General features: G+C 69.9%; 101 protein-coding genes and 3 rRNA genes (1 of these 104 only partly in view). 66 read left to right on the top strand and 38 right to left on the bottom strand.

Features of this window, described 5'->3' with window-relative positions; genetic code table 11:
• On the top strand, positions 1-617 hold the 3' portion of the coding sequence (locus OG331_RS22635; RefSeq protein ID WP_406199038.1) for an ATP-binding cassette domain-containing protein. Its footprint begins 349 nt before the window's first position; only the last 617 of its 966 coding nucleotides appear in the window; the start codon falls outside the window, past its left edge; it ends in the stop codon at positions 615-617.
• Entirely contained in the window at positions 614-1,369 is a 756-nt protein-coding gene (locus OG331_RS22630) for an ABC transporter permease (protein ID WP_406199036.1), read from the top strand. Before OG331_RS22635 ends, OG331_RS22630 begins: the two co-directional genes overlap by 4 nt.
• 6 nt (positions 1,370-1,375) lie before the next feature.
• Here the strand turns inward: OG331_RS22630 and OG331_RS22625 are convergent, their stop codons facing one another.
• Positions 1,376-2,797, bottom strand: coding sequence for a glutamate decarboxylase (locus OG331_RS22625; protein WP_406199033.1), 1,422 nt, complete (start codon positions 2,795-2,797; stop codon positions 1,376-1,378).
• Positions 2,798-2,885: 88 nt separating this feature from the next.
• Here OG331_RS22625 and OG331_RS22620 point away from each other — a divergent pair, with 88 nt between their 5' ends.
• Positions 2,886-3,647, top strand: coding sequence for a MerR family transcriptional regulator (locus tag OG331_RS22620; protein WP_406199031.1), 762 nt, complete (start codon positions 2,886-2,888; stop codon positions 3,645-3,647).
• Positions 3,648-3,672: 25 nt separating this feature from the next.
• Here the strand turns inward: OG331_RS22620 and OG331_RS22615 are convergent, their stop codons facing one another.
• A complete protein-coding gene (locus tag OG331_RS22615; protein ID WP_406199028.1) occupies positions 3,673-4,038 on the bottom strand; it encodes a YbjQ family protein in 366 nt (121 codons plus the stop codon).
• Between the two features lie 133 nt (positions 4,039-4,171).
• Between OG331_RS22615 and OG331_RS22610 the strand changes: the two genes are divergently transcribed.
• Positions 4,172-5,098, top strand: coding sequence for a DedA family protein (locus OG331_RS22610; protein WP_406199026.1), 927 nt, complete (start codon positions 4,172-4,174; stop codon positions 5,096-5,098).
• Between the two features lie 39 nt (positions 5,099-5,137).
• Here the strand turns inward: OG331_RS22610 and OG331_RS22605 are convergent, their stop codons facing one another.
• Together OG331_RS22605 and OG331_RS22600 are read right to left on the bottom strand one after the other, a co-directional pair.
• Positions 5,138-6,769 (bottom strand): threonine/serine exporter ThrE family protein, encoded by a 1,632-nt coding sequence (locus OG331_RS22605; protein ID WP_406199024.1) that lies wholly within the window; start codon positions 6,767-6,769, stop codon positions 5,138-5,140.
• 118 nt (positions 6,770-6,887) lie between these two features.
• Complete coding sequence (locus OG331_RS22600) at positions 6,888-7,379, bottom strand: inorganic diphosphatase (RefSeq protein WP_164425123.1); 492 nt, start codon at positions 7,377-7,379, stop codon at positions 6,888-6,890.
• A gap of 79 nt (positions 7,380-7,458) precedes the next feature.
• Here OG331_RS22600 and dacB point away from each other — a divergent pair, with 79 nt between their 5' ends.
• The 6 genes from dacB to folE all read left to right on the top strand — a co-directional run bounded on the left by dacB (position 7,459) and on the right by folE (position 15,369).
• Positions 7,459-9,096, top strand: coding sequence for a D-alanyl-D-alanine carboxypeptidase/D-alanyl-D-alanine-endopeptidase (gene dacB / locus OG331_RS22595; protein ID WP_406199022.1), 1,638 nt, complete (start codon positions 7,459-7,461; stop codon positions 9,094-9,096).
• Positions 9,097-9,198: 102 nt separating this feature from the next.
• The gene (locus OG331_RS22590; protein ID WP_362383936.1) at positions 9,199-10,323 is read left to right on the top strand and encodes a zinc-dependent metalloprotease; all 1,125 of its coding nucleotides are present in this window, start codon (positions 9,199-9,201) and stop codon (positions 10,321-10,323) included.
• A 211-nt stretch (positions 10,324-10,534) separates the two neighbouring features.
• The gene (tilS, locus tag OG331_RS22585; RefSeq protein WP_406199019.1) at positions 10,535-11,725 is read left to right on the top strand and encodes a tRNA lysidine(34) synthetase TilS; all 1,191 of its coding nucleotides are present in this window, start codon (positions 10,535-10,537) and stop codon (positions 11,723-11,725) included.
• 86 nt (positions 11,726-11,811) lie between these two features.
• Entirely contained in the window at positions 11,812-12,372 is a 561-nt protein-coding gene (hpt, locus tag OG331_RS22580; RefSeq protein ID WP_328884372.1) for a hypoxanthine phosphoribosyltransferase, read from the top strand.
• Between the two features lie 207 nt (positions 12,373-12,579).
• Positions 12,580-14,619: an ATP-dependent zinc metalloprotease FtsH gene (gene ftsH / locus OG331_RS22575; protein ID WP_328884371.1), complete on the top strand. Its 2,040-nt coding sequence runs from the start codon at positions 12,580-12,582 to the stop codon at positions 14,617-14,619.
• Between the two features lie 144 nt (positions 14,620-14,763).
• Complete coding sequence (folE, locus tag OG331_RS22570) at positions 14,764-15,369, top strand: GTP cyclohydrolase I FolE (RefSeq protein WP_406199017.1); 606 nt, start codon at positions 14,764-14,766, stop codon at positions 15,367-15,369.
• A gap of 479 nt (positions 15,370-15,848) precedes the next feature.
• Here folE and OG331_RS22565 read toward each other — a convergent pair whose 3' ends face one another.
• From OG331_RS22565 to OG331_RS22540, 6 genes are all read right to left on the bottom strand, one after another.
• On the bottom strand, positions 15,849-16,337 hold the full coding sequence (locus OG331_RS22565) for a DUF3180 domain-containing protein (RefSeq protein ID WP_328880152.1): 489 nt from the start codon (positions 16,335-16,337) through the stop codon (positions 15,849-15,851).
• 57 nt (positions 16,338-16,394) lie between these two features.
• Positions 16,395-17,006 (bottom strand): 2-amino-4-hydroxy-6-hydroxymethyldihydropteridine diphosphokinase, encoded by a 612-nt coding sequence (gene folK / locus OG331_RS22560; RefSeq protein WP_406199014.1) that lies wholly within the window; start codon positions 17,004-17,006, stop codon positions 16,395-16,397.
• Positions 17,003-17,362: a dihydroneopterin aldolase gene (gene folB, locus OG331_RS22555; RefSeq protein ID WP_406199012.1), complete on the bottom strand. Its 360-nt coding sequence runs from the start codon at positions 17,360-17,362 to the stop codon at positions 17,003-17,005. The genes folK and folB overlap by 4 nt, the downstream gene beginning before the upstream one ends.
• A 364-nt stretch (positions 17,363-17,726) precedes the next feature.
• On the bottom strand, positions 17,727-18,230 hold the full coding sequence (locus tag OG331_RS22550) for a nuclear transport factor 2 family protein (protein ID WP_406199010.1): 504 nt from the start codon (positions 18,228-18,230) through the stop codon (positions 17,727-17,729).
• The gene (gene folP / locus OG331_RS22545; protein ID WP_406199008.1) at positions 18,227-19,132 is read right to left on the bottom strand and encodes a dihydropteroate synthase; all 906 of its coding nucleotides are present in this window, start codon (positions 19,130-19,132) and stop codon (positions 18,227-18,229) included. Before folP ends, OG331_RS22550 begins: the two co-directional genes overlap by 4 nt.
• Positions 19,133-19,233: 101 nt before the next feature.
• Entirely contained in the window at positions 19,234-21,066 is a 1,833-nt protein-coding gene (locus OG331_RS22540; protein ID WP_406210203.1) for a phosphatidylglycerol lysyltransferase domain-containing protein, read from the bottom strand.
• A 260-nt stretch (positions 21,067-21,326) separates the two neighbouring features.
• Here OG331_RS22540 and OG331_RS22535 point away from each other — a divergent pair, with 260 nt between their 5' ends.
• Positions 21,327-22,442, top strand: coding sequence for an alpha/beta hydrolase (locus tag OG331_RS22535; protein WP_406199006.1), 1,116 nt, complete (start codon positions 21,327-21,329; stop codon positions 22,440-22,442).
• Between the two features lie 170 nt (positions 22,443-22,612).
• A complete protein-coding gene (locus tag OG331_RS22530) occupies positions 22,613-23,947 on the top strand; it encodes a hypothetical protein (RefSeq protein ID WP_406199004.1) in 1,335 nt (444 codons plus the stop codon).
• Between the two features lie 237 nt (positions 23,948-24,184).
• Here the strand turns inward: OG331_RS22530 and OG331_RS22525 are convergent, their stop codons facing one another.
• Positions 24,185-25,519: a PH domain-containing protein gene (locus OG331_RS22525; RefSeq protein WP_406199001.1), complete on the bottom strand. Its 1,335-nt coding sequence runs from the start codon at positions 25,517-25,519 to the stop codon at positions 24,185-24,187.
• A complete protein-coding gene (locus tag OG331_RS22520) occupies positions 25,516-26,034 on the bottom strand; it encodes a PH domain-containing protein (protein WP_406198999.1) in 519 nt (172 codons plus the stop codon). Before OG331_RS22520 ends, OG331_RS22525 begins: the two co-directional genes overlap by 4 nt.
• A gap of 31 nt (positions 26,035-26,065) precedes the next feature.
• On the opposite strand from OG331_RS22520, the gene OG331_RS22515 reads away from it, so the two are divergent.
• On the top strand, positions 26,066-27,217 hold the full coding sequence (locus OG331_RS22515) for an NADH-quinone oxidoreductase subunit D (protein ID WP_328880142.1): 1,152 nt from the start codon (positions 26,066-26,068) through the stop codon (positions 27,215-27,217).
• Positions 27,218-27,252: 35 nt separating this feature from the next.
• Here the strand turns inward: OG331_RS22515 and OG331_RS22510 are convergent, their stop codons facing one another.
• Positions 27,253-28,257 carry an SAM-dependent methyltransferase gene (locus OG331_RS22510; RefSeq protein WP_406198995.1) on the bottom strand — a complete coding sequence of 335 codons (1,005 nt, stop codon included), beginning with the start codon at positions 28,255-28,257 and terminating at the stop codon, positions 27,253-27,255.
• Between the two features lie 199 nt (positions 28,258-28,456).
• On the opposite strand from OG331_RS22510, the gene OG331_RS22505 reads away from it, so the two are divergent.
• From OG331_RS22505 to OG331_RS22495, 3 genes are all read left to right on the top strand, one after another.
• Positions 28,457-29,671: a sensor histidine kinase gene (locus OG331_RS22505; RefSeq protein ID WP_406198993.1), complete on the top strand. Its 1,215-nt coding sequence runs from the start codon at positions 28,457-28,459 to the stop codon at positions 29,669-29,671.
• A gap of 74 nt (positions 29,672-29,745) precedes the next feature.
• Positions 29,746-30,417 carry a response regulator gene (locus tag OG331_RS22500; protein WP_406198990.1) on the top strand — a complete coding sequence of 224 codons (672 nt, stop codon included), beginning with the start codon at positions 29,746-29,748 and terminating at the stop codon, positions 30,415-30,417.
• Positions 30,418-30,467: 50 nt separating this feature from the next.
• A complete protein-coding gene (locus OG331_RS22495; protein WP_406198988.1) occupies positions 30,468-31,112 on the top strand; it encodes an AAA family ATPase in 645 nt (214 codons plus the stop codon).
• A gap of 24 nt (positions 31,113-31,136) precedes the next feature.
• Here OG331_RS22495 and OG331_RS22490 read toward each other — a convergent pair whose 3' ends face one another.
• Positions 31,137-32,243, bottom strand: a complete 1,107-nt coding sequence (locus OG331_RS22490) for a DUF5937 family protein (RefSeq protein ID WP_406198985.1) — start codon at positions 32,241-32,243, stop codon at positions 31,137-31,139.
• A 162-nt stretch (positions 32,244-32,405) separates the two neighbouring features.
• Between OG331_RS22490 and OG331_RS22485 the strand changes: the two genes are divergently transcribed.
• Positions 32,406-32,621 (top strand): hypothetical protein, encoded by a 216-nt coding sequence (locus OG331_RS22485; protein WP_406198982.1) that lies wholly within the window; start codon positions 32,406-32,408, stop codon positions 32,619-32,621.
• Here the strand turns inward: OG331_RS22485 and OG331_RS22480 are convergent.
• Positions 32,611-33,870: a threonine aldolase family protein gene (locus OG331_RS22480; RefSeq protein WP_406198980.1), complete on the bottom strand. Its 1,260-nt coding sequence runs from the start codon at positions 33,868-33,870 to the stop codon at positions 32,611-32,613. The two genes, OG331_RS22485 and OG331_RS22480, sit on opposite strands and share 11 nt — an antisense overlap.
• A gap of 219 nt (positions 33,871-34,089) precedes the next feature.
• Here OG331_RS22480 and OG331_RS22475 point away from each other — a divergent pair, with 219 nt between their 5' ends.
• The 10 genes from OG331_RS22475 (at position 34,090) to OG331_RS22430 (ending at position 42,694) form a co-directional block, all read left to right on the top strand.
• Positions 34,090-35,019, top strand: coding sequence for a Rossmann-like and DUF2520 domain-containing protein (locus tag OG331_RS22475; protein ID WP_406198978.1), 930 nt, complete (start codon positions 34,090-34,092; stop codon positions 35,017-35,019).
• Entirely contained in the window at positions 35,016-36,005 is a 990-nt protein-coding gene (gene panC / locus OG331_RS22470) for a pantoate--beta-alanine ligase (protein WP_406198976.1), read from the top strand. Before OG331_RS22475 ends, panC begins: the two co-directional genes overlap by 4 nt.
• The gene (locus tag OG331_RS22465) at positions 36,002-37,711 is read left to right on the top strand and encodes an L-aspartate oxidase (RefSeq protein ID WP_406198974.1); all 1,710 of its coding nucleotides are present in this window, start codon (positions 36,002-36,004) and stop codon (positions 37,709-37,711) included. Before panC ends, OG331_RS22465 begins: the two co-directional genes overlap by 4 nt.
• A gap of 5 nt (positions 37,712-37,716) precedes the next feature.
• Positions 37,717-38,688 carry a carboxylating nicotinate-nucleotide diphosphorylase gene (nadC, locus tag OG331_RS22460; RefSeq protein WP_406198971.1) on the top strand — a complete coding sequence of 324 codons (972 nt, stop codon included), beginning with the start codon at positions 37,717-37,719 and terminating at the stop codon, positions 38,686-38,688.
• Positions 38,689-38,696: 8 nt separating this feature from the next.
• Positions 38,697-39,494 carry a type III pantothenate kinase gene (locus OG331_RS22455; protein WP_406198969.1) on the top strand — a complete coding sequence of 266 codons (798 nt, stop codon included), beginning with the start codon at positions 38,697-38,699 and terminating at the stop codon, positions 39,492-39,494.
• 424 nt (positions 39,495-39,918) lie between these two features.
• The gene (locus tag OG331_RS22450; RefSeq protein ID WP_406210200.1) at positions 39,919-40,608 is read left to right on the top strand and encodes a hypothetical protein; all 690 of its coding nucleotides are present in this window, start codon (positions 39,919-39,921) and stop codon (positions 40,606-40,608) included.
• Positions 40,609-40,708: 100 nt separating this feature from the next.
• Positions 40,709-40,888, top strand: coding sequence for a hypothetical protein (locus OG331_RS22445; RefSeq protein WP_328425066.1), 180 nt, complete (start codon positions 40,709-40,711; stop codon positions 40,886-40,888).
• Positions 40,889-41,056: 168 nt separating this feature from the next.
• Complete coding sequence (locus tag OG331_RS22440) at positions 41,057-41,560, top strand: BlaI/MecI/CopY family transcriptional regulator (RefSeq protein WP_406198966.1); 504 nt, start codon at positions 41,057-41,059, stop codon at positions 41,558-41,560.
• A 9-nt stretch (positions 41,561-41,569) separates the two neighbouring features.
• Entirely contained in the window at positions 41,570-42,133 is a 564-nt protein-coding gene (locus OG331_RS22435) for an amino-acid N-acetyltransferase (protein ID WP_328425062.1), read from the top strand.
• 225 nt (positions 42,134-42,358) lie between these two features.
• Positions 42,359-42,694, top strand: a complete 336-nt coding sequence (locus OG331_RS22430) for an Lsr2 family protein (RefSeq protein WP_328425060.1) — start codon at positions 42,359-42,361, stop codon at positions 42,692-42,694.
• An 18-nt stretch (positions 42,695-42,712) separates the two neighbouring features.
• Here OG331_RS22430 and OG331_RS22425 read toward each other — a convergent pair whose 3' ends face one another.
• Positions 42,713-43,510 (bottom strand): SCO3374 family protein, encoded by a 798-nt coding sequence (locus tag OG331_RS22425; RefSeq protein WP_406198962.1) that lies wholly within the window; start codon positions 43,508-43,510, stop codon positions 42,713-42,715.
• Between the two features lie 430 nt (positions 43,511-43,940).
• Between OG331_RS22425 and OG331_RS22420 the strand changes: the two genes are divergently transcribed.
• Positions 43,941-46,466, top strand: coding sequence for an ATP-dependent Clp protease ATP-binding subunit (locus OG331_RS22420; protein WP_328880129.1), 2,526 nt, complete (start codon positions 43,941-43,943; stop codon positions 46,464-46,466).
• Between the two features lie 86 nt (positions 46,467-46,552).
• Here OG331_RS22420 and OG331_RS22415 read toward each other — a convergent pair whose 3' ends face one another.
• Both OG331_RS22415 and OG331_RS22410 read right to left on the bottom strand, forming a co-directional pair.
• Positions 46,553-47,194, bottom strand: coding sequence for an HAD family acid phosphatase (locus OG331_RS22415; protein WP_406198960.1), 642 nt, complete (start codon positions 47,192-47,194; stop codon positions 46,553-46,555).
• A 134-nt stretch (positions 47,195-47,328) separates the two neighbouring features.
• Positions 47,329-50,424, bottom strand: a complete 3,096-nt coding sequence (locus OG331_RS22410; RefSeq protein ID WP_406198958.1) for an NACHT domain-containing protein — start codon at positions 50,422-50,424, stop codon at positions 47,329-47,331.
• Between the two features lie 376 nt (positions 50,425-50,800).
• Here OG331_RS22410 and OG331_RS22405 point away from each other — a divergent pair, with 376 nt between their 5' ends.
• A complete protein-coding gene (locus tag OG331_RS22405; protein WP_406198956.1) occupies positions 50,801-51,421 on the top strand; it encodes a M23 family metallopeptidase in 621 nt (206 codons plus the stop codon).
• Between the two features lie 13 nt (positions 51,422-51,434).
• Here OG331_RS22405 and OG331_RS22400 read toward each other — a convergent pair whose 3' ends face one another.
• Complete coding sequence (locus OG331_RS22400) at positions 51,435-52,010, bottom strand: TetR/AcrR family transcriptional regulator (RefSeq protein WP_406198954.1); 576 nt, start codon at positions 52,008-52,010, stop codon at positions 51,435-51,437.
• Between the two features lie 130 nt (positions 52,011-52,140).
• Here OG331_RS22400 and OG331_RS22395 point away from each other — a divergent pair, with 130 nt between their 5' ends.
• The 3 genes from OG331_RS22395 to OG331_RS22385 all read left to right on the top strand — a co-directional run bounded on the left by OG331_RS22395 (position 52,141) and on the right by OG331_RS22385 (position 54,785).
• Positions 52,141-53,742, top strand: coding sequence for an MDR family MFS transporter (locus OG331_RS22395; protein WP_406198951.1), 1,602 nt, complete (start codon positions 52,141-52,143; stop codon positions 53,740-53,742).
• A 102-nt stretch (positions 53,743-53,844) separates the two neighbouring features.
• Positions 53,845-54,306 carry a helix-turn-helix transcriptional regulator gene (locus OG331_RS22390; protein WP_406198948.1) on the top strand — a complete coding sequence of 154 codons (462 nt, stop codon included), beginning with the start codon at positions 53,845-53,847 and terminating at the stop codon, positions 54,304-54,306.
• 44 nt (positions 54,307-54,350) lie between these two features.
• Entirely contained in the window at positions 54,351-54,785 is a 435-nt protein-coding gene (locus tag OG331_RS22385; protein ID WP_362383986.1) for a VOC family protein, read from the top strand.
• Between the two features lie 58 nt (positions 54,786-54,843).
• Here the strand turns inward: OG331_RS22385 and cseC are convergent, their stop codons facing one another.
• The 5 genes from cseC to OG331_RS22360 form a co-directional block, all read right to left on the bottom strand.
• Positions 54,844-56,352, bottom strand: coding sequence for a two-component system sensor histidine kinase CseC (cseC, locus tag OG331_RS22380; protein WP_406198946.1), 1,509 nt, complete (start codon positions 56,350-56,352; stop codon positions 54,844-54,846).
• 11 nt (positions 56,353-56,363) lie between these two features.
• Complete coding sequence (gene cseB / locus OG331_RS22375; RefSeq protein ID WP_406198943.1) at positions 56,364-57,068, bottom strand: two-component system response regulator CseB; 705 nt, start codon at positions 57,066-57,068, stop codon at positions 56,364-56,366.
• Between the two features lie 91 nt (positions 57,069-57,159).
• Positions 57,160-57,915 carry a hypothetical protein gene (locus OG331_RS22370; RefSeq protein WP_406198940.1) on the bottom strand — a complete coding sequence of 252 codons (756 nt, stop codon included), beginning with the start codon at positions 57,913-57,915 and terminating at the stop codon, positions 57,160-57,162.
• The gene (locus OG331_RS22365) at positions 57,903-58,442 is read right to left on the bottom strand and encodes a SigE family RNA polymerase sigma factor (protein ID WP_003999062.1); all 540 of its coding nucleotides are present in this window, start codon (positions 58,440-58,442) and stop codon (positions 57,903-57,905) included. Before OG331_RS22365 ends, OG331_RS22370 begins: the two co-directional genes overlap by 13 nt.
• Before the next feature lie 352 nt (positions 58,443-58,794).
• Positions 58,795-59,730, bottom strand: a complete 936-nt coding sequence (locus OG331_RS22360) for an A/G-specific adenine glycosylase (protein WP_406198938.1) — start codon at positions 59,728-59,730, stop codon at positions 58,795-58,797.
• Positions 59,731-59,982: 252 nt separating this feature from the next.
• On the opposite strand from OG331_RS22360, the gene OG331_RS22355 reads away from it, so the two are divergent.
• On the top strand, positions 59,983-61,518 hold the full coding sequence (locus OG331_RS22355; protein WP_406198935.1) for a sensor histidine kinase: 1,536 nt from the start codon (positions 59,983-59,985) through the stop codon (positions 61,516-61,518).
• Positions 61,519-61,570: 52 nt separating this feature from the next.
• A complete protein-coding gene (locus tag OG331_RS22350) occupies positions 61,571-62,230 on the top strand; it encodes a response regulator (protein WP_406198933.1) in 660 nt (219 codons plus the stop codon).
• 3 nt (positions 62,231-62,233) lie between these two features.
• On the opposite strand, the gene OG331_RS22345 is transcribed toward OG331_RS22350, so the two are convergent.
• Complete coding sequence (locus tag OG331_RS22345) at positions 62,234-62,866, bottom strand: phosphatase PAP2 family protein (protein WP_406198931.1); 633 nt, start codon at positions 62,864-62,866, stop codon at positions 62,234-62,236.
• Between the two features lie 185 nt (positions 62,867-63,051).
• Between OG331_RS22345 and OG331_RS22340 the strand changes: the two genes are divergently transcribed.
• A complete protein-coding gene (locus OG331_RS22340) occupies positions 63,052-63,861 on the top strand; it encodes a hypothetical protein (RefSeq protein WP_406198929.1) in 810 nt (269 codons plus the stop codon).
• A 212-nt stretch (positions 63,862-64,073) separates the two neighbouring features.
• On the opposite strand, the gene disA is transcribed toward OG331_RS22340, so the two are convergent.
• Both disA and radA read right to left on the bottom strand, forming a co-directional pair.
• Positions 64,074-65,198, bottom strand: coding sequence for a DNA integrity scanning diadenylate cyclase DisA (disA, locus tag OG331_RS22335; RefSeq protein WP_328425026.1), 1,125 nt, complete (start codon positions 65,196-65,198; stop codon positions 64,074-64,076).
• 81 nt (positions 65,199-65,279) lie between these two features.
• Positions 65,280-66,689 (bottom strand): DNA repair protein RadA, encoded by a 1,410-nt coding sequence (gene radA, locus OG331_RS22330; RefSeq protein ID WP_406198927.1) that lies wholly within the window; start codon positions 66,687-66,689, stop codon positions 65,280-65,282.
• A gap of 210 nt (positions 66,690-66,899) precedes the next feature.
• Here radA and OG331_RS22325 point away from each other — a divergent pair, with 210 nt between their 5' ends.
• Complete coding sequence (locus tag OG331_RS22325) at positions 66,900-68,687, top strand: BACON domain-containing protein (RefSeq protein WP_406198925.1); 1,788 nt, start codon at positions 66,900-66,902, stop codon at positions 68,685-68,687.
• A 22-nt stretch (positions 68,688-68,709) separates the two neighbouring features.
• Here OG331_RS22325 and OG331_RS22320 read toward each other — a convergent pair whose 3' ends face one another.
• Positions 68,710-69,576, bottom strand: coding sequence for a hypothetical protein (locus OG331_RS22320; protein WP_406198923.1), 867 nt, complete (start codon positions 69,574-69,576; stop codon positions 68,710-68,712).
• Positions 69,577-69,650: 74 nt separating this feature from the next.
• Between OG331_RS22320 and OG331_RS22315 the strand changes: the two genes are divergently transcribed.
• The 4 genes from OG331_RS22315 to ilvD all read left to right on the top strand — a co-directional run bounded on the left by OG331_RS22315 (position 69,651) and on the right by ilvD (position 74,638).
• A complete protein-coding gene (locus OG331_RS22315; protein WP_406198921.1) occupies positions 69,651-70,583 on the top strand; it encodes a Ppx/GppA family phosphatase in 933 nt (310 codons plus the stop codon).
• A 613-nt stretch (positions 70,584-71,196) separates the two neighbouring features.
• Positions 71,197-72,021: a sugar phosphate isomerase/epimerase family protein gene (locus OG331_RS22310; protein WP_406198919.1), complete on the top strand. Its 825-nt coding sequence runs from the start codon at positions 71,197-71,199 to the stop codon at positions 72,019-72,021.
• Positions 72,018-72,644, top strand: coding sequence for a TetR family transcriptional regulator (locus OG331_RS22305; RefSeq protein ID WP_406198917.1), 627 nt, complete (start codon positions 72,018-72,020; stop codon positions 72,642-72,644). The genes OG331_RS22310 and OG331_RS22305 overlap by 4 nt, the downstream gene beginning before the upstream one ends.
• 140 nt (positions 72,645-72,784) lie before the next feature.
• The gene (gene ilvD / locus OG331_RS22300) at positions 72,785-74,638 is read left to right on the top strand and encodes a dihydroxy-acid dehydratase (protein ID WP_406198914.1); all 1,854 of its coding nucleotides are present in this window, start codon (positions 72,785-72,787) and stop codon (positions 74,636-74,638) included.
• An 83-nt stretch (positions 74,639-74,721) separates the two neighbouring features.
• Here the strand turns inward: ilvD and OG331_RS22295 are convergent, their stop codons facing one another.
• A complete protein-coding gene (locus OG331_RS22295) occupies positions 74,722-76,857 on the bottom strand; it encodes a protein kinase domain-containing protein (protein ID WP_406198912.1) in 2,136 nt (711 codons plus the stop codon).
• Between the two features lie 181 nt (positions 76,858-77,038).
• On the opposite strand from OG331_RS22295, the gene OG331_RS22290 reads away from it, so the two are divergent.
• From OG331_RS22290 to proC, 6 genes are all read left to right on the top strand, one after another.
• Positions 77,039-77,377, top strand: a complete 339-nt coding sequence (locus OG331_RS22290) for an SH3 domain-containing protein (RefSeq protein ID WP_406198909.1) — start codon at positions 77,039-77,041, stop codon at positions 77,375-77,377.
• Positions 77,378-77,433: 56 nt separating this feature from the next.
• Complete coding sequence (locus tag OG331_RS22285; protein ID WP_406198907.1) at positions 77,434-77,937, top strand: EamA/RhaT family transporter; 504 nt, start codon at positions 77,434-77,436, stop codon at positions 77,935-77,937.
• A gap of 117 nt (positions 77,938-78,054) precedes the next feature.
• Positions 78,055-78,825, top strand: coding sequence for a class I SAM-dependent methyltransferase (locus OG331_RS22280; RefSeq protein WP_406198904.1), 771 nt, complete (start codon positions 78,055-78,057; stop codon positions 78,823-78,825).
• Between the two features lie 155 nt (positions 78,826-78,980).
• Positions 78,981-79,784, top strand: coding sequence for an ABC transporter ATP-binding protein (locus tag OG331_RS22275; RefSeq protein WP_363047571.1), 804 nt, complete (start codon positions 78,981-78,983; stop codon positions 79,782-79,784).
• Positions 79,781-80,569, top strand: coding sequence for an ABC transporter permease (locus tag OG331_RS22270; RefSeq protein WP_406198902.1), 789 nt, complete (start codon positions 79,781-79,783; stop codon positions 80,567-80,569). Before OG331_RS22275 ends, OG331_RS22270 begins: the two co-directional genes overlap by 4 nt.
• Before the next feature lie 131 nt (positions 80,570-80,700).
• Positions 80,701-81,513 carry a pyrroline-5-carboxylate reductase gene (gene proC, locus OG331_RS22265; protein ID WP_328880102.1) on the top strand — a complete coding sequence of 271 codons (813 nt, stop codon included), beginning with the start codon at positions 80,701-80,703 and terminating at the stop codon, positions 81,511-81,513.
• Between the two features lie 42 nt (positions 81,514-81,555).
• On the opposite strand, the gene trpS is transcribed toward proC, so the two are convergent.
• Positions 81,556-82,599 carry a tryptophan--tRNA ligase gene (gene trpS / locus OG331_RS22260; protein WP_406198899.1) on the bottom strand — a complete coding sequence of 348 codons (1,044 nt, stop codon included), beginning with the start codon at positions 82,597-82,599 and terminating at the stop codon, positions 81,556-81,558.
• An 846-nt stretch (positions 82,600-83,445) separates the two neighbouring features.
• Here trpS and OG331_RS22255 point away from each other — a divergent pair.
• From OG331_RS22255 to OG331_RS22205, 11 genes are all read left to right on the top strand, one after another.
• Positions 83,446-84,971 (top strand): 16S ribosomal RNA (locus tag OG331_RS22255).
• A gap of 317 nt (positions 84,972-85,288) precedes the next feature.
• Positions 85,289-88,407 (top strand): 23S ribosomal RNA (locus OG331_RS22250).
• Between the two features lie 85 nt (positions 88,408-88,492).
• A 5S ribosomal RNA gene (rrf, locus tag OG331_RS22245) occupies positions 88,493-88,609 on the top strand.
• Together the 16S, 23S and 5S rRNA genes form the textbook arrangement of a ribosomal RNA operon.
• A 60-nt stretch (positions 88,610-88,669) precedes the next feature.
• Complete coding sequence (locus OG331_RS22240; RefSeq protein ID WP_406210197.1) at positions 88,670-89,344, top strand: HAD family hydrolase; 675 nt, start codon at positions 88,670-88,672, stop codon at positions 89,342-89,344.
• A gap of 60 nt (positions 89,345-89,404) precedes the next feature.
• Positions 89,405-90,625, top strand: a complete 1,221-nt coding sequence (locus OG331_RS22235; RefSeq protein ID WP_406198897.1) for an MFS transporter — start codon at positions 89,405-89,407, stop codon at positions 90,623-90,625.
• Complete coding sequence (locus OG331_RS22230; protein ID WP_406198895.1) at positions 90,576-91,748, top strand: acetoin utilization protein AcuC; 1,173 nt, start codon at positions 90,576-90,578, stop codon at positions 91,746-91,748. Before OG331_RS22235 ends, OG331_RS22230 begins: the two co-directional genes overlap by 50 nt.
• 256 nt (positions 91,749-92,004) lie before the next feature.
• Positions 92,005-92,820, top strand: a complete 816-nt coding sequence (locus OG331_RS22225; RefSeq protein ID WP_406198893.1) for a phosphatase — start codon at positions 92,005-92,007, stop codon at positions 92,818-92,820.
• A gap of 129 nt (positions 92,821-92,949) precedes the next feature.
• Entirely contained in the window at positions 92,950-93,162 is a 213-nt protein-coding gene (locus OG331_RS22220) for a helix-turn-helix domain-containing protein (RefSeq protein ID WP_004984898.1), read from the top strand.
• 156 nt (positions 93,163-93,318) lie between these two features.
• Positions 93,319-93,417, top strand: a complete 99-nt coding sequence (locus OG331_RS22215) for a 30S ribosomal protein bS22 (protein WP_003948845.1) — start codon at positions 93,319-93,321, stop codon at positions 93,415-93,417.
• 287 nt (positions 93,418-93,704) lie between these two features.
• Entirely contained in the window at positions 93,705-94,766 is a 1,062-nt protein-coding gene (locus OG331_RS22210) for an NAD-dependent epimerase/dehydratase family protein (RefSeq protein WP_406198891.1), read from the top strand.
• A gap of 14 nt (positions 94,767-94,780) precedes the next feature.
• On the top strand, positions 94,781-95,833 hold the full coding sequence (locus OG331_RS22205) for a lysophospholipid acyltransferase family protein (RefSeq protein WP_406198889.1): 1,053 nt from the start codon (positions 94,781-94,783) through the stop codon (positions 95,831-95,833).
• Between the two features lie 93 nt (positions 95,834-95,926).
• Here the strand turns inward: OG331_RS22205 and OG331_RS22200 are convergent, their stop codons facing one another.
• The 3 genes from OG331_RS22200 to OG331_RS22190 form a co-directional block, all read right to left on the bottom strand.
• Positions 95,927-97,171, bottom strand: coding sequence for a DUF5667 domain-containing protein (locus OG331_RS22200; protein ID WP_406198887.1), 1,245 nt, complete (start codon positions 97,169-97,171; stop codon positions 95,927-95,929).
• Positions 97,172-97,419: 248 nt separating this feature from the next.
• On the bottom strand, positions 97,420-98,193 hold the full coding sequence (locus OG331_RS22195) for an ECF subfamily RNA polymerase sigma factor, BldN family (protein WP_362388233.1): 774 nt from the start codon (positions 98,191-98,193) through the stop codon (positions 97,420-97,422).
• A gap of 623 nt (positions 98,194-98,816) precedes the next feature.
• The gene (locus OG331_RS22190) at positions 98,817-99,737 is read right to left on the bottom strand and encodes an HAD family hydrolase (RefSeq protein WP_406198884.1); all 921 of its coding nucleotides are present in this window, start codon (positions 99,735-99,737) and stop codon (positions 98,817-98,819) included.
• Between the two features lie 153 nt (positions 99,738-99,890).
• On the opposite strand from OG331_RS22190, the gene OG331_RS22185 reads away from it, so the two are divergent.
• The 5 genes from OG331_RS22185 (at position 99,891) to OG331_RS22165 (ending at position 105,654) form a co-directional block, all read left to right on the top strand.
• Positions 99,891-100,178: a glutaredoxin family protein gene (locus OG331_RS22185; protein ID WP_406198881.1), complete on the top strand. Its 288-nt coding sequence runs from the start codon at positions 99,891-99,893 to the stop codon at positions 100,176-100,178.
• Between the two features lie 280 nt (positions 100,179-100,458).
• Complete coding sequence (locus tag OG331_RS22180; RefSeq protein ID WP_406198879.1) at positions 100,459-101,229, top strand: redox-sensing transcriptional repressor Rex; 771 nt, start codon at positions 100,459-100,461, stop codon at positions 101,227-101,229.
• Positions 101,226-102,995, top strand: a complete 1,770-nt coding sequence (locus tag OG331_RS22175; RefSeq protein ID WP_406198877.1) for a glutamyl-tRNA reductase — start codon at positions 101,226-101,228, stop codon at positions 102,993-102,995. The genes OG331_RS22180 and OG331_RS22175 overlap by 4 nt, the downstream gene beginning before the upstream one ends.
• Positions 102,992-103,951 carry a hydroxymethylbilane synthase gene (gene hemC / locus OG331_RS22170; protein ID WP_406198875.1) on the top strand — a complete coding sequence of 320 codons (960 nt, stop codon included), beginning with the start codon at positions 102,992-102,994 and terminating at the stop codon, positions 103,949-103,951. Before OG331_RS22175 ends, hemC begins: the two co-directional genes overlap by 4 nt.
• Positions 103,948-105,654, top strand: a complete 1,707-nt coding sequence (locus OG331_RS22165) for a bifunctional uroporphyrinogen-III C-methyltransferase/uroporphyrinogen-III synthase (RefSeq protein ID WP_363033561.1) — start codon at positions 103,948-103,950, stop codon at positions 105,652-105,654. Before hemC ends, OG331_RS22165 begins: the two co-directional genes overlap by 4 nt.
• A gap of 201 nt (positions 105,655-105,855) precedes the next feature.
• On the opposite strand, the gene OG331_RS22160 is transcribed toward OG331_RS22165, so the two are convergent.
• Positions 105,856-107,244 carry an FAD-binding oxidoreductase gene (locus tag OG331_RS22160; RefSeq protein WP_406198873.1) on the bottom strand — a complete coding sequence of 463 codons (1,389 nt, stop codon included), beginning with the start codon at positions 107,242-107,244 and terminating at the stop codon, positions 105,856-105,858.
• Between the two features lie 197 nt (positions 107,245-107,441).
• On the opposite strand from OG331_RS22160, the gene hemB reads away from it, so the two are divergent.
• Together hemB and OG331_RS22150 are read left to right on the top strand one after the other, a co-directional pair.
• The gene (gene hemB, locus OG331_RS22155; protein WP_406198871.1) at positions 107,442-108,434 is read left to right on the top strand and encodes a porphobilinogen synthase; all 993 of its coding nucleotides are present in this window, start codon (positions 107,442-107,444) and stop codon (positions 108,432-108,434) included.
• Positions 108,435-108,764: 330 nt separating this feature from the next.
• Positions 108,765-109,121, top strand: coding sequence for a DUF805 domain-containing protein (locus OG331_RS22150; protein ID WP_406210194.1), 357 nt, complete (start codon positions 108,765-108,767; stop codon positions 109,119-109,121).
• Positions 109,122-109,145: 24 nt separating this feature from the next.
• Here the strand turns inward: OG331_RS22150 and OG331_RS22145 are convergent, their stop codons facing one another.
• Positions 109,146-109,340: a hypothetical protein gene (locus tag OG331_RS22145; protein WP_406198870.1), complete on the bottom strand. Its 195-nt coding sequence runs from the start codon at positions 109,338-109,340 to the stop codon at positions 109,146-109,148.
• 292 nt (positions 109,341-109,632) lie between these two features.
• Between OG331_RS22145 and OG331_RS22140 the strand changes: the two genes are divergently transcribed.
• Together OG331_RS22140 and OG331_RS22135 are read left to right on the top strand one after the other, a co-directional pair.
• Entirely contained in the window at positions 109,633-110,853 is a 1,221-nt protein-coding gene (locus OG331_RS22140; RefSeq protein ID WP_406198868.1) for a PLP-dependent aminotransferase family protein, read from the top strand.
• Positions 110,854-110,856: 3 nt separating this feature from the next.
• A complete protein-coding gene (locus OG331_RS22135; protein ID WP_406198866.1) occupies positions 110,857-111,708 on the top strand; it encodes an arylamine N-acetyltransferase in 852 nt (283 codons plus the stop codon).
• Between the two features lie 18 nt (positions 111,709-111,726).
• Here the strand turns inward: OG331_RS22135 and OG331_RS22130 are convergent, their stop codons facing one another.
• From OG331_RS22130 to OG331_RS22120, 3 genes are read right to left on the bottom strand one after another with little or no spacing between them, the layout of a single operon-like run.
• Complete coding sequence (locus tag OG331_RS22130) at positions 111,727-112,536, bottom strand: DUF4253 domain-containing protein (protein ID WP_406198863.1); 810 nt, start codon at positions 112,534-112,536, stop codon at positions 111,727-111,729.
• 55 nt (positions 112,537-112,591) lie between these two features.
• Positions 112,592-113,437, bottom strand: coding sequence for a DUF2690 domain-containing protein (locus OG331_RS22125; protein ID WP_406198861.1), 846 nt, complete (start codon positions 113,435-113,437; stop codon positions 112,592-112,594).
• Positions 113,434-114,273 carry a peptidoglycan-binding protein gene (locus OG331_RS22120; RefSeq protein WP_406198859.1) on the bottom strand — a complete coding sequence of 280 codons (840 nt, stop codon included), beginning with the start codon at positions 114,271-114,273 and terminating at the stop codon, positions 113,434-113,436. The genes OG331_RS22125 and OG331_RS22120 overlap by 4 nt, the downstream gene beginning before the upstream one ends.
• Between the last annotated feature and the right edge of the window lie 247 nt (positions 114,274-114,520).

Genomic DNA, 114,520 nt, shown 5'->3' with positions numbered 1-114,520 from the left:
GCGTGCGGGCCGACGAGCTCCTGGAGCGCTTCGGCCTCGCCGACACCGGCCGCAAGCCGGTGAAGCAGTACAGCGGCGGCATGCGCAGGCGACTGGACCTGGCGGCCTCACTCATCACCGACCCGGAGGTGCTCTTCCTGGACGAACCCACCACCGGCCTCGACCCGCGCGGCCGCGTCGAGGTCTGGTCCGCCGTCCGCTCCCTGGTCGGCGGCGGCACGACGGTCCTGCTCACCACCCAGTACCTGGAAGAGGCCGACCAGCTCGCCGACCGCATCTCGGTCGTCGACGCCGGCCGGGTCATCGCCGACGGCACCGCGGACCAGCTCAAGGCGCTCACCGGCGGTGACCGCATCGACGTGGTCCTGCGGGACGCGGGCCAGCTGGGCGCGGCCGTCGTCCTGCTGCCCGTACCGAAGGACGACGTCTCCGTCGACCCCGACCGCCGCCTGCTCAGCGCCCCGGTCACCGACCGGATGGCGGCGCTCTCCGGTGTCGTAAGGGCGCTGGAGGAGGCCGGGATCGAGGCGGAGGACGTCGCGCTGCGCCGCCCGACGCTGGACGAGGTGTTCCTGCACCTGACCGGGCGCGGGGACCGAGTGAAGGAGGCCGTGTGACCGCGTACGCACTGACCGACTCCTGGACCATGACCCGCCGCGAACTCGCCCACTGGGCGCGGCAACCCGTGCAGGGCTTGGTCAACCTGGTCTTCCCCGTGATGCTGCTGCTGATGTTCGGCTACCTCATCGGCGGCGGCCGGGGCCTGCAGGGCTCCTACATCGACTATCTGGTCCCCGGCATGCTCGCGCTCACCATGGCCTTCGGTCTGGAGGGCACGATGATCGCGGTCACCCAGGACCTCAACAAGGGCGTGATCGACCGCTTCCGGTCCATGCCGATGGCCAACGGGGCGGTGCTGGTGGGCCGTTCGGTGGCCGACATGCTCCAGTCGGCGCTGTCCCTGTTCGTCCTCATGGGTGTCGGATACGCGCTGGGCTGGCGTGCGGCGGGCAGCCCGGGGGCGTTCCTGGGCGCCGTGGGGCTGCTCCTGCTGTTCCGTTTCGCCATGCTGTGGATCGGTATCCACCTGGCGCTGGTGGCCGGAAAGCCGGAGATGGTGCAGGCGGTGCAGATCCTCGTCTGGCCGATCGGCTTCCTGTCCAACGCCATCGCGCTGCCCGAGTCCATGCCCGGCTGGCTCGGCACGGTCGTCGAGTGGAACCCGATGTCCCGGACGGCCACGGCCGTACGCGACCTGTTCGGCGGTACGGGCATGGACGGCGTCGGCCCGGCGATCGTGTGGCCACTGGTGCTCCTGGCGGTGTTCTTCCCGCTCGCGCTACGGCGGTTCGGGCGCCTGAGCCGGTAGCAGGCCCTAGTGGTGGAACCCGGTGGCCGCCCCCCTGTCCTGTGTCAGGGGGTGCGGCTGCCGGCGCAGCTCCGGCAGCAACTGGGTCAGGTCCTGCACGAACAGCTCGGCGAGGTCCTCGGAGAAGCCGTTGCGGCACACCACCCGCAGGACGGACAGGTCCTCGCGGTTCGGCGGGAAGGTGTACGCCGGGACCAGCCAGCCCTTCTCGCGCAGCCGCCGGGACACGTCGAACACGTCGTACGCCCGGACGTCCGGGGCCGTCGTGCAGGCGAAGACGGGCAGCTGGTCGCCCCGGGTCAGCAGCCGGAAGTCGCCCAGCTTCTCCATGCCCTCGGCGACCTTCCCGGCCACGTCCCGCGAGGCCTGCTGCACGGCCCGGTACCCTTCCCGCCCCAGCCGCAGGAACGAGTAGTACTGCGCCACGACCTGGGCGCCCGGCCGGGAGAAGTTGAGCGCGAAGGTCGGCATGTCGCCGCCCAGGTAGTTCACCCGGAAGACCAGCTCCTCGGGCAGCGACTCGCGGTCCCGCCACAGCGCCCAGCCGACGCCCGGGTAGACGAGCCCGTACTTGTGCCCCGAGGTGTTGATCGACGTGACCCTCGGCAGCCGGAAGTCCCAGACCAGGTCCTCGTCCAGGAAGGGCGCGACCATGGCGCCGGACGCGCCGTCGACGTGCACCGGGACGTCGAGCCCCGTGCGCTCCTGGAGGGCGTCCAGGGCGGCGCACAGCTCCGCGATCGGCTCGTACGAACCGTCGAAGGTCGAGCCCAGGATTCCGACGACCCCGATGGTGTTCTCGTCGCACAGCTCGGCCGCCGCCTGCGGGTCCAGATGGAACCGTTCGCCCTCCATCGGGACCAGGCGGGGCTCCACCTCCCAGAAGTTGCAGAACTTGTCCCAGCAGACCTGGACGTTGATGCCCATCACCAGGTTGGGGCGCGCGCCGGGGTAGCGGTCGGCGTTGCGCTGCGCCCAGCGCCGTTTGAGCGCCATACCGGCGAGCATGCACGCCTCGCTGGACCCGGTGGTGGAGCAGCCGACGGCCACCGAGGGATCGGGCGCATGCCACAGATCGGCGAGGATCGCCACGCAGCGCCGCTCCAGCTCGGCGGTGCGCGGGTACTCGTCCTTGTCGATCATGTTCTTGTCCCGGCACTCCGCCATCAGCACCCCGGCCTGCGGCTCCATCCAGGTCGTGACGAAGGTGGCCAGGTTGAGCCGGGAGTTGCCGTCCAGCATCAGCTCGTCGTGCACCACCTGGTACGCCGTCGCCGGCGGCAGGGGAGCGTCGGGCAGCCGGTGCGTGGGCGGCGCCTCGGTCATGCCGCTGACCGGATTCGTCTCCCCGTAGAAGGGGTTGACCGCGAGCCTGCGCCCGCCGCCCTTGTCGTCCGGTGCTTCGCTGTTCCCACGATGCAGTGGCATGTATTCGACGGTAGGTCCGGGCCGCCGGGCTTGCACCTCACGCCGCGTGAGGACTCATCGTGGAGTGCGTACCGAGAAGGGAGCGGAAGTGAGCTACTCCGTGGGACAGGTCGCCGGCTTCGCCGCAGTGACGGTGCGCACCCTGCACCACTACGACGACATCGGCCTGCTCGTGCCCAGCGAGCGCAGCCACGCGGGCCACCGGCGTTACAGCGACGCCGACCTCGACCGGCTGCAGCAGATCCTGTTCTACCGGGAGCTCGGTTTCCCGCTCGAGGAGGTCGCCGCCCTGCTCGACGACCCGGACGCGGACCCGCGCGCACACCTGCGCCGGCAGCACGAGCTGCTGACCGCCCGGATCGAGAAGCTGCAGAAGATGGCGGCGGCCGTGGAGCACGCCATGGAGGCACGCAAGATGGGCATCAATCTCACGCCGGAGGAGAAGTTCGAGGTGTTCGGGGACTTCGACCCGGACCAGTACGAGGAGGAGGTGCAGGAGCGCTGGGGCAGCACCGACGCCTATCGGCAGTCACAGCAGCGCGCCGCCTCGTACACCAAGGAGGACTGGCAGCGGATCCAGCGCGAGGCCGACGAGCTCAGCCGCCGCTTCGTCGCGCTCATGGAGGCCGGTGAGCCGGCCGACTCCGAGGCGGCCATGGACGCCGCCGAGGAGCACCGCCGGGGGATCGCCCGCAACCACTACGACTGCGGGCACGAGATGCACGCCTGCCTCGGCGAGATGTACGTCTCCGACGAGCGGTTCACCCAGAACATCGACAAGGCCAAGCCGGGCCTCGCGGTCTACCTCAGGGACGCGATCCTCGCCAACGCCGCCCGGCACTCCTCCTAGGCTCCTGGCCCGGAACCCGTACGGGTCACTCCCGGGCCAGGACCACCGCCGTCCCGTAGGCACACACCTCGGTGCCCACGTCCGCCGCCTCCGACACGTCGAACCGGAACGCCAGGACGCCGTTCCCCCCACGCGCGCGTGCCTGCTCGACGAGTCGCAGCATGGCTTGGTTCCGGGTCTCCACGAGGGTCTTGGTGAGCCCCTTGAGTTCACCGCCGACCAGCGACTTCAGTCCGGCGCCGATCTGGCTGCCCACGTGCCGGGAGCGCACGGTCAGCCCGAAGACTTCACCCAGAACCGAGGTGACCCGATAGCCGGGAATGTCATTGGTGGTCACTACCAGAACGTCGGGCTGTGGCTCCTGCCCGCCGCCGTACTCTTCGATGCCCATGAATCACAGCTTTGTCCCAGCAGGGGCACAGTGCATCCTGAGGGGGTCCATGGAACCTGGGCGGCCAGTGCAGCGTTGATAATTTGAGCACCCAGCTTCGCCTCCGCCCCCTCCCCGCAGGAGCCACAATCCCGTGACCACGCTTGCGCTCGGCCCCGAGTGGCTCAGCCCGGACTATCTGATCGAGACGTTCAGCCTCCCCGGCATCCTGCTGATCGTCTTCGCCGAGTCCGGCCTCTTCGCGTTCCTGCCCGGGGACTCCCTGCTGTTCACGGCGGGCCTCTTCGTTGCCGAGGGGAACTACATCAGCCAGCCGCTGTGGCTGGTGTGCACCCTGATCGTGCTGGCCGCCGTCATCGGCGACCAGGTGGGGTACATGATCGGCAAGTTCTTCGGCCCGAAGCTCTTCAACCGGCCCAACTCCAAGCTCTTCAAACAGGAGAACCTGGAGAAGGCCCACGAGTTCATGGAGAAGTACGGCCCGAAGGCGATCGTCCTCGCCCGCTTCGTGCCGATCGTGCGCACCTTCGCCCCGATCGTGGCGGGCGCCGGCCGGATGCAGTACCGCACGTTCCTCACGTACAACGTCATCGGCGGTATCGCCTGGGGCACCGGCGTCACCCTCGCGGGCTACTGGCTCGGCCAGATCGACTTCATCAACAAGAACGTCGAAGCGATCCTCGTCCTGATCGTGTTCGTCTCCGTGGTCCCGATCATCATCGAGTACCTGCGGGAGCGCGCCAAGAAGAAGCGCGCGGCGGCCCAGGCTCCGGCCGCACCGGCCCAGCAGTCCCAGCAGGCCCCGATGATGGACGACGCGACGACCCAGCTCCGCCGCGTCCCCTCCGAGGACGAGCAGTACGGCAACCAGGGCCAGCAGCAGTACGGCAACCAGGGCCGGCAGCAGTACGACTACGACCAGCAGTACTACGGCCAACAGCAGCCGCAGCAGCAGCCCCAACAGCAGCCGTACGCCCAGCAGTACCCCCAGGGCTACGGCCAGCAGCAGCCGTACGGCGGCCAGCAGAACCAGCAGTACCCGCCGAACCAGGGTTACTGAAGCGCCCCTTCAGGCGGAGACAATCGAGCTGCCAGGCGCTCAGAACCCTCGAGTCCGCTTGGCAGCTCGCCGCTTCTCCGGCGACCCGATCCGCAGGAACAACCGGGAGATCTCCGACCCGAGGTTGACCCCGATCGCAATGGCCATGGCCAGGGAAGCCGCCGTGGCCAAGGACACCAGCCCCTCGTCGATATCGTTCTGCGCGATCGCCAACAGCCCGAAGTACGTGGCGGAACCCGGCAACAGGGGCCCGATCGCCGCAGTCGTGTACGGCAACGCGGACGCGAACCGGTACCGCGCCATCAACTGCCCGAACAGCCCCACGAGCCCGGCAGCGACGGCCGTGGAGGCAACCGGCGAGAACCCACCGGCGTAGTGCATCGCGCCGTAGACAACCCAGGCGACACCCCCGTTGAGGGTCACCGCGAGCACCGTGGTCCGTTCCTGCTGGAGCAGCACGGCGAAGGTCAGCGACAGCAGCATCGACGCGGCGATCTGCCAGTACGGCCGGTCGGAGGCGAGCAGCGCCTCGTCCGGGGTGAGCTTGGCACCCAGGTTCACGCCGAAGTACAGGATCACCAGCACGCCGACGACGATGCCGACGAAGAAGTACATGACCTCCAGCAGCCGCGCGGCCGCGGTGATGTAGAAGCCGGTCAGCCCGTCCTGCACGCCCGCTACCAGCGCCCGTCCGGGCAGCAGCGCGAACAGCCCACCGGTGATGACCGCGGACGCCTTCACGTCGACGTGCCCCAGCGTCAGCGCGACCCCTATGGCGGCCGGCGGCATCGCGGCCACCGTGAACTGGTAGAACTCGGGCAGCCCTCGCCCCGCGCACAGCCACGCCAGCCGGTCGCCGAGCATCGCGCCGAACATGGCCGCGATGAAGACGATCAGGTCACCGCCGACCAGCACCGAGGCCGCGCCCGCGAGCAGACCGCTCGCCGAGGTCAGCACCCAGGTCGGGTACGGGTGCCGGTTGCGGCGTATCTCCGCGAGCCGCCCGTAGGCCTCCTCCAGGGAGATGTGGCTCTCCGGGTCGCTGAGGTCGTCGACGAGCTGGTACACGGCGGCCAGACGCGTGTAGTCGGTGCCGCGCCGCCGCACCGTACGCGACGCCGTCACCGGATCGTCCACCAGCGATGGCTGGTACGAGATCGACAGCAGCGTGAAGGTGACGTTCGGCTCGCAGCGGTCCAGGCCGTAGGAACGGCAGACCGCGAACATCGCGGCCTCCACGTCCTCCGCGCCCTCACCGCCCGCCAGCAGCAGTTCGCCGATACGCAGGGTCAGGTCGAGCACGCGCGGGACGGCCGGGCCCTCGTCCTCCGCCCGCGGCATCCGCTCCGGCGCGGGCCGCTCGGCGACCGGCATACGCAGCATCGTGCGCATCCGGTCCTGCCAGGGCAGGTCCTTGGTCAGGCTTATCCGCGGTATGCCGCCGGCCGGGGTGAACGCGGGCGGGGCGTCCTCGACGGTGTAGCCGCTGGGCGCGGTGAACGCCGAGCCCTCGGGCTCGTGGAGCGGCGGCTGCAGCACGTCCAGCCCCTTGGGCAGGGCGAACTCGGACGTGGTCTCCGACTCGCTGTCGCCCACCTCGATCCCGGCGGGAGGCGTGAAGGCCATCCTCGCCTCGTCCGACTGGGGCTTGCGGTCCTCCGCGTCCGTCACCTGCGCAGCACTCCCTGTACGACACCTCCTGCCGCTCTCAGTATGCGCACAGACACGCGAACGGGCTGCACGCGCACGCGTGCAGCCCGTTCACTTGTGGCTCAGAGGTGCCGGTGGCTCAGTGGCCGCCCTGGTCCTTGAAGCGCTTGTAGGACCGCTCGATCTCGGCCTCGGCGTCGGTGCGGCCCACCCAGTCGGCGCCCTCGACGGACTTGCCGGGCTCCAGGTCCTTGTAGACCTCGAAGAAGTGCTGGATCTCCAGGCGGTCGAACTCGGAGACGTGGTGGATGTCACGCAGGTGCTCCTGGCGCGGGTCCGTCGCCGGCACGCACAGCAGCTTGTCGTCGCCGCCCGCCTCGTCCGTCATCCGGAACATGCCGATCGCGCGGCACTTGATGAGGCAGCCCGGGAAGGTCGGCTCGTCCAGGATGACAAGCGCGTCCAGCGGGTCGCCGTCCTCGCCGAGGGTGTTCTCGACGAAGCCGTAGTCGGTCGGGTAGGCGGTCGAGGTGAAGAGTCGACGGTCCAGGCGGATCCGACCGGTCTCGTGGTCCACCTCGTACTTGTTCCGCGAACCCTTCGGAATCTCGATCGTGACGTCGAACTCCACCGGTGGCTCCTCCATGATCAGCACATAGTTCTGGTGGTTAAGTGTCCCTCACGCAGGTGTGTGATCGCGAAAGGGGCTGGTGGTCGTGCCAGAGCTGAGGCCTTGGCGAGCCGCGAGACCGCATGTGACGCGGGTCGCGGGCGCCGTTCGACCGCGTCTGGCACGGGCCGCGGACGCCGTACGCCCACGTCTCGCACGCGCCGCGACGGCCGTGAAACCGCAGGTCACACGGCTCGCGCGAGCCGTATCACCGCAGGCCGTGCGGAGCCGCAAGCCGAAGACCTGGCAGTACACCGCGGGCGCCGCCACCGCCGGACTGGCACTGGCCGCCGGAGTGGTGACCGCCGCCGGCCCCTGGGACTCCACCGGTCAGCGTACGGCCGAGCGGGAGTGGGCGGCCGCCCAGGAGCGCACGGGTGGCGCAGATCACGGTCGTCGTACTGATACGTCCGGTTCATCCGAGGCGGCGGGCGAGGCGCCCCGTCCCGCCCCCTCCGCGGGCTCCGTCCTGACCGGCCTCGGCGGCGGCGTCGGCACCGTGAATTCGGTCCCGGACAGCAGGGCTCTCAGCGATCTCCTGGGACCCCTCCTGGACGTCCCGGAGCTCGGCACGCGCAGGTCGGCGGCGATCGTGGACGTGGCCAGCGGCAAGCGCCTCTTCGGCGTCGGAGCCGGCGAGCCCCTCACGCCCGCCTCGACGACGAAGATCGCCACCGCCGCGGCCGCCCTCACCGCGCTCGGCCCCGACCACCGCCTCACGACCCGCACCGCCCTCGAACCCGACACCAAGGAACTCGTCCTGGTCGGCGGCGGCGACCCCACCCTGACGGCCCGCAAGGATGCCGGCGGGTGGGCGAGCCTGCGCGAGCTGGCCGACGCGACCGCAAAGGCCCTGAAAAAGCGTGACGTACGCGAGGTCACTCTCTCGTATGACAAAACGCTCTACGCGGGCCCCGAACTGCACCCCATCGGAGAGGACGGCAACCTCGCCCCGGTCAGCGCCCTCATGGCCGACGAGGCCCGCCCGAACGACTCCACCAGCGGGCCGGTGACCCGGGCCGAGGACCCGGCGACGGACGCGGCGACCAAGTTCGCCTCCTTCCTCGCCGACCGCGGCATCAAGACGACGTCCCCCGGCCCGTCCAAGGCCACGAACCGGGCAGAGGCCCTCGCCGCGGTCTCCTCGCCCCCGCTCTCCTCCCTGGTCGAGCGCATGCTCACCAACAGCGACAACGACATCGCCGAGGCCCTGGCCCGCCACACGGCCGTGGCGAGCGGCAAGCGCGCCGACTTCAACGGCGGCGGGCAGGCGATCGCGGCCCAGCTGAAGGAGCTCGGACTGCCGGTGTCCGGCGTCTCCTTCAAGGACGGCAGCGGCCTCAACCGCGACGACAAACTCACGGCGGACCTGCTCACGTCCCTCCTGGCCAAGGCGGCCGACCCGGCCCACCCGCACCTGCGCGCGGCTCTGACCGGCCTCCCGGTGGCCGGCTTCACCGGCACCCTGAGCAGCCGCTACACCGACGGCGCGGCCGGCATCGTCCGAGCCAAGACAGGCACCCTGACCGGCGTCAACGCCCTGGCCGGCACGGTCGTCGACCAGGACGGCCACCTGCTGGCCTTCGCCTTCCTCGCAACGAACACGACGAACAAGGAAGCGGCCCAGTCGGCCCTGGACAGAACGGCAACGGCACTGGCGGCCTGCGGCTGCGGTTAGGCACCTGAGGGTGCCGTCCACCTCGCGTCCGCCCCTGCCGACCCCGCCCCCGCAAATCCCCACGGCCTGCCCCAAGTGGGAACGCTCACGTACGGTTGACACATGACGAGCATCGGTGGTGCCGAGATGGTCGACTGGAATCTCGCGGTGGCGACCGCGACCCGGCTCGTGCGGCCGGGCCCCGAGGTGAGCCGAGACGAGGCCAGGGCCGTCGTCGCCGAGCTGCGCCGACATGCCAAGGCCTCGGAGGAACACGTCCGGGCCTTCACCCGTATGGGCACGGAGGACACCCACGACACCCCCGTCCTGGTGGTCGACCGCCCCGGCTGGGTGCGGGCGAACGTGGCCGGGTTCCGCGCGATCCTCAAGCCCCTGCTCGACAAGATGCAGGAGCGCCGCAGCAGCAGCCCCGGCGGCGCGGTCATGGGCGCCGTCGGCGGCAAGGTAACCGGCGTCGAACTCGGCATGCTGCTGTCCTTCCTGGCCTCCCGGGTCCTCGGCCAGTACGAGACCTTCGCCCCGGCCACCCGCGAACTCCCGGCGGGAGAGAACGGCGCCGGCCGACTGCTGCTCGTCGCCCCGAACATCGTCCACGTGGAGCGCGAACTCGACGTACAGCCCCACGACTTCCGCCTGTGGGTGTGCCTGCACGAGGAGACGCACCGCACGCAGTTCAGCGCCGTGCCGTGGCTGCGGGACCACCTGGAGGGCGAAATCCAGTCTTTCTTGGGGGAGACGGATGTCGACCCCATGACCGTCCTGGAGCGCATCCGCGAGGCCGCGCAGTCGCTCGCCGGCGGCCGGCCCGAGGCCGAGGAGGACGACGGCGGACGCTCGTTCGTCGAACTGGTGCAGACCCCGGCCCAGCGCGAGATCCTCGGCCGGCTCACCGCGGTGATGTCGCTCCTGGAGGGCCACGCCGACTTCGTGATGGACGGAGTCGGGCCCCAGGTCGTGCCGACCGTCGCCGAAATCCGCGAGAAGTTCCAGCAGCGGCGCGCCAAGGGCGCCTCCCGACTGGACATCGCCCTGCGCAAACTGCTGGGCCTGGACGCCAAACTGCGGCAGTACCGCGACGGCGAACGCTTCGTACGGGCCGTCCACGACCAGGTCGGCATGGACGGCTTCAACCGCGTGTGGACGTCCCCCAACACCCTCCCGACCAAGGCGGAGATCGCCAAACCGGCGGACTGGATCGCGCGGGTGCATCGCAAGGCGGAGTCGTGAATCGCGCGCCGAGTCGTGCATCTCATACGAAGGTCGTGAACCGAATCCGGCCGACGGCAGGCGAACGCCCCTGTAATCACCCGTCCGAGGGACCGTGAGCCATGGGTAGGCGTGCAATGCTCGGGGAACGGCCCGTCTCTGTCACCATCTACACACTCTGAGTGACCGAGCTCGGGCTCACCCCCCGAAAACTTCATGAAGGGAACCGGACATGGGTCCCCATCCTGCGGTCGCGGCGATACGCCTGGCGGTCCGCCGCGTCCTCCACGACATCCTGACCGAACACAGCCGCACCACCGACGCCCTCACCCCCGGCAGTCGACGCGCGACCTCGTACGAGATCCCGCACATGTCGCTGCCCCCGGCGCCGTACGTGACGTCGACCGGCGCAGTGCCCGCCGCCCACGACACGGCGCGCGAACCGTCGTACGCGCTCCCCGGCCGGGCCCCGCAGGAGCCCCCGCGCACCACCCCGCACGAGCGACCCCCCTCCCCGCTCGTGCTCGTGGCATGCTCCGGCGGCGCCGACTCCATGGCCCTCGCCTCCGCCCTCGCCTTCGAGGCCCCCAAACTCGGCATCCGCGCCGGTGGCATCACCGTCGACCACGGTCTGCAGCCCGGCTCCGACCTGCGCGCCGACGAAGTCGTCCTGCGCATGCGCGAACTCGGCCTCGAACCGGTCGAGTCCATCGCCGTGACCGTCGGCCGCTCCGGCGGACCCGAGGCCGCCGCCCGTGACGCCCGCTACGCCGCCCTCGACGACGCTGCCGTACGCCACGGCGCCATCGCCGTCCTGCTCGGCCACACCCGGGACGACCAGGCCGAAACCGTCCTGCTCGGCCTCGCCCGAGGCTCCGGCATCCGCTCCCTGTCCGGAATGGCCGCGGTCTCGGGGGCCGGCGGCCGATACCGCCGCCCCTTCCTCGGGCTCGACCGGCAGACCGCGCGCAAGGCCTGCATGGTCCAGTCCCTGCCGGTCTGGGACGACCCGCACAACGCCGACCCGGCATACACGCGCTCGCGCCTGCGCCAAGAGGGCCTGCCCGCCCTGGAGAAGGCGCTCGGCAAGGGCGTCGTCGAGGCGCTCGCCCGTACGGCCCAGCTCTCCCGCGACGACGCCGACGCGCTCGACGCCTGGGCCGGCCAGGCCGAGGCCGCCGTACGCGACGCGACCGGCCTCCTGGAGTGCGCCAAGCTGTACGCGCTGCCGCCCGCCGTACGCCGCCGGATCCTGCGCCGCGCCGCCATCGAGGCCGGTGCGCCCGCCGGTGCGCTGTTCGCCCGCCACATCGAGGAAGTCGACCGTCTGATCACCGGCTGGCGCGGACAGGGAGCCATCAATCTCCCCGGCAAAGTCGTCGCCCAGCGCCAGGGTGGCAGACTGGTGATTCGGCAAGGCTGATTCCCGACCCCTCCGCGAACACGCCGGAGGGGCCGGCCGAGCCAATCAAGCCGAGCCAACCAATGCGGGACGACCGACCGAAAGTGATGCGGGTGGACGCGAAAGACATGGGTGCCGATCTCCAGCGGGTGCTCATCACCAAGGAAGAGATCGACGCGAAGCTGGCCGAGCTGGCCGCGAAGATCGACGCGGAGTACGCGGGCAAGGACCTGCTCATCGTCGGAGTCCTCAAGGGCGCGGTGATGGTGATGGCCGACCTCGCGCGGGCGCTGTCCACCCCCGTCACCATGGACTGGATGGCCGTGTCGTCGTACGGCGCCGGCACCCAGTCCTCCGGTGTCGTGCGGATCCTCAAGGACCTCGACACCGACATCAAGGGCAGGCACGTCCTCATCGTCGAGGACATCATCGATTCCGGTCTGACGCTGTCCTGGCTGCTGTCCAACCTCGGCTCGCGCGAGCCCGAGTCGCTCAAGGTGTGCACGCTGCTGCGCAAGCCGGACGCCGCGAAGGTCGCCATCGACGTGGAGTGGGTCGGCTTCGACATCCCCAACGAGTTCGTCGTCGGCTACGGCCTCGACTACGCCGAGAAGTACCGCAACCTCCCGTTCGTCGGTACGCTCGCGCCCCACGTATACGGCGGCTGAGTCCGGCGGTTCGCGCTCGCGGACCCGAAGGGCCCAACACCCGTACGAAGATCGGGAACCCCGGCGGGCCTCGCGCCGTTGGAGCATGCAGACGGGCTTACCGGCCGTCCCGTGCGGCTACGGGCGACGAAGCTGGGGTACCGTCAGAAGAACTGTCTTATCAAACTCACTATGGCAGGAGGGACGGGGCGACACCGCTCCGTATGGATGGACGTGAAGCGATACTTCCGTGGGCCGGTCATGTGGATCGTGCTGGCCGTCCTTGCCGTGGTCGTGTTGATGCAGGTCGTCGGCTCGTCCGGCGGCTACAAGACGGTGGACACCGGCCAGGTCGTCCAGGCGATCAACGAGAACAAGGTCGAGTCGGCCAAACTGACAACCGGCGACGAGCAGATCATCAAGGTCCAGCTCAAGGACGGCGAAAAGGTCGAGGACGCCACCAAGATCCAGGCGAGCTATATCGGCGACCAAGGCGTGGACATCGCCAACACGCTGCAGAACAAGTACCAGCAGAAGCAGATCCCGGACGGCTACACGGTCTCGCCGTCCAAGCAGAACCCGTTCGTCGGCATCCTGCTCTCCCTGCTTCCCTTCGTCCTGATCGTGGTCGTCTTCCTGTTCCTGATGAATCAGATGCAGGGCGGCGGCTCCCGGGTCATGAACTTCGGCAAGTCCAAGGCGAAGCTCATCACCAAGGACACCCCGAAGACGACGTTCTCGGACGTCGCCGGCTCGGACGAGGCGGTCGAGGAACTCCAGGAGATCAAGGAGTTCCTGCAGGAACCGGCGAAGTTCCAGGCCGTCGGGGCGAAGATCCCCAAGGGCGTACTGCTGTACGGCCCGCCCGGCACCGGTAAGACCCTGCTCGCGCGCGCCGTCGCGGGCGAGGCGGGTGTGCCCTTCTACTCGATCTCCGGTTCCGACTTCGTCGAGATGTTCGTCGGTGTCGGTGCCTCCCGAGTCCGTGACCTGTTCGAGCAGGCCAAGGCGAACGCCCCGGCGATCGTCTTCGTCGACGAGATCGACGCGGTCGGCCGTCACCGCGGTGCCGGCCTCGGCGGCGGTCACGACGAGCGCGAGCAGACCCTGAACCAGCTGCTCGTCGAGATGGACGGCTTCGACGTCAAGGGCGGCGTGATCCTCATCGCCGCGACGAACCGTCCCGACATCCTCGACCCGGCCCTCCTGCGGCCCGGCCGCTTCGACCGCCAGATCGCGGTCGACCGCCCGGACATGCAGGGCCGTCTGGAGATCCTCAAGGTTCACCAGAAGGGCAAGCCGGTCGCCCCGGACGTCGACCTGTCGGCAGTCTCCCGCCGCACGCCGGGCTTCACCGGCGCGGACCTGAGCAACGTCCTCAACGAGGCGGCGCTCCTGACGGCCCGCAGCGACCGGAAGCTGATCGACAACCAGATGCTCGACGAGGCCATCGACCGCGTCGTGGCGGGCCCGCAGAAGCGGACCCGGATCATGTCGGACAAGGAAAAGAAGATCACCGCGTACCACGAGGGCGGACACGCCCTGGTCGCGGCGGCTTCCCCGAACTCCGATCCGGTCCACAAGATCACGATCCTCTCCAGAGGCCGTGCTCTCGGCTACACGATGGTCCTGCCGGAGGAGGACAAGTACTCCACGACCCGCAACGAGATGCTGGACCAGCTGGCCTACATGCTGGGCGGCCGTGCGGCCGAGGAGCTTGTCTTCCACGACCCGACCACGGGCGCGGCGAACGACATCGAGAAGGCCACGACCACGGCCCGCGCGATGGTCACGCAGTACGGCATGACCGAGCGCCTCGGTGCCATCAAGTTCGGCGGCGACAACACCGAGCCGTTCCTCGGACGTGAGATGGCTCACCAGCGCGACTACTCGGAAGAGGTCGCCGCGTTGGTGGACGAGGAAGTCAAGAAGCTCATCGAGAACGCGCACAACGAGGCCTGGGAGATCCTGGTCGAGAACCGCGACGTCCTCGACAACCTGGTGCTTCAGCTGCTGGAGAGGGAGACGCTGGGCAAGGAGGAGATCGCCGAGATCTTCGCCCCCATCGTCAAGCGTCCGCCCCGGCCCGCCTGGACCGGTTCCTCCCGCCGCACGCCGTCCACCCGTCCGCCGGTGCTCTCCCCGAAGGAGCTCGCACTGACGAACGGCGCCAACGGCGCGACGCCGGCAATCACCACCGCCAAGGCGACGGCGACGGAGCCCACCCCGGCGGCCGAACCGGCCCCCGAGGAGCGTCCGGAGAGCTGACGCCGCCCAGGCCCTGGTGACCACACCAGGCCCGGAATGAATGCCGCGCCCCCCAGGTTCTAGCCTGGGGGGCGCGGCATTTTCGTATGCCGGCAGTTCAGACGCGTGACCCACACGCGCCCCCGCAAAGGATCGAGGCACCACATGACCGACCCCGTGACGCTGGACGGCGAGGGCCGCGTCGGCGAGTTCGACGAGAAGCGCGCCGAGAACGCCGTGCGCGAGCTGCTGATCGCGGTCGGGGAGGACCCGGACCGGGAGGGGCTACGGGAGACGCCGGGGCGGGTGGCGCGGGCCTATCGGGAGCTTTTGGCTGGACACACGCAGCAGCCCGAGGATGTCCTGACGACTACGTTCGATATCGGGCATGACGAGATGGTCCTGGTCAAGGACATTGAAATCGTATCTTTGTGTGAACATCACATGTTGCCGTTCCATGGCGTAGCTCACATCGGGTATATCCCGGCGGAAAGCGGCAAGATCACGGGCCTGTCGAAGCTGGCGAGGCTTGTCGAGGTGTTCGCCCGCCGCCTTCAGGTGCAGGAACGGCTCACCACGCAGGTCGCCGACTCACTCATGAAGATCCTTGAGGCGCGTGGGGTGATCGTCGTTATCGAGGCCGAGCACATGTGTATGTCGGTGCGCGGTATCCGCAAGCCTGGTGCCAAGACCACGACGTCGGCGGTCCGTGGGCAGCTTCGGGATGCTACGACCCGGGCCGAGGCAATGAGCCTGATACTGGCTCGCTGACCGCGCTTACAGGCGCGGAATGTCCGGGTGGGCAGCCGACTCTGGACGCTGGACGGAGAGCGCACGGTCCAGACGACGGTCACTCAGTGGTGGCGGTCAAGGTCCGCGAGGTCGTGGATGTCGTGACCGACCATGTGTCGTTCACCGTGGCGGCTGACCATCAAACCGGGTCAGTACGTGGGTGGCGACGCGCATCACATGCGGCAACGGTTGCCCCGTGTTGTCCTCCGGGACAGGGAGAGCCTCGGGGCAACGGCTTGGCCTCGCACCTGGTCGTAGCCGACAGCTGGCCGTCACGAGGGACTTTCAAGCCCGAGCAGCACCCGTTGGAGCTCATCGAGTCGACGTGGGTCGAAGTGCGCGACGTTCGGACGCGCGGGGCCGGAAGCCCGAAACCGTTCACTCTCTACAGCTACCGACTCGAGCCCTACCCGGGCTTCCTCGTGAACGGCCACCTGGCTCGCCAACCCTGGTGACTCTCACGTGGTCGGCGCCGCCCCCGCGCCGTTGTGTTCGTCGTCCTCCGGGAGTTTGCAGACGCGCTCCAGGAAGATGGCCGCCGCTATTACGCCGATGCCTGCCACGACGGAGAAGCCGGCGTAGATGGCCTGGTCGCGGCGGGCGGGGATGTCGAGGGACTCCAGGAGGAAGACGCCCGCGCCGCCGTACATACCGGCGACGAGGGCGGCGACCAGGGCGCTGGACTGGCCGAAGACGACCGCGCGGGCGGCCATGAGCGGGTCGACGCCCTTGGCGTCCGGGCGGCGTTCCCGCTGGGCCTTGAGGCGGGCGCGGATCGAGAGTGCCGTGGCGAGCAGGATCACGGCGATGACCGCCAGGACGATGGGCGCGGCCAGCGGGACGCTGGGCAGGGTCCCGATGGCGTTCCAAAGCCGGGCGCCCGCCCAGGACAGGACTCCGGCCACGATGAACACGCCTGCCAGCAACCTGATGCGCAGCTCTCTCACGGTGCCCCTTCAGCTCCCCCGGGTCCCCACGGAATGTGGTCGTCTTGACCTTAACGACTATTCGGGCAGCTGGAGTTCCAGGTCCTGGCGCGGTGCTACGCCGTCCCTGGTGACGGTGCCGAGCAGGTCGACGACCGGGCCGCGGCCGGGCAACTGGGCCTCGGGCTCCAGGTCGTGCCAGGGGGCGAGGACGAAGGCGCGTTCGTGGGCGCGCGGGTGAGGAAGTGTGAGGGTCGGGTCGTCGGAGACGAGGTCGGCATACGAGACGATGTCGACGTCGAGGGTGCGCGCGCCCCAGTGCTCGTCCCGGACGCGGTGGAAGGCCTCCTCGACCGCGTGCGCCCGCTCCAGCAGGGAGGACGGGGGCAGCGTGGTCTTGAGGACCACGATCGCGTTGAAGTACGAGGGCTGGGTGCCCGGCTCGACGCCCCACGGCTCCGTCTCGTAGACGGGGGATACGCCCTTGATGCGCACGCCGGGGGTGTCCTCCAGGGCGTCGATGGCGCCCTGCAGGGTCTCCAGGCGGTTGCCCAGGTTGGAGCCGAGGGAGATCACGGCCCGTTTCGGGTTGCTGAGGGTGGTGTCGGCGGCGTCGACCTGGTCGACGACGGAGGCGGGTACCGGCTGTACGGTCGGGTCGTTGGGGCCCTTGATGAACGGTGCAGTCATACTCGGCTCCGGGTGATGGTGACGGTCACGTCGTCGAAGGGGACCGCGATCGGCGCGTCCGGCTTGTGGACGGCGACTTCGACCTCCTGGACCTCTTCGTGCTTCAGACAGGCCTGGGCGATGCGCTCGGCGAGCGTCTCGATGAGGTTGACCGGCTCGCCCTCGACGATGGCCACGACCTCCTCCGCCACGACGCCGTAGTGCACGGTCTTCGCCAGGTCGTCGTCCGCGGCGGCCGGCCGGGTGTCCAGGCCCAGGACGAGGTCCACGACGAAGGTCTGGCCCTCCCTGCGTTCCTCGGGGAACACACCGTGGTACCCGCGGGCCTTCAGGCCGCGCAGCGCGACACGATCCACGCGAATCACTCCTGCAATCGTCGGTGACGGCCGGTCGATGCCGTGTGCGGGCGGCACACCGGCCTCGACCGAATCTACCTGCGGGCACTGACAGGGCCGGGCCACGGGGCGTGGGTCCGGTCCGGGGCCAGGAGGATTCACTGGGTGTTTCCCCTGGGGAACCCGGTGGCTCACGGGTTGGTAGCCGCGCCTACCCGAGGACGCGTGATTCCAACCACTTCTTGGTCCCGGCGGGGGTCGGCGGGCCTCCTTGCGGGTGGCTCCCGCGAGTCATACCGGTGTTTGTCCGTGATTGTCCCTGCGCGTGTTCCTGCCGTCCTGTGGTGCGGCCCTGCTGCGGTCGGCCTGTAGGTCGCCTACCCACTCAGGAGGGGGTGTCGTCGCTCTCGTCCTCGTCGTTTTCGGCCAGAACCGGCGAAGCGTGGTGAGACCACATCTTCCAGCCCTGCGGCGTGCGCCGGAACACGTTCGTGGCGACCACGAGCTGGCCCACGAGCGGGCCGAGCTCCTCGTCGCCCTCGGGGGCGGGCCCGCCGCTGAGGATGTTCTCGGTGCAGGTCACCACGGCCGTGTCGCCGGTCACGGAGACATGCACGTCGGTGAGGAAGAACTGGATGTAGTCGGTGTTCGCCATGATCAGCGCGTACGACCGCAGGACCTCGCCGCGGCCGGTGAGAACCGGCCAGCCGGGGTGCACGCAGGAGACCACGCCGACGTCGGCGGGGTCGTGATAGGTCTCGTCGACGCCGAGGTCGGACGGGGTGAGCCAGAACGAGGACAGCTCCTCGAAGTCGCCGCGCTCCATCGCCTCGTAGAAGGCGGTGTTGGCGGCCTCAACCTGCTCGACGTCGGTGTGCGGGGCGCTCACCGGGCTCCCTCAGCGGCCTGCGCGCCGGGCGCGTTCTCGGGGACGCGCGCTCCCTCGACGGCGCGTGCCACGCGCACCGCGTCCGCCGTGGCGTGTACCTCGTGCACCCGCACCGCCCAGGCGCCGGCGTGTGCCGCGAGCGCCGAGACGGCGGCCGTGGCGGCGTCGCGCTCGCGCGCGGGCGGCGGCGCGCCCTCGGGTCCGGCGAGGACGCGGCCGAGGAACCGCTTGCGGGAGGCGGCGACGAGGAGGGGGTGGCCGAGGGCGAGGATGCGGTCGAGGTGGGCGAGGAGCACGAGGTCGTGCTCGGCGTCCTTGGAGAAGCCGAGGCCGGGGTCGACGACGACGCGGTCGGGGGCGATGCCGCCGGCCAGAACGGCCTCCACACGCGCGTGCAGCTCGTCGACGACCTCGGCGACGACGTCGTCGTAGACGCCCTTGACGTTGCCGCCCTCCAGGAAGCCGCGCCAGTGCATGACGACGAAGGGGGCGCCGGTGTCCGCGACGACCGGGATCATCGCGGGGTCGGCGAGGCCGCCGCTGACGTCGTTGACGAGGGCGGCGCCGGCGGCGAGGGCCTGCTCGGCGACGGAGGCGCGCATGGTGTCGACGGAGATCGTGACGCCCTCGGAGGCGAGGCCGCGGACGACGGGGACGACGCGGCGCAGTTCCTCCGCCTCGTCGACCCGGCTGGCGCCGGGGCGGGTGGACTCGCCGCCGACGTCGACCAGGTCGGCACCCTCCTCGACCAGGGCGAGGCCGTGCTTGACGGCGGCCGTCGTGTCGAACCAGCGGCCCCCGTCGGAGAAGGAATCGGGGGTCACGTTGACGACTCCCATGACCGCGCACCGGTCCCACTGCGGAAGGCCCGCGACGCGCCCGCGTCCGCTCTGCTTGCTCATACGTTCAGCCTAGGCCCAAGGGCCTGCCCGGACGTGTCGTGGCCCGAGCGGGAGCCCTCGGGGGCAGGGGGCTTCCGCTCGGGCCGGTCCGGGGGCCGCGGTCACGCCGCCTGGACGTCCCGTTCCGCCACCCGGTGCGCGCAGGGGCGGGGTGCGTGCGTGCGGCGGCGCAGGAAACGCGGCAGGGGCAGGGCCAGGTTCACGAAGCCCTCTGCCTGCATGGCGGCGAAGCCGAGGCGGGGCAGGTCGGCCGAGGCGCGGTAGACCACGAAACGGGGCTCCCAGCGTGGCCGGAACTTGGCGTTGAACTTGTACAGGGACTCGATCTGGAACCAGCGGGACAGAAAGACCAGCAGGCCCCGCCAGGCGCGCAGCACCGGGCCCGCGCCGATCTTCTCGCCGCGCGCCAGGGCGGAGCGGAACATCGCGAAGTTGAGGGACACGTGCGCGATGCCGAACTTCGGGGCGGCCTGGAGTGCGGCCACGATCAGCAGTTCGTTCATGCCGGGGTCCGCCGAGCGGTCGCGGCGCATCAGGTCCAGCGAGACCCCGTCCGTGCCCCACGGCACGAAGTGGAGGATCGCCTTGAGGTCGCCGTACTCTCCCGGTTCCTCGTCGGCCTTGTGGGCGGTGGCGACGAGACAGTCGCCGTCGGCCGGGTCGCCGACGCGGCCCAGCGCCATGGAGAAGCCGCGCTCGGTGTCGGTGCCGCGCCAGTCGTCGGCGGCGCGGCGGATGCGGTCCAGCTCGGTCTCTCCGAGGTCACGGACGCGCCGTACCCGGGTCTCGTAACCGGCGCGCTCGATGCGCTTGACCATCTGTCGCACGTTGCGCATCGCGCGGCCGGCGAGCGAGAAATCCGGGACGTCCACCACCGCCTCGTCGCCCAGTTCGAGGGCGTCAAGCCCGGTTTCGCGGGTCCAGACCTCGGCGCCGGTCTCGGAGCAGCCCATGACGGCGGGGGTCCAGGAGTGGGCCTTGGCCTCGTCCATGAAGCGCTCGATGGCGCCGGGCCAGGCCTCGACGTCGCCGATCGGGTCACCGCTGGCGAGCATGACGCCGGAGACCACGCGGTATGTCACCGCCGCCTTGCCGCTGGGCGAGAAGACGACGGCCTTGTCGCGGCGCAGCGCGAAGTGGCCGAGGGAGTCGCGGCCGCCGTGCTTGGCCAGCAGCGCGCGCAGGCGTACCTCGTCGTCCTCGGTGAGGCGGGCGGCGGGGTGTTCGGGGCGGAAGGCGAGGTAGATCGTCGTGACCGCCGTGATCCAGCCGAGGGCGCCGAGGGAGAAGGCGACCGTCCACGAGGTGTTGCCGTGGTAGTCGACCGGGCCCTCGAAGCCGAACAGGCCGTACAGGACGTGGGCGATGCGGTCGACCAGGCTGGGGTCGCCGACCAGGGTGTTCGGGTGGGCGCTGACGATGATCAGGCCGAGGGCGAGGGAACCGGCGCCCATGAGGACGAAGTTGGCCAGCGCCCGCCAGCGGCTGCGCGGGTCGGGCAGGGCGGTGAACTGGTCACGGTGGCGCAGCAGGGTGGCCAGCAGTACCAGTGAGATGAGGAAGCCCACCACGGAGTGGCGGTACGTGAACTGCGCGACCGCTCCGGCCGGCAACAGCACGACGGCGGCCCGCCAGGCCCGCCGCTTGCCGCGCTTGAGGCCGTGGGCGAGCAGGAGCAGCAGGACGCCGGCGCTCAGCGAGAGCGCGGCCGCGAACGGGCCCGTCGAGCCCGGCAGCACCTCGGCGATGGCGTGCATACGGCTGTGCCGGAAGCGCGGGAAGACACCCGCGGCGATGTCCAGCAGGCCCACCAGGGCGCAGGCTCTGCCGACGAGCAGGGGAACTGCCTCGGGGCGCGGGCCGCGGAGCACATGCCGTACCCGGCTGGGCAGTTGCCCCACTCGGCTCGATCGTTGAGGAACCGCGCCCGACATTTCCACATCTGTCCTGACAGACATCGCATCCCATTAGTTCTGCGAGAGACCTTGGATCCGGTGCCGATTCGGGCATCCGGCGACATTGCGCCCTCTAGGACGGTGTCTCGAGGGGAGAGGTTCACTCGGCTTCCCAAAACCGTTTCAAAGGCCAAGGAAAGTCCGGGGCAAGCCCTTGCGAAGGTGCGGGGGAGGCGGCGTGGGGGCATGTGTCATGCGCCCGCGCGGGCCGGACGGAAAGTGCGGACAGGTAACCATCGATGGGGCTCACGAGCGACAAGGTGCTGGCGCTGGCGGTGTCGTCCGCCGTAGGGCTGTTCGTCGGCACGGTGTGGCTGTGGCCACGGCTGGCGCGGCGCGGCCTGCGGGCGGTCGGCGGGCGCGTCGGCCTGCTGCTCTCCACTCAGTTGGCGCTCTTCGCGGCGGTCGGTCTCGGCGCCAACCAGGCCTTCGGGTTCTACGCAAGCTGGGCCGACCTGTTCGGTCAGGAGGACGAGGTGGGCGTCGTCGTGGACCACACGCCCACACGCGGGCCCCTTCGGGTCGTCGACACGCGGCGGGTGCCGGGGGCGGCAAGCGCGCGGCCTCAGGTGGGCGGGCAGATCCAGAAGGTCGGGATCGTGGGGCGTACGACGCGGATCGCGACGCCGGCATACGTCTATCTGCCGCCCGAGTATTTTCAGCCGCAGTTCCGCACGCGTACGTTCCCGGCGGCCGTTGTTCTCACCGGGTATCCGGGTACGGCCGAGGCGCTGGTGGACAAGCTCGACTATCCGCGTACGGCCGGGAGGCTCGCCGCCGGCGGGCGTATGCAGCCGATGATCCTGGTGATGATGCGGCCCACTGTGGCGCCGCCGCGGGACACGGAGTGCGTGGACATTCCCGGTGGGCCGCAGACCGAGTCGTTCTTCGCAAAGGATCTGCCCGATGCCGTGAGCGGGCACTACAGGGTGGGGCGTGAACCGGGTGGCTGGGGCATCATCGGGGACTCCACGGGCGGCTACTGCGCGTTGAAGCTCGCCATGCACCATCCCCGTACGTACGCCGCCGGGGCGGGGCTTTCCGCGTACTACAAAGCGCCGATCGACGCCACGACGGGCGATCTCTTCCACGGTGACGAGGAACTGCGCAATCGCGCGAACCTGTGGTGGTACCTGGAGCACATGCCGGCGCCGGACACTTCATTGCTGGTCAGTAGCAGCAAAGTTGGAGAATCCAACTACAAGGACACGTTGAAGTTCATTGAACGCGTGAAGGCCACGAAGCTGACGCGGATCTCGTCGGTCATCCTCGAAAGCGGCGGGCACAACTTCAACACCTGGCGGCGGGAGATTCCGGGGACGTTGGAGTGGATGAGTGGGCGGTTGAGCGGGTGAGCGGGCGTTGAGTCGGCCTTGAGTGCGTGAGTGGCGGTGCAGCTTGTGATCTTGGTTCTTGGTTAATTCGGGGCGGATCTGATTGCTGATGCACTGTGAACGACTCGGGATGGCTGTGTTTTTACGGGGTGGGGCGCCAAGATTCGCCTACGCGCGGTAAGTTTCTGGCCATGCCACGTGGACGTCACCGTCATTCCCCGCCCTTGCACAGGCTGCTGCCCCCGTCGGCGATCGCAGGCGTATCCGTTGTCTGCGCCCTGGCGCCCTGGGTGTTCACCCAGCCCATGGTGCTGCGCGGCCTCGCCGCGGCCGCCGCGGCGACGGCGGTCGTCGGTGGGGTCGTCATGCGCCGCTGGGACGCGCAGGCGGGCAAGCAGGTCGCCGACCTCACGCGCGCGCGTGCGAGCGACGAGTGGCGGCACGAGGAGCGGGTCGCCGAGCTGGAGACCGACCTCGAGGAGTCGCGCGAGCTTCGGGTGAAGCTGGAACAGCGGCTGCGGGCCAAGCGGGCGGAGCTTGCGGGGTTGCGCAACGAGCATGCGTCGCTTTTGCGGCGGTATGCCACGGCGGAGACCGAGCGGGCGAGTGTGCTGGAGGAGCGGCGGGTTCTGGAGATAGAGGCGGGGGCGCCTGCGCGGGCGTTGCCGCCGGGGGCTGTGCCGGGGCCGGCTGAGGGGGTGGGGGCTGTGGCTGTCCCTGCTCAGGCCGAGGCCGAGGCTGAGGTCGCCGCCGAGGCTGAGGTCGACGCCGAGGGTTCTGTGGTTGAGGCCGGGGTTGAGGTCGACGCCGAGGGTGCCGAGGGTGACGCCGTCGAGGAGGTGCCGGCGGCTTCGGCGGTTTTCTCGCCTGAAGGGTCTCGGCTCTTTCTGCGTGCCAAGGAGGCGTTGGCGCGGTTCGACGAGGACGGGGAGTCTCCGGCGGGGGAGTCCTCGGAGAGTCCGTCCTCGAAGGGTGAGCCGCCTACGGACGAGCCGCCGAACAACGAGCCTCCCAAGGGGGACGGGCCGTCCGACGATGAGCCGGTGAAGACCGGTTCGGGGGCCGTCGAGGTGGAGGCGGGGGACGCCGCCGGGTCCGAGACGGAGCCTGCGTTGGAGGATGACGCGCCGGGGAAGCCCGAGGCGGTCGACGGGCATGAGCGCGCGGCCGCCGGCACCCCGGCGGGCGCGGTCGCCCGCACCGCCCAGCAGCCGTCCGGGCACTTCATCGCGCCGACCGCCGTGGCCGTCGTGCCGGCGACGCCCGTGCGTCGTCCGGCGGTCCAGGGGGGCTTCGACTTCTTCGGTACCAAGCGGGCTGAGTCCACCGCGCTGGAGTCCGTCCAGAACGAGGACCTCGCCGATGTCGTGGGCCAGGAGGCCCTTGCTCTGCACAAGGCCGAGGCCGAGGCGGAGTTCAAGCCTGCGGACGAGGAGTCCCGGGGGGTTGGGCAGGTCATCGATCTGACGGCTCATGACGAGACCGAGCAGATTGATGTGCAGGGGTTGCGGAGCGCCGTTTCCTGACGGGGGCCGCCTGTGGTTGGGGCGGGATGCCTGCGGCGGCCTGCTCGGGTGAGTGGGGGTTCGCGTAGCGCCCGACGGTTCGTTGTGGGTCGGGGCCGTGCCGGGGGGGTGTCCGTCCTCGGTCGGGCGGTGGACCTACCTCTAGAGGTGCTGTTTCTTGACGCCCGCCGCTGCGGGCGGACACCCCCCTGGCACGTCCCCTCGCCGCCGTACGCGAGTGCTGCGCCGTGCTACGCGTCACGCCATCCAGCGGTCCGGGCGGGCGTCTCTGCGGCCCGTGCGGGAGCGTTCCGCTTGGCTGTTCAGGAGTTCTGCTGCCTCGTAGGCGTCTCTCAGGCGGGCGGTCACCGTCTTGTTGGCTCCTGTGTCCACGTGTACGTCGGCGACGCCCCACAGGCGCTTCCAGGGGCCCTGGGTGAGGCGAACGCTCTGGACCTTTGCGTGGGGGACCAGGGCCAGGCTTCTGCGGAAGAGGCCGGTTCGGGCGGCGAAGACCGCTTCTGTGACGGACAGGCCGTAGCCGCGCCACCACAGCGGCATGCAGCGGGCTGCGCGGCGCGGTGAGGGGGACAGGGCGGCGGGGGAGGGGACCGTCGTGCCGGGGAGTACGTGGGCCACCACTGACTCGGCCACCTCGCGTGGGGCCACCGGGAGCAGGAGGGAGTTGGACGAGCCCGCCACGTCCAGTTCCACCCGTACCCAGCCGCGTCGGCGCCACAGGAGCGGTTCGACGATCCGTACGGTCTGGACGCGGCCGGGCGGCACCGTCTCGTGGGCGCGGTCCAGGAGGCCGTGGTCGATGCGCAGGCCGTCCGGTGACTCGCCCACCGTCCAGTCGTACTCGGCGATGAACCGCCCCACGCTGCTCGCCCCTGCCCCGCCGATCAGCGGGATCGCGGTCGCCAGGACCGTCCACACGCTCTCGGTGACCAGCCAGAGGATGGTCGGTACGACGATCGCGGCCGCCAGTGTTCCCCAGGTGGCGCCGGTCAGGACGAGGGAGATCGCCAGGACCTTGGGGGGTACGCGCAGGAGTTGGCGGGACGGGGCCTCTCCGATCTCGTGGGCGGTGTCGGGGGCGAAGCCGGCGGCGCGGGCGAGGAGTTCCGCGCGGAGGGCGCGTGCCTCTTCCGCCCCCAGGAAGGCAAGTTCGTCTTTTTTGTCCGTGCCTATGACGTCGAGTTTGAGCTTGGACACGCCCGCCACGCGCGCGAGCAGCGGCTGGGTGATGTCGATGGCCTGGATGCGTTCCAGTCGGATGTGCGCGGTGCGGCGGAAGAGCAGTCCGGTGCGGATGCGCAGTTCGGTGTCTGTTACCGCGAAGTGGGTGAACCACCAGGTGAGGAAGCCGTACAGGGCCGCTGCCGGGACGAGTACCGCCAGTGCGAGCAGGAGCGTGGTGGTGGTGAGTTTGGTCAGCTGGCGTTGTGCCTGGTCCGGGTCGTGCACCGCCCAGCCGATGAGTACGGCGATCGGTGCCCACGCGCGCCTGAGCGGCGTCACCGGGTGCAGCCGGCGTTCCGCCAGGGGTTGTTTTTCGCGTACGGCGTCGTCGACGCCCTGCGTCGTCACAGGCCCGCCGATCGGGCCTCGCCCAGCTCGGTGAGCCGGTCGCGCAGCCGTTCCGCCTCCGCCGGGTCCAGGCCGGGGATGGTGGCGTCGGTTGCGGCGGCCGCCGTGTGCAGCTGCACGCTGGCCAGGCCGAAGTGCCGCTCCACCGGGCCGGACGTCACCTCGACCAGCTGCATCCGGCCGTACGGCACGATCGTCTCCTCGCGCCACAGCACGCCCCGGCTGATCAGCAGGTCGTCGGCGCGCTCGGCGTATCGCCACGAACGCCAGTTGCGGCCGAGCATCACCCAGCCCCACGCCATCAGCGCCGGCGGCAGTACGGCGAAGGCCGCCCAGGCCGGTCCTGCGAGCAGGCCGAGCAGCAGGCCCAGGCCGACCGTCAGCAGGCCCAGCCACACCACCAGCAGCAGTCGTCGCATGCGCAGCAGGCCCGGCGGCAGCCCCCTCCATGCCGGTTCGGCTGCCGACCGCTCTTCTCCCGCAGTCCCCGTGTTCTCCGGGCTCCCCGTCTCCATGAGGCCAGCGTACGTAGGGGAGACTGTGTCCATGACTCCTACGACGGAGACCATGGTCGGTATCGGCGGCGCCGCGGAGAGCACCGACATGGTGCTCAACATCGGCCCCCAGCACCCCTCCACGCACGGCGTGCTGCGCCTCAAGCTCGTGCTCGACGGCGAGCGGATCGTGCGGGCGGAGCCGGTCATCGGGTACATGCACCGGGGCGCGGAGAAGCTTTTCGAGGCCCGCGACTACCGGCAGATCATCATGCTCGCCAACCGCCACGACTGGCTGTCGGCGTTCTCCAACGAGCTGGGTGTCGTCCTCGCCGTGGAGCGCATGCTCGGCATGGAGGTGCCCGAGCGTGCCGTGTGGACCCGGACGCTGCTCGCGGAGCTCAACCGGGTGCTGAACCACCTGATGTTCCTGGGGTCGTATCCGCTGGAGCTGGGCGGGATCACGCCGATCTTCTACGCCTTCACGGAGCGCGAGGAGCTCCAGCATGTGATGGAGGAGGTCTCCGGTGGACGGATGCACTACATGTTCAACCGGGTGGGCGGCCTGAAGGAGGACCTGCCGGCCGGGTGGGCCACGCGTGCGCGTGCCGCTGTCGCCGATGTGCGCTCCCGCATGGACCGCTTCGACGATCTTGTCCTGGGCAACGAGATCTTCCGGGGGCGTACTCGGGGCGTGGGTGCCCTCACGCCGGAGGCCGTGCATGCGTACGGCGTGAGCGGGCCGATCGCGCGCGGGTCGGGCGTGGACTTCGATCTGCGGCGCGACGAGCCGTATCTCGCCTACGGCGAGCTGGGGGACGTGCTGCGGGTGGTGACCCGGGACGAGGGTGACTGCCTCGCTCGTTTCGAGTGTCTGCTGGAGCAGACCCACGTCTCCCTCGACCTCGCCGACGCCTGCCTGGACCGGCTCGCCGAGCTGCCCCCCGGGCCGATCAACCAGCGGCTGCCCAAGGTGCTGAAGGCGCCCGAGGGGCACACGTACGCGTGGACCGAGAACCCGCTCGGCATCAACGGCTACTACCTCGTCAGCAAGGGCGAGAAGACGCCGTACCGGCTGAAGCTGCGTTCCGCCTCGTACAACAACATCCAGGCGCTGGTCGAGCTGCTGCCGGGCACGCTGGTCGCGGACATGGTGGCGATCCTGGGGTCGATGTTCTTCGTGGTGGGGGACATCGACAAGTAGGCGGCGAGTGGTCGCGGCCCGGTCGGGCGGGGTCGTCAGTCCGCCGGCACGTCCGGGATTCCCACCGGCTGCAGCAGCCAGCCGAAGTCTCCCAGTCCGGCCGTCGCCGTGAGCTCGGCGGCCTCTCCCGCGGTCGCGAGGGCGCGTACGTACTGGGTGGGGTTGGTGGAGGCCAGTTCGAGCGGGGGGCGTGCGCCGGTGATGCCCACGGCGTGCAGTGCCTCGCGCTGGGACACCAGGCGTGCACCGGGCAGTGCGCACGCCGTCGCGCACGCGTCCAGTGCCACGTGCGCCGTGATGTCGCAGGAACCGTCCGGCACGGGCGCCGTCTCGCGCCCCTCGCGGAAGCCGGTGAGCGTCCCGAAGGGCGGGCGTGCGGGCGCCGTGTGCGCGTAGTCCACGGCGACCGCGAGCCCCCGGTCCAGGGTGCCCACAGCCGCGGCCCAGGCCCCGTCCCGCGGCAGCCCGATCTCGGCCCGCGCCCCCTGCACGCCCCCGAGCGGCCACCAGCGCGCGAGCCACTCCGCCTCCGCACCTGCGACCGGCTCCCCAAGACGCTCGGTCCCGTCCCGTCGTACGAGAACCAGGCGGGGTACACCCGCGGAGTCCACCTCCGCGACCTCCAGGGGGACGTTGTCCAGCCACTCGTTGGCGAACAGCAGGCCCTTGATCCGGAGCGGCGGCTCGGACCTCCACTCGATCCGGTGATCCAGGGCTTCCGGGCGGTCGGCGAGGTCGACGGCGTACGCACGCGTGCGTGCCGCCACGTCGTCGGGCAGGGCGGCCAGTACGCCGGCGGCCAGCTCGCCCCGCCCCGCAGCCATGTCGACGAAGTCCAGCCGTCCGGGGCGGCCCAGGGCCTCGTCGACCCGGCACAGCAGCCGGGCCACGGCGACGGCGAAGAGCGGCGACGCGTGAACGGAGGTACGGAAGTGGCCGGCAGGGCCCTCGGGGCGGCGGTAGAAGCCGCCCGGCCCGTAGAGAGCGGCTTCCGCTGCCGCCCGCCACCCTCGCCACTCGCCCGTCGCCACTTCTGTCACCGGCCCAGGCTAGGCCCTGTCGTTTGGATCAGCTCGGCTGTGAGGATCGGTTCCTCTGGGGCGACACCGGGATGATCCAAACGACAGGGCCTGGGCGCACAGGAGAACGCAGCCTCCACCTTGCGGAGTACGCGCGGGTAGTGCGGATCGGCCCTCCGGTTGACCCGGGCACACATATCGCTTCCCTACGCTGGGTTACGTGCAGCGCCTCTATGACTTCCTCCGCAGGCACCCGACATGGGTCGACAGCTTCTGGGCCGTCCTCCTCTTCGGGATCTCTGTGGTGAGCGTGGCCGTCCGCGAGGAGGGCGGGCAGGACCTGCCGGGCACCTCCTCCGAGGCGGTCGTCGTCCCGGTCCTTCTCCTGCTGGGCCTGGTGATCGCGCTGCGCCGGCGCATGCCGGAGAAGATGCTGGTGCTGGCCATCGTCGTGGGGCTGGCGCAACTGGTGCTGAATGTGGCGCCGACGCCGGTCAACTTCGCCTTCCTGGTGATCACCTACACCGTGGCCGCGACCGGCGCCCGCTGGGCGTCCCGTCTCGCGCTGGGCGCAGGCCTGTGCGCGGCGCCCCTGGCACAGACGCGCTGGCCCGAGCAGGACTCCAGCGTTCTGGGCAATGTGGCCCTGGTGATCTTCATGACGGTGCCGTTCGCGCTCGCCTGGGTGCTCGGGGACTCGATCCGTACCCGTCGCGCCTACTACGAGCAGCTTGAGGAGCGCGCGACCCGGCTCGAAAAGGAGCGCGAGGCGCAGGCCAAGGTCGCGGTCGCCGCCGAACGCGCCCGGATCGCACGCGAGCTGCACGATGTCGTCGCGCACAACGTCTCCGTGATGGTCGTGCAGGCCGACGGCGCCGCCTACGTGCTCGACTCAGCCCCGGACCAGGCCAAGAAGGCCCTGGAGACCATCTCCTCCACCGGCCGCCAGGCCCTCGCCGAGATGCGCCGCCTGCTCGGGGTGCTGCGCACCGGCGAGCATCAGGAGAGCGGCGAGTACGTCCCGCAGCCCGACGTCGAGCAGATCGACGACCTCATCCAGCAGTGCCGCAGCTCCGGCCTGCCGGTCGACTTCAAGGTCGAGGGCACCCCGCGCCCGCTGCCCAGCGGCGTCGAGCTGACGGCGTACCGCATCGTGCAGGAGGCGCTGACGAACACGCGCAAGCACGGCGGGCCGAACACGGGCGCCAGCGTGCGCCTGGTCTACTTCGACGACGGTCTCGGCCTGCTCGTCGAGGACGACGGCAAGGGCGCCCCGCACGAGCTGTACGAGGACGGCGGCGCCGACGGCAGTGGCCACGGCCTGATCGGCATGCGCGAGAGGGTCGGCATGGTGGGCGGCACCCTGGACGCGGGCCCGCGCCCGGGCGGAGGATTCCGCATCAGTGCGCTGCTGCCGCTCAAACCAGCACACTGACACTTGCGCATGTCCTTTGTTGACACCTGTAACGGCCCTGTAGACGGATACGAAAGACACGGAAGAGGACCCCGATGACGATCCGCGTGATGCTCGTCGACGACCAGGTGCTGCTGCGCACCGGGTTCCGGATGGTGCTTGCGGCACAGCCGGACATGGAGGTCGTCGCGGAGGCGGGAGACGGCGTCGAGGCCCTCCAGGTGCTGCGCTCGACCCCGGTCGACGTCGTACTGATGGACGTACGCATGCCGAAGCTGGACGGCGTGGAGACCACCCGCCGCATCTGCTCGGACCCCGAGCCGCCGAAGGTGCTGATCCTGACCACCTTCGACCTTGACGAGTACGCCTTCTCCGGGCTGAAGGCGGGCGCCTCCGGCTTCATGCTCAAGGACGTGCCGCCCGGCGAACTCCTCGCCGCCATCCGCGCGGTGCACAGCGGCGACGCGGTGGTCGCCCCGTCGACGACCCGGCGCCTGCTGGACCGGTTCGCGCCCATGCTGCCCTCCAGCAGCAACGAGCCCAAGCACAAGGAGCTGGAGCGGCTCACCGACCGCGAGCGCGAGGTCATGGTGCTGGTCGCCCAGGGCCTCTCCAACGGCGAGATCGCGGCCCGGCTGGTCCTGTCCGAGGCGACGGTGAAGACCCACGTCGGCCGCATCCTGACCAAGCTGGGGCTCAGGGACCGGGTGCAGGTGGTCGTCCTCGCCTACGAGACGGGTCTGGTGCGCGCCGGCGGGCACGGCTGACGCGGGCTGGGCGTGACTCCCGCGTAACCGGTGCCCACTAGGGTCTGCGCATGCTCCTGTGGATCAACGGCCCTTTCGGGGGCGGCAAGACACAGACCGCGTACGAGATCCAGCGCCGCCTGCCCGGCAGCGTGGTCTGCGACCCCGAGCACGCGGGCTTCGGCCTGCGGCGGACGCTGCCACCCGAACTGCGCGGGGACTTCCAGGACTTGAGCTCCTGGCGGCAGGGCGTCGTCGAGGTCCTCGACCTCGCCCTCACCAAGCACGACGGTGTGGTGATCGCGCCCATGACGGTCACGGACTCCGGCTACTTCGAGGAGACGGTGGGCCGACTGCGCGAACTCGGCCATGACGTACGGCACTTCACGCTCCTCGCCGAGCGCGAGACCGTCCTGAAGCGGCTGCGTGAGCGCGGCTTCGGGCACCTCCTTCAGTACGTCGCCGGCAAGAACATCGGGAAGGACACCGGGCTGCGCCGGGAGAGCTGGGCCGTCCAGCAGCTCGACCACTGCCTGGAGCGGTTGCGGGAGCCGGAGTTCGCCGAGCATCTGTGGACGGACCACTCGACCGTGCCGAAGACGGCGGACCGCATCGCCGTCCTGGCCGGGCTGCGGCTGAGGCCCAACAACGAGGGCCCGCTGCGGACACGGCTGCGGCAGGCGAGGGTCGGGATCAGGCACATCCGCTTCGACTGAGCCGTGGGCGCAGGAGGGGAGCGCTCAGCGCAGGATGCCCTCCAGGAAGTCGCTGCCGAGCCGGGCCACCACGGTCACGTCCAGCTGGTGCAGGACGTACCGCCCGCGGCGGCGGGTGGTGATCAGGCCCGCCTTCTTCAGCACGCCCAGGTGCCGGGATATCTCCGGCGCCGTCACGCCGTGCGCCTGCGCCAGCTCGCCCGTGGTGTACGCGCTGCGGGCGAGATTGCGGCAGATACGCATGCGCACGGGGTGGGAGAGCGCGGTCATCCGCAGGGCCAGCTGCTCGACCGTGGGCGGGGCGGCGAGCTCCGGGGAGCCGACCGGATAGTGCAGCACCGGCTGCCAGGCGTAGCGGTGCAGGACCATCAGGTGCGGCCAGCCCAGACTCGTCGGGACGAGGAGGAGGCCGCCGTCCCCCGTGGCCGTACGGCCATTGCCCAGCTTGTCCACCGTGATCCGCGCGGCTGCCTCGTCGAGAGTGACCGCCGGGGACACCGCGGCCAGGGCCTCCGCCAGGCCCTTGTGCCGCAGGAGATCCGTCTTGTGGCGGGCGTCCGCCGTGAGCTGGTGGCGCAGCCGGGACCAGGTATCCGCGAAGAAGGCCTCGTCGCAGTCCTGGAGGAACTGCCGCAGCCAGGCCCGGATCCGCGGCGGATCGAACAGCAGCCGCTCGCTGAACCGCATCTGCTGCGGCCCGCGCGCGGCCGCGAGGTCCAGGGCGCGCCGCCGCACGCCGGCGTCGGAGAGCGCGTCGGGCCCGCGCGTGCTGTACGGCAGGGCGCAGGTGAACTCCAGGGCCGCGTCCACGAACTGCTCGTCCGTCAGCTTGTCCAGCTGATCCAGCTCCTCCGCGAGCGTGGCGCCCGGGAGGGAGCTGCCGCCCGGGATGCCGGCGAAGGGCAGGAAGAGGTCGGAGAACGTCGACCGCCACAGGAAGTCGGCCTCGCACATCCGGTCGGCCAGGTGCGAGTCCAACCGGGCCGTCACGCCCGTCACCCAGCCCTGCAGGCCCGGGTGGTGCCCCGGCTCCGACAGCGCGTGCAGCGCCATGCCGAGCTCTGCCAGGGGCGAGGGCACGACGGCGAGCCTCTCCGGCCGCAGCCCCGCGATGTCGATGGTCACGCTCATGTCCTCATGGTGCACCCCGCCACTGACAACGCGGCCGCCGATTGACGACGGCCGTCAATCGACGCGACGTAACGCCCGCGGTGAGGCAACTCTGGGATCACCGGGGCAGCCGCGGAGCCCGATTCCCACGTCATCTCTCCTACGTCCCGAAGGCGACTCGCCATGAGCATCACGCAGCACCATCTCCTCGACACCTACCGCGCCCACCGGCTCGGCGAGCCGGCCCCTCCGGCGCCGGGCACCCACGACTGGCAGGTCGTCCGCGAGTGGCGCGACCACCGGCAGTTCCGGGCGGTGCTCGCCGGACGCCCGGCGCACGGGCGGCTACGGCAGGCCCTGAGCCGCTGGCTGCATGCACGGCCGCGCTCTACGGGCTGACCTCCACGCCGACCTCCTCGGTCAGCCGGGCCGCGAACTGGGCGACCGCCGCCTCCACGTCCTCGGCCGTCCACTCCAGCCCGGCGGCCCGCACGTAGACCTCGGTGTACGCCAGCCCCGGCCCCTTGGCCTCCCAGCCCTGGGCGAACAGGACGGTTTCCGTCTCCTCGGCCTGCCGGATCGCGGCCTCCGCGAGGACGTCGGCGTCGTACGGCAGCCAGACCTGGAACTCGTTCGTGTGCGGCGGCTCGGGCTGGACCCGCATCCACGGCACCCCGGCCGCCGCGAACCCCTCGCGCATCGCGGCGGCCACCACGCGCGCGTGAGCCACGTACTCGGGCAGCCGGGGCAGCTCCCGCTCCAGGCCGGCGAGCGCCGACAGCGCGGTGGGGAACTGCTGGAACACCGTGCCTCCGTAGCGGTGCCGCCAGGCCTTCGCCTCGTCCACCAGCGTCTTCGGACCGGCCAGGGCCGCGCCGCCGAAGCCGTCGAGGGACTTGTAGAACGACACGTACACGCTGTCCGCCAGGCCCGCGATCTCCGCCAGCGGACGGCCGAAGTGGACGGTGGACTCCCACAGGCGCGCGCCGTCGAAGTGCACCACCGCGTCGCGCTCCCGCGCCGCCTCCACCACCTCCGTGAGCTCCCCCCACGAGGGCAGTACGAAACCGGCGTCCCTGAGGGGCAGTTCGAGCATGAGCGCCCCGAAGGGCTCGTCGAACTCGCGCACCTCGGCGGCGGTCGGCAGCCGCGGCTCGCTCGTCACGTGGACCGGGCGCAATCCGCTGACCTGGCTGAACGCGTTGCGCTCATGCACCTCGGGGTGGGCCAGCGGATGGAGGGCGACGGTCGGATTGCCGGTACGGCCCGCCCAGCAGCGCAGGGCCACCTGCTGGGCCATCGTGCCCGTCGGGAAGAACGCGGCGGCCTCCATGCCGAGCAGCCCTGCGGTCTTCTCCTCCAGGGCCTCGACGATGCCGTCGCCGTAGAGGTCCGACGGTTCGTCCAGGTCGTGCAGATCCAGCGCACGCGCCTCGTCCAGCAGCGCCAGGCGCTCGCGCAGGGTGCCGAGGAAGCCGGGGCGTGCGAGCACGCGCTGAGCGCCGCGGTAAGCAGCTATGCGCCGTTCTCGGCGCCGTTTGCGCCGCTCGTCGTCCGACACCCGCTCGCCCGACAATTGCTCGCCGGGCGACTCCTCGTCCCGCTCGGCCCCTGCCCGCTGCCCGCCCTGCTCCGCCGTATCGCTCATGCCCCGGATCATCCCCCGCGCCTTCCTGGGCGGGCACCCGCATTTCCGCACGCCGGTCCCGCCCTCCGATGCGCGCGCGGGGCGGCTCCGCAGGGGCATGCGGGGCGTGTGGAAACCCACAGCCTGTGGACAACCGAACGCCTCTCGAACCAATCGCGTTAACATGACGAGAAATCGTCCGGTACCCGGAGCGGACTGGAACGGGAAGGCCGCCGTCGAGTGAGTACAAGCCAACAGCCAGATCCCAGGGACCGCCCCGCGCGGCTCACTGTCGGTGTCGTCGGCGCCGGCCGCGTGGGCCCCGCACTCGCCGCGTCCCTCCAGCTCGCCGGGCACCGCCCGGTGGCCGTCTCCGCGGTCTCCGACGCCTCCCGGCGACGGGCCGCGCAGCTGCTCCCCGAGGTGCCGCTCGTGCCGCCCGCCGAGGTGCTGGCCCGCGCCGAGCTGGTGCTGCTGACCGTCCCGGACGACACGCTGCCCGGGCTGGTCGAGGGCCTCGCCGAGACCGGTGCCGTACGCCCGGGGCAGCTGCTGGTGCACACCTCCGGGCGGTACGGCGCGAAGGTCCTGGACCCCGCCCTGCGCGCGGGCGGCCTGCCGCTGGCCCTGCACCCGGCGATGACCTTCACCGGCACTCCCGTGGACGTCCAGCGCCTGGCCGGGTGCTCCTTCGGCGTCACCGCGCCCGAGGAGCTGCGGCTGGCCGCCGAGGCCCTCGTCATCGAGATGGGCGGCGAACCCGAGTGGATCGCCGAGGAGAGGCGCCCGCTCTACCACGCGGCGCTCGCGCTGGGCGCGAACCACCTGGTGACGCTCGTCGCCCAGTCCATGGAGCTGCTGCGCGAGGCGGGCGTGGCGGCCCCCGACCGGATGCTCGGCCCGCTGCTCGGCGCCGCCCTCGACAACGCCCTGCGCTCCGGCGACGCGGCCCTGACCGGCCCCGTCGCGCGCGGGGACGCGGGCACCGTCGCCGCGCACGTCACGGAACTGCGCAGGCACGCCCCGCAGGCCGTCGCCGGCTACCTGGCGATGGCGCGTGCGACCGCCGACCGGGCGCTCGCCCACGGACTGCTCAAGCCGGAGCTCGCCGAGGACCTCCTCGGGGTACTCGCAGACGGGACCGACGGCGCCGAGGGAGATGCCCGATGACGACCCTGCTGCGCACCGCCGACGAACTGCACGCACGCACGCGTGCCGGCCGCCGTGCCGTCGTGATGACCATGGGCGCCCTGCACGAGGGTCACGCCACCCTGATCCGCACCGCGCGCACGATCGCCGGCCCGCAGGGCGAGGTCGTCGTCACCGTCTTCGTGAACCCCTTGCAGTTCGGCGAGGGCGAGGACCTCGACCGCTACCCGCGCACCCTGGACGCCGACCTGAAGATCGCCGAACAGGCGGGCGCCGACGCCGTGTTCGCGCCCTCCGTGGACGAGGTCTACCCGGGCGGCCGGCCCCAGGTGCGCATCAGCGCCGGCCCCATGGGCGACAGCCTGGAGGGCGCCTCGCGCCCCGGCCACTTCGACGGCATGCTCACCGTCGTCGCCAAGCTGCTCCACCTCACCCGACCCGACGTCGCCCTGTACGGCCAGAAGGACGCCCAGCAACTCGCCCTGATCCGCCGCATGGTGCGCGACCTGAACTTCGGCGTCGAGATCGTGGGCGTCCCGACCGTGCGCGAGGAGGACGGCCTCGCGCTCTCCAGCCGCAACCGCTACCTCTCGCCCAAGGAGCGGCACACCGCACTCGCGCTGTCCCAGGCCCTCTTCGCCGGCCGTGACCGGCACGCGGCACAGGAGGCGTTGCGCGCGCGGGCACGCGAAGTGCCCGCCACACGCGCGCGTGCGGAAGCGCTCAGCGCCATAGGGGAGTCCCGCGCGGCGGCCGACGCGCACGCCGTCGCCAAGGCGGTCCCCGGCGCCCCGGCGGCCATCCGCGCAGCCGCCCGCATGCTCCTCGACGAGGCCGCCCGCCTCGACCCGCCGCTCGAACTGGACTACCTCGCGCTCGTCGACCCGTCCGACTTCACCGAGGTCGAGGACGACTTCACCGGCGAGGCCGTCCTCGCCGTCGCCGCCCGGGTCGGGGCGACCCGGCTGATCGACAACCTCCCTCTCACCTTCGGAGCCGCCTCGTGACCAGCACAGGCATACGACTGCACGCGCCCGCGCCCGGGTGGTCCATCACCGCGGACGTCGTCGTCGTCGGCTCCGGCGTCGCGGGCCTCACCGCCGCCCTGCGCTGCGAGGCCGCCGGCCTGACGACCGTCGTCGTCACCAAGGCCCGCCTCGACGACGGCTCCACGCGCTGGGCCCAGGGCGGCATCGCCGCGGCCCTCGGCGAGGGCGACACCCCCGAACAGCACCTCGACGACACCCTGGTCGCGGGCGTGGGCCTGTGCGACGAGGACGCGGTCCGCATCCTCGTCACCGAGGGCCCCGACGCCGTACGCCGCCTCATCGAGACCGGTGCCCACTTCGACGAGTCGGAGGAAGGCGGCCTGGAGCTCACTCGCGAGGGCGGCCACCACCGCCGCCGTATCGCCCACGCAGGCGGGGACGCGACCGGTGCGGAGATCTCCCGCGCCCTGGTCGAGGCGGTACACGCGCGTGGCATGCGCACGATCGAGAACGCACTCGTCCTCGACCTCCTGACGGACGCCGAGGGCCGTACGGCGGGCGTCACCCTGCACGTCATGGGCGAGGGCCAGCACGACGGCGTGGGCGCGGTCCACGCGCCCGCGGTCGTCCTCGCGACCGGCGGCATGGGCCAGGTCTTCTCGGCGACGACGAACCCGTCGGTCTCGACCGGCGACGGCGTGGCCCTGGCGCTCCGCGCGGGCGCCGAGGTGAGCGACCTGGAATTCGTCCAGTTCCACCCCACCGTCCTCTTCCTGGGCCCGGACGCGGAGGGCCAGCAGCCCCTGGTCTCCGAGGCCGTACGCGGCGAGGGCGCCCACCTGGTCGACGCCGACGGCGTGCGCTTCATGGTCGGACAGCACGAACTCGCCGAACTCGCCCCCCGGGACATCGTCGCCAAGGGCATCATGCGACGCATGCAGGAGCAGGACGCGGAACACATGTTCCTCGACGCCCGCCACTTCGGCGCCGACATGTGGGAGCACCGTTTCCCGACGATCCTCGCCGCCTGCCGCGCGAACGGCATCGACCCGGTCACCAGCCCCATCCCGATCGCCCCGGCCGCCCACTACGCCTCCGGCGGCGTACGCACCGACTCCCAGGGCCGGACGACCGTCCCCGGCCTGTACGCGTGCGGCGAGGTCGCCTGCACGGGCGTGCACGGTGCCAACCGCCTGGCCTCCAACTCACTCCTCGAAGGCTTGGTCTACGCCGAGCGCATCGTGGCCGACATCGCGGCCGCCCGTGCGGCCAACGGCCTCCACGCGCGCGTGCCGCACCCGGTGCCGTACCCCGAGACTCCCGAGCACCCGCTGCTCGCCCCCGAGGCCCGCTTCGCGATCCAGCGAACGATGACCGACGGCGCCGGAGTCCTGCGCTCCGCGGACTCCCTCGCCAAGGCGGCCGAGCAGATCCAGCAGCTGCACACCCAGGCCCGTGACGCCCTCGCCGAGAACGGCAAGACGGCCGAGCCCGGCGTGGACACATGGGAGGCCACGAACCTCCTCTGCGTGGCCCGGGTCCTGGTGGCCGCGGCGCAGCTGCGCGAGGAGACCCGGGGCTGCCACTGGCGCGAGGACGAGCCCGACCGCGACGACGCGACGTGGCGCCGCCACATCGTCGTACGCCTGAACCCGGACCGCACACTGGCCGTGCACACCACAGACACCGCAGACTTCCCCCCGACCCGTCCCCAGGAGCAGTGACAGCAGTGACCACCCCCGACCTTCCCCTCGCCTCGACCGGCGGCTGCGGCGACGACTGCGCCTGCGGTGCCGACGAGGAGTACCTGGAGTGCGGCCTCGACCCCGCGCTCGCCCAGCTCCTGGCCGACGCGGGCCTCGACCCGGTCGAGGTCGAGGACATCGCCAACGTCGCCATCCAGGAGGACCTGGCGCACGGCGTGGACGTGACGACGGTCGCGACCATCCCCGAAGAGGCCGTCGCCACCGCCGACTTCGTCGCGCGTGAGGCGGGCGTCGTGGCGGGCCTCAGGGTCGCCGAGGCGGTGGTCTCGATCGTCTGCGAGGACGAGTTCGAGGTGGAGCGCCACGTGGAGGACGGCGACCGCGTGACGGAGGGCCAGAGGCTTCTCTCGATCACCACCCGCACCCGCGACCTCCTGACGGCCGAGCGCAGCGCGCTGAACATCCTCTGCCGCCTGTCGGGCATCGCCACGGCCACGCGCGCGTGGGCGGACGTACTGGACGGCACGAAGGCGAGGGTCCGGGACACCCGCAAGACCACCCCCGGTCTGCGCGCCCTGGAGAAGTACGCGGTCCGCTGCGGCGGCGGCGTGAACCACCGCATGTCGCTGTCGGACGCGGCCCTGGTCAAGGACAACCACGTCCTGGCGGCGGGCGGCGTGAGCCAGGCCTTCAAGGCTGTCCGCGAAGCCTTCCCGGACCTCGCGATCGAGGTCGAGGTGGACACCCTCCACCAACTCCGCGAAGTGGTGGACGCGGGCGCGGACCTGATCCTCCTGGACAACTTCACGCCGGGCGAGTGCGAGGAGGCGGTGTCGATCGTGCACGGCAGGGCGGCACTCGAAGCATCGGGCCGCCTCACCCTGGCCAACGCCAAGGCGTACGCGGACACGGGCGTCGACTACCTGGCCGTGGGGGCCCTCACCCACTCCTCGCCGATCCTGGACATCGGCCTGGACCTGCGAGCGGCGGAGTAGGGCCGGGCATGCTCCTCACGATCGACGTAGGCAACACGCACACCGTCCTCGGCCTGTTCGACGGCGAGGACATCGTCGAGCACTGGCGCATCTCGACGGACGCCCGCCGCACCGCCGACGAGCTGGCGGTCCTGCTCCAGGGCCTGATGGGCATGCACCCGCTCCTCGGCGACGAGCTGGGCGACGGCATCGACGGAATCGCCATCTGCGCCACGGTCCCCTCGGTCCTTCACGAGCTCCGCGAGGTGACCCGCCGTTACTACGGCGACGTCCCCGCGGTCCTCGTCGAACCGGGCGTGAAGACGGGCGTCCCGATCCTCACGGACAACCCCAAGGAGGTCGGCGCCGACCGCATCATCAACGCGGTGGCGGCCGTCGACCTCTACGGCGGCCCGGCCATCGTCGTCGACTTTGGTACGGCGACGACGTTCGACGCGGTGAGCGCGCGCGGCGAGTACATCGGCGGTGTCATCGCCCCCGGCATCGAGATCTCGGTCGAGGCCCTCGGCGTCAGGGGCGCCCAGCTCCGCAAGATCGAGGTGGCCCGCCCCCGCAGCGTCATCGGCAAGAACACCGTCGAGGCCATGCAGTCCGGCATCATCTACGGCTTCGCCGGCCAGGTGGACGGCGTGGTCAACCGCATGTCCCGAGAACTCGCCGACGACCCCGACGACGTCACGGTCATCGCCACGGGGGGTCTGGCCCCCATGGTCCTGGGCGAATCCTCGGTCATCGACGAACACGAGCCGTGGCTGACCTTGATCGGCCTCCGCCTGGTCTACGAACGCAACGTGTCCCGCATGTGACCCCGCTGGCCCTGGGCGCCTGCTTCCCCCAACGGGCTGAATGATCTTGACCGGCGCTGAAAGGTGACCGGCGCAGCCCCCTACCGGTGTCGAGCGCGTACCCCCGCGGCGCCGCACCCGCGTACGGCGGCAAGGGGACGTGCCGGGGGGTGTCCGCCCGCAGTGGCCGGCGTCAAGAAACGGCACCCCTCTGCCCAACCCCAACCGCCGGTCCGAGGACGGACACCCCCCGGCACGGCCCCGACCCACCACACACCCGCAGGCGCTACGCGAACCCCCACCGAAACAGCCACAGGCCGCCGCAGGCATCGCACCCCCCGTCTCCCGAGTGGCTCCCACGCCACACCCACCCCACCTATGCCGCGTTTGTCTGATTAGCGCGTATCGTCAGCCCATGCCCACGCCATACGGATCCCGCGGCGCCATGGCGTTCGGCGCGGAGGAGCTGCGTGTGCTCCGTCGCGCTCTCGCCCTCGCCCTACACCCCAGCCCCGCCTCGGCCCAGGAGGTCCAGGACTGCCTCCGCCTCGCAGAGTCGCTAGACGAGGCAATGCGCGAGGGCGCCCGGCTGCGCGCCTTCCTGACGGCCGACCTCGCCCGCTACCGCGCCGCCCTCCCCGGCACCGCAGCCGGCTACCTCACCCTCCTGGAGGAGGCGCTCGCCGCCGGGCACCCCCCGACCGCCGAGGACCTCGCGGCCCTGCGCGCCCTGCGCGGCAACCCCACCGCGGCCGCCCTCCTCACCCGCTGCCAGGCACTGGCGGAACAGGACGTACAAGCCCGCCTCGCGCGCGACGCGGCCCGCCCGGCCACTCCTGCCAAGCCGGCCATCCCCGCGTCCCGTACGCACCTCCTGGCCCTCCCCGGAGGCCTCTCCGACGAGCGCCCCCGCCCCCCGATCGACCTCCCGGCGCAGGCAGCCGGCCAGGACCCCGCCCAGCCGCCCCGGAAGAAGCCGGCAGAAAAGCCGGCCACGCCCAAACCGGACCCCGGCCCCGAGCGCACACCCGCCCCCAAGCCGACGCGCCCCATCCCCACCCCCGGCGAGGTCTTCCCCCGCCGCAAACCGACCCCACCCCCCGCGAACCCGCCCCAGCAACTGGCCGCAGGCTGAGACGCGAACCACCCCACAACGCGACCACCCCACAACGCGACCACCCCACAACCTCCAACCCCCGCCCCACCCGCCCGCACCCCCTGGCTACCCTGGACGCATGGACTACGTCTCCGCACTCCTCCCCCCGGCCGTCATGGCCGTGTTCTTCATCGGTGTGATCAGGGTGATCGTGAAGACCCAGGGCGGAGCCAACAAGGCCAAGGAGGACGCGGCCGTGGACGCCGCCCTCGCGCGCGTGGAGGGCACCCGCCAGGCCTCGGCGACCCCGGACGCCTGACCCGACGGCGTACGACGGCGTACGACTCCAAGCTCACCGCTTTCCGAGTCGTACGCCCTTTTTCTTCCTGTTTGCCGGAGAAAGAGCACGTTCGGCACGCCAACACCAAGATCTCCCACTATTGTGCGAGCTGTGCCTCGCCCATTGGGAGAACTCGAAGACGCGGTCATGACGCGGGTGTGGAAGTGGAACCGCCCGGTGACCGTTCGAGAAGTCCTGGAAGATCTTCAGCAGGAACGGTCCATCGCGTACACCACGGTGATGACCGTTTTGGACAATCTCCATCAGAAGGGCTGGGTACGCCGCGAGTCGGAAGGCCGGGCCTATCGATATGAGGCGGTCTCCACCCGAGCCGCCTACGCCGCCGCCCTGATGAACGACGCCTGGTCGCAGAGCGACAACCCCGCCGCCGCACTCGTCGCCTTCTTCGGCATGATGAGCGAGGAACAGCGCCAGGCCCTGCGCAACGCCGTACGCATCGTCCAGGGCCCGGAAACGCCCGAACCCACGGAAGCACCGGATACACACCGCGTTACGGGCACCGATACCACCAGCACCGATACCACCAGCACCGATACCGGCGGCGATACCAGCACCGATACCGCCCCGGATACCCGTACCGATACCGCCCCCGAGAACCCCGCCTCGGCACCGGAGCCCGACGGGCGATAGCGTCCGCTCATGTCCGCAGAGAGCCACTCGGCCGAGAGCCCCGCGGCTCAGAGCCCAGAAGTCACCGCAAAAGCCATCACCGTCCGGCGGGCCCGTACCGGCGATGTCCCGGCGGTGCGTCGTCTCCTTGACGAGTACGTCCGGCGTCGCATCCTGCTCGACAAAGCCACGGTGACGCTTTACGAGGACATCCAGGAGTTCTGGGTCGCGGAACGGGACGACAACGGCGAGGTCGTCGGCGCCGGGGCCCTGCACGTGATGTGGGAAGACCTGGCGGAAGTCCGCACGCTGGCAGTGAAGCCCGGTCTGAAGGGCGCCGGCGTCGGTCATCAGTTGCTGGAGAAGTTGCTGCACACCGCGCGCTGGCTCGGCGTTCGCCGCGTTTTCTGTCTGACCTTCGAAGTGGACTTCTTCGGCAAGCACGGCTTCGTCGAGATCGGCGAGACGCCGGTGGACACCGATGTCTACGCTGAGCTGCTGCGTTCCTATGACGAGGGTGTCGCGGAGTTCCTCGGTCTCGAACGAGTGAAACCGAACACCTTGGGCAACAGCCGGATGCTTCTGCATCTGTGATCGTCACCCACTATTCCGGCGGGTGACCCTGCCCAGGTGCCCTATGTCCGAAACGCGCATGTTTCCGGACCGCAGTCGGCCTGTGAGTCTCTCCCGGGGGTTTGTGTTTTTCCAGCAAAAGCGGTTTGCTTTCCGACGTACTGCAGTACTGCATATAACAGGGGACGGCGAAACGGCGGACGCCGCAGACCCCAGGCCCTCAAGTTATCGATGAAAGGAAATCCGGTGGCACAGAAGGTTCAGGTCCTTCTTGTCGACGACCTCGACGGCGGCGAGGCGGACGAGACCGTGACGTTCGCGCTGGACGGCAAGACGTACGAGATCGATCTCACGACCGGCAATGCGGACAAGCTCCGCGGCCTTCTCGAGCCTTACGTGAAGGGCGGTCGTCGCACCGGAGGCCGTGCTTCGGGTGGGCGTGGAAAGGCGCGCGCCACTTCCGGCGGCAGCCAGGACACCGCGCAGATCCGCGCGTGGGCCAAGGAGAACGGTTACGAGGTCAACGACCGCGGCCGCGTTCCGGCGTCCATTCGCGAGGCATACGAGAAGGCCAACGCCTGATCCGGGTCGATGCCTGGTCTACGGACAGGCCGAAGGCTGCACGCACGCGCGTCGCAGTCCCAGGCGGTGGCAGTGCGTTGCCACCGTGCCAAGAACCCGCACGAGATCGGGGGCGCCCCCACCGCCCCCCAGTGCCGACAACGTCGGCAGCGAGGCGTCGACCTCGCCCCCAGGCTCGGGGGGCCGCAGCCACACGGCGGCCCCCTGCACGGCACCGGAGCGGTCCAGGGGAAGCGACCGCACTCCGCACTGCCCCGGCAGGCCAGGACGCCGTACGGCTCCCCCAGGTCCCGCATCGACGGGACACCGTACGGCCGCCGCTGCCGGCCCCGGGCCCGCTGAGACCGGCCCGGCTGCGAGATGCCGCACCAGCGCCGGTGACCCGAGAACAGCAAGCGGCCGCACGGCCGTGACGGGCCGCCTCTCGGGCGGCAGCGGCGCCTCCATGAGGTCGCCCTCACCCAGTGCCGTCAGGTCCAGGGGCAGCGCGCCCCACTCCAGCCAGTCCAGCACCCCCGGCACCTCCTCCGCGCTGCCCGCGGCCATGAGCAGCCGCATCCGGTCGCCCTGGACGGCCACCGGGGAGTCCGGTGCCAGATGGCGCAGGGCCGCGCGGCCCGCCTCGGTGGGGACGTCCAGGACGTCGAAGCGCAGGCCCACGCGAAGGGTCAGCGGGGTTCCGGGTGCGGCGGGCACCACCGGCCAGCCCAGTTCGTTCTCGTACCACCGGCGGACCTGATCGCTCGGATCGAGCGGCCGACGGGGGAGGGGGATCGAGGCGAGGTCCGTGTTGATCTTGGGGCGGGTGCCGACCATGCCAAGTGCAACCGCCGAATGGGCGTGCGGGTTACGCTGGGTGTTCCGGCGAATGCGCTGAGTGTCCGAATGGGGGGCGTGCGGGGGTGTGGGGTGGCGCAAGGTTGTTCGCCCGTAGCGGAGGGAACCGGGGGGCGCGGCATGGAGTGTCAGTCCCAGCGGGTAAGACATCCCTAGTGGGAGGGGGCGACACGCAGGCAAGGTGGTCTCACGTTCGCCATCGGCGTACTGATGGTGAGGGTAAGTGCCTGGCCTGCGGGAACATCGTCTCGCACCATCGGGTTGGAGCAGATGTCGGCGTTCGGGGTCAGGAGGCCATCGACGGTGTCGGCAGTTGGAATGAGCGGTCCCCGCTTGCGGGACTAAGCTGCGGAAGGACAGGGAGGGGAAGTTCCCCCCACTGCCTGACCGCTCTGAGGAGCGATTAACGATGTTCGAGAGGTTCACCGACCGCGCGCGGCGGGTTGTCGTCCTGGCTCAGGAAGAAGCCCGGATGCTCAACCACAACTACATCGGCACCGAGCACATCCTCCTGGGCCTGATCCATGAGGGTGAGGGTGTCGCCGCCAAGGCCCTTGAGAGCCTCGGGATTTCGCTCGAGGCGGTCCGCCAGCAGGTGGAGGAGATCATCGGGCAGGGGCAGCAGGCCCCGTCCGGGCACATCCCCTTCACCCCCCGTGCCAAGAAGGTCCTGGAGCTGTCGCTCCGCGAGGCCCTTCAGCTGGGCCACAACTACATCGGCACGGAGCACATCCTGCTCGGCCTGATCCGTGAGGGCGAGGGCGTCGCCGCCCAGGTCCTGGTCAAGCTGGGCGCAGATCTCAACCGGGTGCGGCAGCAGGTCATCCAGCTGCTCTCCGGCTACCAGGGCAAGGAGACCGCCACCGCCGGCGGGCCTGCCGAGGGCACCCCCTCGACGTCCCTGGTCCTCGACCAGTTCGGCCGGAACCTCACCCAGGCCGCTCGTGAGTCCAAGCTCGACCCGGTCATCGGGCGCGAGAAGGAGATCGAGCGGGTCATGCAGGTGCTGTCCCGCCGTACCAAGAACAACCCGGTCCTGATCGGTGAGCCCGGCGTCGGCAAGACCGCCGTCGTCGAGGGCCTCGCTCAGGCCATCGTCAAGGGCGAGGTGCCCGAGACCCTCAAGGACAAGCACCTCTACACCCTCGACCTCGGCGCGCTGGTCGCCGGCTCCCGCTACCGCGGTGACTTCGAGGAGCGCCTGAAGAAGGTGCTCAAGGAGATCCGCACCCGCGGCGACATCATCCTGTTCATCGACGAGCTCCACACGCTGGTCGGTGCGGGTGCCGCCGAGGGCGCCATCGACGCGGCTTCCATCCTGAAGCCGATGCTGGCCCGCGGTGAGCTGCAGACCATCGGTGCGACCACGCTGGACGAGTACCGCAAGCACCTGGAGAAGGACGCGGCCCTCGAGCGCCGCTTCCAGCCCATCCAGGTCGCCGAGCCGTCCCTGCCGCACACGATCGAGATCCTCAAGGGTCTGCGCGACCGGTACGAGGCCCACCACCGGGTCTCCATCACGGACGAGGCGCTGGTCCAGGCCGCCACCCTGGCCGACCGGTACATCTCGGACCGCTTCCTGCCGGACAAGGCGATCGACCTGATCGACGAGGCCGGATCCCGGATGCGCATCCGCCGGATGACCGCGCCGCCGGACCTGCGCGAGTTCGACGAGAAGATCGCGGGCGTGCGCCGCGACAAGGAGTCCGCGATCGACTCGCAGGACTTCGAGAAGGCCGCCTCCCTGCGCGACAAGGAGAAGCAGCTCCTGGCCGCCAAGGCCAAGCGCGAGAAGGAGTGGAAGGCCGGCGACATGGACGTCGTCGCCGAGGTCGACGGCGAGCTGATCGCCGAGGTCCTCGCGACCGCCACCGGCATCCCGGTCTTCAAGCTCACGGAGGAGGAGTCGTCCCGCCTGCTGCGCATGGAGGACGAGCTCCACAAGCGGGTCATCGGCCAGGTCGACGCCGTCAAGGCGCTGTCGAAGGCGATCCGCCGTACGCGTGCCGGTCTGAAGGACCCGAAGCGTCCCGGTGGCTCGTTCATCTTCGCCGGCCCGTCCGGTGTCGGTAAGACCGAGCTGTCCAAGGCGCTCGCCGAGTTCCTCTTCGGTGACGAGGACGCGCTGATCTCCCTCGACATGTCGGAGTTCAGCGAGAAGCACACGGTCTCGCGTCTCTTCGGTTCGCCCCCCGGCTACGTGGGCTACGAAGAGGGCGGCCAGCTGACCGAGAAGGTCCGCCGCAAGCCGTTCTCCGTCGTCCTCTTCGACGAGGTCGAGAAGGCCCACCCGGACATCTTCAACTCGCTGCTGCAGATCCTGGAGGACGGTCGCCTGACCGACTCCCAGGGCCGGGTCGTGGACTTCAAGAACACGGTCATCATCATGACGACCAACCTCGGCACCCGGGACATCTCCAAGGGCTTCAACCTGGGCTTCGCCGCCTCGGGTGACACGAAGAGCAACTACGAGCGCATGAAGAACAAGGTGTCGGACGAGCTCAAGCAGCACTTCCGCCCCGAGTTCCTCAACCGCGTCGACGACGTGGTCGTCTTCCCGCAGCTGACCCAGGACGACATCCTGCGGATCGTCGACCTGATGATCGGCAAGGTGGACGAGCGCCTGAAGGACCGGGACATGGGCATCGAGCTCTCCCAGTCCGCCAAGGAGCTGCTGTCCAAGAAGGGCTACGACCCCGTGCTGGGTGCCCGGCCGCTGCGCCGGACGATCCAGCGCGAGATCGAGGACTCGCTGTCGGAGAAGATCCTCTTCGGCGAGCTGCGTCCCGGTCACATCGTGGTCGTGGACACCGAGGGCGAGGGCGACACCAAGACCTTCACCTTCCGCGGTGAGGAGAAGGCGGCCCTGCCCGACGTCCCGCCGATCGAGCAGGCGGCCGGTGGCACCGGTCCGAACCTGAGCAAGGACGCGTAACCGCGCGCTCTGCTTGAACAAAAGGGGCTGCCCCGGGACTTGGTCCCGGGGCAGCCCCTTTTGCACACGGTTTTGCGCACGGTCCGTCAGGAAAGCTGCCCGTTGTAGTCCGGCAGCTTGTACGTCTTCTCGGCGTGGCCGCCCGACAGGTCGGTGGCGCTGTTGCCGATGTTCGCGATGATCGTGTAGCCCTTCTTCTCGATGTCGACGCGCTGGGCCGTCTTGTAGTCGCCGACGTTCTTGAAGAGGTCGAAGAAGCCGCGCACATACAACCCGGAGACCTCGTAACCGCGGTAGTCGAGGTTGTAGTCGGTCACCGAGTAGATGATGCCCGGGCGGGCGGTCACGAAGAACAGGGAGACGCCGTGCTCCTGGGCGTACTCGGCGACCTCCCGGACCGGCTCGTTGGCCGGCTGCGGGTAGCTGAAGCCGAAGTCCGTCTCCAGGGTGGTGTTGTCGATGTCGAAGACGATCGCCTGCTTCTCACCCGGCTTGGTGTTCGCGATCCGCTGCTTCAGGTAGGGCAGCGCCTGGTCCATCACCGCCTGGCAGTCGTTCTGCCAGGTGTTGTAGTCGACGTCCGCGGCGGTGGCCGTGGCAGTGGCGCTGGAGGTGCTCGTCGCGGTGGCCGGGGTCGCGGCGTCGGCGGGGGCCGCGAGGGCCACGAGGGCGGCCGCGGAGACGGTGCCGACCGCTATACGGCGTGCCCAGGGGCGGCGAAGCGTCATGTGTGGGGGTCCTCTCACGTCACGTGCGCTGTGTTGTTGTCGCGTGCATGTTCGTGGGTGGGGATGGCGTGAGGGGAAAGATAGGGTTACTGGGCGGTAAGTCGCTAGAGATGTGCGTCACTTAGTTCTGACGATCATTCATCGCTGTGCGGCGGGCCGGGTGCCACGAGGTGGATGCCGGCGGGGAGTTCGTGGGCGTTGAGAAGGCGTGCGGTGAAGGTGTTCACCCGTTTCAGCCGGGGGTGAGCGGCCAGTGGGGCCAGGTCGAGCTCCTCGGCGAAGTACACGTTCAGGCCGGTCATCTCGGGGAACACCGCGACGACATCCCGCAGATCGGCTGACGGAAGGTCCTGGACGACCAGGGCGACCGACCTCATCTTCTCCAGACGGATGCCGTTCGACGCGAGATCTGTGAGCTCGTCGAGATTCAGGAAAAGGCTGTCCAGTTCCGGCAGGGACGTGACGAACCGCCAGTTCTCCCGGCTGACGGGACTGTTCAGCATCAACCGGAGTTCGTTCAGTGACGGGAATTCGGCCAGCACGGAGAGGTCACGTGCGTTCTCAGGCAGGAAGAGGCATTCCAGAGGCGTCCCGGCGAGCGCGCGCAGTGAGCTGATGTCCTCAAGGGCGGGGAGGTTGTTCAGGACCAGCACGCCGAGAGGTATCCCGTGCAGTGAGGCGAGGGACGAGAGCTCCAGACAGTCCTGGAGATGGAGTCGGCGAAGATTCCGGTACGGCCCGAGGAAACTCAGGTCGGTGACGGAAGCATGCCGTAGTTCCAGGTTCCGGAGTTTCCGCTCGTCGAGACCGCTCCGGATCTGAGCGGGGCTGAGATCGCCGGACACCGTGACATCGGTGTAGCTCCCCAGCCGGCTGAGCGTGGCGAGCTCGTCCGGCGTACGGACGACGACGTCCGTCCTGCCCGCCTCCAGCAGGTGGCGGATGACCTCGTTCGCGTATGTGCCGGTGTCGAACCGGTCCCAGTGGTGGCCCAGTCGGTTACGGACCGCCCGGCTCTCGTGATCCCGGTAGCGCACCAGGACCGACAGCGCCGCATCCCCGCCGATCAGGCACGCGCTCTCGACGGTGTACACCGCGCAGGTCTCGTCCAGGCCCTCCGGACCCGGCAGCAGCTCGAGCACGATGGGACCGAGATCGGCCAGCTCCCGAGCCTCGGCCTGAGTGCGCGGCGGGATCAGCTTCCCCGCCCGTCTCTCCACTTCCGCCCGCACCCCGGGGTCCAGCTTCGGCGCGTGCTCCAGACAGGCCATGGCCAGCAGATGGAGCCGTCCTCGATGTCCCGGCTCCAGGTCTCCCCGCTGCACCAGCCCCGTCAGCAGCCGCCCCCGCTCGTCCGCCCGCGCATGAGCGACCGCCATCCTGATCACGTCCTCCCACTGATCCATGTGCGCATGGGCGACCAGGACGTCGAAGTCCCGCTCCTCCACGGCCGCCCGTGCCCCCAGGTAGTCCTGGAAGGTGCGGTGGACGAAGTCCACGGCATCGACGGCCGGTTCGCGCAGCAGGCCGCTGCGGACCAGCAGATGCCGGAGGATCTCCTCGGCCGGGCCCTGGGCGGCGACGTACGGCATCGAGGGCAGCAGTCGCTCCAACTGGTGGACGGCGTCCGCGCGGTCCATCTCCGCGCGGCCGTTGCGGATCAGCCAGTACGCGAGCCGTTGGAGCAACTCGACCTGGGACTCCTCGTCCAGCTCGACCGTCAGTTCGCGTTCGCGGTCCCGGCGTTCCAGGAGCATGGACAGGGCGGCGTCGTACAGTGCCTTGCGGCCGCGCGGCAGGAAGCCCCGGCGTTCGCGGTGCAGGGCGCAGATCAGGGCGCACATCAGCGGGTTGGTCGCCAGGCGTCCCAGGTCCTGCTTGGTGCGCATGGAGGACAGCAGCGCCTCGCCCAGCGCCGGGTCCGCGCCCGCAGACTCGTGCCAGCGGCGGACGAACACCGCGATGTTGTCGCGGCTCATGGGGGAGAGCGTGAGCTCGGTGAAGCCTTCGCCGGCCAGCCAGTCGTCCCGTACGGCGGACGGCCGCGAGGTCACCAGCCACAGGTTGCCGGGGAACGCTGCGAGGAGGTCGGCGAGCCAGCGCCGGGTACGGGCGCGTTCCTCTTCCGGGACCTCGTCGACGCCGTCGATCAGGAGCACTCCGCGTCCAGCGGCGAGCACGCGGTCCGCCCAACCGGGCGGCTGGGAGCCGGTGACCGGGCAGCCGACCGCGCTCAGGAAGTCGTTGGGGACGGGGAGGCGGGCGCCCGAGCGGGTGAGGGTGCGCAGCGGCAGGACGAAGGCCACGCGGCCCATGAGATGGGCGAGCCGACCGGTCAGCTCTTCCTGGCGGGCGGTGCTGACCGCCAGCCACTGCACCAGGGTGGTCTTCCCGGAGCCGGCCACTCCGCGCAGCAGCACGCGCTCGTGCCCCGCCAGGGCCTGTTCGGCGGGCTGGGGTGCGCAGGCGGGCCGGCCGAGCGCAGGCAGATCGTCCGGCAGCGCGCTGATCTCGGTGTCCGGCGCGGCCTCCAGGCTCAGGTAGGCCGTGTCGAGCGGCCAGTCGCGGCATTCGTCCAGGTCGATGCCGTAGATGGTGAGACGGCTGTGCTTCGTCGCGAGGTACCGCGCGTACTGCTGCTCGAAGGCCGCGTCCTGTGCCGTGCGCGAGGTGAGGCGATCCGCGAGGACGTCGGTGAGCCGGATCAGCTGGTCCAGCTGCCGGCTCTGCTCGACGAGGGTGCGGGGCACAAAGGTCGACCGCTGGGTGAAGAAGTGCAGGATGTGCAGGCAGGAGCTGTTGAGGAGGCGGAAGTAGAGGAAGGTCGAGTCGTAGCTGAGGTCCCGCACCAGCCGGTCGCCGCCCGCCTGTGTGTGCAGCTGCTCGGCCAGCGCCTCGTAGCCGAGCCGTACGGCCTCCACGTCGTCCAGGTCCAGATCGCCGAGCGCGTGCAGGGTCCGCTGCAAGGCGCCCGCGACCGCTGCCAGCTCCCCCTCGTCCAGGGGGGCCTCGCGCGTCTCGCGCGCCGCCCGTTCCACCAGCTCACGGACGAGCTTGCCCAAATCCCGCTCGCCGAGCGTCCGCTTCTCGCCCCGGAACGACACCAGGGCCGACAGCCGTACGGGCTTGCCGACCAGCCCTGCCCCCGGCCCTTCCTGGACGAACAGCCGCTTCACCAGCGGGCCCACCAGGCCGGACGCGAGCCTGCTGCCGATGACCGTCGGGTCCACGCGGCCTCCCCCTGAGCCCCTCGTCGGTAGGGGCAGCAGCGTAGTGCCCGTCACATTCCGGGGTCTTCCGATTGCATAGGGCGGTGACATGCCGCACAGGCGATTTGTCCGTTACTAGCGGGAATAGTGGAAACGGGGGTCACAGGCAAATCGGACGTTAGGCATGAAAACTGGCTAGACCTTTTGGCGTCAGTGCTGGTTCGTCCGTATTAGGTGGTCTGTCAAGATGCGGGGATTTTTGGGGCGGAGTACTAGCGCTAGTCGTAGATAAGGGGTTTTGGGGTTCGGGGGGCCGGGGGTTACCAAGGGATGGCCATCCGGCGATTGCTTGTGCAGTCGGGTGGTTTTCTCTGTCGTCGTCCCCGTGAGGTTTCGAATGTCCCCGCGCTTCTCGTTCCGTTCGTCCCGTACGTCCACCTTCCGCACCCGTGCGGCTGTGCTGGCCGCCGGCCTGGGGGCCTCGGTCGTGCTGGGCGCCGGAGGCGCGGTCGCTGCCGAGATGAGCTCCGCCCCCGCTGCCTCCACCGCCGTCCAGGCGCAGAGTGCCGCCGCGAAGAAGGCCGCCGCCAAGAAGGCCGCCTCCTGGGTCAGCCCGGTGAAGAAGTACACGAAGTCCGCCAGCTACGCGCAGGCCGGCGGCATGTGGCAGTCCACCCACAGCGGGCAGGACTTCGCCGTCCCGAACGGCACCGATGTCATGGCCGCGCACGGCGGTACGGTCGTCAAGGCCGGCGGCAACGGCGCCGGTGACGGTCCCGCGTACGGCAACGCCGTCGTCATCAAGCACGGCAACGGGACCTTCTCCCAGTACGCCCACCTGTCGCGCGTCGACGTGAAGATCGGCCAGGTCGTCAAGACCGGCCAGCACATAGCCAAGTCCGGCAGCACCGGTAACTCCAGCGGTCCGCACCTGCACTTCGAGGTCCGTAAGTCCGCCAACTACGGCTCGGCCATCGACCCCGTGTCCTTCCTGCGGGCCAAGGGTCTGAAGATCTGAGTGACCGAGTTGTTCAGGCGCCCTTGTGCGCCTGGGTGATCAGGTCCGTGGCGACCTCGAGGATGGCCTTGCGCTTCTCCTCGGGGTCGCCTTCGAGGTCCTTCATGACGAACATCCCGGCGTGCATCGTGAACAGGGCGCTGATGCAGCGCACCTGGTCGACCAGGTCGGCGTCCGGGTCTATGACGATGTCGCGCATGCCGAGCATGCGGTTCTTGAACATCTCGCCGATGCTCAGATCGCGGACCGTCGCCTGGTTCTCCTGCATGAAGCGGAACAGCGGTGACGCGTCGGTCAGGACCTTGCTGTAGCGGCGTACGATCTCCTGCTTGGTCTCAAGGGTGTGCGGCTGCTGCCTGCCCCACTCGATCAGTTCCTCGATCGGCTTCGTCAGGTCCTCGAAGAGGCTGACGATGATCTCTTCCTTCGTCTTGAAGTGGTAGTACAAGGCCGCTTTCGTGACCTCCAGGCGCTCGGCGATCTCGCGCAGGGAGGTCTTCTCGTAGCCCTGCTCGGCGAAGAGTTCGAGGGCCACGTCCTGGATGCGCTGGCGGGTGTCCCCGCGGCGCCGCTGCTTGGTGCCGTCCATGGTGCCACCCATCCTCGTACGGCTCGGCTTTCCATAAAACTTACTTGACGCCCGGCTAGTTACGCGCCTAGGTTCCCTGAGTGTAGACAACTAGCCGGTCGGCAAGTAAGTAGCCGGGGGAGTGGGAACCATGGCGGACACCAAAGCAGTGGACACAGAGGCGGAGTCACCGGGCGAGCAGCCCAAGAGCGTGCGCGTCGTGCTGCTCGCGCTGATGATCACGATGATGCTCGCAATGCTCGACAACATGATCGTGGGCACCGCGATGCCGACGATCGTGGGCGAGCTGGGCGGGCTGGAACATCTGTCGTGGGTCGTGACGGCGTACACGCTGGCGACCGCGGCCTCCACTCCGCTGTGGGGCAAGCTCGGCGACATGTACGGCCGTAAGGGCGTGTTCATGGCGTCGATCGTGCTGTTCCTCATCGGCTCCGCGCTGAGCGGCATGGCGCAGGACATGGGGCAGCTCATCGCGTTCCGGGCGGTGCAGGGCCTGGGTGCCGGTGGTCTGATGGTCGGCGTCATGGCGATCATCGGCGATCTGATTCCGCCGCGTGAGCGGGGCAAGTACCAGGGCATGATGGCCGGCGTGATGGCGCTCGCGATGATCGCCGGGCCGCTCGTCGGCGGCACCATCACCGACCACTGGGGCTGGCGCTGGGCCTTCTACATCAACCTGCCGCTCGGGGTCGTGGCGCTCGCCGCGATCAGTGTCGTGCTGCATCTGCCGAGGAAGCGGGCGCAGGCGAGGATCGACTATCTCGGGGCCGGCCTGCTGACCGTGGGGATCACCGCGATCGTGCTGGTGACCACATGGGGCGGTACGGAGTACGCGTGGACGTCCGCGCGGATCATGGAGCTCACCGGGATCGGGGTCGCCGCGCTCGTCGGGTTCGTGTTCTGGCAGACCAAGGCGGCGGAGCCGGTGGTGCCGCTGCACATCTTCCGCAGCCGGAACTTCACTCTGATGTCCGTGATCGGATTCATCGTCGGGTTCGTGATGTTCGGGGCGACGTTGTTCCTGCCGCTGTACCAGCAGTCGGTGCAGGGGGCTTCCGCCACCAACTCCGGGCTCCTGCTGCTGCCGATGCTCGGGGCGATGCTGGTGACCTCGATGGTCGCCGGGCGTGTGACCACGAACACCGGGCGGTACAAGGTGTTCCCGATCGCCGGCAGTGCGCTGATGGTCGTCGGGCTCTATCTGCTGTCGACGATGGACACCGGGACGAGCCGGTTCATGTCCGGGGTGTTCATGGCCGTCGTCGGGTTCGGCATGGGCTGTCTGATGCAGATCACCATGCTGGTCGCACAGAACAGCGTCGAGATGAAGGACATGGGTGTCGCGTCCTCGTCCACCACGCTGTTCCGTACGCTCGGGTCCTCGTTCGGGGTCGCGATCATGGGGGCGCTCTTCAACAGCCGCGTGCAGGACGTCATGTCCGAGCAGGGCGGGGCGCTGGGCGCACGGGTGACCGAGCAGTCGGCTCAGCTGGATGCGGCGAGTCTGGCGAAGCTGCCGGAGGCTGTGCGGGGGGCGTACCAGCATGCGGTGTCCGCCGGGACGCACTCCGCGTTTCTGCTGGGAGCCGTGGTGGCTGTGGTGGCTCTTGTGGCGGCTGTGTTCGTCAAGGAGGAGCCGCTGCGGGGGGCGGGGCCGGCGTCTGACGCCGATGAGGGCTCTGCCGCCGGCGATGGCACGGGGGCCAAGGCGGTGGTGGTGGAGGCCGTCTGAGCAGGCGGTTCGTGTGGGGCCCTCGGTGACGTTTCGTCCCGGGGGCCTTCCCCTTGGTCGGCGGCCAGGGGCGGTGTCAGTGGGCCGTGCCACCATCGGGCCATGGGCAAGGTGCGGCAGTTGCGGTTGGCGAAGGACGCCATGGATCGGGAGTGGGCCGACCCGGGGCTCGACCTGGAGGCCGTTGCCGCGCACGCCGGGTACTCGCGGTATCACTTCGTGCGGGCGTTCAAGGCGGCGTACGGGCAGACGCCGGGGCAGTACCTGACACACCGGCGGATCGAGCGGGCCGAGGAGTATCTGCGGGGGGCCAATCTGACCGTGACGGAGATCTGTCATCTGGTCGGGTTCAGCAGCCTCGGCACGTTCTCGGCCCGGTTCAAGGCGCGGACCGGGCTGACGCCGACCGAGTACCGGGAGAAGCATGTCGGGCGGGGAGCGGCGTTGATACCGGGGTGCTACGCGATGTTGTGGGCCGGGGGATTCCGGCGCCGCGAAGGGGAGCGGCAGGGGGAGGGCAGGAGAGCAAGTTTGGAGAAGCCCCCTGATGGCGCCTCTGCCTAACGTGACGGAGAGAACAACCAGCCACAGCACGGGAGGGCACCGTCATGATCAAGGGCCTCGGCATCACCACCGTATGGACGTTTGACCAGCAGCGCACCAAGGCCTTCTTCACCGAGAAGATCGGTTTCGAGGTGCGCAACGACCTTTCCATGGGCGACATGCGATGGGTCACCGTGGGCGCCAAGGACCAGCCGGACGTCGAGCTCGCGCTGATGAGCCTCGACGGGCCGGGCCTCGACCCCGAGTCCTCCGAGGCGCTGAAGACGCTCGTCGGGAAGGGCGTCATCGGGGCCGGGGCGTTCCGGACCGACGACTGCCGGGGGGACTACGAGACCTTCAAGGCACGCGGGGTGGAGTTCATCCAGGAGCCGCAGGAGCGGCCGTACGGCATCGAGGCGATCTTCCGTGACGACAACGGCAACTGGTACTCGCTGACCGAGCGCAGTGAGGAGCTCGACTTCTCGAAGTCGTTCGGGTGAGCAGCCGCCGAGCCGCCCGAAAGCCGGCCCGACCGTCGGCGTCGGCGTCAGAGCAGGCCTACGGCAGTATCGGATAGCTTCCCGTGTTCGTCGGCGCGTGCTCCGGGAGCCAGAGGACGGCCACCGCGCCCTCCGCCGAGACATGCTCAGGGGCGCCCGCCGGCCGTACGTTGCGGAAGGTCAGGCGGGCACCGAGGACCCGGGCCTGACCTGCCGCGATCGTCAGGCCGAGGCCGTGGCCGTGGCCCGCGCGGTCGCTGCTGCCCGTGCGGAAGCGGCTCGGCCCGTCGGCGAGCAGGTCCTCGGGGAACCCGGGGCCGTGGTCGCGGACCCGGATGACCCGCCCCTCGACCGTGACCTCGATGGGCGGCCGGCCGTGCTTCGCCGCGTTCGCCAGCAGATTGAACAGCACCCGCTCCAGGCGCCGCGGGTCCGTCGTGACCTCCGACTCGTGGACGACCCGCACCTCGATATCGGGATCCTTGGCCGCGACCCGCCGGCTGACGAACTCGCCGAGCATGAGGTCCTGCAGCTCGGCCCGCTCCGAGGCGCTGTCCAGACGGGCCACCTCCAGGACGTCCTCCACGAGCGTGCGCATGGCTTTGGCACGGTCCAGGACCAGTTCGGTGAGCCGGCTGGGCGGCAGCAGCTCGGCCGCGGTCAGCAGACCGGTCACCGGCGTGCGCAGCTCGTGGGCGATGTCCGCCGTGACCCGGCGCTCCGCCTCCAGCCGCTGCTGCAGCGCGTCCGCCATCGCGTCCACCGCGCTGGCCAGATCGTCGGTCTCGTCCCGTACGACACCCCCGATGGCGTCCCGCACCCGCACGTCCCGCTCCCCGCTCGCGACCTGGTTCGCCGCGGCCGCCGCATTGCGCAGCCGGCGCGACAACTGCCCGCCGACGAGCACGCCGATCGCGCTGCCGCCGAACACGACCGCGATGGAGCCGATGATCAGTGCGTCGTCGAGGTCGTCGAGGATGTCCTCGCTGCGGTCGGTGAACCCGGTGTGCAGCGACAGGACATGGCCGTTGCTGAGCGGTACGGCCGCCCAGATGTCGGGCGTGCCGCCCGGCGTGTCGGCCACATAGGTCGCCCGCCGGCCCTCCTCGACCTTCTCCCGCAGCGCGGCGGGCAGCTCAGGGTCGTCGATCGTCGCGTTGGGGAAGTTCAACCGCTTGGACTGCTCGTAGCTGCGCTGGGCGATCTGGATCCGCTCGTCGGCGAGGTCGCGCGCGTTGTCCAGCATCGAGACCCGGGCCGCGTTGTGCACGACCAGGCTCAGCACGACCGCCACGAGCGCGCCGACCAGCGCGATCGCCGCGCTCAGCTTCCACCGCAGACCCGTGCGAATGGCCATACGGCTGCTCAGGCGACCGCGCCCGCGCGCGCCGCTGCGGCCGCGCGTACGACCACCGCTCTTACGGCCACCGCCGATGCGGCCGCTTACGCGCGTTCCCGCACCGATGCCTGCCCCGCCGCCACCGACGGTCGCGGCGTCGGCCGCGTCCGTGAGGCCCGCCGCGCGCACCACGCCGGACGGAGCCGGGCGTCTGAACATCCCCCGCATGCCCGCCCCGCTCAGGCCTTCAACTTGTAGCCGAAGCCACGGACCGTCTCGATACGGTCCTGGCCGATCTTCTGCCGCAGCCGCTGCACATGGACGTCGACGACACGGGTGTCCCCGCCCCAGCCGTAGTCCCACACGCGCTCCAGCAGCTTGTCCCGCGACAGCACCGTGCCCGGCGCCGACGAGAACTCCAGCAGCAGCCGCATCTCGGTCGGCGTGAGGGCGACCGGCCGGCCGTCCTTGCGCACCTCCATGCCCTCGGTGTCGACCTCCAGGTCACCGAAGGCCAGCAGCCCGCCAGTGGCGGCCGATTCGGCCTCCTCCACGCGGTCGGCGCCGCTCGCGTGCCCGAAGCGGCGCAGCACCGCGCGGATCCGCGCGACCAGTACGGCACCGTCGAACGGCTTGGTCACGTAGTCGTCGGCGCCGGCCTCCAGGCCCAGCACCACGTCGATCGAGTCCGCGCGGGCCGAGAGCATGATCACCGGCACCGTCGACTCGTCGCGGATACGGCGGCACAGGCTGACGCCGTCCAGGCCCGGGACCATGACGTCCAGCAACGCGATGTCCGGCCGGTCCGACCGGAACGCCTGCAGCCCCGACAGCCCGTCGGGCATGGCGGTGACCGCGAAGCCGTCCCGCTCCAGGGCGAGTTGGGTGGCCTCGCGGATGACGTCGTCGTCCTCGACGAACAGGACGTGGGTCTGGTCTGCCATCCCGGTGCTCTCAGTCCTCGTGTTCCGTGTGCCGTATGCCTTCAGGGGTGCTCGTCAGCGGTGCTCGTCCTCCGGGTGCGTCGACCGGACCTCAGCCGTCGGGCGCCGCCGACTCCTCGTCACTGCCGAGGGTGCCGTAGTCCGTGCGCGTCCTGAACTTCAGGACGAAGCGGCCGGAAGTCCACTCGTATGAGATCACGTTCTCGCTGGACGGGTTCGACAGCGCGTCGTCCTTCGCATACACCTGCTTGGTCACCACCAGGTAGCCGCGGTCGATCTCCGCGTAGACGGGCGGCTCCTCGGCCTTGAACACATTGCGGTACCCGCCACCCGACTCCCGGTAGACGTACGAGCCGACGCCGACCGCATCGCCGCAGGACAGGACGTTGACCACGATGTCGTCCGCGGGTCCGCCGGTCAGATCGCCGTACGACACATCGACGGGATAGTCGTCGGAGACGCACGGCTTCAGCTCGCGCTTGACCTCCGCCGAGACCGCGGGGTCCGCCTTGACCAGGCGGACGGCCTCCGTCCGGTCCGGCACCGCCGAGGCGGAGGCCGACGCCGAGGGCGAGGGCGCGAGCGTCGACGACGCGGCCGCGTCGCCCACCGAGTCGGCGTGGGCCGGCCCCTCGTCGCGGGCGCCGGTGCCGCCGGTGGCGCACCCGGAGGCGAAAAGGGCGAGGGCGACGACCACGGCCACCGCCGTGAACGCCGCCTGGAAGGTCCCCCGGACGGGGGCGGGCCCGGGCCGGGGTGAGTCGAGGTCCCCGCTGTCCCCGTCGGTGCCCCTGTCACCCGTTTCCGTGCGTCCGGTGCCGCCCGTCGTCGTGCCTAGGCCGCGCAACGCTCCCGCTCCTCACGCTCCAGCGCGCGTGCGTCCAGATCGCGGCTCTCCAGCTCCTCGCGGAGCCGGGCGAGCGCCCGGTGCAGCGTGCTCTTGACCGTTCCGGCCGACATGCCGAGGGCGGCGGCCGTCTCCTCCGTGGACATCTGCTCCCAGTGTCGCAGCACGACGACGCTGCGTTGCTTCGGAGCGAGAACCTTCATGATGTCCATCAGCAGGGCGCGGTCCGCGTGCTGCTCGGTGGAGTCGTCGACCGAGGCGTCCGGCAGCTGCTCGGTCGGCACCTCCTCCAGCTTCCGGGCCCGCCACCACTCGGTCCGCGTGTTGATCATGACTCGGCGCAGGTAGGCGTCCGCGAGTCGCTTGTCCGCTATGCCGTCCCAGCGGTGGTACGTCCGCACCAGCGCCGTCTGCAGCAGATCCTGGGCGTCCACCGGGTCCGGGACCAGTCGGCGGGCACTGCGCAGCAGCGCGTCCTGCCGGGTGCGGACGTACTCCTCGAACTCGAGCACCTCTCCCTGCGCCATGTTGACCGCCTCCGATTCCCCGTACCCGTCGGCTCGTTGGCCGCCGGTTGTCACTGCCTGTGGTTCGTAGTCGTCCCCGTCTGTCGGGTACGGAAATGAAGCTACGGAGGCGTTGTCACGGGGCTGTCCGAAGCAGCCTGCGGCTAGCGCTCGGCTGTCCGTCGGTTGTGTAACGGAAGCAGGAAAGGGATAAAACGGCAGGGGAGTTGAGAATGGGTATGGGGGGATTTGTCCACATTGTCACCGTGTGGCGGCCGTGTGGCGGCTGTGTCTTCTGTGTTGCAGACGCTCTACGGCTGTGAGGTGGCTGTGCGTCCGGGACGCGGCCGCCCGTCCGTGATGTGTCGGCGCGTCAGCTCAGCGGCAGCCGGTACATCCCGCCCTGCAGCGGCTCCACCAGACCGTCCGAGACGAGGCCGTCCAGGGCGCGGGCACGCTGCACCGGCTCGTGCCACACACGGTCGAGTGCCGCCTGCGGGACGGGCGCATGGGCGTCGCGGAGTACGGCGAGCAGCTTGCCGCGCACCTGACGGTCCGTTCCGGCGTACGTCTGACCGCGGCGCGGCGGGCCCTCGTGCTCCGGCTTGCCCGCGAGCTGCCAGGCGCACAGCGCGGTGATCGGGCAGCGGTGGCACGACTCGTTCTTCGCGGTGCACACCAGCGCACCGAGCTCCATGGAGGCAGCGGCCCAGCGCGCGGCGGTGCCCTCGTCGTCGGGGAGCAGCGCGCGGGCGAGCTTGCGCTCGGCGGCGGTGGTGGCGTTCGGCGGGTACTGCACGCCGGTCACGGCACGGGCGAGAACCCGGCGGACGTTGGTGTCCAGGACGGGATGCCGCTGACCGTAGGCGAACGAGGCGACCGCCGCGGCCGTGTACTCGCCGATGCCGGGCAGCGCGAGGAGCTGGGCGTGGTCGGTCGGTACGTCCCCGCCGTGCCGTTCCGCTATGGCGACGGCGGCGCCGTGCAGCCGCAGCGCGCGGCGCGGGTAGCCGAGCCTGCCCCAGGCGCGGACGGCCTCGCCGGGGGCGTCCTTGGCGAGGTCGGCGGGGCGGGGCCAGCGGGTGAGCCACTGCTCGTAGACGGGCAGGACGCGGTTCACGGGCGTCTGCTGCAGCATGAACTCACTGACCATCACTCCCCAGGGGCCGGCTTCGGGGCGCCGCCAGGGGAGGTCGCGGGCGTTCTCGTCGAACCAGTCGATGACGGTGGCTTGCAGCGGCGTGGCGAGGGGGGCGTCGCAGCCGGCGTCGGTGGAGTGGCTCTGCGGGGGCTTCGTTGGCGCAGTCATGGCCTTTCCGATCCTGCCACGTTGTGGGCGATCGGGTGGGTAGGTGGTGGTGGCGGTGCGTTTTGCGGCTGCGGCTGCGGCTGCGGCTGCGGCTGCGGCTGCGGCTGCGGGTGGACGGGTGGACGGGTGGACGGGTGGACGGGTGGGTGGGGGCTGGGGCGGCCTGGGGTGCCGGGACCGGCCCCGGAGAATGCGCAGCACCTGACGATCGACAGCAGTGGCCCCCCACCTCCCGCTTGTAGCGTCGGGCGGATGCAACGTCCTCGCACGTGGCGGGCCTGTCTCCTGTGGGCCGCCCTCGTGCTGCCCGCGCTCACGGCCGATCGGCTCGGGATGAACGAGCCGCGTGCCGTGTGGCAGCAGCTGGCCGGGGTGGCCGTGCTCGCCGCCGCGGTGGCCGTGGCCCGGTGGCGCCCCCTGGTGGCCTTCGCGCTCACGGCCGTACTGAGTCTGGTCGCCGCCCCGGCCCTGTTCACCGTGTCCTACGGTCCCGCGCTCGGCGTCTTCGCACTGCTGCTCGGTCTGCGCGCGGAACGGGTTCGGCCGGCCCTGGTCGCCTTCGGGGGCGTCTGCTGTCTCGGTACGGCGCGGATCGCGCTGTTCGGGGTCGATCCGGCCCCGGAGTGGGTGGTGCTGACGGGCACGTTGCTGTTCGGGTGTGTCTTCCCCTGGCTCGGTGGCCGGTACTGGCGGCAGAGCCGTCAGCTGACCGCGGCCGGCTGGAACCGGGCCGCGCGTCTGGAGGGCGAGCAGCGCATCGCCGAGGAGCGGGCCCGGCTGCGCGAGCGGGCCCGGATCGCCCAGGACATGCACGACTCCCTGGGCCACGAGCTGAGCCTCATCGCCCTGCGCGCGGGCGCCCTCCAGGTCGCTCCCGACCTCCCGGACCACCACCGCACCGCGGCTGCCGACCTGCGCGTGGCGGCTGCGGACGCCACCGACCGGCTGCACCGCATCATCGGCGTCCTGCGGGAGGAGAACGAGCCGGTGTCCCTGAGCCCGCCGGGGGAGACCGTCGAGCAACTCGTCACCCGCGCCGCCGAGTCGGGGCTGCCGGTCCGGTGGGGGAAGCCCGAAGGCGGTACGGCAGTGGCGCTGGAGCCGGGCGGCGTCGCCGAGCGGGTCCTGTACCGGGTGGTCCGCGAGGCCCTGACGAACACCGCCCGGCACGCGCCGGGCGCCGAGGTCACCGTGGTGGCGGCCAGGGAAGGGGGCGGTACGACGGTCACGGTGACCAGTGGGCGGGCCTCGGCGACGCAGCCCGCCTCCAGCGCCCCTCCTCCCCCTCCGGCGGAACCGGCCTGCAAGCCCTGCGCGCCGCCGTCACCGCGGTCGGCGGTGACTTCGAGGCGGGTCCCCGTGGCGACGGCTTCCGCGTGTGGGCGTACGTCCCCGAGCAGGGCGTCGCCACTGCCGTACGGCCGACGCCGGCCCCGTACGCCCCCTACACCCACGCCCGCCGCCGAGTCGTCCTCGCCCTCGTGGCCGCCGTCGCTGCCGGTGTCGTCCTCGTCGGCGGGGGGTTCGCCTGGTACGCGTACACGGAGACCCACTCGGTGCTGCCGCCCGCGGCCTACGCCGAGCTGCGGCTCGGGGCCTCGGGCGACGACCTCGCGCAGGTCCTGCCGGACCGCAGCGTGCGGGACGCGCCGGTGGACCGTGCGCCCGTGCCGCCCCCGGCGGGCAGCGACTGCCGCTACTACCGCGCGAGCGGCGAACTGCTCATCTCCGTCGACCACTTCAGGCTCTGCTTCGACGACGAGGGGCGGCTCGTCGCCAAGGACGTGATCCCGAGGGTGGGTCTGTCGCAACGCCCTTCCACAGATGAGGAGTTCGTACGGTGATCCGGGTACTGCTGGCCGACGACGAGGCGATGGTGCGGGCCGGCGTGCGCGCCATCCTGACGAGCGGCGGGGAGACCGAGGTCGTCGCGGAGGCCGGCGACGGGCGCGAGGCGGTCGAGCTGGCCCGGGCGCACCGGCCGGACGTGGCCCTGCTGGACATCCGTATGCCGCGCCTGGACGGGCTCGCGGCGGCCGAGGAGATCGTCCGCAGCGTCCCCGGCACGGCCGTCGCGATGCTCACCACCTTCTCCGAACAGGCTTACGTGGCTCGCGCGCTCGGCGGCGGCGCCACCGGCTTCCTGCTGAAGTCCGGGGACCCGTACGAACTGATCGCGGGCGTCCGGGCGGTGGCCGGCGGTGCGGCCTTCCTGTCTCCGAAGGTGGCCCGCCATGTCATCGACGGGCTCGGCGGCAGCGACGGCCGACTCGGCCGCGAGGCCGCCGCACGCGCACGCGTGGCCGCACTCAGCCCGCGCGAGCGCGAGGTGCTCGGACTCGTCGGCGCGGGCCTGTCCAACCCGGAGATCGCCGCCCGGCTGCATCTCGTCGAGGGCACGGTGAAGGCGTATGTGAGCGCGGTGCTGGACCGGTTGGGGGTGCGCAACCGCGTGCAGGCGGCGATCGTGGCATACGAGGCGGGCCTGGTGGAGTCGTGAGGCTCAGCGCATGCCGTACGCCGCGACCCGCTCGGGTCCCGGGCCCGTGAACCACCGCACGGCGGGCGCCGACGAGGCCCGCATCGCCTCCGCCAGCCGGACCGCCGGGCCGGTGCCGAGCCGTACGGCCGCCACGGCGGCGACCGTGCCGAGGACGAGGCCCGCCGCGACGTCGTGCGGATAGTGCACCCCGACGAAGACGCGGGAGAAGGCCATGAGCAGGGCCAAGGGGGCCGTCAGCCACAGGAGTGCCTGCCGGGTCAGGGCCACGGTGACGGCCGCGGCGCCCGCGATGGTGGCGTGGTTGCTGGGGAAGGACCAGTCGCCGGGCGGCGGACAGGCGGCGAGAGAGGCGGTCGCGTCCGGTATCGCCCGGCACGGACGTTCCTGCGTGACAACCGACTTGAGGAGCTCACTGCCGACGTACGCCACAGCCGTGGCCAGAGGTGCAAGGGCCGCGATCGCGAAGGCCCGGGTGGTGTCGCGTCTTGCTCGCCACCATGCGGCGACGAACAGGACGACGAACAGCAGCAGTCCGGCCTCCGTCCCTGTCTCGGCGGTGTGTTGTACCCACGTTGGGGTGTCATGGGCGAAGGCGGTGATGTCGCGGTAGAGCTCCGCGTCCTGAAAGTCCATGGTCACGGACCGTAGGCGGCGGGCCGATACCGTCACATCCTGCGATCGGCAGGTGTCGAGCCTGACGGAAGACAGGGGTCGGGCGGCCTCGCCGGGCGGTTTCCGGGATGATGATCCGGAAAAGTTGCAGCCTTCGGCGGCGGGTGGAGCAAGCTAGCGCGCCGATCTCTCGTACAGTTTGCGCCGTGGGATCTCTGCGCAATCCGGTCGGGCCGCTTCCCTCCTCCATCTACTGGCGTCGGAGGGCCGTAATGCTGTCTGTGGTCGCCCTGTTGGCCCTGCTGGCCACCTGGGTGCTCACCTCGGGCGGCGGAGGCGGCAAGAACGGCGCGGGCGGGTCCGACGGCAAGAATCCCGCGCCCTCGACGATCACACCGGGCCCGTCGAGTTCGGGGCCGGCGATCAGTGAGGCGCCGGGCGGGCGCGACGAGTCGCCCGGCGGTGGGGACTCCGACGGGTCGGGTGACGGCTCCGGATCGGACGACGACAGCGGGTCCGGGGACGATGCCGGCGGCTCGGGCAGCGGATCCGCGGGCGGCGGCTCCGGCGACGGTGTCGGCGCGGACGACGCGGTCGCCGCGGGCTCCACGCTGCCCGACTGTGTCACGGGCGCGGTGAAGGTGACGGTGCGGAGCCTGCGCAACGCGTACGAGCCCGGCCAGACGCCCGCCGTGCTGCTGACCGCGACGAACTCCTCCAGCTACGACTGCAAGGTCGACCTCGGCCCGAAGACCGCCGTGGTGACGCTCACCCAGGCGGGATCCGAGGACGACTTCTGGTCCTCAGCCGACTGCCCCAAGGTCTCCGGCAGCCTGAAGTTCCGGGTGCCCACCGGTGAGAGCATCACGTACACCGTGAAGTGGGACCGCAAGGCGAGCGCTCCGCAGTGCGCGACGCCGCCCGCGGGGGCGGCCCCGGCGGGGACGTATCTGGTGGAGGCCAAGACGCCCGGGTTCGGGACGGCGCAGACGTCGTTCGTGCTGGAGAACGACTAGCGGCCGTCAGCGGACAGAAGTCTGCTGAGCGGCCCGGCTAGGGCCTGTTGCGAAAGCGGCCTCTGCCGCGCGACGCCCGGCACGCGCTCTCGCCGCACCGCCCAAAAACCCGAGTACGCCCAGTACGAGGGCTTTCGGGCGGCACGCCGAGAGCACGCACCGGACGCCGCGCGGCCGCCCTTCGGGCGACGAGGCCACTTTCGCAACAGGCCCTAGACGTACCGCTCCAGGATCGAGCTCTCCGCCAACCGCGACAGGCCCTCACGGACGCTGCGCGCCCGGGCCTCGCCGACGCCGTCCACCGTCTGGAGGTCGTCCACGCTCGCGGCGAGCAGCTTCTGCAGGCCGCCGAAGTGCTCCACCAGGCGGTCGATGATCGCGCCCGGCAGCCTCGGCACCTTGGCCAGGAGGCGGAAGCCGCGCGGGGAGACCGCGGAGTCCAGCGCCTCCGGGGAGCCGGTGTAGCCCAACGCCCTTGCCACCGTGGAAAGTTCGAGAAGCTCGGCGTGGGTGAGCGCGTCCAGCTCGTACAGCGCCTCGTCGACCGTGCGGGAACGCTTCGCCGTCGGCTCGGGGACGTAGTCCCGCACCACGAGCTCGCGCTCGGGCTCCACGCCCGCGATCAATTCGTCCAGCTGAAGGGCCAGGAGACGTCCGTCGGTGCCGAGCTCCACCACGTACTCGGCGATCTCGGTCGCGATGCGCCGGACCATCTCCAGGCGCTGGGCGACCGCCGAGACGTCGCGGACCGTCACCAGGTCCTCGATCTCCAGCGCTGACAACGTTCCCGCGACCTCGTCGAGGCGGAGCTTGTAGCGCTCCAGGGTCGCCAGGGCCTGGTTGGCGCGGGAGAGGATCGCCGCCGAGTCCTCCAGGACACGGCGGTGGCCGTCGACGTAGAGCGCGATCAGCCGCATGGACTGGGAGACCGAGACGACCGGGAAGCCGACCTGCTTGCTGACCCGGTCCGCCGTGCGGTGCCGGGTGCCCGTCTCCTCGGTGGGGATCGTCGGGTCCGGGACCAGCTGGACGCCGGCGCGCAGGATCTTCGACAGATCCGACGACAGCACGATGCCGCCGTCGAGCTTGCACAGCTCACGCAGCCGCGTCGCCGTGAACTCGACATCCAGGACGAATCCGCCCGTGCACATCACCTCGACGGTCTTGTCGGAGCCGAGCACGATGAGTCCGCCGGTGTTGCCGCGGAGGATCCGCTCAAGCCCGTCGCGCAGGGCCGTGCCGGGTGCCACGGCGCTCAGTGAGGCGCGCATCAGGCCATCGGCACCGGAGCTCCCACCGGACTTTCCGGGAGCTGCTGCCCGGTCGTTGGCTGCCACTGCACTCCTCCGGTCGCAGGTTCTGGGGCGCCCCCGTTTCGCACATTCTGTTCGCACGGACGGGCGAGACCTGGGCAAAGTCTACCGGCGGTCCTCGTCGTCCCGTGGGGCCTCTCTGCGACGCGAGCGTGGAAGGACCCGCAGCGCGTCCCCTATGTCGGCCACTTCCAGCACCTTCATGCCCGCAGGGATCTTGCCCGGGTCGCCCGGTACGAGGGCGTGTGTGAAGCCCAGTCGGTGCGCTTCGGCGAGTCTGCGCTGCACGCCCGTGACCCGTCTGACCTCGCCCGCCAGGCCCACCTCGCCGATCGCGACGAGGTTCTTGGGGAGAGGTGTGTCACTCGCGGCGGAGGCCAGGGCGAGGGCCACGGCGAGGTCGGCGGCGGGCTCCGAGAGCTTCACGCCGCCCACGGTCGCGGAATAGATGTCCCGCTTGCCGAGGGCGCTGATCCGGCCGCGCTGTTCGAGGACGGCCAGCATCATCGAGACGCGGGACGTCTCCAGGCCGGACGTCGTACGGCGGGGCGAGGGGATCTGCGAGTCGACGGTGAGCGCCTGGACTTCGGCCACCAGCGGGCGGCGGCCCTCCAGGGTGACCGTCAGACAGGTGCCGGGGACCGGTTCGGCACGACGGGTCAGGAAAAGTCCGCTTGGGTCGGCGAGGCCCGTGATGCCCTCATCGTGCAGTTCGAAGCAGCCGACCTCGTCCGTCGTGCCGTAGCGGTTCTTGACGCCTCGTACGAGACGCAGGCGCGCGTGCCGGTCGCCCTCGAAGCTGAGCACCACGTCCACGAGGTGTTCGAGGAGGCGGGGTCCGGCGATTGCGCCGTCCTTGGTGACGTGTCCCACAAGGAGCGTGGACATCCCGCGATCCTTGGAGGCCCGGATCAGGGCGCCGGCGACCTCGCGGACCTGTGCCATGCCGCCGGGCGCACCGTCGATCTCCGGGGAGGCCACGGTCTGCACCGAGTCCATGATGAGCAGCGACGGCTTCACCGCGTCCAAGTGGCCCAGCACGGCGGCCAGATCGGTCTCGGCCGCGAGATACAGGTGGTCGTCGATGGCGCCGATGCGGTCGGCACGCAGCCGCACCTGGCTCGCCGACTCCTCGCCGGTGACATACAGGGTGCGGTGCTCGTCGCTCGCCGACTTGGCCGCCACGTCCAGCAGCAGCGTGGACTTGCCGACGCCGGGCTCGCCCGCGACGAGGACGACGGCGCCGGGCACCAGCCCGCCCCCGAGCACCCGGTCCAGCTCGGGCACGCCGGTGGGCCGCGCGGTGGCCTGCCGTCCGTCGACCTGCCCGATCGGCAGCGCGGACGTCGTCACCCGCCCCGGCGTCGTCGTGCGGACCGCGGGCGCGCCGTACTCCTCGACCGTCCCCCAGGCCTGGCACTCGGGGCAGCGGCCGAGCCACTTGGCCGTCTGCCAGCCGCACTCCGTGCAGCGGTAGGACGGGCGGTCCTTCGTGGACTTGGTACGGGCAGCCATGCGATGAACCGTAACCGAGCCCACTGACAACGCCGTACGGCTGTGCACAGCCGCTTCGGGTCGGTGCAATGCCTGCTCGGGGCCTTCTCGTCATGCACAAACCACGGAATCCGGAGCTCCTGTCCCCTATTGAGGGATCGTTTCACCCGTACGGAGTAAAACTGCTCAAGCGGGGAGAAGGCGCCCCCCGGGGCCGCCTACGGTCCACCAATGATGAGCAGCAGTCCGGAGACCTCGACCCGCACGGCCGGCGCGCACCGGGCGCAGCGGGAGGCGCGTGATCGCGCGGCGGCGCGCACGGTGGCGCAGCGGACGCCCGCGCGCTACGAGCCGTATCTGGACGGGCTGTTCACCTACTGCCTGTCCGTGCTGTGCGACCACGACACCGCGACCGCCGCCCTCGGCGACGTCCTCGCCCTCGCCGAACGGCGCGGGCAGCGCGTGCCGGATGCCGCCGCGGACCGACGGCCCTGGCTGTACGCGCTGGCCCGCTGGGCGTGTCTGCGCAAGCTGGCCGAGGCCAAGCAGAAACGTCAGGGCAGCCACGCGGCGGGCCGGACCGGCGCCCATCGGCAGACCGGGACACAGGCCGCACGGCCGGCCGTCGCCGAGGAGGTCCAGGAGCAGCGGCGCCGCGAACTGGCCCTGCTGGCCTGGCCGGAGGCCGCAGGCACCACGCCGGAGCAGCGCGAGGCCCTCGAACTCGCCGTACGCCACCACCTCGCCACCCATGAGGTCGCCGCCGTCCTCGGCATGGACCTGGCCGGCGCCCGCGAGCTGCTCGCCTCCGCCGCCTGCGAGGTCGAGCGCACGCGCGCGGCCCTCGCCGTCGTCGAGACCGGCGCCTGTCCGGGCGTCGCCCGGCTCACCGGCGACAACCAGCTCGTCCTCGGCACCGCCCTGCGCCGCGAGCTCGTCCGGCACGTCGACGACTGCCCGCGCTGCCGCCGTACCGCCGAGCGCGCGATCCCCGGCCGGTGGCCCGGCGCGGCCGTCACCCCCGCCGAACTGCCCGTCCTGCAAGCGCCCCGCGCGGCCCTGCACATGGCCCTTACGCACGCCCCACGCGCGCGGGGCGTGGCCGTGCCGCGCTTCGACCGGCGCGGGTTTCCGATGGACCCGAAGGATCGCGCAGCCCGCAGAGACCGGCTCCGCGCGCGTGCCGTCACGACGACCGTCGTCGCCACCGTCGTCGCCGCCCCCGTCATCGCCTTGTGGGCCGCCTACCGGGGTACGCCGACCGGCGAGGGCGTCGTCGACGGCACCTCGGCCAGCGCGAGCGAGGCGCAGGGCCCCGGCAGCCTCGACGGGGAGGCAGCGGGCGACGGCTACGAGAACGCGGGCAACGCGAGCACCAGACGCGGTGACAGTTTCGGCGACCGCGGCAAACCGGACGTCTCCGTGGAGGTCGTCAGCGTCAGCGGCGCGCGCGGGGCGGGCGCCGTCGGCCTGGAGGTGTCGGCCGGCAACAGCGGCGACACCACGCTCGTCACCCTCAGGGCGACGGGGCGTATGCCGGTGCGCTGGTCCGCGAGCACCGGTGCGCACTGGCTCTATCTGAGTCAGTCGGCGGGAACGCTGGCGCCCGGTGAGTCGTTGACGATCAAGGTGTACGTCGACTCTCTGCGGGAGCCGTCCGGGTACTGGAGCGCGCGGGTGGCGATCTCACCCGCCGGCGCCCTCATCTCCATCGAGGGGTACGGCACCGCCCCGAGCCCCTCCGGCCCGGGACAGGGCCCCGGCCCGAAGCCCAGCGACCCCCGTCCCACCGACCCGACCGACCCCGGGACCCCCAGCGAGCCGCCACCCTCGTCCTCGGGGCCCGATCCGACGCCGACGACCCCGGCTCCGACCGACCCGACGCCCAGCGACCCGCCGACCTCGCCCTCCGACCCGCCGCCCACACCGGGCGAGCCGTCAGAGTCCGGCCCGTCCGAGCCGGAGGGCTCGACGCCGCCGCCCAGCGGGAGCGGCGACCCGAGCCCCTCGGGGTCGTAGGACGCCGGCCCCTGCCCGGCTGTCAGCCGACGGGATCCGCCGGATGCGGCGCCAGCAACGGCAGCTGCGACGCCAGCCGCTCCTCGCACAGCTCGACCAGGCGGTCGTAGCCCGCCTTGCCCATCAGTTCGATCAGCTCCGGCCGGTACGACACGTACACCGGGTCGCCCGCGCCGTGCGCCGAGGTCGCCGACGTGCACCACCAGTGCAGGTCGTGGCCGCCCGGGCCCCAGCCGCGACGGTCGTACTCACCGATCGACACCTGGAGCACCCGGGTGTCGTCGGGCCGGTCGATCCAGTCGTACGTCCGCCGGACCGGCAGCTGCCAGCAGACGTCAGGCTTGGTCTCCAGCGGCTCGCGGCCCTCCTTCAGGGCGAGGATGTGCAGCGAGCAGCCCGCGCCGCCCGCGAAGCCGGGGCGGTTCTGGAAGATGCACGAGCCGTTGAAGGGGCGGGTCTGGCGGTCGCCGTCCTCGTCCTCGGAGATCCAGCCGTGCTCCCTGCCCTCGTCATGGTGCTGCCAGATCTCCGGCGTGAGCCTCGCCACATGTCCGGCGACCCGCTGCTCGTCGTCCTCGTCGGAGAAGTGCGCGCCCAGCGTGCAGCAGCCGTCGTCCGCGCGGCCTGCCTGGATGCCCTGGCAGCCGCTGCCGAAGATGCAGTTCCAGCGGGAGGTCAGCCATGTCAGATCGCACCGGAAGACCTGCTCGTCGTCCGCCGGATCCGGGAACTCCACCCATGCGCGTGCGAAGTCCAGGCCCTTCTCGTCCGGTTCCTGCTCCTGGGAGGGCTTCGTGGGCTTCTTCGACTTCATGGCTGCCTTCGCCTGCGAAGAACCCTTGGCTGATTTGGCCGTCTTGTCGTTCTTCGCCTTTTTCGTCTTTGGCACGCGTCCAGGGTACGGCGTCCGTACCTGCGGCTTCGAGGACGGAGGATCGACCAGGTGGCAGTAGCGTTCCGTACATGAGACTCGGTGTCCTCGACGTTGGATCCAACACGGTGCATCTCCTGGTGGTGGATGCGCACCCCGGCGCGCGCCCGCTGCCCGCGCACTCGCACAAGGCGGAACTGCGCCTTGCCCAACTCCTCGACGACAGCGGGGCCATCGGCCCCGAGGGCATCGACAAGCTGATCGGCGTCATCCATGAGGCGCTGCAGGCCGCCGAGGACAAGGGCGCCGAGGAGGTTCTGCCGTTCGCGACGTCCGCGGTGCGGGAGGCCACCAACGCCGATGACGTGCTCGCGCGCGTGAAGGCTGAGACCGGGGTTGAGCTGCAGGTTCTCACCGGTGCGGAGGAGGCTCGGCTGACCTTCCTGGCCGCGCGGCGGTGGTTCGGGTGGTCGGCCGGGAAGCTGCTGGTGCTGGACATCGGGGGCGGGTCCCTGGAGATCGCCTACGGCATCGACGAGGAGCCGGACGCGGCGGTGTCGCTGCCGCTGGGCGCGGGGCGGCTGACGGCCGGCTGGCTGCCGGGTGATCCGCCCGAGCCGGAGGACATACGCGCGCTGCGGCGGCATGCCCGCGCGCAGATCGCCCGTACGGTCGGCGAATTCACCCGGTTCGGCGCACCTGATCACGTGGTCGCCACGTCCAAGACCTTCAAGCAACTGGCCCGCCTCGCCGGCGCCGCCCGCTCCGCGGAGGGCCTGTACGCCCAGCGCGAGCTGAAGCGGGAGTCCTTGGAGGCGTGGGTTCCCCGACTGGCGGGGATGACGGTGGCCCAGCGGGCCGAACTGCCGGGGGTGTCCGAGGGGCGGGCGGCGCAGTTGCTCGCGGGGGCGCTGGTGGCCGAGGGGGCGATGGATCTGTTCGGGGTGGAGACGCTGGAGGTCTGCCCTTGGGCGTTGCGGGAGGGCGTGATTTTGCGGAAGTTGGATCACTTGTCCGTGGAGTGACGGTTGCCTCCGGCGGTTGGGCGGGGGTGCCTGCGGCGGCCTGTGGCTGTTTCGGTGGGGGTGCGTGTAGCGCCTGAGGGTGTGTGGTGGGTCGGGGCCGTGCCGGGGGGTGTCCGTCCTCGGACCGGCGGTCGGGGTCGGGCAGGGTGGTGCCGTTTCTTGACGCCGGCCACTGCGGGCGGGCACCCCCCGGCACGTCCCCTTGCCGCCGTGGGCGGGTGCGGCGCCGCGGGGGTACGCCACGACCGCGGTCGCTCCGTCGGTCACTTTTCAGCGCCGGTCCAGGCCTTTCAGCCCGTCCGGCGTTTGAGGACGAGGCCGTTCAGGCCGATGGGGGGTGCAGGGGGCGGAGCCCTCTGGCGGGGTCGAAGGGGCGGAGCCCCTGGGGTGGGACGGGTAGGGGCGGCGGGGGCGAGAACTGCTGCCGGGCGGCACCCTGGGAACCCGCCCGTCCCGCCCCGAACGAACCCCCCACGGCGTGAACCCCGCCACACTCCTCGACTCCACCCCCCGGCATACCCCCAGTTCGCACCCATGGCCGATTGCACCCCCTCCCAGAGCACTCACCCCCATCGGTTCCCCGACGCCCAGCACCGCCCCGTACGCTGTCCCCGTGGCAGAACCAGTGGTGCGCATCCCGGATGCGAAGGTCGCCCTGTCGACGGCTTCCGTGTATCCGGAGTCGACGGCGACGGCCTTCGAGATCGCCGCGCGCCTCGGGTACGACGGTGTCGAGGTCATGGTGTGGACCGACCCGGTCAGCCAGGACATGGAGGCCCTGCGGAGGCTGAGCGACTACCACCGCATCCCGATCCTCGCCGTCCACGCCCCTTGTCTGCTGATCACGCAGCGCGTGTGGTCCACCGACCCGTGGACCAAGCTCCAGCGCGCCCAGGCGGCCGCCGAGAAGCTCGGGGCGAGCACCGTCGTCGTACACCCCCCGTTCCGCTGGCAGCGCCAGTACGCCCGCGACTTCGTCGAGGGAATCTGGCGGATGGCGAACGAGACGGATGTGCGGTTCGCCGTCGAGAACATGTACCCCTGGCGCTATCGCGACCGCGAGATGCTCGCGTACGCCCCCGACTGGGACGTGACTAAGGACGACTACCGGCACTTCACGATCGATCTCAGCCATACGGCGACCGCCCGGACGGATGCCCTGCAGATGATCGACCGCATGGGCGACCGGCTCGGCCACGTCCACCTCGCCGACGGCAGAGGGTCGGCGAAGGACGAGCACCTCGTCCCGGGCCGCGGCACCCAGCCCTGCGCCGAGGTGCTGGAGCGGCTCGCCCTGACCGGCTTCGACGGTCACGTCGTCATCGAGGTCAACACCCGCCGCGCGATGTCCAGCGCCGAACGCGAGGCCGACCTCGCCGAGGCCCTCGCCTTCACGCGACTGCATCTGGCCTCGGCGATGAAGGTGTCCCGGCCGTGACCGGCATCACCCCGGGCGAAGGCGGGGTGGGCTCCCGACGCCGTGGCCGACCCCCGCGTACGGAATCGGCAGACACCCGCGACCGCATCCTGAGCGCCGCCCGTGAGGAGTTCTCCGAGCGAGGCTACGAGAAGACGTCCGTGCGCGGCATCGCGAAGGCGGCCGGCGTGGACTCGGCGCTCGTGCACCACTACTTCGGCACCAAGGAGCAGGTCTTCGAGGCGTCCGTGGAGGTCGCCTTCGCGCCCGCCTTCAAGGTGCGGGACGTGGTGCTTCAGGGGCCTCTCGACGATGTCGGTGAGCGCATGACGCGCTTCATCTTCGGGCTCTGGGAGAATCCGGTGTCCCGGAAGCCGCTGCTCGCCATCGTCCGGTCGGCGGTCAACACCGAGGCCGCTGCCGCCGTCTTCCGGCGGCTCGTCTCCGCCCAGCTGATGCGGCGCATCGCCGGCGAGATCGACGCCCCGGACGCCGAGCTGCGCGCCGAGCTCGCCGCCGCGCAGCTGGTGGGCGTCGCGATGATGCGGTACGTGATCAAGATCGAGCCGATCGCCTCGGTGGACGTGGAGCAGATCATCGCGCGCGTGGCGCCCGTCGTGCAGGGGCATCTCACCGGTCGGTGACGTGGCAGGTGCCTGTTCCGCGAGACATGCGTCCCGTATTTCGGACGCCTCGTCCCGCCCACTGGATGACCGGCGTACGCTCGTTAGCAGTCAGAAGTCTCTGATCGCAGTCTCTGCTGTCCCTGAAGGAGCGAGCGACGATGCCCGAGCTGAGGTCCCGCACAGTCACCCACGGCCGCAACATGGCGGGCGCCCGCGCCCTTATGCGCGCCTCCGGTGTACCCGGTGCGGACATCGGCCGGAAGCCGATCATCGCAGTGGCGAACAGCTTCACCGAGTTCGTGCCCGGTCACACGCATCTCCAGCCCGTCGGCCGGATCGTCAGCGAGGCGATCACCGAGGCCGGCGGCATCCCGCGCGAGTTCAACACCATCGCCGTCGACGACGGCATCGCGATGGGGCACGGCGGGATGCTCTACTCCCTGCCGTCCCGTGATCTGATCGCGGACAGCGTGGAGTACATGGTCGAGGCGCACTGCGCCGACGCCCTGATCTGCATCTCCAACTGCGACAAGATCACCCCGGGCATGCTGAACGCCGCGCTGCGGCTGAACATCCCCACGGTCTTCGTCTCCGGTGGCCCCATGGAGTCCGGCCGCGCCACCCTGGTCGACGGCACGGTCCGTACGCTCGACCTGGTCGACGCGATCTCCGACGCCGTGAACGACAAGATCTCGGACGAGGACATCCTCCGCATCGAGGAGAACGCCTGTCCGACCTGCGGTTCCTGCTCCGGCATGTTCACCGCCAACTCGATGAACTGCCTGACGGAGGCCATCGGCCTGTCCCTGCCCGGCAACGGCTCGGTCCTCGCCACGCACACGGCCCGCAAGGCCCTGTACGAGGACGCGGCCCGCACGGTCATGGACATCACCCGCCGCTACTACGACCAGGACGACGAGACGGTCCTCCCGCGCAACGTCGCCACCTTCGCGGCCTTCGAGAACGCCATGGCCCTCGACATCGCGATGGGCGGCTCGACCAACACGATCCTGCACCTGCTGGCCGCCGCCCAGGAGGCGGGCGTTCCGTTCGGGCTGGAGCAGATCAACGAGGTCAGCCGCCGGGTCCCCTGCCTGGCGAAGGTCGCGCCGAACGTCGCCAAGGACCGCACGTACTACATGGAGGACGTGCACCGCGCGGGCGGCATCCCGGCCCTGCTGGGCGAGCTGCACCGCGCCGGCCTGCTGAACGAGGACGTGCACGCCGTCCACAGCCCGTCCCTGTCGGACTGGCTGAAGACCTGGGACGTGCGCGGTGGCTCGCCCTCGCCGAAGGCGGTCGAGCTGTGGCACGCGGCCCCGGGCTGTGTCCGGTCGGCGGAGGCCTTCTCGCAGTCCGAGCGCTGGGAGGCGCTCGACGAGGACGCCGAGGGCGGCTGCATCCGCAGCGCCGAGCACGCGTACTCCCAGGACGGCGGCCTGGCGGTTCTGAAGGGCAACCTCGCCGTCGACGGGTGCGTGGTCAAGACCGCGGGTGTGGACGAGTCGATCTGGACCTTCGAGGGCCCGGCGGTCGTCTGCGAGTCGCAGGAAGAGGCCGTCGAGAAGATCCTCAACAAACAGGTGACGGACGGCGACGTCGTCGTCATCCGCTACGAGGGCCCCAAGGGCGGCCCCGGCATGCAGGAGATGCTCTACCCGACGTCCTTCCTCAAGGGCCGCGGCCTCGGCAAGACCTGTGCCCTGATCACCGACGGCCGCTTCTCCGGCGGCACGTCCGGTCTGTCCATCGGCCACGCCTCCCCGGAGGCCGCGTCCGGCGGCACGATCGCCCTGGTCGAGGACGGTGACCGGATCCGCATCGACATCCCGAATCGCTCGATCGAGTTGCTGGTCGACGATGCGGAACTCGCCCGCCGCGAGCAGGCGTTGAACGGGGCGTACGCTCCGAAGAACCGCGACCGCAAGGTGTCGGCGGCACTGCGGGCATACGCGGCGATGGCGACCAGCGCCGACAAGGGCGCGGTGCGGGACGTGAGCAAGCTGGGCTGAGCCCCGTCAGGGGCTCGTGAGGTATTACGAGGGTTCCTGAGGTTCCTTGAGGGGCCGTCTCTTCGGAGGCGGCCCCTCAGCCGTCACCAGGCGGACGGGCTGCGCGCGTCCACGCCGAAGACGGTGCCGTCGGGGGCGGTGGCGTAGATCCCGCCGTCGCCCAGGCCGGGTGCCGGCAACGTCGCTGTGGCCTCGGCGGAATTCGCGTTGAGGCGCGGGGGCGTCTGGCCGAGGAGCTTCCCCCCGGCGGCGTCGACGGCCAGCAACCGCCCGTCGGCGGCGGTGAAGTACACGCGCCGGCCGTCGGAGACGGGCGCCGAGCCTTGGCTCACGGTTGTCTCCAGCGACCACAACTGCTTGCCCGCGCGGGTGTCGACCGCCACCAGTGACCCGCCGGTGCCCAGGAGATAGACCACCCCACCGTGTACGCCGGCCTGCGCCTGAACGACCGGAACGGGCAGGTCCACGCGCCGCGTCGCCCCGGACTCCGGGCTGTAGCGGACCACGGCCTTCGCCTCACCGTAGTCACCGCCGCCCGCAAGGAAGAACACCTCGCCGCCGGTGACCCCGACGGGAGTCAGATCCCCGTCGAGTCGTACGTCCCAGCGCACATCCCCGCTACTCGGATCGACCGCCATGACCCGCGTCCGGTCCCCGTCGGCGGACGTACTCGACACGAGAACCCACGGGCTCTTCGGGAACGACACGACGTACGCCTCGCTCAGCCCCGGGATCCCCCGCGACCACTTCGTCTCGCCGGACGCGCTGTCGACGCCGGTCATCCGCCCGTCGGCACCGCTGAGCAGCAGCATGCCGCCCGCGAACCGGAATCCCCGGTACGCCGAGACGTCCAGGTTCCACCGCGCCATGCCCGTCGCGGGATCGAGCGCCTCCAGACGCCTGCCGGCGTGCGTCAGCACATGCGCCAGCCCACCGGAGAGAGTCGGCGGGCCGCCGGGGGAATCGCCCTTGTCCAGGTCATGCCGCCACAGCACGCTGCCGTCCGTGGGGTCGAGCGAGCTGATCAGCCCCGGTTGTGTACACAGCAGTCCGGGTCTTTCGTACGTGCATCTGGGCAAACCCTTCCCCTGCGGCTCCGGCTTGACGGCCCAGGGCCCGAACCGCGCCGACGCGGAGGATGCTCCATCGCTGCCGCTCCGGCTCGGACGCTCTTGGCGGACGTCATCCATCAGCTGCGCAGCGGCGACTCCACCGACGACGACAAGCGCCAGGGCCACGGCCGCAAGCGCCGCCCGCTTGAGCAGGCGCCCTCTCGTCGACGCCGGCCCTGCCTCTGGCTGCGGATCCGGCTCCGGCTCCGCGGAACCCCGCTCCGGCTTGGGCGCATCCCCCGTGCGCTGCGCCGGTATGAACGCCTGGGTGTCGTACGAGGCCGCCACCGACCGCAGCTCCCGCATCAACTCGTCCGGCGTGGGACGGTCCTCGGGCTCCTTGGCGAGACACTGCCCGATGAGCGGCGCGAGATTCTCCGGTACGCCGGTCAGGTCCGGCTCGTCATGGACGACCTGGTAGGCGACGACGTACGGACTGTCGGAGTCGAACGGCCCTCGTCCCGTCGCGGCATGCACCATCACGGACCCGAGCGCGAAGATGTCGGCGGCCGGTCCGACCTCCCGCGGCCGCCGGAACTGCTCCGGCGCCATGAACGGCGGCGTGCCGATCAGCTTCCCGGTCTCGGTGCGCAGTTCGCTGTCCTTTGGCCGAGAGATGCCGAAGTCGATGACCTTCGGCCCGTCCTCGGCGAGCAGCACATTGCTCGGCTTCAGGTCCCGGTGCACCACCCCGACCCGGTGGATGTCGCGCAGCGCCTCCGCCAGCCCGGCCATCAGCTGCCGCAACTGCGCCGGCTCCATCGGCCCGTTCCGCTTCACCTGGTCGGAGAGGGTCGGTCCGGGGATGAACAGCGTGGCCATCCAAGGCCGTTCGGCCTCCGGATCGGCGTCGACCACCGGCGCGGTGAAGGCCCCGCTGACCCTGCGAGCCGCCCCCACCTCCTGCCGGAACCGCCCCCTGAACTCGGGATCCTTCGCAAACTCGGCATGCACGACCTTCACGGCGAGCTGCATGCCCGACGTGCTCCGCGCGAGATGTACGACGCCCATGCCGCCGGACCCCAGGTGGGACTCCAGACGGTAGTGACCGGCGTACTCGGGAAGTTCCGCTTCCGCGCCCGCTCCGGCGTTCTGCTGTGGCGCCATGGGACCACCCCCGTGCTGTTCGTCCGCGCGCGCGACGCACGGAGCCTAGTCGATGACTCGTGCGAGACAGAGGAGGCTTGCTAGTGTCCGCGTTCGAGTTGTGAACTTCTGTTTCATGGCGTGATTTAGGGGAATCAACGGGACCCCATGACGGTCATGGGGACCAACGGGGGGAAGTCTCATGTCTGTTGACCGTGTCGATTTGCTGGACGGCGGCGAGGAAAAGGCCGCGGATGCCGCCGTCACGATGGCCGCTACGGCCGCGGCCGTGCCGTACTACCCGGTCGCGCCGGGCGTCCGTCTCAACGTCCGCAGCGGCCCCGGCACCAGCTACCCGATCATCAAGGTCCTGTCCGAGGGAATCCGGGTCGCGATCTACTGCCAGACGCCGGGCACGCGCGTGACGGGCCCGTACGGCACGACGAACATCTGGGACAACATCGCCAGCGGCGAGTACGTCTCGGACGCCTACGTACGGACAGGCAGCGACGGCTACGTCCGCCCCCGCTGTTCGTCCTGACCGGCATGCGGTAACCCGTACGGAGCCCGCGGCCGTGCCGGAGCCATAATCGACGCGTGAGCGAGACGAACGGCACCCCGGACATCCCCGCGGGCTCCACAGGTCCCCGGCCCGAGCCCCTGCGCTTCTTCGGCACGACCTGGGTCGACCGCGACAACGGCTACACCGTCCGCCGTATCGCGGTGTCCGCCGGCTCCCTCGCCACCGCGGCCGCCGCCTGCCTGGTGCTGCGCCTGGCCTACCAGGGGCTCCAGATCGCCGACATCGGCAGCTTCGTGACCCTCCTGATGGTCGTGATGTTCGCGATCTGCAGCGCCCTCGCCTTCCGCCACACCTGGGACGGCTTCACCAAACGCCCCGACCTCGACCGCCAGGCCTCCCTGCGCGGCCTCCTGACCATCGGCTTCGTCGGCTCCCTCCTCGCCTACTTCTTCCGCTCCCTCACCGAGGCCCCCGGCGAGAAACTCCACCGCGAGGAATACGAGGCGGCCCGCAAGCAACACCAGAACCGCACCGTCCGCCGCACGGGCAACCCATCGAAGAAGCGTCGCCGCGGCTAGTACGGGGCCGTACCAACACCTCCGCCCACCTCCCACGTGGCGCTGTGCCGGGCGCGCAGCCCGCCCCCTCTCGGAAAAGTCGGTGCCCATCGCACCGACCAGGGCCACCATGGCCGTATGACGGCCCCTTCCCACGCCGACCGAGCCCGTTCCTTCAACGCGGCCGCAGCTCAGTACGCCGCGAACCGCCCCTCCTACCCACCCGCCCTCTTCGACGCGATCGAAGAGCTCGGCGGCCGCTCCCTCACCGGCGCGCGCGTCGTGGACGTGGGCGCGGGCACCGGCATCGCCACCGAACTCCTGCACCGGCGCGGCGCCGCCGTACTGGCCGTTGAGCCCGGCGACGGCATGGCGGCCCAGTTCCGCCGCACCCACCCCGACATACCGATCGTCCGCGGCAACGGCAATGCCCTCCCCCTCGCCACAGCCTCCGCCGACTTCCTCACCTACGCCCAGGCCTGGCACTGGACGGACCCCACCCACGCCGTGCCCGAGGCCCTCCGCGTACTGCGCCCCGGCGGCGCACTCGCCCTGTGGTGGAACACCACCCCGCTCGACATCCCTTGGCACGCCGCACAGGCAGTCCGTATCGAGAAGCGCTTCGGTACTCACCCCGCCGTCGAGCAGAACGGCAGCGGCGCCCGAGCCGCCCTCTCCGACCCCACCGGCCTCCTCGACTTCACCGGCCACAAGGTCCGCTGGAGCCGTCGCATCCCCATCGACACGCACCTGGCGAACCTCGGCAGCCACTCGCTCTTCCTGGTCCACGGCCCGGAAGCGAGCACCACTTTCCTCACCGAGGAAAAGCAACTCCTCCTCGACACCTTCCCGGACGGAATCATCGAGGAGACCTACGACGTCGACCTCCTCATCGCCACCACCTCCTGACCCCCGCGCCGTTCAGTGACCGGCGACCGACTGTCACGTCCCCTCCGCCCGCCCCGCCCCCGATCCGGCGTGGGCGGGCGACCTATGTGCCCACACCCGACCACCGGCCCTCACAGCGCTTGACGCCGTAGGTCCGTCGGAGGATTATTCATCGCATGATGAATTACTCCTCCGTTCGATCCGACCCGCCACCCGACACCCCCGCCATCCGAGCCGAGGCCCTGAACGTCGTACGCGGCACCCGCCAGGTCCTACGCGACCTCGACTTCACCGTCCCGCGCGGCCAGATCACCGGCCTGCTCGGCCCGTCCGGCTGCGGCAAGACCACCCTCATGAGGGCGATCGTCGGCACCCAGGCCAAGGTCACCGGCACCCTCGACGTGCTCGGCAGCCCCGCAGGCCAGCCCACCCTGCGCACTCGCATCGGCTACGTCACCCAAGCTCCCTCCGTCTACGACGACCTGACGATCCGCCAGAACCTCACCTACTTCGCCGCGATCCTCGACCCGGGCCGCGCCTCGGCCGACCGGCGCCACGAGAACGTCACCCGTGCCATCGCCGACGTCGACCTCACCAGCCACGCCGACTCCCTGGCCGGCAACCTCTCCGGCGGCCAGCGCAGCCGCGTCTCCCTGGCGGTCGCCCTCCTCGGCACCCCCGAACTCCTCGTCCTGGACGAACCGACGGTCGGCCTGGACCCGGTCCTGCGCCGCGACCTCTGGAGCCTCTTCCACGACATCGCCGCCTCCCGCAACGCCACCCTCCTCATCTCCTCCCACGTCATGGACGAGGCCGAGCGCTGCCACCGCCTCCTTCTGATGCGCGAGGGCCAGATCCTCGCCGACGACACTCCGGACGCCCTCCGCACCCGTACGCACTCCGAGACGGTCGAGGCGGCCTTCCTGCACCTGGTCGACGAGGCGACCGCGGCAGCCCGCGCGAAGGAGACCACGCGATGACCACGACGACGAGCACCACCGCACTCCGGCCGGCCCCCACCGGAGCCCTGAGCCTTGCCCGCACGACCGCCACCGCCGCCCGGGTCCTGCGCCAGCTCCGCCACGACCCGCGCACCATCGCGCTACTGGTCCTCATCCCCTGCGTGATGCTGTTCCTACTGCGCTACGTCTTCGACGGCAGCCCGCGCACCTTCGACAGCATCGGCGCCTCCCTCCTCGGGATCTTCCCGCTGATCACGATGTTCCTGGTCACCTCCATCGCCACCCTGCGCGAACGCACCTCGGGGACCCTCGAACGCCTCCTCGCCATGCCCCTCGGCAAGGGCGACCTGATCGCCGGCTACGCCCTCGCCTTCGGCACCCTCGCGATCATCCAGTCCGCCCTGGCGACCGGACTCGCCCTCTGGTTCCTCGGCCTGGACGTCACCGGCAGCCCCTGGCTGCTCCTGCTCGTGGCACTGCTCGACGCACTGCTCGGCACCGCGCTCGGTCTCTTCGTCTCGGCCTTCGCGGCCTCCGAATTCCAGGCCGTCCAGTTCATGCCGGCCGTGATCTTCCCCCAGCTCCTCCTCTGCGGCCTCTTCACTCCCCGCGACAACATGCACCCCGCCCTCGAAGCCATCTCCGACGTCCTCCCCATGTCCTATGCGGTCGACGGCATGAACGAGGTCCTCAAGCACACCGACATGACCGCCACCTTCGTACGCGACGCCCTGATCGTGGCGGGCTGCGCCCTGCTGGTCCTGGGCCTCGGCGCAGCAACCCTGCGGCGCAGGACGGCATGACCGCCGAGGGCCGGGCCCGGTGTCCGGCCCGTCCGCCACGCCCCGTCCGCCCACTGGACTCGCCACCTCGAAAGGTGCCCCTGGTGGGAGGATGAACCCGGACAACGCAACCCCCGGAGGGCACCGCAGCCATGACCCAGAAAGTCGCAGTCCTCGGCACCGGCAAGATCGGCGAAGCCCTGCTCAGCGGAATGATCCGCGGCGGCTGGGCCCCGGCCGACCTCCTGGTGACGGCCCGCCGCGCGGAACGAGCCGAAGAACTCCGTGCCCGCCACGGAGTAACCCCGGTCACCAACGCGGAAGCCGCCAAGACCGCCGACACCCTGATCCTCACGGTCAAGCCGCAGGACATGGGCACCCTCCTCGACGAACTCGCCCCGCACGTCCCCGCCGACCGCCTGGTCATCAGCGGAGCCGCAGGCATCCCCACCTCCTTCTTCGAGTCCCGCCTCGCTGCCGGCACCCCGGTCGTCCGCGTCATGACGAACACCCCCGCTCTCGTCGACGAGGCGATGTCCGTCATCTCCGCCGGCAGCCACGCCAGCGAAGCCGACCTCGCCCACGCCGAGGAGATCTTCGGCTCCGTGGGCAAAACGCTGCGCGTCCCCGAGTCCCAGCAGGACGCCTGCACCGCCCTCTCCGGCTCCGGCCCGGCGTACTTCTTCTACCTGGTCGAAGCCATGACCGACGCCGGCATCCTTCTCGGCCTGCCCCGCGACAAGGCGCACGACCTGATCGTCCAGTCCGCGATCGGCGCCGCGACGATGCTCCGCGACAGCGGCGAACACCCCGTCAAGCTCCGCGAGAACGTGACGTCCCCGGCCGGCACCACCATCAACGCCATCCGCGAACTCGAGAGCCACGGCGTACGAGCCGCCCTCATCGCCGCCCTCGAAGCAGCCCGCGACCGCAGCCGCGAGCTGGCCTCCGGAAACAACGCCTGACGCGCCGCCGCCCCCGCCCGAGGGGGCGGCCCAGCACGCCCCCTAAGCGGTCACCTCGATATCGGCAGCCGCTGCCGCAGTCGTAGCTGCACTCGCCGGCAGCAACCCGATCGCGCGATAGGCGGCATCCACGACCGGCCGGGCCATCGCCCGAGCCCGCTCCGCACCATCTCGCAGCACCCCCTCCACATAGCCAGGATCCGCGCACAGCTCCCTGTGCCTCTCCTGCACGGGCCTGAGGACCTCGACCACAGCCTCCGCGGTGGCTGACTTCAAGGCTCCGTACGATTCATATACACCGCTCAGCTCCGACGGGTTCCCACCCGTACAGGCCGCGAGGATCTCCAGCAGATTCGCCACCCCCGGCTGCGCGGCCCGGTCGTACACGACCTCCCGCCCGCTGTCGGTCACGGCCCGCATGACCTTCTTCCGCACCACATCGGGCTCATCGAGCAGATAGACGATCCCCGGCCCGGAATCGTCGCTCTTGCCCATCTTCGCGGTCGGATCCTGAAGGTTCATCACGCGAGCCGCGACCTGCGGAGGCGTGGCCCGAGGCACCACGAACGTATGCCCGTACCGCTGGTTGAACCGCACCGCGAGATCCCGCGCGAGCTCCACATGCTGCGTCTGATCGTCCCCGACCGGCACCTGATCGGTCCCATACGCCAGGATGTCCGCCGCCATCAGCACGGGATACGTCAGCAGCGACAGCCGCACACTCCCACCCCGCACCCGCTCCCGCGCGGCCTTCTCCTTGTACTGGATCATCCGCCGCATCTCGCCGTCCGTGGCCACGCACTCCAGCAGATACGACAGCCGCGCGTGCTCATCCACATGACTCTGTACGAAGACGGTGCACAGCTGCGGATCCAGCCCCGCCGCCAGCAGCAACGTGGCCGCCTGCCGGCTCAGCCTGCGCACCCGCGCCGGATCGTGGTCCACGGTCAGCGCGTGCAGATCGACGATGCAGAACAGCGCGTCGGCCTGGTGCTGATCGACGGCGGCCCACCGCCGCATGGCCCCCAGGTAGTTCCCCAGCGTCAGATGCCCGGTCGGCTTGACCCCACTGAAGACCCGCGTCATCTCTTCTCCACCTCCTGGTCGAGGCCGCCGTCCCGGCGGCCGACCCTCTGGAGCTCTGGAGGGAGAAACGAAAACGGCCGCCGAGGCGGCAGCCGTTGAGTGCATACGTGACTACGGCCGCCGTCAGGCGGCCCACCACAACTGGGTGCACGTACGCGTCGTCATGCGTCCCAGAGTACGCCCCGAGGGTGCCGTCAGGAGCGAAGTTGACACGCCCAGGGCCGACCCGTACTGTTCTCCGAGTTGTCCGACGTGAGCGCCGACTCCGGTCGGTCCCCGGACAGCCACTCCGCAAGTACCAACAACTATTCGACGACAGTCGATCTGTCTGCCGTCGTTTCATTGGCATGTGTATTTACGGAATGAGGAATCCGCGTTCGACAGAACGCAGCCCCCGATTAGCTCGGGAGCAAGGAATCCGCTAAAGTCTCACTCGTCGGAACGGCCCAACGGCCGGGAAGACAAGCCCCTCTGACTGGGAGTCAGGCCCGAAAGGATCTGATAGAGTCGGAAACGCCGGAAAGGGAAACGCGAGAGCGGAAACCTGGAAAGCACCGAGGAAATCGGATCGAGAAAAGGTCTGATAGAGTCGGAAACGCAAGACCGAAGGGAAGCGCCCGGAGGAAAGCCCGAGAGGGTGAGTACAAAGGAAGCGTCCGTTCCTTGAGAACTCAACAGCGTGCCAAAAATCAACGCCAGATATGTTGATACCCCGTCTACCGGAAACATTAGTTCCCGGTGGCGAGGTTCCTTTGAAATAAACACAGCGAGGACGCTGTGAACGGCCGGGCTTATTCCGCCTGGCTGTTCCGCTCTCGTGTGTGTCGTCCCGATTACGGGAAAACATTCACGGAGAGTTTGATCCTGGCTCAGGACGAACGCTGGCGGCGTGCTTAACACATGCAAGTCGAACGATGAACCACTTCGGTGGGGATTAGTGGCGAACGGGTGAGTAACACGTGGGCAATCTGCCCTTCACTCTGGGACAAGCCCTGGAAACGGGGTCTAATACCGGATACCACCTTCACTGGCATCTGTGAAGGTTGAAAGCTCCGGCGGTGAAGGATGAGCCCGCGGCCTATCAGCTTGTTGGTGAGGTAATGGCTCACCAAGGCGACGACGGGTAGCCGGCCTGAGAGGGCGACCGGCCACACTGGGACTGAGACACGGCCCAGACTCCTACGGGAGGCAGCAGTGGGGAATATTGCACAATGGGCGAAAGCCTGATGCAGCGACGCCGCGTGAGGGATGACGGCCTTCGGGTTGTAAACCTCTTTCAGCAGGGAAGAAGCGAAAGTGACGGTACCTGCAGAAGAAGCGCCGGCTAACTACGTGCCAGCAGCCGCGGTAATACGTAGGGCGCAAGCGTTGTCCGGAATTATTGGGCGTAAAGAGCTCGTAGGCGGCTTGTCACGTCGGGTGTGAAAGCCCGGGGCTTAACCCCGGGTCTGCATTCGATACGGGCTAGCTAGAGTGTGGTAGGGGAGATCGGAATTCCTGGTGTAGCGGTGAAATGCGCAGATATCAGGAGGAACACCGGTGGCGAAGGCGGATCTCTGGGCCATTACTGACGCTGAGGAGCGAAAGCGTGGGGAGCGAACAGGATTAGATACCCTGGTAGTCCACGCCGTAAACGGTGGGAACTAGGTGTTGGCGACATTCCACGTCGTCGGTGCCGCAGCTAACGCATTAAGTTCCCCGCCTGGGGAGTACGGCCGCAAGGCTAAAACTCAAAGGAATTGACGGGGGCCCGCACAAGCAGCGGAGCATGTGGCTTAATTCGACGCAACGCGAAGAACCTTACCAAGGCTTGACATACACCGGAAAGCATTAGAGATAGTGCCCCCCTTGTGGTCGGTGTACAGGTGGTGCATGGCTGTCGTCAGCTCGTGTCGTGAGATGTTGGGTTAAGTCCCGCAACGAGCGCAACCCTTGTTCTGTGTTGCCAGCATGCCCTTCGGGGTGATGGGGACTCACAGGAGACCGCCGGGGTCAACTCGGAGGAAGGTGGGGACGACGTCAAGTCATCATGCCCCTTATGTCTTGGGCTGCACACGTGCTACAATGGCAGGTACAATGAGCTGCGATACCGTGAGGTGGAGCGAATCTCAAAAAGCCTGTCTCAGTTCGGATTGGGGTCTGCAACTCGACCCCATGAAGTCGGAGTTGCTAGTAATCGCAGATCAGCATTGCTGCGGTGAATACGTTCCCGGGCCTTGTACACACCGCCCGTCACGTCACGAAAGTCGGTAACACCCGAAGCCGGTGGCCCAACCCCTTGTGGGAGGGAGCTGTCGAAGGTGGGACTGGCGATTGGGACGAAGTCGTAACAAGGTAGCCGTACCGGAAGGTGCGGCTGGATCACCTCCTTTCTAAGGAGCACTTCTTACCGAGTCCTTCGGGGCGAGGTCAGAGGCCACTACGCAGGCAAACGTTCTGCGGTGGTTGCTCATGGGTGGAACGTTGATTATTCGGCCGGGTTTCCGGGTCGGAGGCTGCAAGTACTGCTCGCAAGAGCGTGGAAAGCATGATCTCCGGACGGGATCTGGTCGGGCACGCTGTTGGGTGTCTGAAGTAACGGCCGCAAGGTTGTGCTTCGGTTGCCGGCGCCGGTGAAGCACCACTGAGGTGGTGTGTGACGGTGTACTGGTCGTTGTTTGAGAACTGCACAGTGGACGCGAGCATCTGTGGCCAAGTTTTTAAGGGCGCACGGTGGATGCCTTGGCACCAGGAACCGATGAAGGACGTGGGAGGCCACGATAGTCCCCGGGGAGTCGTCAACCAGGCTTTGATCCGGGGGTTTCCGAATGGGGAAACCCGGCAGTCGTCATGGGCTGTCACCCGCTGCTGAACACATAGGCAGTGTGGAGGGAACGCGGGGAAGTGAAACATCTCAGTACCCGCAGGAAGAGAAAACAACCGTGATTCCGGGAGTAGTGGCGAGCGAAACTGGATGAGGCTAAACCGTATACGTGTGAGACCCGGCAGGGGTTGCGTATACGGGGTTGTGGGATCTCTCTTCTGTTGTCTGCCGGCAACAGGACGAGTCAGAAACCGTTGATGTAGGCGAAGGACATGCGAAAGGTCCGGCGTAGAGGGTAAGACCCCCGTAGTCGAAACATCAGCGGCTCGTTTGAGAGACACCCAAGTAGCACGGGGCCCGAGAAATCCCGTGTGAATCTGGCGGGACCACCCGCTAAGCCTAAATATTCCCTGGTGACCGATAGCGGATAGTACCGTGAGGGAATGGTGAAAAGTACCCCGGGAGGGGAGTGAAATAGTACCTGAAACCGTGTGCCTACAAGCCGTGGGAGCGTCGGAATGTGCTTGCACATTCTCGTGACTGCGTGCCTTTTGAAGAATGAGCCTGCGAGTTTGCGGTGTGTTGCGAGGTTAACCCGTGTGGGGAAGCCGTAGCGAAAGCGAGTCCGAATAGGGCGATTCAGTAGCGCGCTCAAGACCCGAAGCGGAGTGATCTAGCCATGGGCAGGTTGAAGCGGAGGTAAGACTTCGTGGAGGACCGAACCCACCAGGGTTGAAAACCTGGGGGATGACCTGTGGTTAGGGGTGAAAGGCCAATCAAACTCCGTGATAGCTGGTTCTCCCCGAAATGCATTTAGGTGCAGCGTCGTGTGTTTCTTGCCGGAGGTAGAGCACTGGATAGGCGATGGGCCCTACCGGGTTACTGACCTTAGCCAAACTCCGAATGCCGGTAAGTGAGAGCGCGGCAGTGAGACTGTGGGGGATAAGCTCCATGGTCGAGAGGGAAACAGCCCAGAGCATCGACTAAGGCCCCTAAGCGTACGCTAAGTGGGAAAGGATGTGGAGTCGCAGAGACAACCAGGAGGTTGGCTTAGAAGCAGCCACCCTTGAAAGAGTGCGTAATAGCTCACTGGTCTAGTGATTCCGCGCCGACAATGTAGCGGGGCTCAAGCGTACCGCCGAAGTCGTGTCATTGCAGCAAATAGCCCCAACGGGTGCTGTGATGGGTAGGGGAGCGTCGTGTGCCGGGTGAAGCCGCGCCGGAAGGCAGTGGTGGACGGTTCACGAGTGAGAATGCAGGCATGAGTAGCGATTCACACGTGAGAAACGTGTGCGCCGATTGACTAAGGGTTCCTGGGTCAAGCTGATCTGCCCAGGGTAAGTCGGGACCTAAGGCGAGGCCGACAGGCGTAGTCGATGGATAACCGGTTGATATTCCGGTACCCGCTGTGAAGCGTCAAACATTGAACCAGGCGATGCTAAGTCCGTGAAGCCGCCCTGGAGCCTTCGGGCAAAGGGGAGTGGTGGAGCCGACGGACCAGACCTGTAGTAGGTGAGTGATGGGGTGACGCAGGAAGGTAGTCCAGCCCGGGCGGTGGTTGTCCCGGGGTAAGGGTGTAGGCCGTGCGGTAGGTAAATCCGTCGCACATAAGGCTGAGACCTGATGCCGAGCCGATTGTGGTGAAGTGGATGATCCTATGCTGTCGAGAAAAGCCTCTAGCGAGTTTCATGGCGGCCCGTACCCTAAACCGACTCAGGTGGTCAGGTAGAGAATACCGAGGCGTTCGGGTGAACTATGGTTAAGGAACTCGGCAAAATGCCCCCGTAACTTCGGGAGAAGGGGGGCCATCACTGGTGAGGGAACTTGCTTCCTGAGCTGGGGGTGGCCGCAGAGACCAGCGAGAAGCGACTGTTTACTAAAAACACAGGTCCGTGCGAAGCCGTAAGGCGATGTATACGGACTGACGCCTGCCCGGTGCTGGAACGTTAAGGGGACCGGTTAGTCAGGATTCGTCCTGGCGAAGCTGAGAACTTAAGCGCCAGTAAACGGCGGTGGTAACTATAACCATCCTAAGGTAGCGAAATTCCTTGTCGGGTAAGTTCCGACCTGCACGAATGGCGTAACGACTTCTCGACTGTCTCAACCATAGGCCCGGTGAAATTGCACTACGAGTAAAGATGCTCGTTTCGCGCAGCAGGACGGAAAGACCCCGGGACCTTTACTACAGTTTGATATTGGTGTTCGGTTCGGCTTGTGTAGGATAGGTGGGAGACTGTGAACTCTGGACGCCAGTTCAGGGGGAGTCATCGTTGAAATACCACTCTGGTCGTGCTGGATGTCTAACCTGGGTCCGTGATCCGGATCAGGGACAGTGTCTGATGGGTAGTTTAACTGGGGCGGTTGCCTCCTAAAGAGTAACGGAGGCGCCCAAAGGTTCCCTCAGCCTGGTTGGCAATCAGGTGTTGAGTGTAAGTGCACAAGGGAGCTTGACTGTGAGACCGACGGGTCGAGCAGGGACGAAAGTCGGGACTAGTGATCCGGCGGTGGCTTGTGGAAGCGCCGTCGCTCAACGGATAAAAGGTACCCCGGGGATAACAGGCTGATCTTCCCCAAGAGTCCATATCGACGGGATGGTTTGGCACCTCGATGTCGGCTCGTCGCATCCTGGGGCTGGAGTCGGTCCCAAGGGTTGGGCTGTTCGCCCATTAAAGCGGTACGCGAGCTGGGTTTAGAACGTCGTGAGACAGTTCGGTCCCTATCCGCTGCGCGCGCAGGAATATTGAGAAGGGCTGTCCCTAGTACGAGAGGACCGGGACGGACGAACCTCTGGTGTGCCAGTTGTTCTGCCAAGGGCATGGCTGGTTGGCTACGTTCGGGAGGGATAACCGCTGAAAGCATCTAAGCGGGAAGCCTGCTTCGAGATGAGTATTCCCACCCACTTGATGGGGTAAGGCTCCCAGTAGACGACTGGGTTGATAGGCCGGATCTGGAAGCACGGCAACGTGTGGAGGTGACCGGTACTAATAGGCCGAGGGCTTGTCCATAGATGCTCGCGTCCACTGTGTTGGTTCTGAAACCACGAACAGCCCCGTATGGCCACATGCGGTGCGGCTGACAGTTTCATAGTGTTTCGGTGGTTATAGCGTGAGGGAAACGCCCGGTTACATTTCGAACCCGGAAGCTAAGCCTTACAGCGCCGATGGTACTGCAGGGGGGACCCTGTGGGAGAGTAGGACGCCGCCGAACAAATTGTGAGAAAGGCCCACACCTTATGGTGTGGGCCTTTCTGCGTTTAGGGTCAAACGCATGCGCTATGACCTCGTCATCTTCGACAACGACGGTGTGCTCGTCGACAGCGAGCCCATTTCCAATCGGCTCCTCGCCGCGTACCTCACCGAGCTGGGGCACCCGACCTCGTACGAGGAGTCCATTCGGGACTACATGGGCTCGGCGATGCATCGGATTCATGAGCTGGTGCTGGAGCGGACAGGGCAGCGGCTTCCCGGGCAGTTTGATGACGTCTTCCATGCGCGTGTGTTCGCCGCGTTCGAGCGGGAGTTGAAGGCGGTGGCCGGCGTGGCCGACGTACTCGAGAAGCTTCGTGGGAACGGTGTGGCGTACTGCGTGGCGTCGTCCGGGAGCCATGAGCGGATTCAGGTGGGGCATCGGACGACGGGGCTTGAGCGGTTCTTCGATGAGGGGCGGATCTTCAGTTCGCAGGACGTGGGGCGGGGGAAGCCGGCGCCGGATCTGTTCCTCTACGCGGCCGAGCGGATGGGGGTCGCGCCGGAGCGGTGCGTTGTTGTCGAGGACAGTCCGCTGGGGGTGGAGGCTGCCGTGGCGGCGGGGATGGACGTGTACGGGTTCACAGCAATGACGCCCGCCGCGAAGCTGGGACGGGCGAGTCGACTCTTCGCCGACATGGGGGAGTTGGTCGACCTGCTGGTGTCACGTGATCGGCGTGACGACGCACAAAGTTGAGGGAAATTCATCTTTGGCTGGATCTACCCACCAGTACCGCGGGGCCTTACGCTCGCCGCCATGACTGATGTGCTGCGGCGCGGTAGGGCCTCGTTGGCGTTCGGCTTCTTCGCTCAGGGAGTCGCATTTGCCCTGCTCGTGACCCGGATTCCGGCCATCCAGGACCGGTACGGGGTCTCCGACGCGCTGCTGCCGGCCTTTCTGGCCGCCGTACCGATCCTGGCCGGCGTCGGGAGTGTGGCGACCGAGCGGCTGGTGAAACGAATACCGCCGAGCCGGGTGTTGCGGTGGTCCCAGCCCGTCGTGCTCCTGGCGCTGCTTGGGGTCGGGGCGGGGGAGCGGATGGTCGAGCTGGGGCTCGCCCTGGCCGCGTTCGGACTGGCTGTGGGTGCGCTCGACGCCTCGATGAACATGCTCGGGGTGAGCCTGCAGCGGTCGTACGGGCGCAGCATCATGCTCGGCTTCCATGCCGTGTACAGCCTGGGCGGGATCGTCGGGGCCTCGTTGGCCTGGGTGGGGGCGCACTGGGATCTGGCGCTGGTCGTGTCGTATCTGCCCGTTGTCGTGGTGCTGTTGCCGGCCGCGTTGGTGGGGAGTCGGTGGTACGTCGACGGTGGGGGCGGCAGGGGCGTTGTCGTGGCGGAGCAAGCGGGTGAGGGTGGGCCCGTCGTGTTCAGGATGCTGCTGCCGTTGTGTCTGGTGATGACCTTCGCGTATATCGGCGACTCGACCGTCTCCAACTGGAGCGCGAAGTATCTCCAGGACGTGCTGGGGAGCTCGGAGCAGATGGCGACCGTGCCGTACAACGTCTATATGGTCACCACGCTCCTGGGGCGGGCCATCGGGGACTTCGGGGTGCGGCGGTTCGGGGCTGTCGCGGTGGTGCGGATGGGGGCCGTGGTGGCGGCCGTCGGGTTCGCGGTGGTGGCCGGGGCGCCGGGGGCGTGGGTGGGGATGCTGGGGTTCACGCTGCTCGGGCTGGGGTTGTGTGTGCTCGTGCCGCAGACGTTCGCGGCTGCCGGGCGGCTCTTCCCGGGGGCTTCTGATACGGCCATTGCGCGGCTCAATGTGTTCAATTACGTGGGGTTTTTGATCGGTTCGCCTTTGGTGGGGGCGCTGGGCGATGCGTGGAGCTATCGCGGGGCGATGCTTGTGCCGATGGTGTTGGTGCTGGTGACGCTCGTGTACGCCCGTTCGTTCGCCGCTCAACCGGACCGATACGGTGGCGGGCATGAGCGGCCGAGCACAGCTGATGTGGGACGAGGCAGTAACGGGCTATGACTTCGGCCGGGACCATCCGATGGACCCGGTCCGGCTCGCGCTGACCAGGAGACTCGTCGATGCCTTCGGGCTGGACAAGGACCTGGACGTCGTCTCGGCGCAACCGGCCGGGGAGTCGACCCTGCGGCTGGTGCACAGGCAGGACTACATCGAGGCCGTGAAGGCGGCCTCGGCGAATCCGGCGGCGGCGGATCAGTCGTACGGGCTCGGGACGATGGATGATCCCGCGTTCGCGGGGATGCATGAGGTGTCGGCGCTCATCGCCGGGCAGTCCGTGGGGGCGGCGGAGGCCGTGTGGCGGGGCGAGGCCATGCATGCGGTGAACTTCGCGGGTGGGCTGCACCATGCGATGCCGGGGGGTGCGTCGGGATTCTGTATCTACAACGACGCCTCGCTGGCCATTGCCCGGCTGCTGGAATTGGGGGCCGAGCGGGTCGCGTACATCGACGTCGATGTGCATCACGGGGATGGGGTGCAGGCGGCGTTCTGGGAAGATCCGCGGGTGCTGACGATTTCGCTGCACGAGCATCCTCGTACGTTGTTTCCGCAGACCGGGTGGCCGGAGGAGACGGGCGCGGGGGCGGCCGAGGGGTCTGCCGTGAACGTGGCGTTGCCGGCCGGGACCGGGGATGCGGGGTGGCTGCGGGCGTTCCATGCTGTCGTGCCGGAGTTGATCGGTGACTTTCGGCCGCAGGTGTTGGTGACCCAGCACGGGGCCGACACGCACTTCGAGGATCCGCTGGCTCACCTTGCCGTGTCGCTGGATGCGCAGCGGGCTGTGCAGGTGGCCTGCCATGAGCTGGCGCACGAGTACGCGGATGGGAAGTGGGTTGCGCTGGGTGGGGGCGGATATGCCGTGGTGGAGGTTGTGCCGCGGTCGTGGACTCATCTGGTGGGGATTGCTGCGGGGCGGGCGATTGAGCCTGAGGCGATGATTCCGGAGGGGTGGCGGCAGGAAGTCTTTGCGCGGACTCGGCAGTTGGGGCCGGCGCGGATGACTGACGGGCGGTGGCCTATTTCCTGGGGGGAGTGGGAGGCGGGGTACGACCCTGCGGATCGGTTGGATCAGGCGGTGTTGGCTACTCGGCGGGCGGTGTTTCCGTTGCGGGGGTTGTTGCCGTAGGTGTGGGCGGGGTGTGTTTCGCCCCCGCCGCCCCTACCCTTCCCGTCCTTGAAGGGGCTCTGCCCCTTCGACCCCGGGTCCCTGGGGGCTGCCGCCCCCAGACCCCCGCTGTCGGCCTGAACGGCCTCGTCCTCAAACGCCGGACGGGCTGAAATACCTGGCCCGGCATCGAGAGGTGCCGTCCTCGTTAGCCCAACTGTGCGGCCTTTCCCCGTTCCTCCGCCTCTCTCCCGTTCCGTCCGTCACCATCGCTCTCGTGGTGAGTCGCGGAGCGCTTCGTGCCCATCTTCTGGATGCTCGGCTCGCCGGGGTCGTGGCTACTTCTCGGGAGGTGAGTCTGAGGAGTTATCGGCTGTTCGCGGCTCGCGATCCGCGTGTGGTTATTGGGCTTGATCCTGCGGGGAGTTGGCGACAGCGGGATTTGATTGCGTTGATGGCGGACAGATGTGGGGTTTCGGCCGATCCGGCATGCGTATCTGGACTGGACGTGATCGATCCGGAGCTGACTTTGACCGCTCTGGATGCGTTCGCTGATCGGATCGCGGCTACCGCCCAGCGCAGCGCGCCTGTGCTGCTCGGTACCGGGCACCCGCATCGACTGCTCGGGTTCTACGCCGCCTTGGCGGACGCGTTGTCGGCGGCGGGATGTGCCGTTCTCACCCCGGCGCATGGTCGCTGTGTCGACATAACGACCCGGTTCGGCCTACGCACGTACAACCTTGCCTACGTACGAGGAGTCGCGTTGGTGCGCGAACCCGACCTCTCTCGCCCCGGTTGTGAGCCCGGCGCACACACGCACTCACCGCTCCCAGTTCGTACCGCGCTGGCTGCCGCGGCGGAGGCCGGCGGGCCGTTGCCGGAGCTGGTGATCGGGGACCACGGGTGGGTCTGCGGGGCAGGTCAGCTGGGGTTCGAGGCGATTGGGCTGGCCGATACCGATGACCCCGCGCTCTTCGTGGGGGAGGCTGAGGGGGTCGTGTCCGTCGTCGTTCCACTTGATGACGCTGTGCGGTCTGATTACTACCGGCCGCTTACCCGCTACGTACTCAATCGAGCGTGTCTGTCACAGTAGGTCGCCGATGGCTGCACCTCTTCCCCACTCGCATCACCCGCCCCTACCCTGGGGAGTGAGCACGCAACGACGAAGAGTCACCGGAAGGGGAAGCCGGTGACCGTCGAGTGCGGAAGGTTCAGGTGTGTCATGGCTGCAGCTGGCGAGAGGCCTCTGAACGAGGTTCAGTTCCTTACCGTGGCGGAAGTCGCCTCGGTGATGCGAGTGTCGAAGATGACCGTGTACCGGCTGGTGCACAGTGGTCATCTGCCCGCGATCCGGGTGGGGCGGTCCTTCCGCGTCCCCGAGCAAGCGGTTCACGAGTACCTCCGCGAGAGTTACGTGGGGGTGGAAACCGCCTGACAGTGACGGGTGAGGGGGGATCCTCAGGGCTTTGCAGGGTTCCCCCTCGTCCCCTCGATTACGACCTCAGCGCTCGGGCGGGTAGGCTAGCCCCTCGTAGGTCGTATGGGCCCATGGCGCCCAACGCCGAGTGATGAGAAGTGAGCGAGGGTAGTCGTGGGCTCTGTTATCAAGAAGCGGCGCAAGCGGATGGCTAAGAAGAAGCACCGCAAGCTGCTCAAGCGCACGCGCGTTCAGCGTCGCAACAAGAAGTAAGCGGCGCGCTGCGAAAGCGGCGTGTTTGTGGCCCCCCACCGGATCCGGTGGGGGGCCACACGCTTTTCGGGCCGGTGGGCCAGGTCGTGGAGCGGGATTGGTGCGATGAGCCGAACTTCGTGCGTATGCCTGTACGCATGCCTGGCCCGTCTGGTCGTACGCAAGGAATTCCCGTCACTTCATGCATTGGGCGGTCATCACAGCGCAACATCGACCCGCTAAGTTGGCCGCACACGGGGAACACGGGAACTCAGCAGGGTACGAGTGCTGGAAGGAAGGCGCTGATCTTGGGCAAGGTCGTGCTCGTGACCGGAGTGGCCCGTCAACTGGGGGGCCGGTTCGTACGACGGATCCAGCGTGACCCACAGGTGGACCGGGTGGTCGCCGTGGATGCGGTACCGCCCGAGCATCATCTGGGCGGCGCCGACTTCATCCAGGCCGACATCCGGCAGCCCACCATCGCGCGGGTGTTGGCCGAGAGCGGCGCGGACACCGTCGTACACATGGACGTGACCGGAACCGCGCTCGGCAGCGGCAGTCGGACCATGGTCAAGGAGACCAACGTCATCGGGACGATGCAGCTGCTCGGCGCCTGCCAGAAGTCCCCCAACATCAAGCGGCTTGTGGTCAAGTCCAGCACGAACGTCTACGGGTCCGCGCCCCGTGACCCGGCCGTCTTCACCGAGACGACGCCGCCCAAGTCGCTGCCCAGCGGCGGCTTCGCCAAGGACGCCGTCGAGGTGGAGGGCTATGTCCGCGGGTTCGCGCGGCGCCGCCCGGACGTGGCCGTCTGCGTGCTGCGGTTCGCCAACATCCTCGGCCCGACCGCGGACACGCCGCTCGCCTCGTACTTCTCGCTGCCGGTCCTGCCGACGGTGTTCGGTTACGACCCGCGGCTGCAGTTCGTCCACGAGGACGACGTGATCGAGGTGCTGCGCATCGCCTCGCACGAGCCGGCGCGGGGCACGCTCAACAGCGGCACCTTCAACATCGCCGGCGACGGTGTCCTGCTGCTCTCGCAGTGCTCCCGGCGCCTGGGCCGCCCCACCGTGCCGCTGCTGCTTCCCGCGGTGACATGGGCGGGCTCCCTGGTGCGTACGCTGGGTATGTCGGACTTCTCGCCGGAGCAGATCCGGTTGCTCACGCACGGCCGGGTGGTGGCGACGGACCAGATGCGAGAGACGCTCGGATTCAAGCCGAAGTACACGACGGCGGAGACCTTCGCGGACTTCGCGCGCAGTCGCGGGCCGGGCCTGCTGCCGCCGGAGGCCCTTGCGGGGGCCGTCGACCGGATCGCCGCGCTGCCCGTCCTGGGCGGCGGAAACCCCCCGACGCAGAGCGCCAACTGAGGAGCGCATCAACAATGGCGGACGCCAAGGTCATTCCGTTCGACGACGACCGGTCCCGCGGGAGCGCCGCGCAGCGGCCGCCGCGGCGCCGGAGCGCGGGGAGTCGGCGAAAGAACAGCGAATCCGCGCTGGTACGCGAGGTCCAGCCCCTCCCGGGACGGCCCTTCGCGCAGGATGATGTTCCTGTGACACGTGAGGAACAGCCGCCCCGCAAGGCCCAGGACGACGGCGGCCTGGAGCGGCGGATCGCGAGCGGCCTGGCCTTCCTGCGCCGCCGCCTCACCGGGGACTACGAGGTCGACGACTTCGGGTACGACGAGGAACTCACCGACCAGGTCCTGATGTCCCTGCTGCGCCCGGTGTACGAGAACTACTTCCGGGTCGAGGTGAAGGGTGTCGAGAACATCCCGTCCGAGGGCGGCGCGCTGATCGTCGCCAACCACTCCGGCACGCTGCCGCTGGACGGCCTGATGATGCAGGTCGCCGTGCACGACCACCACCCCGCGGGCCGGCACCTGCGCCTGCTCGCGGCCGACCTGGTCTTCATGCTGCCGGTGGTCAACGAACTCGCCCGCAAGCTCGGCCATACCCTCGCCTGCGCCGAGGACGCCGAGCGGCTGCTGGGCCAGGGCGAGTTGGTCGGCGTGATGCCGGAGGGCTTCAAGGGCATCGGCAAGCCCTTCAGCGAGCGCTACAAGCTGCAGCGCTTCGGCCGCGGCGGCTTCGTCTCCACGGCCCTGCGCCAGGGCACCCCGATCATCCCGTGCTCGATCGTCGGGGCCGAGGAGATCTATCCGATGATCGGCAACGCGAAGACGCTCGCCCGTCTGCTGGGCTTCCCGTACTTCCCGTTGACGCCGACGTTCCCGTGGTTGGGCCCGCTGGGGGCGGTCCCGTTGCCGACCAAGTGGACGATCCAGTTCGGTGAGCCGATCCTCACGGACGGCTACCCGCCGGAGGCGGCCGAGGACCCGATGCTGATGTTCAACCTGACGGACCAGGTCAGGGAGCAGATCCAGCACACGCTGTACAAGTTGCTGGTGCAGCGCCGGTCGGTGTTCTTCTGATACGTCGGTTACGTCGGTGTTCTGATACGTCGATGGGGGCGCCCCTTCTCACAAGGGGCGCCCCCATCGACGTACGACGTGGCTCTACGGCTGTTAGTTCGCGTCCTCGCTGTCGATGCCCAGGCCGGGCAGGAGGCCCGGGAGCAGGGGCGGGAGCGTGACGGCGGGCTCGGTGCTCGGAGTGGATGTGGACGGTGAGGCGCCGGCGCTGCCGGTGTCCTTCGGCGGGTCGAGCAGGCCGCCGGTGTTTCCGCCGAGCAGGCCTTCGCCCTCGCCGGTGGAGCCCTCGGCCGACTTGCTGGGGCTGCTGGACCGGTTGCCGTCGGAGGAACCGCCGCCCGCGCTGGGGCGGGCCGACCGGTCGGAGCCGGACGTACCGCTGGATGCCGATCCGGAGCCGCCCTGCCGCTTTCCGTCGCCGCCCTGTTCCGGAGTCGGCGGGAGGAGGGACTGCAGCGGGGCGACTTCTTCGTCTATGGCGTCGAAGACCGACGACACCTGGTCACTGACGTCCCCGAGCTGGAGGGGAAGCCGCTCGCGCAGGACGCCCCACGCCGCTCGGTGCGAGCGTGAGAAGGCGGACAGGGCCTGGATGGGCCCCAGGGAGCCAGGGTCGCGCTCGTACGCCTCACGGAGCAGGCGGTGCCCCTCCGAGGCGTCGTGGCGCATGCCGGACAGGGCGCGACGGACCTCGCCGACCGACTCGTGGTCGAGCTGTCCGCCACGGCCACGCTCCATCAGCCGACGTGCCTCGCTCAGCCGGGTGGAGGCCTGGTCGAGATATGTTCGCCCGCGCTCGTCGTCGCCATCGGCCAGGACATTGAGCTTGAAGTCCTCCATGCCGCGCTTGAGGCCGTAGAGAGAGTCACCGGGCAGGGCCTCGGAACTCGCGGCCGCGACTCCGCCGAAGGCCCCCGCGGCGACTCCCACGCTCAGCCCGCCCGCGGTCAGGCCCTTGGCCAGCCGGGAACGCGGCCGGAGCTTGCCCAGCGGGGACGCCCGGTGCGCGCCCCGTGCCCGATGCGAACGCTGCTCGGGCAGGGCGGGACTCGCCCCGCCCTCCGCGGTGCCCTCCTGCAGCATGGCCTCCATCGCGGCCACGAGCTGGGCCCGCTGGACGACCTTGACCTCCGGGTCGAGCACGGGCTTGGGCAGCTCGTCCAGACTCGTGGTGAGGGCCAGCAAGCGCCCCTGCTCGGTCTGTTCCGCAGCTGCCGGTGCCGGTGCCGATCCATCGGGCTGCTCGGCCTGTTCGGCCGCCGAGACCCGGTCGGTCAGCTCCTCCAGGGCCTGGGCGAAGGCGTTCGCCCGCCGGTGCGCCGATACGTTCGCGATCACTGGCGGCACCTCCTCTCGTCATGACGGTCGACTCCCCAGGGGGTCCTGAGGGTTGCACGCCCTGACCGAATCCACACGATCGAGTGATCAGAGTCGGCCAGAGAGTGACCACAGGGAGCCTGCATCCCGCACAACGAGCGGCTTGGCACTTGGGTTACGGACGGAGGATGAACGAGCCGCGAAGTCAACGGACTTTCACCGAGGGTGAGTTGAAGGTTGCGGAGTGTATCGGTTCGGTTGGGGGCCGCTCAGCGGGCGTCTTCCGGGAGCAGCCGGGCGAGGGTGCGTACGGCGCGGTACTGGAGGGTCTTGATGGCGCCCTCGTTCTTGCCCATGACGCGGGCGGTCTCGGCGACCGAGAGGCCCTGGAGGAATCGGAGGGTGACGCACTCCTGCTGTTGCGGGTTGAGGCGTCGTACGGCCTCGAGGAGGGCGGCGTTGGAGAGGGACTCCAGGACGGAGTCCTCCGGGGAGCGCTCGACCTCGTTGGCGTCGAGCATCTCGCCGGTGGTCACCTCCAGCCGGAAGCGGCTGGACTTGAAGTGGTCGGCGACGAGGTTGCGGGCGATGGTGACGAGCCAGGCGCCGAAGTCCCGGCCCTGCCAGGTGAAGGTGCCGATCCGGCGGAGTGCGCGCAGAAAGGTCTCGCTCGTGAGGTCCTCGGCGGTGGCCTTACCTCCCACCCGGTAATAGATGTAGCGGTAGACGGTGTCGCTGTACTGGTCGTAGAGCCGGCCGAACGCGTCGGCCTCGCCGGCCTGCGCGCGTTCCACGAGATCCATCATTCGAGCGCTGTCGCTGTCCGCGGCCGGCCGGCGGGCGGTTGCCGCGCCGGTCGAGCGTCCGCGTCTGCTGACGGCGGCGCTGCCGTCGGCGAGCGCGTAGCACGGGCCTACGGGCACGGTGGTTACGGCGAGGGCGGGGACGGCGTACGCGGTGGGGACGAAGCCGCGCAACAGGTTGTGGACCGTTGCGCGCAGCGTAGCCAGGCCCGAGGCGTCAACCCCGACGTGTGGGTACACGGGACTCCCAGAGGCAGAGCTTCCATCACGTGCAGTGCGGGACCGTTCACCCGTCGTAGCGACGGAGGGGTACCGGATTGCGTCTGAGGAGAATAACGCTTCGTGCAGGCACTGCTACGCCCAGTTGCTCAAATCATCGATTGCGTCTCTTCTGTAACCGATTGACGTCCTATCAAGTGCCGGAGAGTGACAGGTTGTTGATCGAAATCGTCCGTGTTCCGGCTTACTCCGGGGCGTGTTGTGGCCGTGTGCAGCCAAGGGGACTGGACAGGGGGTTGTGGGGGTAGGGGGTGCGGATTGGCTTGCCGCCCGGGCGTGGTCAACTCGGCGCCCCGAACGTTCCTCGCCCCCGCTGTCGGCCTGAACGGCCTCGTCCTCAAACGCCGGACGGGATGAAATACCTGGGCCGACGCTGCGAGCGAGGGACCGTCTGCGTGCCGGCATAGCCCCCTGAGGGTGGGCGGGGGTTGGGGGTGACGCGGCCCCGTCCTCGAACGTCGAACGGGCTGGACCCGTGGTCGCCCACGGTGGTGAGGGGGTACCCCCCGGAACGGCCCCGACTCACGACGAAACCGTTGGCGCTACAGGCTGCCGCAGGCATCGGCCCGCAGCCGAAGTCGCCGCTAGCGCCGTCGCCTGTGCAATGCGATCGCCGCTGCCGTGCCGCCGGCCACCGCGCCCACTCCTGCCGCCGCCGGGATGCCGACCTTCGCGGCCTTTCGGCCGGTGCGGTAGTCGCGGAGGCGCCAGTCCAGTTTGCGGGCGTGTTTGCGGAGCTTGGTGTCGGGGTTGATGGCGTAGGGGTGGCCGACGAGGGAGAGCATCGGGATGTCGTTGTGGGAGTCGCTGTAGGCCGCGCAGCGGGAGAGGTCCAGGCCCTCCGCGGCGGCCAGGGCGCGGACGGCCTCCGCCTTCGCCGGGCCGTGCAGCGGTTCGCCGACCAGTTTGCCGGTGTAGACGCCGTCCACTGATTCGGCCACTGTGCCGAGGGCGCCCGTCAGGCCGAGGCGGCGGGAGATCACCTGGGCGATCTCGACCGGGGCGGCCGTGACCAGCCACACCTTCTGGCCGGCGTCCAGGTGCGCCTGGGCGAGGGCGCGCGTACCCGGCCAGATGCGCTCGGCCATGTACTCGTCGTAGATCTCCTCGCCGATCGACGTCAGCTCGGCGACCCGGTGGCCCTTCACGATCGACAGTGCCGAGTCGCGGGCGTCCTGCATGTGCTCCGGATCCTCGACCCCCGCCAGCCGGAACCACGCCTGCTGCCAGGCGAACCTGGCGAGGTCGCGTGTCTCGAAGAACTTCCGCTTGTACAGGCCCCGGCCGAAGTGGAAGAGGGCAGCACCTTGCATGACGGTGTTGTCCAGGTCGAAGAAGGCGGCGGCCTGCTCGTCGCCGAGTACCGGGAACTCCGGCTCGACGTCGGAGACCTCCGTCGCTTCCTGCGACGACTTGCGCGCTGCCTCCGCCGAAGCCTCGCCAGCCAACACGCTCCGCGCCGTGGCGGAACGCCTACGGGGAGTGAGCCATCCAAGAGCGGCCATGACCGTGAGCATAGCCAGTTTGTTCGGTGCTTCCGGAGTCGAGAGGTTTGGAGGTTGTGAACTCTCCGCGACCGCGTAGTTAAACAGCGTGGTGATGCGACCCGTCAGCACCCGTTCGGCGTCAGCTCCGCACACGCGCGTCGGCGCGCGAGAATGGCTGACATGAGTGCCCTCTTTCGTCGCGCCGCAGCCAAGTCCCCCCGGGACCGGCTCGTCACTCTGATCGGCAAGCCCGACTGTCATCTGTGTGATGACGCACAGATCGTCGTCGAGAAGGTGTGCGACGAACTGGGGGTTCCGTGGGAGCTGAAGGACATCAACCAGGACCCCCAACTCCATGACCAGTACTGGGAACAGATCCCCGTCGTCCTCGTCGACGGAGCCCAGCACACGTTCTGGCGTGTGAACGAGAATCGCCTCCGCAAAGCACTGACCGGGTAGTCCAACTACTCCGAAAACGGCTTAGGATCGACGGCGACTTGGTCTCGGGGGCGGGCATCGTTGAGGAGAGTGTGCGGTTTTGCCCCCAAGAGTTGAGGAACGGTGGTGCGTATGCGCCGGTTCCACACCAGTGCGCCGGGCGTGCGTGAGCCCGGTCACGTTGGGCGGGCAAATCGGACACCATCTTTGTGCACGCGTTCACAAAGACATAGCCTGCATTCGACGGGGCGGTCTAGGTACATGTGACCGCCTGCCCCCACGCTCTACCCGCAGGAGCACCGTGGCAACTGGCCGAACTCACCGACCGGCGACCCGTAGCCGAGGGATTCCCGAGGCCACCGTCGCCAGGCTTCCGCTGTACCTCCGCGCGCTGACCGCACTGTCGGAGCGCTCGGTACCCACGGTCTCTTCCGAGGAGCTCGCGGCCGCGGCGGGGGTCAACTCCGCCAAGCTGCGCAAGGACTTCTCGTACCTCGGGTCGTACGGAACGCGCGGTGTCGGCTACGACGTCGAGTATCTCGTCTACCAGATCTCCCGCGAGCTGGGGCTCACCCAGGACTGGCCGGTTGTGATCGTCGGTATCGGTAACCTCGGCGCCGCGCTCGCCAACTACGGCGGCTTCGCCTCCCGTGGCTTCCGGGTCGCCGCGCTCATCGACGCCGACCCGGCCATGGCCGGCAAGCCCGTCGCCGGAATCCCCGTGCAGCACGCCGACGACCTGGAGAAGATCATCCAGGACAACGGCGTGTCGATCGGTGTCATCGCCACCCCCGCCGGTGCCGCCCAGCAGGTCTGCGACCGGCTCGTGGCCGCCGGGGTCACCTCCATCCTGAACTTCGCGCCAACCGTGCTGTCCGTCCCGGACGGCGTCGACGTGCGCAAGGTCGACCTCTCCATCGAGCTGCAGATCCTCGCCTTCCACGAGCAGCGCAAGGCCGGCGAGGAGGCCCACTCCGACGGCGCCGGTCCGGCCGCCGTCACCCGCGAGGACTCCGACGCATCCGCCGACAAGGGACCGGACGGGGACGTACCCGCCGTGATGCCGGCATGAGTCTCCTCGTCGTAGGGCTGAGCCACCGCAGCGCCCCGGTCAGCGTCTTGGAGCGCGCCGCGCTGAGCGCGGACGCCCAGATCAAGCTGCTGCAGGACACCGTCGCCGCCGAGCCGGCGACCGAGGCCGCCCTGCTGGCCACCTGCAACCGCATCGAGCTGTACGCCGACGTGGACAAGTTCCACGCCGGTGTCGCCGAGCTGTCCACGCTGCTCGCCCAGCACAGCGGAGTGGGGCTCGACGAGCTCACGCCGTACCTCTACGTCCACTACGAGGACCGGGCCGTCCACCATCTGTTCTCGGTGGCCTGTGGGCTCGACTCCATGGTCGTCGGGGAGGGACAGATCCTCGGGCAGATCAAGGACTCCCTCGCCAAGGCGCAGGAGCTGCACAGCGCCGGACGGCTGCTGAACGACCTGTTCCAGCAGGCCCTGCGCGTCGGCAAGCGCGCCCACTCCGAGACCGGCATCGACCGCGCCGGGCAGTCCCTGGTCACCTTCGGCCTGGAGCAGCTCGCCGCCGGGGCGGACGTCACGGCGTGGGCCCGCGGCAGGAAGGCCCTGGTCATCGGGGCCGGCTCGATGTCCTCGCTGGCCGCCGCCACGCTCGCGCGTGCCGGTGTCGCCGAGATCGTCGTCGCCAACCGCACGTACGACCGCGCAGAGCGCCTCGCAGCCCTGCTCGGAGAGCAATATGGACTGGGCCTCGGTGAGACCGACGGTGCGGACGTGCCGGCCCGCGCGGTACCGATGGAGTCGGTGCCGTTCGAGCTGACACGTGCCGATGTCGTCGTGTCCTGCACCGGCGCGACCGGGCTCGTCCTCACGGCCGAGGAGATCGCCGCGGGCGTGGAGGGCCGTACCGGTCAGCCGGTCGCCTTCGAGGAAGCCGGCGACAGCGGCCGTACGGCTGCCAAGGCGCCGGCCGCCAGGAGTGCCGCCGACGCCGCCGACGTAAGGCAGACCCCGCTGCCGCCCACCAGCGTCGGCACCGATGAGGACTGCCCGCTGGATCTCGGCTCCGTGCAGGGAGGTTTCTCCGTCATGGGGGAGGCCGCCGTCGCCGGTATGGACGCGGCCACCCTGGAGCAGCACGCGGCCTGGGCCGCGGGCGGAGCCGTCGACCGCCGTGAGGCCGCCCGGCGCAGCCCCGAGGCCGACGCCGAGCTGATCACCGCGCTCGCCGCGACCGTGGCCACCGTCGGCCGGATCCCCGAGCGCCGCAAGCCCGAGCCGGTCGTCGAGGCGTCCCGCCCCGCGCCGGTGCTCGCCCTGCTCGACCTCGCCATGCCGCGCGACATCGACGCCGCCGTGCACCGGCTGGCCGGGGTGCGGCTGGTCGACATCGAGTCGCTGGCGGACGTCTCCGCCGACGCCCCGATGGCGGCCGACGTCGACCAGGTCCGCCGTATCGTCTCCGACGAGGTCGCGGCCTTCGGGGCGGCTCAGCGGGCCGCGCACATCACGCCCACCGTCGTCGCGCTGCGCACGATGGCCGCCGATGTCGTGGCGAGCGAGATCGCCCGTCTGGAGGGGCGGCTGCCCGCGCTCGACGACAAGCACCGCGGCGAGATCACGCAGACCGTCAAGCGTGTGGTCGACAAGCTGCTGCACGCGCCGACCGTGCGGGTCAAGCAGCTCGCGGCAGAGCCGGGCGGCGCGGGGTACGCGGATGCCCTGAGGACCCTGTTCGACCTCGACCAGGAGACGGTGGCCTCCGTCTCGCGCGCCGAGGACAGCACCGAGAAAGACCGAGGCCCACGATGACTCAGCAGGCACTACGGCTCGGCACCAGGCGCAGCAGGCTCGCCATGGCCCAGTCCGGGCAGGTCGCGGACGCCGTGAGCCAGGTGACCGGACGGCCCGTCGAGCTGGTCGAGATCACCACGTACGGCGATGTCTCGCGCGAGGCGCTCGCGCAGATCGGCGGCACCGGCGTCTTCGTCACCGCCCTGCGCGACGCGCTCCTCAAGGGCGAGGTCGACTTCGCGGTGCACTCCCTGAAGGACCTGCCGACCACGCAGCCCGAGGAACTGGTCCTCGCGGCCGTTCCCGAGCGGGAGGACCCGCGCGATGTGATCGTCGCGCAGGACGCCCTGAAGTTCACCGACCTGCCGCGCGGGGCGCGCATCGGTACGGGTTCGCCGCGCCGGATGGCGCAGCTCAACGCGTATGCGCGCAGCCACGGGCTGGACATCGAGACGGTCGCGATCCGCGGGAACGTGGATACACGGATCGGGTACGTGCGCGACGGGGAGCTGGATGCGGTGGTGCTTGCTGCGGCGGGTCTGCAGCGCATCGGCCGCATCGACGAAGTGACCGACTTCCTGTCGGTCGACACTGTTTTGCCCGCCCCCGGCCAGGGGGCACTGGCGATCGAGTGCACCGCGGACAACGCGGACCTGATCGCCGCGCTCGGGGAACTCGACGACCCGTTCACGCGGGTCGCCGTGACCGCCGAGCGCTCACTGCTCGCCGCCCTGGAGGCCGGTTGCAGTGCACCTGTGGGTGCGCTGGCCGACCTTCTGGCCGACGGGCAGATTGTCAAAGAAATGCGCCTGCGGGGCGTCGTCGGCACGACCGACGGCACTCGCATGGTGCAGCTGTCCACCACCGGTCCCGTGCCCGAGACGCACGACCAAGCGCTGGCGCTCGGTCGCGAACTCGCTTCCGAGATGCTTGCCCAGGGCGCGGCCGGTCTGATGGGGGAGCGAGCACAGTGAGCCCCACCACTCTTCCCGCCGGCCTTGAACACGGGCACGTCACCTTCCTCGGTGCCGGACCCGGGGATCCGGGGCTGCTGACTCTGCGCGCCGTCGAGGCGCTGGCGAACGCGGACGTACTGGTCGCCGAGCACGAGGTGCTCGACGTCGTACGCCAGCACGCCAGGCAGGGCGTCGCCGAAGTGCACACGGACACGGGTCCAGATTCGGACGCCGCCGTGGGCACAGGCACGCCTCAGCTAGCGGTTGTTGACGGCGCGTCAACAACCGCTGGGCTACCCGCAGTGCGGGATGCCGCACATCTTGTCATGGAGGCCGCACGGGGCGGCAGGCGGGTCGTGCGTGCGGTGTCCGGGGATCCCGGGCTCGACACGTACGCCGCCGAGGAGATGCTGGCGTGCGCCGCGGCCGGCGTGCCGTTCGAGGTCGTGCCGGGTGTCGCCGCGGCCGTGGGCGTGCCCGCGTATGCCGGGGTGCCGCTGCGGGACGCGCAGGGCGCGGACGTGCGGTTCGTGGACGCGCGGACGGCTTCGGACCGGTGCTGGACCGAGGTCGGGGCGTCGGACGGGACGGTCGTCGTGTCGACGACGCTGGATTCCGTGGGCGCGGCCGCCGGTGAGCTGGTGTCGGCGGGGCGCAAGCCCGATACGCCGATGACGGTGACCGTCGCCGGTACGACCACGCGGCAGCGGACCTGGAGCGCGACCCTCGGGACCATCGCCCAGACGCTCAAGCAGGCCAAGGTGCTGCCCTCGCCCGAAGGCGGGCGGCCGGTGATAGCCGTGGTCGGTGAGCGTTCCGCCGCCGCCCAGCGCGACCAGCTGTCGTGGTTCGAGTCCAAGCCGCTCTTCGGGTGGCGGGTGCTCGTGCCGCGTACGAAGGAGCAGGCGGCTTCGCTCTCCGACCAGCTGCGGTCGTACGGGGCCGTGCCGCACGAGGTGCCGACGATCGCCGTCGAGCCGCCGCGGACGCCTCAGCAGATGGAGCGGGCGGTCAAGGGGCTCGTGACCGGGCGGTACGAGTGGATCGCCTTCACCTCGGTGAACGCGGTCAAGGCCGTGCGGGAGAAGTTCGAGGAGTACGGGCTCGATGCCCGTGCGTTCGCCGGGATCAAGGTCGCCGCGGTGGGGGAGCAGACCGCGAAGGCGCTGATCGCGTTCGGTGTGAAGCCGGATCTCGTGCCCAGTGGCGAGCAGTCGGCTGCGGGGCTGCTGGAGGACTGGCCGCCGTACGACCCCGTTTTCGATCCGATCGACCGGGTGTTCCTGCCTCGGGCCGATATCGCTACGGAGACGCTGGTCGCCGGGCTCATCGAGCTGGGCTGGGAGGTCGACGACGTCACGGCCTATCGGACCGTGCGGGCTTCGCCGCCGCCGGCCGAGACGCGGGAGGCGATCAAGGGGGGTGGCTTTGATGCCGTTCTCTTCACGTCGTCCTCGACTGTGCGGAATCTGGTGGGGATTGCCGGTAAGCCGCACAACGTGACTGTGATCGCCTGTATCGGGCCGGCCACCGCGAAGACCGCCGAGGAGCATGGGCTTCGGGTGGATGTGATGGCTCCGGAGCCGTCCGTGCACAAGTTGGCTGAGGCGTTGGCCGAGTTCGGGTTGCGGCGGCGGGCTGCGGCGGTCGAGGCGGGGGATCCTGTTACTCGGCCGAGTGAGCGGCGGCCGGGGGCACGGCGGCGGCGGTCCACGACGTAGGTGTGGGCGGGGTGTGTTTCGCCCCCGCCGCCCCTACCCTTCCCGTCCTTGAAGGGGCGCTGCCCCTTCGACCCCGGCCCCTGGGGGCTGCCGCCCCCAGACCCCCGCTGTCGGCCTGAACGGCCTCGTCCTCAAACTCCCCCAGAGGGGGCACCCCCAGACGGGCTGGAATGCCTGGTCCGGCACCCACCTTCGGACGGGCTATAGCGGCACCGTGTGGCCGAAGCGGAGCAGGTTCGAGGGGTCGTAGGTGGATTTGTCCTGGGTCAGGCGGGTGCGGGTCTCGGGGGTCCAGGCTCGGGCCCGGTCCTCGGGGTCGCCGGGGGTGCCGTGGATGTTGATCATTGTGTGGCCCGTGCCGTAGGGGGCCATCGCTGTGTACAGGGACCTTGTGGTCATCTCTATGGCCTCTGCTGCCGGTGGGGCTGCCAGGACGCCCACCGATTCCAGCAGGTAGTTCGCGTCCCGGGAGCAGATCGCGTCCTCCAGGCGGGCGGGGCGGGCGAGGGCGCCGCCCATGTGGCGGATCTCCACCACGAGGAGGGGGCAGTCGGGGACGTCCGGGCCCACCTCGGACAGGAACGTGCCGATCGCGTCGGGGGTCAGGTCGCGTAGCAGGGCGCATGCCTCGCGGGCCGGCAGGGGGTCCTGCGGTTCCATGTGGATGCGGTCCATGGCCGCGTACGGCATCTCCTCCACCGTGTCGACCACCACCGGCGCCGCCGCGCGGATCGGGGCCAGCAGGCGCTCCCCCTCGGCCGGGTCCCCGGGCCAGGCGATCGCGACGCGGGCCCAGAAGCCGCCGCGCAGGGGTTCGGGGATCTCCGGGATGGGCGGGAGCCGGAGGAGGGAGAAGGTGCTGCACATCTCGTCCGGGACCGTTCTGGTCCAGTCGGCCCAGGCGTGCAGCAGTGCCTCTGTGTGCTCGCCCGAGGCGTAGATGCCGCCGCCGAGGATCGTGGGCAGGGGCAGCAACTCGCACACCATCGACGTCACCACGCCCACATTGCCCTTGCCGCCGCGCAGCGCCCAGAACAGTTCAGGCTCGTGGTCGGGGTCGGACTCGTACAGGGTGCCGTCGGGTGTGGCCACCTGGAACGAGCGGACCAGGTCGGTCGCGTAGCCGTAGGCCCGGCCGAGGACCGGCAGGCCGCCGCCCAGGGTGTAGCCGACCGCGCCGGCGTCCGTGGACGTGCCGCAGAGGGCGGCCAGGCCGTGCGGTGCGGTCGCGTCCAGGACGTGCCGCCACTTCGCGCCGGCCGCGACCGTCGCGAGGCGCCGGTCCGGGTCGATGCGTACGTCTGTCATGCGGGCCGTGCTGATCAGCAGGCCGTGGTCGATCGGGAAGTTCGCGCCGTGGCCCGTCGCCTGCACGGCGACCGGTGTGCCGGTGGCCGACGCCCAGCGCAGCGCCGTCACGATGTCGTCGACGTCCGTCGCACCCACGACCACGTCGGGCGTGTGCAACGCGGCCAGGTTGAAGCCGGTGACCTCCTCGGCGTAGCCGTCTTCGCCGGGGCGCAGGACCGGGCCGTGGATCTCGGAGAGGGCGAAGAGGTCGGGGGTGTTGAGGTGGTGGGTGGCGGTCATCGCGTCCTCCGTGGAGTGCGTACGTACGGAGGGACGGCGGCGGCGAGGCGGGTGGGGCGCGGCCGTCGGGGTCCTGGGAGGTCTCTACTTCAGGATGGACCCGGTGGGTGGGGGGCCGCATGCGGGCCGCCGGGGCCGTGTTCCGTCCGACGCCTCGTCGGCAAAGGCGGTGCCGACGCGGGCGTAGCGTAGGTGGCATGACGACGTACGGATCCTTCCCCGGTACGCGGCCGCGGCGTCTGCGGACCACCCCGGCCATGCGGCGGATGGTCGCCGAGACCAGGCTGCACCCCGCCGACTTCATCCTCCCGGCCTTCGTGCGCGAGGGCGTCAGCGAGCCGGTGCCGATCGCGGCCATGCCGGGGGTCGTCCAGCACACGCGGGACAGCCTGAAGAAGGCCGCCGCCGAGGCGGTGGAGGCCGGCATCTCCGGGATCATGCTCTTCGGGGTGCCCGAGGAGGCGAAGAAGGACGCCCTCGGGACTCCTGGGACCGATCCGGACGGGATTCTCCAGGTCGCCATCCGGGATGTGCGGGCCGAAGTGGGGGACGAGCTGCTCGTCATGTCCGATCTGTGTCTCGACGAGACCACCGATCACGGGCACTGCGGGGTGCTGGACGCGGACGGGCGTGTCGACAACGACGCGACCCTGGAGCGGTACGCCGAGATGGCGCAGGTGCAGGCCGACGCCGGGGCCCACGTGGTCGGGCCCAGCGGGATGATGGACGGGCAGATCGGCGTCGTCCGGGATGCGCTCGACCAGATCGGGCGGGAGGACGTCGCCGTCCTCGCCTACACCGCCAAGTACGCCTCCGCCTTCTACGGGCCGTTCCGGGAGGCCGTCGGCTCGTCGTTGCAGGGTGACCGGAAGACGTATCAGCAGGACCCGGCGAATGCGCGGGAGTCGCTGCGGGAGCTCGCCCTCGACCTGGAGGAGGGCGCCGACATGGTGATGGTCAAGCCGGCCGGGCCCTACCTCGACATCCTGGCGCGGGTCGCCGACGCGGTGGACGTGCCGGTCGCCGCCTATCAGATCTCCGGCGAGTACTCGATGATCGAGGCCGCCGCCGAGAAGGGCTGGATCGACCGGGACCGGGCCATCCTGGAGGCGCTGACCGGCATCAAGAGGGCCGGAGCCCGCAACATTCTGACCTACTGGGCCGTCGAGGCGGCACGGGGACTTCGCTGACGAAACGGCCGACGGCACGGCAACGGTTCCGGATCGGTCCGGCATCGGAACGCATTCATTTCGGCCACGACTGGAACTCGGATCGGGGCAGTTCCGGTTGCGGCGCCGGATCCTCGCGGGACTCGCGCGGGGATGCTCGGTGATCTTCGATGGATCTGTCCTGAATTCGACGGTCGCAGGCGGGCGGGATCAGGAGGGTGATCAAGGTTCGGCGCCATGAGCTGCGCAGACGAACCGAATTGACGGGTTCCCGTCAGTGTTCGTAGCTTCTGCGCCTGACCTGATCCGTTCCGGACGGTCAGTCATATGTCGATCCCTGGGGGGGATGCAGTGAACTGGTTCATCGAGGTGCTCAAGAAGTACGCGGTGTTCAGCGGCCGTGCGCGCCGCAAGGAATACTGGATGTTCACGCTGTTCTACCTGATCTTCGAGATCGTGTTCATGGCCGTCGGCTACGCGATCGACTTCCCGGCCCTCGTGGGCGTCTTCGTGGTCGCGCTCCTGCTGCCCAGCCTGGCCGTCGCCGTGCGCCGACTGCACGACACCGATCGCTCGGGCTGGTGGATCCTCATCGGGATCGTCCCGCTCGTCGGCTTCATCGTCATGCTGGTCTTCCTGTGCTCGGACACCCAGCCGGGCGCGAACAAGTACGGCCCGAGCCCCAAGGAGGTCCCGGCGCACGCGTGATGCCGTGAGCCGGTGATGTGGGCCTCAAGGCCTGAAGGCCGCCCGGATGTCGTCCGGGTGGCCTTTCGCCGTCCCCGGGTCATGGAGGGCGGCCGGGCCCTCGTCGCGCAGTCCCTGGCCGTCCTCGCACGCGGTCAGCGTGAGCGCGGCGATCGTCACCAGCGTGGCGGCGAGGAGCCGGGCGTACGGGCGACGTGCGGGGGGTGCGGACGCGGACATGCGCTGGGGCCTCTCCTTGGGTGGGGTCGGGGTCGGACCCCAGCCTGCGTGATCATCCCTCGCTGCCGCCAGCGTTCCCCGCGATTTCGGGACGCCCGAGCGGCGGAATGCGGGTTGAGCTGCGGGGACGTCATGTCCCAACGGCCTGGTGTGGGACGTCCGGAGTGCTGAAAGACCCCGCCGTGCGGCGGCGGAGTCCGCATACCGAAAAGCTGCCTGTAGGCGACACGTAGTTCTCTAGGCTGCCCGGCACGAGCCGTCAGGCTCGTCGTCGAGCCGAAGGAGCCGTGTCATGACCGTCACCGAGCCCGCGCCTCCCGCACCCCGCCACACCCCGGCCGCCGTGCCGCCGCTCGCGGCGCGGGCAGGGTCGGTCGGCGGGTCGCCCGTGCGGGACATCCTCGCCGTCACCGCGCGGCCCGAGGTCATCAACTTCGCGGGCGGGCTGCCGGCGCCGGAGCTGTTCGACCGGGAGGGCATCGCGGCCGCCTTCCGCGATGTGCTCGCCGAGACGCCGGAGCGGGCGTTGCAGTACTCCACGACGGAGGGCGAACCGAGCCTGCGCACCGGGCTCGCCGCGCGCATATCGGCCGGGGGCCTGGCGACGGACGCCGACGACCTTCTCATCACCACCGGCTCCCAGCAGGGTCTGTCGCTCCTGGCCACCGCGCTGCTGGATCCCGGGGACACGGTCCTTGTCGAAGACCCCTGTTATCTGGCGGCACTTCAGGCCTTCGGCCTCGCGGGAGCGCGGGTCGTGGCCGTGCCGGGGGACGCGGACGGGGTGGACGCGCAGGCGCTGGAGGAGCTGGTGGCGCGGGAGCGGCCGAAGCTCTTCTACACCGTGCCCACGTTCCAGAACCCGACCGGCAGGACCCTGCCCGGCGAGCGCAGAGCGGCCGTCGCCGAGGTCGCCGCCCGGAGCGGGGTGTGGCTCGTCGAGGACGACCCGTACGGCGAACTCCGCTACGAGGGCGAGCGCGTGCCCTGGATCGCGTCCTACCCCGGGGCCCAGGACCGTACGGTGCTGCTCGGTTCCTTCTCCAAGGTGATGGCGCCTGGCCTGCGGCTGGGCTGGCTGCGCGCCCCGGCAGCCCTGCGCCGGGCCTGCGTGGTCGCCAAGCAGGCGGCCGACCTGCACACGCCGACCCTCAACCAGCTCGCCGCCGCCAGCTACCTGACCGGCCTCGACGCACACGTCGCCCGCGTCAGGGACGTCTACCGCGAACGCCGCGACGCCATGGTCGCCGGCCTGCCCGAGGCCCTCCCGGAGGGGTCGGCATGGGCCCGTCCCGAGGGCGGCATGTTCCTGTGGGCCCGGCTGCCGGAGTCGTACGACACGACGGCTCTGCTGCCGAAGGTGGTGCGGCAGGACGTGGCGTACGTCCCCGGCGCGCCCTTCTACGCGGGCGAGCCCGACCGGTCGACCCTGCGGCTGTGCTTCGTGACGCAGACGCCCGCGGAGATCGGGGAGGGGCTGAGGCGGCTCGGGGAGGGCTTGCGTCAGTCTTAGGGCATGGCCGACACAGCGCAGACGGTTCAGGCGGCGGGGTTCGACCTCGACGCGTATCTCCGGCGGATCGGTCGGGAGGGCGAGCGGCGGGCCGACGTGGCGACGCTCCGGGGCGTGCATCTCGCGCACATGAGGGGCATCCCCTTCGAGAACCTGGACGCCCTGCGGCTCACGGCGCCCTCCCTCGACCCCGCCGACCTGATGGCCAAGCTGGTCCACAGCCGGCGCGGCGGCTACTGCTACGAGCACAACACGCTGCTCGCGTGCGCGCTGGAGGCACTGGGCTTCGGCGTGACCCGGCTGGCCGCGCGCGTCGTGGTGGGAGCGGACCGTGTCGAGAGCCGCCCGCGCACGCATATGGCGCTGCTCGTCGAGGTGCCCGGCGACCCGCAGCCGTATCTCGCGGACGTCGGCTTCGGCGCGATCGGCGCGCTGCTGGAGCCGGTGCCGCTGACGGCCGGTGTCGAGTTCCGGGACGCGGAACGCCGGCACCGGCTCGTCCACGCCCCGTACCACGGGCCGCTGGAGCTGTGGGTGCTCCAGGCCCACGACCGGGCGAAGGGCGACTGGGCGGATCAGTACGCGTTCACTCTGGAGCCGTTCGAGAAGCCCGACTTCGAGGTCATCAACTGGCACATCGGCACCAATCCGCGCTCGCCCTTCACCCAGCGTGTCTACGTCCAGAGCGTCACCGCCGAACGTCACCTCCTGCTCAGCGGCCGGCTGCTCACGCGGACGCCGGTGGACGGGGCGGTCGTCGAGCGGGAGGTGACGCAGGAGGAGCAGGCGCGGCGGTTGCTGGACGAGGAGTTCGGCATCGAGGTGCCGGACGGGATGCGGCTGCTGCCGGAGTGACCGGGAAGGGCGGGGCGGTCAGTCCCACCAGAAGTGCCAGGCCGGCTGGTTGAGGAGCCGCTTCTCGGCGTACGCGTGCACGGTGCTGTCGCCGCTCTGCAGGATGTTGTCCGGGCAGAACGCGAAGTGCTCGGCGGCGACGGCCTCCGCCTCGGCCTCGGTGGTCGGCGGAAACGCGACGGAGACGAGCAGGTGGTCGAAGCCGAGCGCCACGACCCGTATGCCGAAGCGGTCCTCCCAGGAGCGGAGCACCGCGCAGAGGCGAGCGGTGTCGCCCTCGTGGTTCACCGGGCCCGTCCAGCCGATCGCCGCCGGAACGTCCGCGCTGCGACGGGCCGGGACGAGGGCGAGGCGGGGGTCCTCCAACAGGCCGCCGCTGTCCAGCAGGGAGTCCGCGATGTCGACGGCGACCGAGTCCGGGTCGTCGGCGGGGACGGCGCCGGAGGAGGCGGGTGCGTCGGCCAGGCCGGGCCACTCCTCTTCCGTCTCCCCGGCCGCGTACTCGTCCCAGAGGTCCGCCAGCACCTCGTCGGCGTCGTGATCTCCCGGGTACGACATCGCCTCGGGCGTCAGCTCCCACATCTGCGGGCCGCCATGGCGGCCGCCCGCGTCCAGGACGACCGGCAGCAGGCCGGCGGTCCGCCGGGCCGGGGCCAGCGCGGCCCAGGCGCCCGGCACCGCCGGCTGGTCGGCGAGCCACAGCAGCGGCCCGTGCGATTCGTCCTCGCAGGTCGCGTCGAGGAGCCTGCCGGGCGGGAGTTGGAGACCGAGCGCGGCGCCCGTCGGGTCGGTTGCGAGCTTCGGCAGCGGGTTCGGAAGAGTCGCCATGCCGGTGACTGTAGAGGCCGGCACTGACAACTCATCCGGCGACTCATCCGGCGACTCATCCGGCCACTCGGCTGTCGAAGCACTCCTTCCCGTCGCCCGCCGCCGGTCGGAAGCAGGCGCGGACCGCGGTTCCGGGCCGAGCAGCGGTCATCGGGGTGTAGATGTAGGCGTCCGCGTCGATGGCGTCCTGGACCTCGGCGCTGCGGACGGGACCGTCAGGGACGTCGGCGCCGCTGCGGTCGGCCGCCGACATCTCCAGCCGGTCGCCCACGCGCGTCCCCCACATCCGGGCCCAACTCGTCCCGCACTCCTCGCTGTAGCGCAGCTCCAGCCAGGCGCCGGTGGTGGTGCGGTGCCTGGCGAGGGTGACCGGAGTCGCAGCGCACTTCATGTGCATCGGGCTCCTGCCCTCGCAGGCCGCCCCCTGGCAGTGGGGCCAGGCCGCGGACGGCGGCGGGGCCAGGGCCGACCCCGGCTCCCCCTCCGGGTGCGGCAGCAGCAGGGCCACCGCCGCGACGCCCCCGAGGACCACGGCACACACCGACGCGAGCACCGCCAGGGCTGTCGCACTGCGGTGGGCGGCACGTCCGTCCGCGGGAGTCCCGGCACCCGTGACCTGCTGAGGACACGGAGACCGTGGGCCCTCCCGGGACCGCCCGCTGCTCTCCGACTCAGCGATCTCCCACAGGGCCAGACAGCGCCCCTCCGGCTCGCCCGCGAGACGGCACAGGTCCTGTACCGCGTCGCGCGGGGGCAGGGTGCGGCCGTTGAGGTAGCGGTCCCAGGAGGACTTGCTGAACGCCGTCTTCGCCGCGAGGCCGACCAGGCTCAGGCCGGTGCGGACCTTCAACTCCCTGAGCGCGCAGGCCAGTCGGGCCCGTTCCGGTGACGGGGTCGTCATCGCCGTAGGGCCTTCCAGGTGTGCGGGCCGATGATGCCGTCCACCACCAGCCCCGCCCGCTGCTGCGCACGCCGGACCGCGGCCTCCGTCAGCGGACCGAAGATCCCGTCGATGCCGCCCGGCGAGATGCCCGCCCGGCGCAGCAGACACTGCGCCTCGGCCACCTCCGGTCCCGCGTGGCCGTTCGCCAGGATGGCGCCCCGGGTGGGGCTGATGCCCGCGTACCAGCGGCCGCCGACCCGCTCGACACGGCAGGCGTAAGCGGGCGCCGACTGCGAGGACGATGCCGGTGCCGACGCGGCGGACGCGGCGAGGGGAGCCGCTGTCTCTCCCGCGCCGCCGAGGAGCCGTACGGCGAGGAGGACCGCCGACGAGACGGCCAGCACCAGGGCCACGGTCCCCGCGACCAGGGCGACCCGCAGCGAACGCGTCGGCGAACGTGCCCCGTCGGGCCGGGACGCGGCCGCGGTCTGAGACCCGGCCGTCAGGATCTCCGGCTCCGGCTTCGTTGCTTCCGGCATCGCCGCTTCCGGGCCGGGCGTGTGCACCGCGGGCGCCTCGCCGCGTCTGTTCCCCCACGCCTCCGCCGCGACCTCGCGCAGGGCCAGCCACCGCGTCGGATCCTCACCCCCGATCCGGGCCAGCGCCTCGACGGCCTGCGGCGGCGGCAACGAACGGCCGCCCAGATACCGCTCCCATGACTTCGGGCTGTACCCCGTCCTCGCGGCCAGCTGCCGCAGGCTCAGCCCGCTGTGGTCCTTCAGCCGGCGCAACCGCACCACCAACTGCCGTACGCGCGGATCGAGTTCCGCGGGCAGCACTGCCCAACGCGACATGTTCCCCCCATTCGCGTTCACGGTCCGGCACGCGGTCCGTGGTCAGCGGCCCCCATGCCCCGTCGCATTCTGCATCAGCATCCACCGCCCGCACCGGGAGATGGTGCGCGTAACGGTACGAAATCGGCCAACCGCTCGCCACGGGCGTCCCGCCGTGACGTCACGCCGCGACAAGTTTCCGCAGGTCAGCGAGTGGGACGTCCCGCGGTGACGTCACTTCGGCGGCAACTGTGGCAGGCCTGGCCGC

Origin of the sequence: Streptomyces sp. NBC_01017 (genome assembly GCF_045162795.1) — a bacterium.
Taxonomy (GTDB): Bacteria; Actinomycetota; Actinomycetes; order Streptomycetales; family Streptomycetaceae; genus Streptomyces; species Streptomyces machairae.
This window is presented reverse-complemented; position numbering and strand designations above follow the sequence as displayed.

Coding starts and splice junctions, on each gene's coding strand:
- OG331_RS22625 (WP_406199033.1), bottom strand. CDS start 2,797: ATGCCACTGCATCGTGGGAACAGCGAAGCACCGGACGACAAGGGCGGC.
- OG331_RS22615 (WP_406199028.1), bottom strand. CDS start 4,038: ATGGGCATCGAAGAGTACGGCGGCGGGCAGGAGCCACAGCCCGACGTT.
- OG331_RS22590 (WP_362383936.1), top strand. CDS start 9,199: ATGACGAGCATCGGTGGTGCCGAGATGGTCGACTGGAATCTCGCGGTG.
- tilS (WP_406199019.1), top strand. CDS start 10,535: ATGGGTCCCCATCCTGCGGTCGCGGCGATACGCCTGGCGGTCCGCCGC.
- hpt (WP_328884372.1), top strand. CDS start 11,812: ATGCGGGTGGACGCGAAAGACATGGGTGCCGATCTCCAGCGGGTGCTC.
- ftsH (WP_328884371.1), top strand. CDS start 12,580: ATGGACGTGAAGCGATACTTCCGTGGGCCGGTCATGTGGATCGTGCTG.
- folE (WP_406199017.1), top strand. CDS start 14,764: ATGACCGACCCCGTGACGCTGGACGGCGAGGGCCGCGTCGGCGAGTTC.
- folK (WP_406199014.1), bottom strand. CDS start 17,006: ATGACTGCACCGTTCATCAAGGGCCCCAACGACCCGACCGTACAGCCG.
- folP (WP_406199008.1), bottom strand. CDS start 19,132: ATGAGCAAGCAGAGCGGACGCGGGCGCGTCGCGGGCCTTCCGCAGTGG.
- OG331_RS22540 (WP_406210203.1), bottom strand. CDS start 21,066: ATGTCGGGCGCGGTTCCTCAACGATCGAGCCGAGTGGGGCAACTGCCC.
- OG331_RS22535 (WP_406199006.1), top strand. CDS start 21,327: ATGGGGCTCACGAGCGACAAGGTGCTGGCGCTGGCGGTGTCGTCCGCC.
- OG331_RS22530 (WP_406199004.1), top strand. CDS start 22,613: ATGCCACGTGGACGTCACCGTCATTCCCCGCCCTTGCACAGGCTGCTG.
- OG331_RS22520 (WP_406198999.1), bottom strand. CDS start 26,034: ATGGAGACGGGGAGCCCGGAGAACACGGGGACTGCGGGAGAAGAGCGG.
- OG331_RS22515 (WP_328880142.1), top strand. CDS start 26,066: ATGACTCCTACGACGGAGACCATGGTCGGTATCGGCGGCGCCGCGGAG.
- OG331_RS22500 (WP_406198990.1), top strand. CDS start 29,746: ATGACGATCCGCGTGATGCTCGTCGACGACCAGGTGCTGCTGCGCACC.
- OG331_RS22495 (WP_406198988.1), top strand. CDS start 30,468: ATGCTCCTGTGGATCAACGGCCCTTTCGGGGGCGGCAAGACACAGACC.
- OG331_RS22490 (WP_406198985.1), bottom strand. CDS start 32,243: ATGAGCGTGACCATCGACATCGCGGGGCTGCGGCCGGAGAGGCTCGCC.
- OG331_RS22485 (WP_406198982.1), top strand. CDS start 32,406: ATGAGCATCACGCAGCACCATCTCCTCGACACCTACCGCGCCCACCGG.
- OG331_RS22480 (WP_406198980.1), bottom strand. CDS start 33,870: ATGAGCGATACGGCGGAGCAGGGCGGGCAGCGGGCAGGGGCCGAGCGG.
- panC (WP_406198976.1), top strand. CDS start 35,016: ATGACGACCCTGCTGCGCACCGCCGACGAACTGCACGCACGCACGCGT.
- OG331_RS22455 (WP_406198969.1), top strand. CDS start 38,697: ATGCTCCTCACGATCGACGTAGGCAACACGCACACCGTCCTCGGCCTG.
- OG331_RS22450 (WP_406210200.1), top strand. CDS start 39,919: ATGGCGTTCGGCGCGGAGGAGCTGCGTGTGCTCCGTCGCGCTCTCGCC.
- OG331_RS22445 (WP_328425066.1), top strand. CDS start 40,709: ATGGACTACGTCTCCGCACTCCTCCCCCCGGCCGTCATGGCCGTGTTC.
- OG331_RS22440 (WP_406198966.1), top strand. CDS start 41,057: ATGACGCGGGTGTGGAAGTGGAACCGCCCGGTGACCGTTCGAGAAGTC.
- OG331_RS22435 (WP_328425062.1), top strand. CDS start 41,570: ATGTCCGCAGAGAGCCACTCGGCCGAGAGCCCCGCGGCTCAGAGCCCA.
- OG331_RS22425 (WP_406198962.1), bottom strand. CDS start 43,510: ATGGTCGGCACCCGCCCCAAGATCAACACGGACCTCGCCTCGATCCCC.
- OG331_RS22420 (WP_328880129.1), top strand. CDS start 43,941: ATGTTCGAGAGGTTCACCGACCGCGCGCGGCGGGTTGTCGTCCTGGCT.
- OG331_RS22415 (WP_406198960.1), bottom strand. CDS start 47,194: ATGACGCTTCGCCGCCCCTGGGCACGCCGTATAGCGGTCGGCACCGTC.
- OG331_RS22405 (WP_406198956.1), top strand. CDS start 50,801: ATGTCCCCGCGCTTCTCGTTCCGTTCGTCCCGTACGTCCACCTTCCGC.
- OG331_RS22400 (WP_406198954.1), bottom strand. CDS start 52,010: ATGGACGGCACCAAGCAGCGGCGCCGCGGGGACACCCGCCAGCGCATC.
- OG331_RS22395 (WP_406198951.1), top strand. CDS start 52,141: ATGGCGGACACCAAAGCAGTGGACACAGAGGCGGAGTCACCGGGCGAG.
- OG331_RS22390 (WP_406198948.1), top strand. CDS start 53,845: ATGGGCAAGGTGCGGCAGTTGCGGTTGGCGAAGGACGCCATGGATCGG.
- OG331_RS22385 (WP_362383986.1), top strand. CDS start 54,351: ATGATCAAGGGCCTCGGCATCACCACCGTATGGACGTTTGACCAGCAG.
- cseC (WP_406198946.1), bottom strand. CDS start 56,352: ATGCGGGGGATGTTCAGACGCCCGGCTCCGTCCGGCGTGGTGCGCGCG.
- cseB (WP_406198943.1), bottom strand. CDS start 57,068: ATGGCAGACCAGACCCACGTCCTGTTCGTCGAGGACGACGACGTCATC.
- OG331_RS22365 (WP_003999062.1), bottom strand. CDS start 58,442: ATGGCGCAGGGAGAGGTGCTCGAGTTCGAGGAGTACGTCCGCACCCGG.
- OG331_RS22360 (WP_406198938.1), bottom strand. CDS start 59,730: ATGACTGCGCCAACGAAGCCCCCGCAGAGCCACTCCACCGACGCCGGC.
- OG331_RS22355 (WP_406198935.1), top strand. CDS start 59,983: ATGCAACGTCCTCGCACGTGGCGGGCCTGTCTCCTGTGGGCCGCCCTC.
- OG331_RS22345 (WP_406198931.1), bottom strand. CDS start 62,866: ATGGACTTTCAGGACGCGGAGCTCTACCGCGACATCACCGCCTTCGCC.
- radA (WP_406198927.1), bottom strand. CDS start 66,689: ATGGCTGCCCGTACCAAGTCCACGAAGGACCGCCCGTCCTACCGCTGC.
- OG331_RS22325 (WP_406198925.1), top strand. CDS start 66,900: ATGATGAGCAGCAGTCCGGAGACCTCGACCCGCACGGCCGGCGCGCAC.
- OG331_RS22315 (WP_406198921.1), top strand. CDS start 69,651: ATGAGACTCGGTGTCCTCGACGTTGGATCCAACACGGTGCATCTCCTG.
- ilvD (WP_406198914.1), top strand. CDS start 72,785: ATGCCCGAGCTGAGGTCCCGCACAGTCACCCACGGCCGCAACATGGCG.
- OG331_RS22295 (WP_406198912.1), bottom strand. CDS start 76,857: ATGGCGCCACAGCAGAACGCCGGAGCGGGCGCGGAAGCGGAACTTCCC.
- OG331_RS22290 (WP_406198909.1), top strand. CDS start 77,039: ATGTCTGTTGACCGTGTCGATTTGCTGGACGGCGGCGAGGAAAAGGCC.
- OG331_RS22280 (WP_406198904.1), top strand. CDS start 78,055: ATGACGGCCCCTTCCCACGCCGACCGAGCCCGTTCCTTCAACGCGGCC.
- OG331_RS22275 (WP_363047571.1), top strand. CDS start 78,981: ATGATGAATTACTCCTCCGTTCGATCCGACCCGCCACCCGACACCCCC.
- OG331_RS22270 (WP_406198902.1), top strand. CDS start 79,781: ATGACCACGACGACGAGCACCACCGCACTCCGGCCGGCCCCCACCGGA.
- proC (WP_328880102.1), top strand. CDS start 80,701: ATGACCCAGAAAGTCGCAGTCCTCGGCACCGGCAAGATCGGCGAAGCC.
- trpS (WP_406198899.1), bottom strand. CDS start 82,599: ATGACGCGGGTCTTCAGTGGGGTCAAGCCGACCGGGCATCTGACGCTG.
- OG331_RS22240 (WP_406210197.1), top strand. CDS start 88,670: ATGCGCTATGACCTCGTCATCTTCGACAACGACGGTGTGCTCGTCGAC.
- OG331_RS22235 (WP_406198897.1), top strand. CDS start 89,405: ATGACTGATGTGCTGCGGCGCGGTAGGGCCTCGTTGGCGTTCGGCTTC.
- OG331_RS22230 (WP_406198895.1), top strand. CDS start 90,576: ATGAGCGGCCGAGCACAGCTGATGTGGGACGAGGCAGTAACGGGCTAT.
- OG331_RS22220 (WP_004984898.1), top strand. CDS start 92,950: ATGGCTGCAGCTGGCGAGAGGCCTCTGAACGAGGTTCAGTTCCTTACC.
- OG331_RS22205 (WP_406198889.1), top strand. CDS start 94,781: ATGGCGGACGCCAAGGTCATTCCGTTCGACGACGACCGGTCCCGCGGG.
- OG331_RS22190 (WP_406198884.1), bottom strand. CDS start 99,737: ATGGCCGCTCTTGGATGGCTCACTCCCCGTAGGCGTTCCGCCACGGCG.
- OG331_RS22185 (WP_406198881.1), top strand. CDS start 99,891: ATGGCTGACATGAGTGCCCTCTTTCGTCGCGCCGCAGCCAAGTCCCCC.
- OG331_RS22175 (WP_406198877.1), top strand. CDS start 101,226: ATGAGTCTCCTCGTCGTAGGGCTGAGCCACCGCAGCGCCCCGGTCAGC.
- hemC (WP_406198875.1), top strand. CDS start 102,992: ATGACTCAGCAGGCACTACGGCTCGGCACCAGGCGCAGCAGGCTCGCC.
- OG331_RS22160 (WP_406198873.1), bottom strand. CDS start 107,244: ATGACCGCCACCCACCACCTCAACACCCCCGACCTCTTCGCCCTCTCC.
- hemB (WP_406198871.1), top strand. CDS start 107,442: ATGACGACGTACGGATCCTTCCCCGGTACGCGGCCGCGGCGTCTGCGG.
- OG331_RS22145 (WP_406198870.1), bottom strand. CDS start 109,340: ATGTCCGCGTCCGCACCCCCCGCACGTCGCCCGTACGCCCGGCTCCTC.
- OG331_RS22140 (WP_406198868.1), top strand. CDS start 109,633: ATGACCGTCACCGAGCCCGCGCCTCCCGCACCCCGCCACACCCCGGCC.
- OG331_RS22135 (WP_406198866.1), top strand. CDS start 110,857: ATGGCCGACACAGCGCAGACGGTTCAGGCGGCGGGGTTCGACCTCGAC.
- OG331_RS22130 (WP_406198863.1), bottom strand. CDS start 112,536: ATGGCGACTCTTCCGAACCCGCTGCCGAAGCTCGCAACCGACCCGACG.
- OG331_RS22125 (WP_406198861.1), bottom strand. CDS start 113,437: ATGACGACCCCGTCACCGGAACGGGCCCGACTGGCCTGCGCGCTCAGG.
- OG331_RS22120 (WP_406198859.1), bottom strand. CDS start 114,273: ATGTCGCGTTGGGCAGTGCTGCCCGCGGAACTCGATCCGCGCGTACGG.